102 protein-coding genes, 3 tRNA genes and 1 pseudogene (2 of these 106 only partly in view) are annotated in these 113346 nt (G+C 68.1%); 27 read left to right on the top strand and 79 right to left on the bottom strand.

Annotated features, from left to right (window positions below; genetic code table 11):
* Positions 1-164 carry the beginning of an alkaline phosphatase family protein gene (locus I4Q42_RS03195; protein ID WP_198574585.1) on the bottom strand. The gene continues 1102 nt to the left of window position 1, outside the view, so only the first 164 of its 1266 coding nucleotides appear in the window; it begins with the start codon at positions 162-164; the stop codon falls past the left edge of the window.
* A gap of 159 nt (positions 165-323) precedes the next feature.
* Between I4Q42_RS03195 and I4Q42_RS03190 the strand changes: the two genes are divergently transcribed.
* From I4Q42_RS03190 to I4Q42_RS03180, 3 genes are read left to right on the top strand one after another with little or no spacing between them, the layout of a single operon-like run.
* The gene (locus tag I4Q42_RS03190) at positions 324-1226 is read left to right on the top strand and encodes an ABC transporter ATP-binding protein (protein ID WP_198574584.1); all 903 of its coding nucleotides are present in this window, start codon (positions 324-326) and stop codon (positions 1224-1226) included.
* The gene (locus tag I4Q42_RS03185; RefSeq protein WP_198574583.1) at positions 1216-2022 is read left to right on the top strand and encodes an ABC transporter permease subunit; all 807 of its coding nucleotides are present in this window, start codon (positions 1216-1218) and stop codon (positions 2020-2022) included. Before I4Q42_RS03190 ends, I4Q42_RS03185 begins: the two co-directional genes overlap by 11 nt.
* A complete protein-coding gene (locus I4Q42_RS03180) occupies positions 2019-2672 on the top strand; it encodes a hypothetical protein (protein WP_198574582.1) in 654 nt (217 codons plus the stop codon). The genes I4Q42_RS03185 and I4Q42_RS03180 overlap by 4 nt, the downstream gene beginning before the upstream one ends.
* A gap of 134 nt (positions 2673-2806) precedes the next feature.
* Here I4Q42_RS03180 and I4Q42_RS03175 read toward each other — a convergent pair whose 3' ends face one another.
* The 28 genes from I4Q42_RS03175 to rpsJ form a co-directional block, all read right to left on the bottom strand.
* On the bottom strand, positions 2807-3271 hold the full coding sequence (locus I4Q42_RS03175) for a nuclear transport factor 2 family protein (RefSeq protein ID WP_198574581.1): 465 nt from the start codon (positions 3269-3271) through the stop codon (positions 2807-2809).
* 251 nt (positions 3272-3522) lie between these two features.
* Entirely contained in the window at positions 3523-3936 is a 414-nt protein-coding gene (rplQ, locus tag I4Q42_RS03170; protein ID WP_101715823.1) for a 50S ribosomal protein L17, read from the bottom strand.
* Positions 3937-4132: 196 nt separating this feature from the next.
* On the bottom strand, positions 4133-5149 hold the full coding sequence (locus tag I4Q42_RS03165) for a DNA-directed RNA polymerase subunit alpha (RefSeq protein ID WP_198574580.1): 1017 nt from the start codon (positions 5147-5149) through the stop codon (positions 4133-4135).
* 72 nt (positions 5150-5221) lie between these two features.
* Positions 5222-5611: a 30S ribosomal protein S11 gene (rpsK, locus tag I4Q42_RS03160; RefSeq protein WP_004616890.1), complete on the bottom strand. Its 390-nt coding sequence runs from the start codon at positions 5609-5611 to the stop codon at positions 5222-5224.
* A 13-nt stretch (positions 5612-5624) separates the two neighbouring features.
* Positions 5625-5993 carry a 30S ribosomal protein S13 gene (gene rpsM / locus I4Q42_RS03155; protein WP_198574579.1) on the bottom strand — a complete coding sequence of 123 codons (369 nt, stop codon included), beginning with the start codon at positions 5991-5993 and terminating at the stop codon, positions 5625-5627.
* A gap of 171 nt (positions 5994-6164) precedes the next feature.
* A complete protein-coding gene (locus tag I4Q42_RS03150; protein ID WP_198574578.1) occupies positions 6165-6734 on the bottom strand; it encodes an adenylate kinase in 570 nt (189 codons plus the stop codon).
* A gap of 123 nt (positions 6735-6857) precedes the next feature.
* Positions 6858-8213: a preprotein translocase subunit SecY gene (gene secY, locus I4Q42_RS03145; protein ID WP_198574577.1), complete on the bottom strand. Its 1356-nt coding sequence runs from the start codon at positions 8211-8213 to the stop codon at positions 6858-6860.
* 289 nt (positions 8214-8502) lie between these two features.
* Positions 8503-8988, bottom strand: a complete 486-nt coding sequence (gene rplO, locus I4Q42_RS03140; RefSeq protein ID WP_198574576.1) for a 50S ribosomal protein L15 — start codon at positions 8986-8988, stop codon at positions 8503-8505.
* 127 nt (positions 8989-9115) lie between these two features.
* Entirely contained in the window at positions 9116-9301 is a 186-nt protein-coding gene (gene rpmD, locus I4Q42_RS03135) for a 50S ribosomal protein L30 (RefSeq protein WP_099579521.1), read from the bottom strand.
* 3 nt (positions 9302-9304) lie between these two features.
* On the bottom strand, positions 9305-9910 hold the full coding sequence (gene rpsE, locus I4Q42_RS03130; RefSeq protein WP_110119922.1) for a 30S ribosomal protein S5: 606 nt from the start codon (positions 9908-9910) through the stop codon (positions 9305-9307).
* A gap of 10 nt (positions 9911-9920) precedes the next feature.
* Complete coding sequence (gene rplR, locus I4Q42_RS03125) at positions 9921-10271, bottom strand: 50S ribosomal protein L18 (RefSeq protein ID WP_198574575.1); 351 nt, start codon at positions 10269-10271, stop codon at positions 9921-9923.
* A gap of 3 nt (positions 10272-10274) precedes the next feature.
* Positions 10275-10808 (bottom strand): 50S ribosomal protein L6, encoded by a 534-nt coding sequence (gene rplF / locus I4Q42_RS03120; RefSeq protein ID WP_198574574.1) that lies wholly within the window; start codon positions 10806-10808, stop codon positions 10275-10277.
* Between the two features lie 21 nt (positions 10809-10829).
* On the bottom strand, positions 10830-11228 hold the full coding sequence (gene rpsH, locus I4Q42_RS03115) for a 30S ribosomal protein S8 (protein ID WP_198574573.1): 399 nt from the start codon (positions 11226-11228) through the stop codon (positions 10830-10832).
* Positions 11229-11238: 10 nt separating this feature from the next.
* Complete coding sequence (rpsN, locus tag I4Q42_RS03110) at positions 11239-11544, bottom strand: 30S ribosomal protein S14 (RefSeq protein ID WP_198574572.1); 306 nt, start codon at positions 11542-11544, stop codon at positions 11239-11241.
* A gap of 22 nt (positions 11545-11566) precedes the next feature.
* The gene (gene rplE / locus I4Q42_RS03105) at positions 11567-12124 is read right to left on the bottom strand and encodes a 50S ribosomal protein L5 (RefSeq protein WP_198574571.1); all 558 of its coding nucleotides are present in this window, start codon (positions 12122-12124) and stop codon (positions 11567-11569) included.
* Complete coding sequence (gene rplX, locus I4Q42_RS03100) at positions 12117-12431, bottom strand: 50S ribosomal protein L24 (RefSeq protein ID WP_198574570.1); 315 nt, start codon at positions 12429-12431, stop codon at positions 12117-12119. Before rplX ends, rplE begins: the two co-directional genes overlap by 8 nt.
* Positions 12431-12799 (bottom strand): 50S ribosomal protein L14, encoded by a 369-nt coding sequence (gene rplN / locus I4Q42_RS03095; RefSeq protein ID WP_058348440.1) that lies wholly within the window; start codon positions 12797-12799, stop codon positions 12431-12433. Before rplN ends, rplX begins: the two co-directional genes overlap by 1 nt.
* Positions 12800-12818: 19 nt before the next feature.
* Positions 12819-13058, bottom strand: a complete 240-nt coding sequence (gene rpsQ / locus I4Q42_RS03090; RefSeq protein WP_101715813.1) for a 30S ribosomal protein S17 — start codon at positions 13056-13058, stop codon at positions 12819-12821.
* A 10-nt stretch (positions 13059-13068) separates the two neighbouring features.
* Positions 13069-13260 (bottom strand): 50S ribosomal protein L29, encoded by a 192-nt coding sequence (rpmC, locus tag I4Q42_RS03085; RefSeq protein ID WP_198574569.1) that lies wholly within the window; start codon positions 13258-13260, stop codon positions 13069-13071.
* A 5-nt stretch (positions 13261-13265) separates the two neighbouring features.
* Positions 13266-13697 carry a 50S ribosomal protein L16 gene (gene rplP / locus I4Q42_RS03080; RefSeq protein ID WP_198574568.1) on the bottom strand — a complete coding sequence of 144 codons (432 nt, stop codon included), beginning with the start codon at positions 13695-13697 and terminating at the stop codon, positions 13266-13268.
* Between the two features lie 12 nt (positions 13698-13709).
* Positions 13710-14459: a 30S ribosomal protein S3 gene (gene rpsC / locus I4Q42_RS03075; protein ID WP_198574567.1), complete on the bottom strand. Its 750-nt coding sequence runs from the start codon at positions 14457-14459 to the stop codon at positions 13710-13712.
* Complete coding sequence (rplV, locus tag I4Q42_RS03070) at positions 14459-14839, bottom strand: 50S ribosomal protein L22 (RefSeq protein ID WP_058348435.1); 381 nt, start codon at positions 14837-14839, stop codon at positions 14459-14461. The genes rpsC and rplV overlap by 1 nt, the downstream gene beginning before the upstream one ends.
* Before the next feature lie 2 nt (positions 14840-14841).
* Positions 14842-15120, bottom strand: coding sequence for a 30S ribosomal protein S19 (gene rpsS, locus I4Q42_RS03065; RefSeq protein ID WP_012285669.1), 279 nt, complete (start codon positions 15118-15120; stop codon positions 14842-14844).
* A gap of 3 nt (positions 15121-15123) precedes the next feature.
* Positions 15124-15963: a 50S ribosomal protein L2 gene (rplB, locus tag I4Q42_RS03060; protein WP_198574566.1), complete on the bottom strand. Its 840-nt coding sequence runs from the start codon at positions 15961-15963 to the stop codon at positions 15124-15126.
* A 3-nt stretch (positions 15964-15966) separates the two neighbouring features.
* Entirely contained in the window at positions 15967-16263 is a 297-nt protein-coding gene (locus I4Q42_RS03055) for a 50S ribosomal protein L23 (protein WP_110119912.1), read from the bottom strand.
* A complete protein-coding gene (gene rplD / locus I4Q42_RS03050; RefSeq protein WP_110119911.1) occupies positions 16263-16901 on the bottom strand; it encodes a 50S ribosomal protein L4 in 639 nt (212 codons plus the stop codon). Before rplD ends, I4Q42_RS03055 begins: the two co-directional genes overlap by 1 nt.
* A complete protein-coding gene (rplC, locus tag I4Q42_RS03045) occupies positions 16901-17665 on the bottom strand; it encodes a 50S ribosomal protein L3 (protein WP_110119910.1) in 765 nt (254 codons plus the stop codon). The genes rplD and rplC overlap by 1 nt, the downstream gene beginning before the upstream one ends.
* A 14-nt stretch (positions 17666-17679) precedes the next feature.
* Positions 17680-17988 carry a 30S ribosomal protein S10 gene (gene rpsJ / locus I4Q42_RS03040; protein WP_004616952.1) on the bottom strand — a complete coding sequence of 103 codons (309 nt, stop codon included), beginning with the start codon at positions 17986-17988 and terminating at the stop codon, positions 17680-17682.
* A gap of 638 nt (positions 17989-18626) precedes the next feature.
* On the opposite strand from rpsJ, the gene I4Q42_RS03035 reads away from it, so the two are divergent.
* Positions 18627-19382 (top strand): outer membrane protein, encoded by a 756-nt coding sequence (locus I4Q42_RS03035; protein WP_198574565.1) that lies wholly within the window; start codon positions 18627-18629, stop codon positions 19380-19382.
* A 146-nt stretch (positions 19383-19528) separates the two neighbouring features.
* Here I4Q42_RS03035 and I4Q42_RS03030 read toward each other — a convergent pair whose 3' ends face one another.
* The 5 genes from I4Q42_RS03030 to fdhD form a co-directional block, all read right to left on the bottom strand.
* The gene (locus tag I4Q42_RS03030; RefSeq protein WP_198574564.1) at positions 19529-20371 is read right to left on the bottom strand and encodes a GIN domain-containing protein; all 843 of its coding nucleotides are present in this window, start codon (positions 20369-20371) and stop codon (positions 19529-19531) included.
* 112 nt (positions 20372-20483) lie between these two features.
* Positions 20484-21389, bottom strand: coding sequence for a transcriptional regulator (locus tag I4Q42_RS03025; protein ID WP_232792787.1), 906 nt, complete (start codon positions 21387-21389; stop codon positions 20484-20486).
* A gap of 30 nt (positions 21390-21419) precedes the next feature.
* The gene (locus I4Q42_RS03020) at positions 21420-22589 is read right to left on the bottom strand and encodes a GNAT family N-acetyltransferase (RefSeq protein ID WP_198574563.1); all 1170 of its coding nucleotides are present in this window, start codon (positions 22587-22589) and stop codon (positions 21420-21422) included.
* Between the two features lie 53 nt (positions 22590-22642).
* Positions 22643-24952 carry an FdhF/YdeP family oxidoreductase gene (locus I4Q42_RS03015; protein WP_198574562.1) on the bottom strand — a complete coding sequence of 770 codons (2310 nt, stop codon included), beginning with the start codon at positions 24950-24952 and terminating at the stop codon, positions 22643-22645.
* On the bottom strand, positions 24952-25767 hold the full coding sequence (fdhD, locus tag I4Q42_RS03010) for a formate dehydrogenase accessory sulfurtransferase FdhD (protein ID WP_198574561.1): 816 nt from the start codon (positions 25765-25767) through the stop codon (positions 24952-24954). The genes I4Q42_RS03015 and fdhD overlap by 1 nt, the downstream gene beginning before the upstream one ends.
* 356 nt (positions 25768-26123) lie before the next feature.
* On the opposite strand from fdhD, the gene I4Q42_RS03005 reads away from it, so the two are divergent.
* Positions 26124-29036: a TonB-dependent receptor plug domain-containing protein gene (locus I4Q42_RS03005; protein ID WP_198574560.1), complete on the top strand. Its 2913-nt coding sequence runs from the start codon at positions 26124-26126 to the stop codon at positions 29034-29036.
* A gap of 85 nt (positions 29037-29121) precedes the next feature.
* Here I4Q42_RS03005 and I4Q42_RS03000 read toward each other — a convergent pair whose 3' ends face one another.
* The 6 genes from I4Q42_RS03000 to rpsL all read right to left on the bottom strand — a co-directional run bounded on the left by I4Q42_RS03000 (position 29122) and on the right by rpsL (position 36113).
* A complete protein-coding gene (locus tag I4Q42_RS03000; RefSeq protein WP_198574559.1) occupies positions 29122-29652 on the bottom strand; it encodes a hypothetical protein in 531 nt (176 codons plus the stop codon).
* A 1-nt stretch (position 29653) separates the two neighbouring features.
* Positions 29654-30805: an aspartyl/asparaginyl beta-hydroxylase domain-containing protein gene (locus I4Q42_RS02995; protein WP_198574558.1), complete on the bottom strand. Its 1152-nt coding sequence runs from the start codon at positions 30803-30805 to the stop codon at positions 29654-29656.
* Between the two features lie 946 nt (positions 30806-31751).
* Complete coding sequence (gene tuf, locus I4Q42_RS02990; RefSeq protein WP_198574523.1) at positions 31752-32942, bottom strand: elongation factor Tu; 1191 nt, start codon at positions 32940-32942, stop codon at positions 31752-31754.
* 119 nt (positions 32943-33061) lie between these two features.
* Positions 33062-35140 carry an elongation factor G gene (gene fusA, locus I4Q42_RS02985; protein ID WP_110121625.1) on the bottom strand — a complete coding sequence of 693 codons (2079 nt, stop codon included), beginning with the start codon at positions 35138-35140 and terminating at the stop codon, positions 33062-33064.
* Positions 35141-35254: 114 nt separating this feature from the next.
* Positions 35255-35728, bottom strand: a complete 474-nt coding sequence (rpsG, locus tag I4Q42_RS02980; RefSeq protein ID WP_007661568.1) for a 30S ribosomal protein S7 — start codon at positions 35726-35728, stop codon at positions 35255-35257.
* 13 nt (positions 35729-35741) lie between these two features.
* Complete coding sequence (gene rpsL, locus I4Q42_RS02975) at positions 35742-36113, bottom strand: 30S ribosomal protein S12 (protein ID WP_058350131.1); 372 nt, start codon at positions 36111-36113, stop codon at positions 35742-35744.
* Positions 36114-36467: 354 nt separating this feature from the next.
* Between rpsL and I4Q42_RS02970 the strand changes: the two genes are divergently transcribed.
* The gene (locus I4Q42_RS02970; RefSeq protein ID WP_198574557.1) at positions 36468-37190 is read left to right on the top strand and encodes a hypothetical protein; all 723 of its coding nucleotides are present in this window, start codon (positions 36468-36470) and stop codon (positions 37188-37190) included.
* A 10-nt stretch (positions 37191-37200) separates the two neighbouring features.
* Here the strand turns inward: I4Q42_RS02970 and I4Q42_RS02965 are convergent.
* From I4Q42_RS02965 to rpoB, 4 genes and pseudogenes are all read right to left on the bottom strand, one after another.
* Positions 37201-38854, bottom strand: a pseudogene (locus tag I4Q42_RS02965) (methyl-accepting chemotaxis protein).
* A gap of 264 nt (positions 38855-39118) precedes the next feature.
* The gene (locus I4Q42_RS02960) at positions 39119-39652 is read right to left on the bottom strand and encodes a hypothetical protein (RefSeq protein ID WP_198574556.1); all 534 of its coding nucleotides are present in this window, start codon (positions 39650-39652) and stop codon (positions 39119-39121) included.
* A 112-nt stretch (positions 39653-39764) separates the two neighbouring features.
* On the bottom strand, positions 39765-43955 hold the full coding sequence (rpoC, locus tag I4Q42_RS02955) for a DNA-directed RNA polymerase subunit beta' (RefSeq protein WP_198574555.1): 4191 nt from the start codon (positions 43953-43955) through the stop codon (positions 39765-39767).
* A 98-nt stretch (positions 43956-44053) separates the two neighbouring features.
* A complete protein-coding gene (rpoB, locus tag I4Q42_RS02950) occupies positions 44054-48124 on the bottom strand; it encodes a DNA-directed RNA polymerase subunit beta (RefSeq protein ID WP_198574554.1) in 4071 nt (1356 codons plus the stop codon).
* A gap of 355 nt (positions 48125-48479) precedes the next feature.
* On the opposite strand from rpoB, the gene I4Q42_RS02945 reads away from it, so the two are divergent.
* Positions 48480-50192, top strand: a complete 1713-nt coding sequence (locus I4Q42_RS02945; RefSeq protein WP_198574553.1) for a tetratricopeptide repeat-containing glycosyltransferase family protein — start codon at positions 48480-48482, stop codon at positions 50190-50192.
* A 244-nt stretch (positions 50193-50436) separates the two neighbouring features.
* On the opposite strand, the gene I4Q42_RS02940 is transcribed toward I4Q42_RS02945, so the two are convergent.
* The 8 genes from I4Q42_RS02940 to rplK form a co-directional block, all read right to left on the bottom strand.
* Positions 50437-52791 carry a glycoside hydrolase family 31 protein gene (locus tag I4Q42_RS02940; protein WP_198574552.1) on the bottom strand — a complete coding sequence of 785 codons (2355 nt, stop codon included), beginning with the start codon at positions 52789-52791 and terminating at the stop codon, positions 50437-50439.
* 319 nt (positions 52792-53110) lie between these two features.
* Positions 53111-53488 carry a 50S ribosomal protein L7/L12 gene (rplL, locus tag I4Q42_RS02935; protein WP_198574551.1) on the bottom strand — a complete coding sequence of 126 codons (378 nt, stop codon included), beginning with the start codon at positions 53486-53488 and terminating at the stop codon, positions 53111-53113.
* Between the two features lie 46 nt (positions 53489-53534).
* Positions 53535-54053 (bottom strand): 50S ribosomal protein L10, encoded by a 519-nt coding sequence (rplJ, locus tag I4Q42_RS02930; protein WP_110117853.1) that lies wholly within the window; start codon positions 54051-54053, stop codon positions 53535-53537.
* A gap of 348 nt (positions 54054-54401) precedes the next feature.
* Positions 54402-55640 carry a BaiN/RdsA family NAD(P)/FAD-dependent oxidoreductase gene (locus I4Q42_RS02925; RefSeq protein ID WP_332873002.1) on the bottom strand — a complete coding sequence of 413 codons (1239 nt, stop codon included), beginning with the start codon at positions 55638-55640 and terminating at the stop codon, positions 54402-54404.
* Positions 55637-56032, bottom strand: coding sequence for a type II toxin-antitoxin system VapC family toxin (locus tag I4Q42_RS02920; RefSeq protein ID WP_198574550.1), 396 nt, complete (start codon positions 56030-56032; stop codon positions 55637-55639). The genes I4Q42_RS02925 and I4Q42_RS02920 overlap by 4 nt, the downstream gene beginning before the upstream one ends.
* Positions 56032-56271: a type II toxin-antitoxin system VapB family antitoxin gene (locus tag I4Q42_RS02915; RefSeq protein ID WP_198574549.1), complete on the bottom strand. Its 240-nt coding sequence runs from the start codon at positions 56269-56271 to the stop codon at positions 56032-56034. The genes I4Q42_RS02920 and I4Q42_RS02915 overlap by 1 nt, the downstream gene beginning before the upstream one ends.
* Before the next feature lie 155 nt (positions 56272-56426).
* Positions 56427-57116, bottom strand: coding sequence for a 50S ribosomal protein L1 (gene rplA / locus I4Q42_RS02910; RefSeq protein WP_198574548.1), 690 nt, complete (start codon positions 57114-57116; stop codon positions 56427-56429).
* A gap of 4 nt (positions 57117-57120) precedes the next feature.
* Positions 57121-57552, bottom strand: a complete 432-nt coding sequence (gene rplK, locus I4Q42_RS02905) for a 50S ribosomal protein L11 (protein ID WP_058346464.1) — start codon at positions 57550-57552, stop codon at positions 57121-57123.
* Between the two features lie 501 nt (positions 57553-58053).
* On the opposite strand from rplK, the gene I4Q42_RS02900 reads away from it, so the two are divergent.
* Both I4Q42_RS02900 and I4Q42_RS02895 read left to right on the top strand, forming a co-directional pair.
* Positions 58054-60909, top strand: coding sequence for a TonB-dependent receptor domain-containing protein (locus I4Q42_RS02900; RefSeq protein WP_198574547.1), 2856 nt, complete (start codon positions 58054-58056; stop codon positions 60907-60909).
* A 168-nt stretch (positions 60910-61077) separates the two neighbouring features.
* Positions 61078-64071 carry a GAF domain-containing hybrid sensor histidine kinase/response regulator gene (locus I4Q42_RS02895; protein WP_198574546.1) on the top strand — a complete coding sequence of 998 codons (2994 nt, stop codon included), beginning with the start codon at positions 61078-61080 and terminating at the stop codon, positions 64069-64071.
* A gap of 105 nt (positions 64072-64176) precedes the next feature.
* On the opposite strand, the gene nusG is transcribed toward I4Q42_RS02895, so the two are convergent.
* The 3 genes from nusG to I4Q42_RS02880 all read right to left on the bottom strand — a co-directional run bounded on the left by nusG (position 64177) and on the right by I4Q42_RS02880 (position 65202).
* Complete coding sequence (nusG, locus tag I4Q42_RS02890) at positions 64177-64734, bottom strand: transcription termination/antitermination protein NusG (protein WP_198574545.1); 558 nt, start codon at positions 64732-64734, stop codon at positions 64177-64179.
* A 14-nt stretch (positions 64735-64748) separates the two neighbouring features.
* On the bottom strand, positions 64749-65063 hold the full coding sequence (gene secE, locus I4Q42_RS02885) for a preprotein translocase subunit SecE (protein WP_198574544.1): 315 nt from the start codon (positions 65061-65063) through the stop codon (positions 64749-64751).
* Positions 65064-65126: 63 nt separating this feature from the next.
* A tRNA-Trp gene (locus tag I4Q42_RS02880) sits at positions 65127-65202 on the bottom strand.
* 257 nt (positions 65203-65459) lie between these two features.
* Here I4Q42_RS02880 and I4Q42_RS02875 point away from each other — a divergent pair.
* Positions 65460-65633 (top strand): hypothetical protein, encoded by a 174-nt coding sequence (locus I4Q42_RS02875; RefSeq protein WP_198574543.1) that lies wholly within the window; start codon positions 65460-65462, stop codon positions 65631-65633.
* A gap of 41 nt (positions 65634-65674) precedes the next feature.
* Here I4Q42_RS02875 and I4Q42_RS02870 read toward each other — a convergent pair whose 3' ends face one another.
* Entirely contained in the window at positions 65675-66070 is a 396-nt protein-coding gene (locus I4Q42_RS02870; protein WP_198574542.1) for a hypothetical protein, read from the bottom strand.
* 284 nt (positions 66071-66354) lie between these two features.
* On the opposite strand from I4Q42_RS02870, the gene I4Q42_RS02865 reads away from it, so the two are divergent.
* The 3 genes from I4Q42_RS02865 (at position 66355) to I4Q42_RS02855 (ending at position 70501) form a co-directional block, all read left to right on the top strand.
* Positions 66355-67188, top strand: a complete 834-nt coding sequence (locus I4Q42_RS02865; protein ID WP_198574541.1) for a ferredoxin--NADP reductase — start codon at positions 66355-66357, stop codon at positions 67186-67188.
* 130 nt (positions 67189-67318) lie between these two features.
* Positions 67319-68533, top strand: a complete 1215-nt coding sequence (locus tag I4Q42_RS02860; protein ID WP_408611037.1) for a molybdopterin molybdotransferase MoeA — start codon at positions 67319-67321, stop codon at positions 68531-68533.
* A gap of 93 nt (positions 68534-68626) precedes the next feature.
* Complete coding sequence (locus I4Q42_RS02855; protein WP_198574540.1) at positions 68627-70501, top strand: polysaccharide biosynthesis protein; 1875 nt, start codon at positions 68627-68629, stop codon at positions 70499-70501.
* Positions 70502-70647: 146 nt separating this feature from the next.
* Here I4Q42_RS02855 and I4Q42_RS02850 read toward each other — a convergent pair whose 3' ends face one another.
* The 7 genes from I4Q42_RS02850 to I4Q42_RS02820 form a co-directional block, all read right to left on the bottom strand.
* A complete protein-coding gene (locus I4Q42_RS02850) occupies positions 70648-73896 on the bottom strand; it encodes an error-prone DNA polymerase (RefSeq protein WP_198574539.1) in 3249 nt (1082 codons plus the stop codon).
* Positions 73897-74043: 147 nt separating this feature from the next.
* A complete protein-coding gene (locus I4Q42_RS02845) occupies positions 74044-75465 on the bottom strand; it encodes a DNA polymerase Y family protein (protein ID WP_232792831.1) in 1422 nt (473 codons plus the stop codon).
* Positions 75466-75682: 217 nt separating this feature from the next.
* Positions 75683-76459, bottom strand: a complete 777-nt coding sequence (locus I4Q42_RS02840; RefSeq protein WP_198574537.1) for an ImuA family protein — start codon at positions 76457-76459, stop codon at positions 75683-75685.
* A 250-nt stretch (positions 76460-76709) separates the two neighbouring features.
* Complete coding sequence (locus I4Q42_RS02835; protein ID WP_232792786.1) at positions 76710-78656, bottom strand: HWE histidine kinase domain-containing protein; 1947 nt, start codon at positions 78654-78656, stop codon at positions 76710-76712.
* A 113-nt stretch (positions 78657-78769) separates the two neighbouring features.
* Positions 78770-79477: a 2OG-Fe dioxygenase family protein gene (locus I4Q42_RS02830; RefSeq protein WP_408611044.1), complete on the bottom strand. Its 708-nt coding sequence runs from the start codon at positions 79475-79477 to the stop codon at positions 78770-78772.
* Between the two features lie 5 nt (positions 79478-79482).
* Positions 79483-79881 (bottom strand): group III truncated hemoglobin, encoded by a 399-nt coding sequence (locus I4Q42_RS02825; protein WP_198574535.1) that lies wholly within the window; start codon positions 79879-79881, stop codon positions 79483-79485.
* A 212-nt stretch (positions 79882-80093) separates the two neighbouring features.
* Entirely contained in the window at positions 80094-81032 is a 939-nt protein-coding gene (locus I4Q42_RS02820) for a BON domain-containing protein (protein ID WP_198574534.1), read from the bottom strand.
* 228 nt (positions 81033-81260) lie between these two features.
* Between I4Q42_RS02820 and dnaG the strand changes: the two genes are divergently transcribed.
* Positions 81261-83192 (top strand): DNA primase, encoded by a 1932-nt coding sequence (dnaG, locus tag I4Q42_RS02815; RefSeq protein ID WP_198574533.1) that lies wholly within the window; start codon positions 81261-81263, stop codon positions 83190-83192.
* Positions 83193-83340: 148 nt separating this feature from the next.
* Here dnaG and I4Q42_RS02810 read toward each other — a convergent pair whose 3' ends face one another.
* Positions 83341-83601, bottom strand: coding sequence for a response regulator (locus I4Q42_RS02810; RefSeq protein ID WP_332873008.1), 261 nt, complete (start codon positions 83599-83601; stop codon positions 83341-83343).
* Positions 83602-83607: 6 nt separating this feature from the next.
* On the bottom strand, positions 83608-86121 hold the full coding sequence (locus I4Q42_RS02805; RefSeq protein ID WP_198574531.1) for a PAS domain S-box protein: 2514 nt from the start codon (positions 86119-86121) through the stop codon (positions 83608-83610).
* A gap of 607 nt (positions 86122-86728) precedes the next feature.
* On the opposite strand from I4Q42_RS02805, the gene rpoD reads away from it, so the two are divergent.
* Positions 86729-88687 carry an RNA polymerase sigma factor RpoD gene (gene rpoD, locus I4Q42_RS02800; protein ID WP_198574530.1) on the top strand — a complete coding sequence of 653 codons (1959 nt, stop codon included), beginning with the start codon at positions 86729-86731 and terminating at the stop codon, positions 88685-88687.
* Between the two features lie 120 nt (positions 88688-88807).
* Here the strand turns inward: rpoD and I4Q42_RS02795 are convergent, their stop codons facing one another.
* Complete coding sequence (locus tag I4Q42_RS02795; protein ID WP_198574529.1) at positions 88808-89671, bottom strand: hypothetical protein; 864 nt, start codon at positions 89669-89671, stop codon at positions 88808-88810.
* Positions 89672-89782: 111 nt separating this feature from the next.
* Positions 89783-91060 (bottom strand): S8 family serine peptidase, encoded by a 1278-nt coding sequence (locus tag I4Q42_RS02790; RefSeq protein ID WP_198574528.1) that lies wholly within the window; start codon positions 91058-91060, stop codon positions 89783-89785.
* A gap of 126 nt (positions 91061-91186) precedes the next feature.
* Here I4Q42_RS02790 and I4Q42_RS02785 point away from each other — a divergent pair, with 126 nt between their 5' ends.
* Both I4Q42_RS02785 and I4Q42_RS02780 read left to right on the top strand, forming a co-directional pair.
* Positions 91187-91687 carry a sigma-70 family RNA polymerase sigma factor gene (locus I4Q42_RS02785; protein ID WP_198574527.1) on the top strand — a complete coding sequence of 167 codons (501 nt, stop codon included), beginning with the start codon at positions 91187-91189 and terminating at the stop codon, positions 91685-91687.
* On the top strand, positions 91684-92457 hold the full coding sequence (locus tag I4Q42_RS02780) for an anti-sigma factor family protein (protein ID WP_198574526.1): 774 nt from the start codon (positions 91684-91686) through the stop codon (positions 92455-92457). The genes I4Q42_RS02785 and I4Q42_RS02780 overlap by 4 nt, the downstream gene beginning before the upstream one ends.
* A 132-nt stretch (positions 92458-92589) precedes the next feature.
* On the opposite strand, the gene I4Q42_RS02775 is transcribed toward I4Q42_RS02780, so the two are convergent.
* Positions 92590-92811 carry a flagellar hook protein FlgE gene (locus tag I4Q42_RS02775; RefSeq protein WP_198574525.1) on the bottom strand — a complete coding sequence of 74 codons (222 nt, stop codon included), beginning with the start codon at positions 92809-92811 and terminating at the stop codon, positions 92590-92592.
* A 242-nt stretch (positions 92812-93053) separates the two neighbouring features.
* On the opposite strand from I4Q42_RS02775, the gene I4Q42_RS02770 reads away from it, so the two are divergent.
* The gene (locus tag I4Q42_RS02770; protein ID WP_198574524.1) at positions 93054-94712 is read left to right on the top strand and encodes a M28 family peptidase; all 1659 of its coding nucleotides are present in this window, start codon (positions 93054-93056) and stop codon (positions 94710-94712) included.
* An 85-nt stretch (positions 94713-94797) separates the two neighbouring features.
* Positions 94798-95427 carry a DUF998 domain-containing protein gene (locus I4Q42_RS02765; protein WP_408611036.1) on the top strand — a complete coding sequence of 210 codons (630 nt, stop codon included), beginning with the start codon at positions 94798-94800 and terminating at the stop codon, positions 95425-95427.
* 235 nt (positions 95428-95662) lie between these two features.
* On the opposite strand, the gene tuf (I4Q42_RS02760) is transcribed toward I4Q42_RS02765, so the two are convergent.
* From tuf (I4Q42_RS02760) to I4Q42_RS02750, 3 genes are all read right to left on the bottom strand, one after another.
* Positions 95663-96853, bottom strand: coding sequence for an elongation factor Tu (gene tuf / locus I4Q42_RS02760; RefSeq protein WP_198574523.1), 1191 nt, complete (start codon positions 96851-96853; stop codon positions 95663-95665).
* Between the two features lie 55 nt (positions 96854-96908).
* Positions 96909-96982: transfer RNA gene (locus I4Q42_RS02755), tRNA-Gly, on the bottom strand.
* Between the two features lie 105 nt (positions 96983-97087).
* Positions 97088-97171: transfer RNA gene (locus I4Q42_RS02750), tRNA-Tyr, on the bottom strand.
* A gap of 173 nt (positions 97172-97344) precedes the next feature.
* On the opposite strand from I4Q42_RS02750, the gene rlmB reads away from it, so the two are divergent.
* The 4 genes from rlmB to I4Q42_RS02730 all read left to right on the top strand — a co-directional run bounded on the left by rlmB (position 97345) and on the right by I4Q42_RS02730 (position 101240).
* On the top strand, positions 97345-98181 hold the full coding sequence (rlmB, locus tag I4Q42_RS02745; RefSeq protein ID WP_198574522.1) for a 23S rRNA (guanosine(2251)-2'-O)-methyltransferase RlmB: 837 nt from the start codon (positions 97345-97347) through the stop codon (positions 98179-98181).
* A gap of 119 nt (positions 98182-98300) precedes the next feature.
* Complete coding sequence (locus I4Q42_RS02740; protein WP_232792785.1) at positions 98301-99995, top strand: hypothetical protein; 1695 nt, start codon at positions 98301-98303, stop codon at positions 99993-99995.
* 125 nt (positions 99996-100120) lie between these two features.
* Positions 100121-100852 carry a TerC family protein gene (locus tag I4Q42_RS02735; protein ID WP_198574520.1) on the top strand — a complete coding sequence of 244 codons (732 nt, stop codon included), beginning with the start codon at positions 100121-100123 and terminating at the stop codon, positions 100850-100852.
* A gap of 4 nt (positions 100853-100856) precedes the next feature.
* Positions 100857-101240 carry a DUF423 domain-containing protein gene (locus I4Q42_RS02730; protein WP_198574519.1) on the top strand — a complete coding sequence of 128 codons (384 nt, stop codon included), beginning with the start codon at positions 100857-100859 and terminating at the stop codon, positions 101238-101240.
* On the opposite strand, the gene I4Q42_RS02725 is transcribed toward I4Q42_RS02730, so the two are convergent.
* On the bottom strand, positions 101237-102019 hold the full coding sequence (locus tag I4Q42_RS02725) for a CPBP family intramembrane glutamic endopeptidase (RefSeq protein ID WP_198574518.1): 783 nt from the start codon (positions 102017-102019) through the stop codon (positions 101237-101239). The two genes, I4Q42_RS02730 and I4Q42_RS02725, sit on opposite strands and share 4 nt — an antisense overlap.
* 102 nt (positions 102020-102121) lie before the next feature.
* Entirely contained in the window at positions 102122-103333 is a 1212-nt protein-coding gene (locus I4Q42_RS02720; RefSeq protein ID WP_198574517.1) for a multidrug effflux MFS transporter, read from the bottom strand.
* A 106-nt stretch (positions 103334-103439) separates the two neighbouring features.
* Between I4Q42_RS02720 and I4Q42_RS02715 the strand changes: the two genes are divergently transcribed.
* Both I4Q42_RS02715 and ggt read left to right on the top strand, forming a co-directional pair.
* Positions 103440-104420: an alpha/beta fold hydrolase gene (locus tag I4Q42_RS02715; RefSeq protein WP_232792784.1), complete on the top strand. Its 981-nt coding sequence runs from the start codon at positions 103440-103442 to the stop codon at positions 104418-104420.
* A gap of 107 nt (positions 104421-104527) precedes the next feature.
* Positions 104528-106237, top strand: a complete 1710-nt coding sequence (gene ggt, locus I4Q42_RS02710) for a gamma-glutamyltransferase (RefSeq protein WP_198574515.1) — start codon at positions 104528-104530, stop codon at positions 106235-106237.
* 15 nt (positions 106238-106252) lie between these two features.
* Here ggt and I4Q42_RS02705 read toward each other — a convergent pair whose 3' ends face one another.
* The 3 genes from I4Q42_RS02705 to I4Q42_RS02695 are packed head-to-tail and all read right to left on the bottom strand — an operon-like array spanning position 106253 to position 107212.
* Positions 106253-106687, bottom strand: coding sequence for a hypothetical protein (locus tag I4Q42_RS02705; RefSeq protein WP_198574514.1), 435 nt, complete (start codon positions 106685-106687; stop codon positions 106253-106255).
* Positions 106687-106905 carry a hypothetical protein gene (locus I4Q42_RS02700; RefSeq protein WP_198574513.1) on the bottom strand — a complete coding sequence of 73 codons (219 nt, stop codon included), beginning with the start codon at positions 106903-106905 and terminating at the stop codon, positions 106687-106689. The genes I4Q42_RS02705 and I4Q42_RS02700 overlap by 1 nt, the downstream gene beginning before the upstream one ends.
* A gap of 10 nt (positions 106906-106915) precedes the next feature.
* Positions 106916-107212, bottom strand: coding sequence for an ArsR/SmtB family transcription factor (locus I4Q42_RS02695; RefSeq protein WP_198574512.1), 297 nt, complete (start codon positions 107210-107212; stop codon positions 106916-106918).
* A gap of 136 nt (positions 107213-107348) precedes the next feature.
* On the opposite strand from I4Q42_RS02695, the gene I4Q42_RS02690 reads away from it, so the two are divergent.
* Positions 107349-109559, top strand: a complete 2211-nt coding sequence (locus I4Q42_RS02690) for a S9 family peptidase (protein ID WP_198574511.1) — start codon at positions 107349-107351, stop codon at positions 109557-109559.
* A 221-nt stretch (positions 109560-109780) separates the two neighbouring features.
* Positions 109781-111208 (top strand): amidase, encoded by a 1428-nt coding sequence (locus I4Q42_RS02685; protein ID WP_408611043.1) that lies wholly within the window; start codon positions 109781-109783, stop codon positions 111206-111208.
* 236 nt (positions 111209-111444) lie between these two features.
* Here the strand turns inward: I4Q42_RS02685 and I4Q42_RS02680 are convergent, their stop codons facing one another.
* The 3 genes in view from I4Q42_RS02680 to I4Q42_RS02670 are tightly spaced (each overlapping or abutting the next) and all read right to left on the bottom strand, a layout consistent with a single transcriptional unit that may run on beyond the window.
* Complete coding sequence (locus I4Q42_RS02680; RefSeq protein ID WP_198574510.1) at positions 111445-111600, bottom strand: hypothetical protein; 156 nt, start codon at positions 111598-111600, stop codon at positions 111445-111447.
* The gene (locus I4Q42_RS02675) at positions 111594-112088 is read right to left on the bottom strand and encodes a hypothetical protein (RefSeq protein ID WP_232792783.1); all 495 of its coding nucleotides are present in this window, start codon (positions 112086-112088) and stop codon (positions 111594-111596) included. The genes I4Q42_RS02680 and I4Q42_RS02675 overlap by 7 nt, the downstream gene beginning before the upstream one ends.
* Positions 112085-113346: the 3' portion of a hypothetical protein gene (locus tag I4Q42_RS02670; RefSeq protein ID WP_198574509.1), read on the bottom strand. Its footprint extends 145 nt past the window's final position; 1262 of the gene's 1407 nt are visible here — the last part of the coding sequence; the start codon falls outside the window, past its right edge; it ends in the stop codon at positions 112085-112087. The genes I4Q42_RS02675 and I4Q42_RS02670 overlap by 4 nt, the downstream gene beginning before the upstream one ends.

Below are 113346 nucleotides of genomic sequence, written 5' to 3'. Positions count from 1 at the left end.
GTGTCGCCGCGGTCGAGATAGTCGGCCCTGAAGCCGTCGATCGAGACCAGGATGGCCAGGGCCGCCTTGGGCGGCACGCCCTCCGCGACCGGTCGCGGCGCGGTGGCGCAGCCGGAAAGAACGACGATCGCCAGAAAAGCGGCGACACGGGAAAGCACGGTCATGGCCAGGCCCAGAAACGAAGACTTCCGCCCCTATAGAACAGCTCGACAACAATTCGTATTGCGGCGAGCAAACAACTTGGCCGACCACCGTTTCCTCGCCCATAGTCGCGCCAAGTTCATAAGGGAGTCGCCGATGTCGCCGAGCCGGGATCGCGCCGCATGAGTTTCGCGCTCGAAGCCGAAGGGCTGACCAAGACCTATGGCGCCGTGCGGGCGCTGGACGACCTGAGCCTGAAGATCCCCGCCGGCGGGGTGTTCGGCGTGCTGGGCCCCAACGGGGCGGGCAAGAGCACCCTGTTCCGCATCGCCATGGGCCTGGTGCGGCCGAGCTCGGGCGTCGCCCGGCTGTCGGGCGCGCCGGCCGGCCACGCCTCGTCGCTGCGCCGCGTGGGGGCGATGATCGAGACCCCGCGCTATCCGCCCTACCTGACCGCCCGCGACGCCCTGAAGATGCTGGCCCTGGAAAGCGGCGCCCGCGACGTCGACATCGACGGCTGGCTGGACCGGGTGGGCCTGACCCACGCCGCCGACCGCAAGACCTCGACCTTCTCGGTCGGCATGAAGCAGCGGCTGGGCCTGGCGGCGGTGTTCTTCACCCGCCCGTCCCTGGCCATTCTCGATGAGCCGACCAGCGGCATGGACCCGGCCGGCATCCAGGAGATCCGCGAGCTGATCCGCCGCCTGGCGGCCGAGGAAGGCGTGACCATCATCCTGGCCAGCCACCAGCTGGACGAGGTGCGCCGGGTCTGCGACCGGGTGGCTATCCTGTCGAAGGGCAAGCTGGTCGCCGAAGGACCGGTCGAGACCCTGACCGGCCAGAAACCCGCCCTGAGACTCGTCGCCGCTCCGGTCGCCCAGGTGCTGGAGCTGCTGGGAGACCAGGGCCGCGCCGACGGTCCCGACGCCGTGCTGGCGACCATCGAGCGCCACGAGGCCCCTGCCCTGATCCGCGCCCTGGTCGGCGCCGGCGTCGACATCCACGAGGCCCGCTGGCGCGAGGCCGACCTGGAAAGCGCCTATCTCGACATCCTGCAAGCCAAGGAACCGGCCGATGCTCGCTGACGCCTTCGCCGCCGAGCGCTTCCGGCTGCTGCGCGACCGCGGCGCGCTGTTCTGGGGCGTGGTCTTCGCCCCCGCCGCCGGCCTGGTGCTTAGCATCGGCGGCGAGCTGTTCGCCCGCCGCCTGATGAAGGGCGCGCCGGTCATTCCGGTCGACCTGGTCGGGCGGATGGTCAAGGCCCTGGCCGGCGGCGCCTCGCCGATCACCGGCCTGTTCGTGCTGATCCTGGCCGCCGCCGTGCTGGCCGGCGACTATCGCTGGGAGACCTGGCGGCTGCTGACCCCGCGCAACGGCCGCGCCAACCTGCTGCTGGCCAAGCTGGCGACGGCCGGCGTCGCGGTGGCGGCCAGCCTGCTGCTCTACGCCCTGCTGGCGGCGGTGGGCGGCCTGTTCAGCGCGGCGACCAGCGGCTCGCCGTTCACGGCCTATCATGGCGAGGCGCTGAGCGACCTGGCCGGCGCCTTCGCGATCAGCTGGCTGCAGCTGATGGTGCTGGTCGCCCTGGCCGCCGTGGTCGGCGTCGTCACCCGCTCGACCATGGGCGCGCTGGTCGTGGGCCTGGTCTTCGCCTTCGCCCAGTCGATCGTCGCCTCGCAGCTGCGCGAGCCGACCTGGAAGGCGTTGGCGATCCCGGCCTTCTCCGGCGACCTGCTGAAGACGGCGCTGCTGATGCCGCACAGCGTCACCGACGATCCGGTTCCGTGGGCCGCGGCCCTGGCCGTGCTGCTGGCCTGGGCGATCGGCCTGTCGGCAGCGGCGCTGGCCCTGTTCCAGCGACAGGATCTGACGCGGGAATGAGGGGCGTCCTCCCGCTGCTAGCCGTGGCGACCGCGCTGCTTGGCGGGGGCGTGGCCACGGCCGCGCCTTCGGCGGACTTCGTCCTGTCCGAAGCCCAGCAGAAGCAGGCCTTCGAGATCGCCATGGGACAGGGGATGGCGCAGGCCGAGGCGATGGGCCTGAGCCCGCTCGAGCCCCCCATGCCCAAGACGTGGCGCCCGGCCCGCTGCCGTCTGACCTCGATCGCCGACGTGGCGCTGTGCCGGGAGAAGGCTCTGCTCGGCCGCACCTGGCGCACGTCCGACGTCCGCTATGTGCGGGCCGCCGGCGACACGGGCTGGCTGCTGTTCGCGGGAAGCTACGAGACCGTGGCCGGGCGATATCGCCTGGCGTCCGACGCCCGGGGCGAGCGCCTGAGCCTGTGCTGGGAACGCGACGCCCTGACCTGCGAGACGGTGCTAGGGCCGCGCATCGACCAGTACGGCGGCAACGACCGCTACATCGTCCTCTCCCGCCGCGACCTGCCCGACGAGACCCCTCAGTTCTACTACGTTGAAGCCGCCAAGGACGGTGCGGGAACCGTGCACGGCCCGCTGACGGCCGACGCCTTCGCCCGCGAGAAGCTGGCCAGGGCCCTGCCGGAGTTCGACGGGATCATCGTCAGCCGGTGAGGCGGCTTCGACAGCCTGCCAAAAGCAGTCACTCGCGATGTCGGCTTGGGCGGATGCGCGCCATTGCCGCCCAACAATAGACCTGGATTGGTTCTTCCGGCGGACTCAAATTTTAAAGCTCCACGCGGAGCCTATCAATGCGGAGCCGCCTGTGGCGCAATCGCTGCTTGGCGAGACAGAAACCGCCAGCGGCCGTCGAGGAAGATGAAAACGTTGGTGTAGCGCCGCTCAAACGAACGATCTGCAAAGACCGCATGGTCCCGCGAGCCAGGCTTGGCGACGACGATTTCGTGACCCATCACTGTTCCAACGCCCCCAACTATACTGACGCGCTCGGGAACTCGTTCAAATTTTTCCTTGGCGATGGCGCCAGTTCTAACCGACTCGAAGAACTGTTCCCGATCGACGATCCGCCCACTGGGACCATTGATCAGCATGTCAGGATGAACGAGCGCCTTTAGCCCCGCGACGTCGGATTCGAACACCAGCCGCCGCTGCTCGGCGTCGGCGGCGCGCAGAGAAGCCTCATCCTGAGCGAGCGCCAGAGCAGGCCAAAGCAGGAGGCCCGTTGCGATCAGCTTGCCGGCCAAACGCAGCATGCTCGCCTCCTTGCGAAACACTGTTCCAAGGCAACGTCCTTACCACGCCGAACGGTGTTCGTCATTTGCCAGCGACTGAAATGCCACCGAGGTTGGGCGATCCACTTGGACGGCCGAGCGAGTGCTGCAAACGCCCAGACCGGCTCAAAGCACCGCCTAAGAACAGTGGAAAAGCGCTCCTGCCCCAAGCAGCAAAAAGGCCCCGGATCGCTCCGGGGCCTTTTCGTTTCAGCCGGTTAGGCCGAAATCTCTTAGTCTTCGGCTTCGTTGGCGTAGACCGGACCCGAGTCCTTGCCCTTTTCCGAGACGTCGCGATCGACGAACTCGATGACGGCCATCGGGGCGTTGTCGCCGTAGCGGAAGCCGGCCTTCAGGACGCGGATGTAGCCACCCTGGCGGTCCTTGTAGCGCGGGCCGAGGACCGCGAAGAGCTTGCCGACTTGTTCGACGTCGCGAACCGAGCTGATGGCTTGGCGGCGGGCGTGCAGGTCGCCGCGCTTGGCCAGGGTGACCAGCTTTTCGACGATCGGGCGCAATTCCTTGGCCTTCGGCAGGGTGGTGACGATCTGCTCGTGCTTGATCAGCGAGGCCGACATGTTGGCGAACATGGCGGTGCGGTGAGCCGAGGTGCGGCCGAGTTTGCGGTGGGCGTAACCGTGACGCATTGTCTTATCTCCTGGGCATTCAAGCCCGCAGCGGCGCCTAGAGGTCGGCGCCGATTGTCACCAGTCCCAGCTCGCCTCCCGGCCGGGTCACAACGAAGCGCCGGGGCCCTCCACCGCAGAGCGGCTTCAAAAGGCCCAGGCCGCCCTTCGACCTCATGGAGGACAAAGAGCGGCCCGGATTCAGCGCGATAGTGTCTTAGATCTGGTCGTCGAACTTCTTGGCCAGGTCTTCGATGTTTTCCGGCGGCCAGTTCGGCACGTCCATGCCCAGGTGCAGCCCCATGCCGGCGAGCACTTCCTTGATCTCGTTCAAGGACTTGCGGCCGAAGTTCGGGGTGCGGAGCATTTCCGCCTCGGTCTTCTGGATCAGGTCGCCGATGTAGACGATGTTGTCGTTCTTCAGGCAGTTCGCCGAACGGACCGACAGTTCCAGCTCGTCGACCTTCTTGAGCAGGGCCGGGTTGAACGGCAGCTCGGGCTTCGACTCGTCCGCGGCCTTGGCCTTGGGCTCTTCGAAGGTGATGAAGATCTGCAGCTGGTCTTGCAGGATGCGAGCGGCGTAGGCCACGGCGTCCACCGGGGTGACGGCGCCGTTGGTCTCGACTTCCAGGGTCAGCTTGTCACGGTCCAGGCGCTGGCCTTCGCGGGTCGGCTCGACCTTGTAGGCCACGCGCTTCACCGGCGAGTACAGGGCGTCGACGGCGATCAGGCCGATCGGCGCGTCTTCCGGACGGTTCTGGTCGGCCGGGACGTAACCCTTGCCGGTGTTGACCGTGAATTCCATGCGCACCGAGCCGCCCTCGTCCAGCGTGCAGAGCACGTGGTCAGGGTTGAGGATCTCGATGTCGGCCGGGGTCTCGATCTGGCCAGCGGTGACCGGACCGGCGCCCGTGGCGCGCAGGGTCATGCGCTTGGGGCCCTCGGCGTGCATGCGCACGGCGAGTTGCTTGATGTTCAGAACGATGTCGACGACGTCTTCACGAACGCCCTCGAGCGACGAGAACTCGTGCACAACGCCATCGATCTGGATGGCGGTGACGGCGGCGCCTTGCAGCGACGAGAGAAGAACGCGACGCAGGGCGTTGCCGAGCGTCACACCGAAACCGCGCTCGAGCGGCTCGGCGACGATACGAGCCTTGCGGGTCGCGTCGGCGCCGGTTTCGATTTGCGGCTTCTCAGGACGGATCAGCTCGTTCCAGTTTCTTTCGATCACGTGGTGTCCCTTGAACGCGACTCGCCGGCCGCGTTTCACGCAGCCGGCGAATAGAATTGGATCTAAAAAATACTAGACGCGACGACGCTTGGGCGGACGGCAGCCGTTGTGCGGGATCGGCGTGACGTCGCGGATCGTCGTGATGGTCATGCCGGCGGCCTGCAGAGCGCGCAGGGCCGACTCACGGCCGGAACCCGGACCCGAGACGTTCACTTCCAGGGTCTTCACGCCGTGTTCCGCAGCCTTCTTGCCCGCGTCTTCGGCGGCCATCTGAGCGGCGTACGGGGTCGACTTGCGCGAGCCCTTGAAGCCCATCATGCCGGCGCTCGACCAGGAGATGGTGTTCCCCTGCGCGTCGGTGATGGTGATCATGGTGTTGTTGAACGAGGCGTTCACGTGCGCCACGCCCGAGGTGATGTTTTTGCGTTCGCGCTTTTTAACGCGACCCGGTTCCTTGGCCATCGGTCAGGCTACCTTACTTCTTCTTGCCGGCGATCGGCTTGGCCGGACCCTTGCGGGTGCGGGCGTTCGTGTGGGTGCGCTGGCCGCGGACCGGGAGGCCCTTACGGTGACGCAGGCCGCGGTAGCAGGCCAGGTCCATCAGACGCTTGATGTTCATCGAGTTTTCGCGACGCAGGTCGCCTTCCACGGTGAACTCACGGTCGATCGTCTCGCGGATCTGCAGGACTTCCGCGTCGGTCAATTGATTGACGCGACGGGCGTCCTCGATGCCCACGGTCGTGACGATGTCACGCGCGGACTTCGGGCCGATGCCGTGAATGTATTGAAGCGCGATCACTACGCGCTTGTTCGTCGGGATGTTGACGCCTGCGATACGGGCCACGTCTAATGTTCTCCTAGTCACGCACCAAAGACGCGAACGGCGCGCCCGGCCCGATCCGAAGATCCAGACCGACGCGCACAGATCGCGCCCTTTCGCGGAAGCGCCCCGTTATAGGGATCGTTGCGCATCCGTCAATGGTGGAATCCGTCCTGAAACAGATTCCGTTAAAAGTCACGCCACGACCGAAAGGGCCGTGTCGATCGAGGCGGCGACCGTCTCGACGCTCGCCATGCCGTCAAGCTCGGTGAGCTTGCCTTGATCGCGATAGTACGGAAGCAGCGGAGCGGTCTGGGCGTTGTAGGCGGCCAGGCGCGTCACGAACACTTCCGGGTTGTCGTCGGGTCGTCCCTGCTCTTGGAACCTCTTGGAGATCCGCTCGATCAGAGCCGGTTCGTCTACCTTGAGTCGGAGCACGGAGTCGATTTGCTGACCGCGGGCCGCAAGCATGCGGTCCAGGGCCTCGGCCTGGGCGACCGTGCGCGGGAAACCGTCGAAGATCGCGCCGCCGGCCGCCTCGGCCTCGGGCAGGCGCTCTTCGATGAGCGCGATGACGATCTCGTCGGTGACTAGGTCGCCGCGGTCGAGCACGCCCTTCACCTTCTGGCCCAGCTCGGAGCCCGAAGCGATGGCGGCGCGCAGCATGTCGCCGGTGGAAAGCTGGACCATGCCGCGCTCGGCGACGAGCCGCTTGGCCTGGGTCCCCTTCCCCGCCGCTGGCGGCCCGAACAGGATCAAGTTCATAAAAGCCCCTTCACGCGTTTCCTAAAGGGTCTGACGCCCCTCTCGTGGTCAGACCTAGAATGCGTTCAAAGAAAACGGAAGCCGGATTGTCACAATCCGGCTTCCGACGGTTTCACACCTGCGTCAGCGACCGCGGCCACCGCGCAGCTTCGACTTCTTGATCAGGCCCTCGTACTGGTGCGCCAGCAGGTGGGACTGGATCTGGGCGACGGTGTCCATGGTCACCGTCACCACGATCAGGATGGAGGTGCCGCCCAGAGCGAACTGCTTGTTGCCCAGGGCGCCCATCAGGATTTCCGGGAAAAGACAGACGGCGGTGATGTAAGCCGCGCCGATCACCGTCAGGCGGGTAAGCACGTAGTCGAGGTACTCGGCCGTGCGCTTGCCCGGACGGATGCCCGGCAGGAAGCCGCCGTACTTGCGCAGGTTCTCGGCCGTCTCGTCCGGATTGAACACCACCGAGGTGTAGAAGAACGAGAAGAAGATGATCAGGCCCGCGTAGCAGAGCATGAACAGCGGCTGGCCGTGCTGCATGGCGCCGACCACGGTCGGCAGCCACTGGGCCCAGTTGGGCAGGTTGGCCGGGTTCAGGAAGCCCATGGCGGTCGTAGGCAGCAGAAGCAAGCTGGAGGCGAAGATCGGCGGGATGACGCCCGCGGTGTTGATCTTCAGCGGCAGGAACGAGCTGTCGCCGCCGACCATGCGGTTGCCCTGCTGGCGCTTGGGATAGTGCACGAGCAGGCGGCGCTGCGAGCGCTCCATGAACACGATGGCGCCGACCACGGCGATGGCGAGCAGGAAGATCACCACCAGCGGGAAGTAGTTGCCCGAGTTCTGCGCCGTCACGAACAGCTGGCCAAGGCCGCGCGGCAGGGCCGCGACGATGCCGGCGAAGATGATCAAGCTAACGCCGTTGCCCACGCCGCGGCTGGTGATCTGCTCGCCCAGCCACATCAGGAACAGGGTGCCGCCGGTCAGGGAAACGACGGTCGACAGGATGAAGAACCAACCCGGCAGTTCCGAATAGACCAGGTTCGGCTGGCTCTGCAGGCCGACGGCGATCGAGAACGACTGCACCAGGGCCAGCACGACCGCCAGGTAGCGGGTGTACTGGTTGAGGGTCTTGCGGCCGGCTTCGCCGCCTTCCTTCTTCAGCTTTTCCCACGGCGGATACACCGAGCCCATCAGCTGCACGATGATCGAGGCGCTGATGTAGGGCATCACGTTCAGCGAGAAGATCGCCATCCGCTCGACGGCGCCGCCCGAGAACATGTTGAACATGCCCAGGATGCCCTTCGACTGGCCGGCGAAGGCGCTGGCGAAGGCTTCCGGGTTGATGCCCGGGATCGGCACGTAGGTGCCCAGGCGGAACACCACCAGGGCGATGAGCGTAAACCAGATGCGCTTGTGAAGTTCGGTGGCCTTCTGGAAGGACCCGAAGTTCATATTGGCTGCGAGCTGTTCGGCGGCCGAGGCCATTCAATTCCCCACGACGAGAACGCGGCCGGCCGTCGCTCGACGGACGCGGGGCGCGCTCCAAGTATTGGATGGGGCCTGGTCGAAAACGCCGGACGGAATCGCCTGGCGGACGCACCGGGCCCCAGTGCGGAGCCACACATAGGTGAGGCTCGCCGTGATGTCACGGCGAGCCTCGAAAGAACGTCATCCCGATGGGCTTTATGGCGGGCTGGTGCTCGAAAGCCCCTCCCCCGCCAGGCTCCCGCGCCGTCCTCGACCAGGCGAGGCGGCTCGGGATGACACTGTGGTCTTAGGCTTCGGCTTGCGCCTTGGCCTTCTTGGTCACGGTCACCGAACCGCCGGCGGCTTCCACGGCCTTGATGGCCGCTTCGGTCGCCGAGTAGACGGTCAGCTTCAGGGCGGACTTGATCTCGCCCTTGCCCAGCAGCTTCACGCCGTCCAGTTCGCGACGGATCACGCCGGCGGCGACCAGGTCGGCCACCGACACGTCGGCGCCGGCCTTCAGCTTGCCGGCCTCGACGGCTTGTTCCAGGCGCCACAGGTTCACTTCAGCGAACTCGAGACGGAAGGGGTTGTTGAAGCCGCGCTTGGGCATACGCATGTGCAGCGGCATCTGACCGCCTTCGAAGCCGTTGATGGCGACGCCCGAGCGCGCCTTCTGGCCCTTCACACCGCGACCGCCGGTCTTGCCCTTGCCCGAACCCGGGCCGCGGCCAACGCGCATGCGGCCCTTGGTCGAACCGGGGGCCGGAGCCAGATCGTTCAGCTTGGTCATATGTGCCTCTCCTTGGAGATCTGCGCCTGGCCGTCGGCCAGACTCGGCTTTGAAAAAAATAGAACTTCAAACGAAAGCCACCCCGGTTTTCACCGGGGTGGCGATCTTGGGTCGTCGTGTAACAGACTTACTCGACGATTTCCAGCAGGTGCGCGACCTTGCGGATCATGCCGCGGACCGACGGGGTGTCTTCCAGCGTGGACGTGCGGCCCAGCTTGTTGAGACCCAGACCGGCGAGCGTGGCGCGCTGGTCCTTTTCGCGGCGGATCGGGCTGCCCGTTTGGCGGACCGTGACTTGCTTAGCTTCAGCCATGACTTAGCCCTCGATAGCGTCCGGAGCCGAAGCTCCGTCGGCGCGGCGGCCGAGGATGTCGCCAACCTTCTTGCCGCGCTTGGCGGCGATCTGGCGGGGCGACGATTGAACCTTCAGGGCCTCGAACGTGGCGCGAACCATGTTGTACGGGTTCGAGGAACCCGTCGACTTGGCCACGACGTCCTGGACGCCCAGGGTTTCGAGAACCGCACGCATCGGACCACCGGCGATGACGCCCGTGCCCGGAGGGGCAGCGCGCATCATGACCTTGCCAGCGCCCCAACGGCCAGCGCCGTCGTGGTGCAGGGTACGCGACTCGCGGAGCGGGACGCGGATCATGGTCTTCTTGGCTTCTTCGGTCGCCTTGCGGATGGCTTCCGGCACTTCACGCGCCTTGCCATGACCGAAGCCGACGCGGCCCTTTTGGTCGCCAACGACCATCAGAGCAGCGAAGCTGAAGCGACGGCCGCCCTTTACGGTGGCGGCGACGCGGTTGATGTGGACGAGCTTTTCGACGATGTCGCTGTCGACCCGCTCTTCGGGGGCGTTGCGGTCGCGACGGTCACGGCGTTGACCGCCTTCACCGCGCTGTTGGTCACCACGAGCCATTGTGTTTCCCTTAGAAGTTCAGGCCGGCTTCGCGCGCGGCGTCGGCCAGGGCTTTCACCCGTCCGTGGAAGATGTAGCCGCCACGATCGAAGACGACGTCCTTGACGCCCTTTTCGATCGCGCGCTCGGCGACGAGCTTGCCGACGGCGGCGGCCGCGTCCTTGTCCGCGCCCTTGCTTTCGGCTTCCAGAGTGGAAGCCGAGGCCAGGGTCACGCCGCGTTCATCATCGATGATCTGGGCGTAGATGTTCTTGGACGAACGGAAGACCGACAGACGCGGGCGGCCATTGGCCAGCGACTTGAGGCGGGTGCGGTTGCGCTGAGCGCGACGCACGGCGGATTCGCGAGGTGAGAGCGCCATGGCTTACTTCTTCTTGCCTTCCTTGCGGCGAACCTTCTCGCCAGCATAGCGCACGCCCTTGCCCTTGTAGGGCTCCGGCGGACGAATGCGGCGGATTTTCGCGGCAATCTCGCCGACCGCCTGCTTGTCAGCGCCGGCGATCTTGATTTCGGTTTGCTTCGGCACGGCGAACGTGATGCCGGCCGGAGCCGCAACGTCCACATCGTGGCTGAAACCGAGCTGGAGGCTCAGGGCGGTGCCCTTCATGGCCGCGCGGTAACCGACGCCGACCAGCTCGAGGGTTTCCTCGAAGCCGGCGGTGATGCCGTGCACCATGTTGGCCACCAGGGTGCGGGACAGGCCCCACATCGCCTTGGCGCGCTTGGTATCGTCGCGAGGAGTCAGCGAGAGCTCGGAGCCCTCTTGCTTGATCTCGATCTCGTCGGCGATGGTCCACGACGACTGACCCTTGGGGCCCTTCACCGTGACCGTCTGGCCCGCGATCGTCAGGGTGACGCCCGCGGGGATGACGACGGCTTTCTTACCGATCCGTGACATGTTCTCTTTCCCTCCCGCGCCTTAGTAGACGCGGCAGAGGACTTCGCCGCCGACGTTAGCGTCGCGAGCGGCAGAGTCCGACATGACGCCCTTGGGCGTCGAAAGGATCGAGATGCCCAGGCCGTTCTTGATCGGCTTCAGGTCTTTGATCGACGAGTAGACGCGGCGGCCAGGCTTGGACACGCGGCTGATCTCGGCGATCACGGGCTCACCGTCAAAATACTTGAGCTCGATCTCGAATTCGGGGAACGCACCGGGCTTCTCGACGAGCGAGTAGCCGCGGATGTAGCCTTCGTCGGCCAGCACGTCCAGGACACGGGCGCGCAGCTTGGAAGCCGGCGTCGAGACCTTGGAGCGCTTGCGCGTGGCGGCGTTCTTGATGCGAGCGATCAGGTCGCTCAGGGGGTCGTTCATCGACATATGATCGTCCTCACCAGCTCGACTTGACGAGGCCGGGGATCAGGCCCTGCGAACCGAGTTCGCGGAGGGCCAGACGGCTCATCTTCAGCTTGCGATAATAGGCGCGCGGGCGGCCCGTGACTTCGCAGCGGTTGCGGATGCGAACCGGCGACGAGGAGCGGGGCAGCTTCGCGAGCTTCAGGCGAGCTTCGAAGCGTTCTTCGAGCGGCAGGGTGTCGTCGTTGGCGATCGCCTTCAGCGCGGTGCGCTTGTCGGCGAGTTGCTTGACGAGAGCCTTGACGGCTTCGTTGCGGTTGACGGCGCTTTTCTTGGCCATGTGCTTTTCCCTTCCCGCTCTCTTAGTTGACGAACGGGAACTGGAATTCCTTCAGGAGAGCCTTGGCTTCCTGGTCGGACTTCGCAGTGGTGCAGACGATGATGTCCATGCCCCAGATCTGTTCGATCTGGTCATAGTTGATTTCCGGGAACACCAGGTGCTCCTTCAGGCCCATGGCGTAGTTGCCACGACCGTCGAAGCTCTTGCCGTTCAGGCCGCGGAAGTCCTTCACGCGCGGCAGCGCGATCGTGACCAGGCGGTCCAGGAATTCGAACATCCGGTCCTTGCGGAGGGTCACCTTGGCGCCGACCACCATGCCTTCGCGCAGCTTGAAGCCGGCGATGGACTTGCGGGCCTTGGTGGCGACGGGCTTCTGACCGGCGATCGCCGTCAGATCCTTCAGGGCCATCTGGACCTTCTTGGAGTCAGCCACCGCCTCGCCGACGCCCATGTTCAGGACGATCTTGTCCAGCTTGGGGATCTGCATTTCGTTGGTGTAGCCGAACTGCTCCTTCATCGCGGCGCGGATGCGCTCGCGATAAACGGTCTTCAGCCGGGGCTCGTAAGCTTGATCAGCCATTGATCACCTCGCCGGTCGTCTTGGCGACGCGCACCTTCTTGTCGCCTTCGATCTTGAAGCCGACGCGGGTGGCCTTGCCGTTGGAATCCACGACGGCGACGTTCGAGACGTGCAGCGCGGCTTCCTTTTGCTTGATGCCGCCCTGGGGGTCGGCTTGGGTCGGCTTGGTGTGACGCGAAACCAAGTTCACGCCTTCCACGACAACCCGGTTTTCCTTCGGCAGGACTTGGGTCACAGCGCCTTGCTTGCCCTTGTCCTTGCCGGCCAGAACGACGACGCGGTCGCCCTTCTTGATCTTAGCAGCCATTACAGCACCTCCGGCGCGAGGGAGATGATCTTCATGTGGTTCTTGGCGCGCAGTTCACGGGGAACCGGGCCGAAGATCCGCGTGCCGACCGGCTCGCTCTGCTTGTTGACGATGACGGCCGCGTTCTTGTCGAAGCGGATCATCGAACCGTCTTTGCGCTTCAGGCCCTGGTTCACGCGAACCACGACGGCGCGCAGAACGTCGCCCTTCTTCACGCGACCGCGCGGGATGGCTTCCTTCACGGAGACGACGATGACGTCGCCAACGCTGGCGTAGCGACGGCCTGCGCCGCCCAACACCTTGATGCACATGACCCGGCGAGCGCCAGAGTTATCGGCGACGTCCAGGTTAGTTTGCATCTGGATCATGGTTTAGACCTTCCAGATATTAAGCCGAAGCCTTGGGAAGCACTTCCCAGGTCTTCAGCTTGGACTTCGGAGCGCACTCGACGATGCGAATGGTTTCGCCCGTCTTGTACACATTGGCTTCGTCGTGCGCGTGGTACTTCTTGGACCGACGCACGATCTTCTTCAGAAGGGGGTGGACGATGGTGCGTTCCACCTTCACCACCACGGTCTTGTCGCCCTTGTCGGAGACGACGACCCCTTCGAGGATACGCTTGGGCATATCGTTCTCCTTAAGCCGCGGCCTTGGCGCGCAGCACGGTCTTGATCCGCGCGATATCCTTGCGGATCTCGTTGACGCGGTGGGTCTTCTCGACCTGGCCCGTCGCACCTTGGAAGCGCAGGTTGAACTGCTCCTTCTTCAGGGTCAGCAGGGTCTCGGCGAGTTGATCGGGGGTCAGGCCCCGGATTTCGGCGATCTTCATGAGCCTCAAGCCTCCACGGCCACGCCCGCGTCGAGGCGGGTGACCACACGAGTGCGGATCGGCAGCTTCGCCGCGCCGAGGCGCAGCGCTTCACGCGCGACATCGTCCGGCACGCCGTCGATTTCGAACATGATGCGGCCGGGGGCCACGCGAGCGGCCCAGTAATCGACGGCGCCCTTGCCCTTACCCATCCGGACTTCGGCCGGCTTGCCGGTGACCGGCACGTCGGGGAAGATACGGATCCAGACGCGGCCTTGACGCTTCATCTGGCGGGTGATGGCGCGACGAGCAGCTTCGATCTGGCGAGCCGTGATGCGCTCCGGCTCAACGGCCTTGAGGCCGTAGGAGCCGAAGTTCAGCAGGGTGCCGCCCTTCGAGGTGCCGTGGATACGGCCCTTGAACTGCTTGCGGAACTTGGTTTTCTTCGGTGACAGCATAGCGCTCTATCCTTAGTCCCGATTGCGACGACCGCGGTCGCCGCGGTCGGGGCGATCGCCGCGCTCACGTCCACCACCTTCGCCGGCCGGGCCGGATTCAGTGGCGAGACGCTTGTCCAGCGCCATCGGGTCATGATCCAGCACTTCGCCTTTGAAGATCCAGGTCTTCACGCCGATGATGCCGTAGGTGGTCTTGGCTTCCGCGAAACCGTAGTCGATGTCGGCGCGCAGCGTGTGCAGCGGCACGCGACCTTCGCGGTACCATTCCATGCGGGCGATTTCCGCGCCGCCGAGGCGACCCGAAACGTTGATCCGGATGCCCTTGGCGCCGAGGCGCACGGCCGACTGGATCGAACGCTTCATGGCGCGACGGAAGGCGATCCGGCGCTCGAGCTGCTGAGCGATCGACTCGGCGACCAGCTGAGCGTCGGTTTCCGGCTTGCGGATCTCGACGATGTTCAGGTGGACGTCGCCTTCGGTCATCACCGAGAGGTCCTTGCGGAGCTTCTCGATGTCAGCGCCCTTCTTGCCGATGATGACGCCCGGACGGGCGGCATAGATCGTGACGCGGCACTTCTTGTGGGGACGCTCGATGATGATGCGCGAGACGCCGGCTTGATACAGGCGCTTCTTCAGCATCGTGCGGACCGCGAGGTCCTGGTGCAGGAGCTTGCCGTACTGGGCGCCGTCGGAGAACCAACGGCTGTCCCAGGTGCGGTTCACGCCGAGCCGCAGCCCGACCGGATTGACTTTCTGACCCATCAGGCGGCCTCACCCAGTTCGCGGACCACGATGGTGATCTCGGAGAACGGCTTTTCAACGCGCGTGGCCCGACCGCGAGCACGCGGCGAGAAACGCTTCATCACCAGGTTCTTGCCCACATAGGCCTCGGACACGACCAGCGAGTCGATGTCGAGGTTGTGGTTGTTCTCGGCGTTGGAGATCGCCGAGTACAGCGCCTTGCGGACGTCCTGGGCGATGCGCTTGTGGCTGAATTCGAGCTCGTTCAGAGCGCGCTGGACGTTCAGGCCACGGATGGACTGAGCGACCAGGTTCAGCTTGCGGGCGCTGGTGCGCAGGGTGCGCACCTTGGCCATCGCCTCAACGCCTTCAAGGCGGCGAGCTTGCTTTTGCTTGGCCATGATTACTTCCTCTTGGCCTTCTTGTCGGCGGCGTGACCGGGGAAGTTACGGGTGGGAGCGAACTCACCGAACTTCATGCCGACCATGTCTTCCGACACGGAGACCGGGACGTGCTTCTGGCCGTTGTGCACGCCGAACACCAGGCCGACGAACTGCGGCATGATGGTCGAACGACGCGACCAGGTCTTGATGACGTCCTTGCGGCCCGACGCGAGAGCGGCGTCGGCCTTCTTCAGGAGGTACCCGTCGACAAACGGGCCTTTCCAGACGGAGCGGGTCATGGCTTAGCGGCCCTTCTTCGCTTTGTGGCGCGAACGGATGATGAACTTGTCCGTGGCCTTGTTGACGCGGGTCTTGGCGCCCTTGGTCGGCTTACCAGCCGGGGTCACCGGGTGGCGGCCGCCCGAGGTGCGGCCTTCACCACCACCGTGGGGGTGGTCGACCGGGTTCATGGCGACGCCGCGGACGTGCGGGCGACGACCCATGTGACGAACACGACCGGCCTTGCCGAGGTTTTCGTTCATGTGGTCGGGGTTGGACACGGCGCCGACGGTGGCCATGCAGGTGTCGAGGACCATGCGCAGTTCGCCCGAGTTCAGGCGGATCTGGGCGTAGCCGGCGTCACGACCGACCAGCTGGGCGTAGGCGCCAGCCGAACGGGCGATCTGACCGCCCTTGGCGGGCTTCAGCTCGACGTTGTGGATGATCGTACCGATCGGCAGGGTGCGCAGCGGCGAGGCATTGCCCGGCTTCACGTCGACCTTGTCGGCGGTGACGACTTCGTCGCCGGCCTTCAGGCGTTGCGGGGCCAGGATGTAGGCCAGCTCGCCATCGCTCTGATACTTGATCAGGGCGATGAAGGCGGTGCGGTTGGGGTCGTACTCGAGACGAACGACCGTGGCCACGCCTTGCTTGCGACGCTTGAAGTCCACCAGACGGTAGAGGCGCTTGGCGCCGCCGCCGCGGAAGCGGACGGCGATGCGGCCGTTGCCGCCACGACCGCCGGACTTCGAGAGGCCCTCAACGAGCTTCTTTTCCGGACGGCCTTTGTGGAGCTCGCTGCGGTCGATCAGCACCAGGCCGCGTTGGCCGGGGCTGGTCGGGTTAAAGTGCTTCAAGGCCATGTCTTAGAGCCCCGTCGTGATGTCGATCGACTGGCCTTCGGCCAGGGTCACGATCGCTTTCTTGACGTCGGAACGGCGTCCGACGATGCCACGGAAGCGCTTGGTCTTGCCCTTGGTGACCAGGGTGTTGACCTTGGTGACCTTGACCTTGAACAGCTCTTCGACTGCGGCGGCGATTTCGTCCTTCGTCGCGTCAGCGGCCACCTTGAAGACGACCTTGTTCAGCTCGCTGAGCAGGGTCGACTTTTCGGTGATCACCGGCGACAGGATCGTGTCGTAGTGGCGGGCGGTAGCGGCCATTACGCGGCTTCCTTCTCAGCGAAACGAGCCGAGATCGCTTCGACCGCGTCCTTGGTCAGGACCAGGGTCTGGCGACGCAGCACGTCATAGACGTTCAGGCCGGCGTTCGGCAGCACGTCCACGTTCGGAATGTTGCGGGCGGCGAGCTTGAAGTTCGCGTCCACTTCCGGACCGGCGATGACCAGGGCGTTCTTCAGACCGATTTTGTCGAAGGTGGCGCGCAGGGCGGCCGTCTTCGCTTCGGTCAGAACGACGCTGTCCAGCACGACCAGCGAGCCGGCCTTGGCCTTCGACGACAGGGCGTGACGCAGAGCCAGGGCCCGGATCTTCTTGGGAAGATCGAAGGCGTGGCTGCGGACGACCGGGCCGTGGGCCTTGGCGCCGCCGACGAACTGAGCCGCACGGCGCGAACCGTGACGAGCGCCGCCGGTGCCCTTCTGCTTGTACATCTTCTTGCTCGTACGAGAGACCTCGTTACGAACCTGAATCTTGTGGTTGCCCGAGCGGCGCTTGGCCAGCTGCCAGGTAACGACGCGCTGCAGGATGTCGCCGCGGATGTCTTCGATGCCGAAGATGGCGTCGTCGAGATCCACGGAGCCGGCCTTGCCGCCGTCAAGTTTGATGACGTCGAGTTTCATTAGCCTTCGCCCTCTTCGGTCGTCGCCGCGGGGGCCTCTTCAGCGGGGGTTTCAGCAGCCGGAGCAGCTTCGCCAGCCTTACGGAAAGCGCCCGGACGCGGCAGATCGGCCGGAGCGGCCTTCTTCACGGCGTCGCGGATCTTCACGTAGCTGCCTTCGTGGCCCGGGACGGCGCCCTTGACCAGGATGAGGCCGCGCTCGACGTCGACCTTCCAGACGGTGACGTTGAGGGTGGTGACGGTTTCCTGACCCAGGTGACCAGCCATCTTCTTGCCCGGGAACGTACGACCCGGATCCTGGCGGTTGCCGGTCGAACCGTGCGAACGGTGCGAGACCGAGACACCGTGGGTGGCGCGGAGACCACCGAAGTTCCAGCGCTTCATGGCGCCGGCGAAACCCTTACCGACGGTGACGCCTTGGATGTCGACCTTCTGGCCGGCGACGTAGTGGTCGGCGGTGAATTCCGCGCCCACTTCGATTAGGGCGGCCTCCTCGACGCGGAACTCGGCGACGATCCGCTTGGGCTCGACCGAATTCTTGCCGAAGTGACCGCGCTGGGCCTTCGAGGTGTTCTTGGGCTTGCGAGCACCGGCGCCGAGTTGCAGGGCGGTGTAACCGTCCTTCTCGACCGTGCGCTGAGCGATAACCTGGCAACCGTCGAGCGACAGGACGGTGACCGGCACGTGCTGGCCAACTTCGTCGAAGAAGCGGGTCATGCCGAGCTTCTTGGCGATGAGGCCGGTGCGGTTAGCGGGGAGAGTCATCAGTTCGGCCCTCCTTACAGCTTGATTTCGACGTCAACGCCGGCCGAGAGGTCGAGCTTCATCAGCGCGTCCACGGTCTGCGGAGTCGGGTCAACGATGTCGAGAACGCGCTTGTGCGTACGGATCTCGAACTGTTCGCGCGACTTCTTGTCGACGTGCGGCGAACGGTTGACGGTGAATTTTTCGATAAGCGTGGGCAGGGGGATGGGGCCCCGCACCGTCGCACCCGTGCGCTTGGCCGTGTTCACGATCTCGCGCGTGGAATGATCCAACACGCGGTGATCGAAGGCCTTGAGCCGGATGCGGATGTTCTGACGATCCATATCGCTCGGTTTCCTAGTGGGCTGCGCCCGCGTCTCGAACCATTTCAAAGACCAACCCGGACTCCTCTTTCGAGAACTCCGAACGCAGCGTCCGCAAAACAAATTGGCCCGCGCGGCGAACCGCGAAGGCCGGTGATCCACAACCTCGCCGTCCTCCGAGGAGAACCCTCCTCTGGATGAGAAGGACGCTTGGGTACGGGTCGCTTGCGAACCGCGTTTGAGCCCTGAAGCTCACAGCCGGTCCAACAGAGGGGCGCTTTTACGTCCCGGAATCAGTTTCGTCAAGCGCCCTGGACGGGCTTTCGTCAGGGTTTGCTTAATACCTTCCTAACCCGCCCGCTGGCCGCCCGACCGCCCCGATCACCCGCTTAACAGATGTGGCCGAAGCTGGGCGCGAGCGACCAATGTTCACCTCACGCCGCGTGTTGAACACAATCTTTGTGCGCACGACGCGCGTATAGGAACCGAATTCGTTCCTGCAAGTGTAGTATTTGCGCACCAATCGGCCTCGAACGACTATTCGAAGCCTTGCGGCCGTCATCGAACCTTCATAGATCCGCCCCGCTCGCCGGACGGGAGGCCCTCCCCCAAAACGACCGATCGCCGTCGAGCCCACATGAGTAAGGGGATTACCCACTATGAAGACCCAACTGTTCGCCGCCGCCGCCATCCTGGCCGTGGCCGTTTCGGCTCCCGCCTTCGCCCAGAACATCGGTTCGGTCGGCGCCGCCGTGAACTACAACAACATCGACAGCGACGTCGCCAACGCCGACGGCACCTCGGTGAAGATCGACGGCTCGGTCGCCGTCCCGACCGGCGCCTGGACCGTCACCCTGAACGGCGACGTCTCGATCTCGGACAACGACATCGCTGACGAAACCGTCGCTTCGGGCGCCGCCCACCTGACCACCACGGTCGGCGACAGCTGGCGCGTCGGCGGCTTCACCGCCCTGTCGCGTCCGCAGAACGACACCCTGTGGGCCGTCGGCGCCGAAGCCCAGAAGTACCTGGGCAACGTCACCCTGACGGGCCTGGCCGCCTACGGCCAGTCGAACGACCTGGACGCCGACCTGTGGACCGTCCGCGGCACGGCCAACTACTTCGTCTCGGACGACTTCCGTCTGGACGCCGGCCTCGGCTACTCGAAGATCGACTCCTCGATCGACGCCGACGCCTGGGACGTGAACCTGGGCGGCGAATACAAGTTCGCCAACTCGGGCTGGTCGACCTTCGGCAAGTACACCCACACCGAATCCGAAGATCTGGCCGACCTGAAGTCGGACGCGGTCAAGGTGGGCGTGCGCTACACCTTCGGCGGCAGCCTGAAGGCCCGCAACACCTCGGGCGCCGACCTGGCGACCGCTGGTGACCTGTTCGGCTTCGGCGTCCGCTAAGCGGAAGCCGGAAGGGATCCGCCTCCCCTCCTCCTCTCGGCGGGTCCCGACCGACAGCAAGACGCCCCGGAGCGAAAGCTCCGGGGCGTTCTTCTTTATATATGCGCGTGCGTGGCGCCGCTTGGCCGAGCGCCGCCCCGCCTGGCCTAGCGGCCGATATAGATGTTGCCCGAGCCCACGGCCGACTTCTTGACCGGGCCGTTGACCTTGGCGACGTGGACGTCGCCCGAGCCGGCCACCGACAGCGACACCTTGTCGGCCTCGCCGCCGAAATTGACGCCGCCCGCGCCCATGATGCTGACGTCGATATCGCGGGCCCGGCCGCCGGCGACCTTGACGTCGCCCGAGCCGGCGATGCTGACGTCGATGTCGCCGCCGCGAAGCGCCGCGACCTTCACGTCGCCCGAACCGGCGATGGCGATCTCCAGGTCGGTGACCTCCTGAAGGCTGATGTCGCCCGCCCCCGCCAGGTTGATTTCGGCCTTGCCGGCGCTGCCGGCCTTGGTGTCGCCCGAGCCGGCCAGGCTGATTTCCAGCTTGCCCTTGGTGTTGGCCACCGTCCAATCGCCGCAGCCGGCGTTGGCCAACTCGACGCTGTCGCTGCGGCCGATGCTGCCATAGACCGCGCCCGAGGCGCTGACGGTGACGTTCAGCGGCACGCGGATCGCCACCTGCGGAATGTCGGCCCACTTCACCGCGCCGAGCTCGCGCACCTTCACCGACACGCCGTCGCCGCTGCCCTGGCAGCCCTGGATGCGCTTGAGGCGCAGGTCGCCGTCGAGAATCGTCTGGCCGCCAACGACGCGGACGTCGAGCGGCAGGGACGCGTTGCGGGTCAAGAACTCGACCTTCACGTCGTTGCGGGCTTCGGGAATGATCACGACGCGGGCGACCGCATCCTTGATCTTCACGCTGGGTTCGGCGGCCGAAGCGGTTCCGGCCAGGGCCAGGAGAGCCGCTCCGGCGGCCAGGCTGATCATCGCGCGCATCTGTTTGTCCCCTCGGATGGCGTTGCGTTGAGGGAACGCTAGTCGGCGAGGCCGCGCCAGACGACTTAATTCGAGGTCATGACGCGGTTGTCACGCCCAAACGGGTCGGCGTTCAGGCCGCTTTCTGGGCGTCGCCGAGCTCGAAGGTGCGTTCGAAGGCCTTGATCCGGTCCTCGACCAGCCGCATCCGCTTAAGGCCGAGCGAGGCGGCCCAGAGACCCGCGCGAGCCGCCATCGGCGTCTGGTCCATGGCCGCGACCGGCAGGCCCCAGCGCCGCAGCACGCCGTTGGCGTAGTGGGCCCCGTTGGTCAGCCGCGAGCCCCAGGTCTGGTAGTCCACCGACAGCGAGACGTTGAAGGCGCCGAGATTCTCGATCCGGTGCGGCGCGTGCAGCGGCCAGGCGGCGGCCATGCCGGGCTCGAGGTCGAACACCTGGGCGGCGCCGTCCATGTCGCGGCGATACGGAAGATCCTCGGTCTGCTGCTTGAGCAGGATGTTCTCCATGCCCTGCTGGGGCATGTGGGCCTCGTCGGCCGGATAGATCCAGATCCTTTTCCGGCCGCGCAGGTGGAACAGGATGACGCCCGGCGCGTCGGCGTGGAACGGCACCTTGGCCTGGGGCGCCGACAGGATCAGCTGGCCGTTCAGCTGCACGGGCGAAAAGCCCTTCACCTGCCCGGCGATCTCGGCGAAGGCCTGGGTCATCAGGGGGGTCAGGGCCGGATACCAGGCCTCGGCCCGGCGCAGCTGCACCCAGATGCGGCCCTCCTTGACCCCGGCCAGCACCTCGCGGCCCGGCAGGCGGCCGCGGGCGCCGGTGCGCATGGTCGCCTGGCCCTCGGCGTCGAAGTCGAACAGGTTGATGTCGTAGAGCTGCGCCGGATAGGCGTCGAGCAGGCGCGCCAGGGCGTCGTCGTCGAACAGGCCGGTTTCGGCGAGGTTGTGACGAAAGGTGATCGGGGCCTTGCGGAAGCTTCGGAGCTGATCATCCGACCAGGGGGCGACGAGACGGGTCATGCGACTTACTCCTCCCTAGGATCCAGTTTTCTAGTCGGCCAGCAGGCCGATGCTCAGTCCAAGTCCGATGACGCCGATGCCCGCTCCGACGCCCGCCCCGACCTTCGGGTGGCGTCGGCCAAGGGCGGTGACGAAACTGGCGCCGCCCCGGACCTGGCCGATCAGGCCGGGCTCGCAGGCCGAGATGCGGTCGAGGCGACGGGCCAGGCGACGGCCGACCTCGTCGATGCGGTCTGCGCCGGGCGCGCCACGCAGATGGGTCATCAGCGACGGGCGGACGGCCAGCGTCCCCTCAAGCACCGGCTCCATCGGCTGGGCGAAGTCTTCCTTGTAGGCTTCCTCGCTTGGCCCGAAGTCGACCCGTGCGACGCCCAGCGCGGCGGCGGCGCGCAGGGTCTCCAGCGTCATCAGGGCGCCGGGCGAATAGCGGGCGAAGTCCTGGTCGTAGATCGGGAACCACAGGTGATGGCGATCGCCGCTGGTCAGGCCGAGTTCGGCGGCGACGATCGTCCCGCCGGCCCGCAGCACGGCCAGCCTCAAGCAAAAGTCGGCGTCGTCGTATTTGGCCAGGCGATGCAGCAGGTCCTGGGTCCAGCCGCAGGCGAAGATGTCGTGCTGGTGGGTGCGGCGGATCTGGTCGCGCTTCTGCGCCACCAGCCAGGCCAGCAGGTCCGGCGTCGGGCGCTCGAAGGTGAAGACCGTCTGGCCGTGGTCGCGCTCCAGCGCCCGGGCCCGTCGACGCTTGTCCTTCAGGAAGGCCGCGCTGCGTCCGGCCTGGTAGGCCTCGAAGCCGTTCGACAGATCGGCGGCCATGGCGTGGCGGACCGACAGTTCGCCGGCCGGCTCACGGGTGACCAGGCCGCTGAACCGCATGCGCTCGGCGCCCAGCAGGGCCAGGACCTGCGCCAGCTCGACGCCGGGCTCGGCGACCAGGCCGTGGAAGTCGCTCAACGGCGCGCCCAGCGGCTGCAGAACCGAGCCGCGTCGCTGGAACGGCAGGAAACCAACGATGCGGGCGCCCCGCTCCAGCACCGCGATCCGCGCTCCCGGAGCGCAGTCAGCGGCCGTCTCTATATAGCGAAGGTCGAAATAGGGGCTGGCCAGCAGCGGATCGGCGTCGCGCAGGGCGTTCCACAGGGCGCGTTCGGGCGCGCCCAGATCGGCGACCTCGATGACTCGCGCCTGCAGTGCTCTTTCCACCGCCCCTGCTCCCTTGTCCTTGCGGACGACGCCGGGCGGAGAGTCCGGCCTGGTCAGGTCTCGTGCCGCGAAAGCCGCACGGGCGCCGACTTGTAGGCCGGCGTACCACTGCGCCGGTCGTGATCCTCCAGCGCTACCAGAGCATTGGTTTCCGGATAGTATGCGGCGACGCACCCGCGCGGAATTTTTCGCGCCACGGCCGTAAAGGCGCGCACGACTCGCGCGCCGGTTTCATCAAAGGCGGCGGCCAGGTCGATGCGGTCACCCTCCTGGATGCCGCGCTCGGCCAGGTCGTCCGGGTGGACGAAGACCACGTCGCGCCGGCCGAACACGCCGCGATAGCGGTCGTTCTCGCCATAGATCGTGGTGTTGTACTGGTCGTGGCTGCGCAGGGTGGTCAGCAGCAGCACCGAGGCGTCGCCCTTGCGGGGATCGTCGAGCCCGGGGTGCAGCAGGAAGTTGGCCTTGCCCGACGGCGTGTTCCACTTGCGCTCGGCGTGGGGCAGCGGCAGGCGGAAGCCGCCGGGCTGGCGGACGCGGGTGTTGTAGTCGGTGAAGGCGGTCGGGAAGACGCGCTCGATCAGGTCGCGGATGCGGTCGTAGTCGGCGGTGAGGCCTTCCCAGTCGACCGGGTCCTCATCGCCCAGGGCCGCGCGGGCGATGCCGGCGACGATGGCGGGCTCGGACATCAGCTGCTCGGAGGCCGGCGGGTTGAGACCGCGCGAGGCGTGGACCATCGACATCGAGTCCTCGACCGTCACCGACTGGCGCACCCCGCCCTGGACGTCCATCTCGGTGCGGCCCAGGCACGGTAGCAGGATCGTCTCGCGGCCGACCAGCAGGTGGGTGCGGTTGGGCTTGGTGGCGATGTGGACGGCGTGGTCGACCTTGCGCATGGCCGCATAGGTGCGCAGCGGATCGGGCGCGGCGACGGCGAAGTTGCCGCCCAGGCCGACGAAGACCTTGATCTCGCCGGCCTCCATGGCGGCGATGGCCTCGACCACGGTGTGGCCGTGATCGCGGGGCGGCGTGAAGCCGAACACCTGGCCCAGGCTGTCGAGCAGGGCCGCCGACGGCTTTTCCCAGATGCCGACCGTGCGGTCGCCCTGGACGTTGGAGTGGCCCCGCAGCGGACAGATCCCCGCCCCCGGCCGTCCGATATTGCCCCGCAGCAGCAGCAGGTTGACCAGTTGCTGCACCGTGCTCGACGAGTTGCGGTGCTGGGTCAGACCCATGCCGTAGCAGAGGATGACGGCGCTGGACCGCGCGTAGATGGCGGCGGCTTCCTCGAGCTCGGCGCGCGACAGGCCGCCGACGGCGACGATCTCCTCCCAGGCGGCGGCGTCGATCTGGGCGGCCAAGGCTTCGAAGCCCGCCGTGTGCTCGGCGATGAAGTCGTCGTCGAGGATCGCCGGCTGGCCGGCCTCGCGGGCGGCGCGGTCGAAGGCAAGAACCGCCTTCATCAGCCCCTGCAGCACCGCCGCGTCGCCGCCGACGTTCACCTGATAGTAGCGCGAGGCGATCGGGGTCGAGGACAGGGTCGCCATCTCGACCGGATCCTGCGGCGAGGCGAACCGCTCCAGCGCCCGCTCGACCAGCGGGTTGAAGGCCATGATCGTCGCGCCCCGCCGCGAGGCTTCGCGCAGGGTGGCCATCATCCGCGGGTGGTTGGTGCCGGGGTTGTGGCCAAAGCACAGGATCAGGTCGGCGTGGTCGAAGTCCTCGAGACTGACTGAGCCCTTGCCCATGCCGATCGAGTCCGGCAGGCCGACGCTGGTCGGCTCGTGGCACATGTTGGAGCAGTCGGGGAAATTGTTGGTCCCGACCTTGCGGCCGAGCAGCTGGAACAGGAACGCCGCCTCGTTGCTGGCCCGGCCCGAGGCGTAGAACTCCGCCTCGTTCGGATGGTCCATGGCCTGCAGCGCCGCGCCGGTGCGGGCGAAGGCCTCGCCCCAGGCGATCGGCAGGTAGCGGTCGCTGGCCGGGTCGTAGGCCATGGGATGGGTCAGCCGGCCCAGGTCCTCGATGGCGTGGTCGCTCCAGGTCAAGAGCTCGCTGACCGTGTGGGCGGCGAAGACCTCGGGCGTGGCGCGCTTGGAGGTCGCCTCCCAGGCCACGGCCTTGGCTCCGTTCTCGCAGAACTCGAACGACGAAGTGTGCTTGGGATCGGGCCAGGCGCAGCCGGGGCAGTCGAAGCCCTCGGGCTGGTTGGCGCGCATCAGCGTCTTGCCGCCCTCGACCACGGTCTCCTGGTCGGCCAGGGCGCCGGCCACCGCCTTCAGCGCCCCCCAACCGCCGGCCGGACCGCCATAGGGCTTCACGCCGGGGATCTTGCCCCCAGCGGGATTGGAATCATCGGCCATCACGCGGACTCCAGAACCGCCTCGACCAGCCGATCGGGGCGGGAAAACACCATGTGGCCGTCGGCCCGGGCCAGGGCCACCAGGGTCAGGCCGGCCTCCTCGGCCCGGCGCACGGCTAGGTCGGTCGGCGCCGAGACCGCCACGATCATGGCCGCGCCCATGCGCACGGCCTTCTCGACCATTTCGAACGAGCAACGGCTGGTCACCAGCACGAAGCCCGCGGACGCATCCCGCCCCTCGCGCGCCATGGCCCCGGCCAGCTTGTCGAGGGCGTTGTGGCGGCCGACGTCCTCGCGCAGCAGGACGACCCGCCCCGCAGGATCGCAGAAGGCCGCCGCATGGGTGGCGCGGGTGCTGCGGCCCAGGGCCTGGGCCTCTTCCAGATCGGCCAGGGCCTTGGTGATGGCCTCATGGGCGACCGCCACGCCCTCGGCGGCCGGCGGCAGGTCGCGGACGGCGTCGGCCAAGCGCTGGACGCCGCATAGCCCACAGCTGGAGCGGCCTTCGAGGTTGCGCGGCCGGGCCTTGCGACGGCCCGCGCCCTCCGCCAGGCGCACATCGACCAGAAGGCCCAGCTCGTTGGGCGTGACCTCGACCGAGCGAATCTCGTCCGCCCGCGCCACGTCTTCGGTGATGACGAAGCCCCGCGCCAGGTCGTCGACCTCGGCCGGGGTGGCCATCAGCACGGCGTGGGGACGGCCGTCGAACGACAGGCCGACGGCGGTCTCGCTGGGGGTCCAGCGGTCGGCGGGCGCCGAGCGCCCGGGCGCGCGCCAAGCGAGGGCCGGACGGAGACGGGCGGAAGCATCGGACATGGTCAAAAGACTACCGTTTAGGCGCCGGCGCCGCCACGCGAAAGACGGCCACGGGGGTGTGGCCCAGAGGCCACGCAGCCGGACATTGCCAATTCATATCGCAAAGCCAGATAACCGCGGTTTTCATTTCTTCGAGAAACATAGATTTCCGAATTATATCGAATGGCTTCAATAATACTTCGGTATTCGACACAAGCCTACTTTCGTTTATCCAATACTGTAATTCGTATATATTTTACAGAACCGTCATCTCACAATCCAGAAACAAACCCTGCCCATCCCTGCCTCTACGGCGGAATTTTATTTCGCCATAACGACCATTGCGGCGACGCTTTGGCGAATACTGGGGACTATGAATGGCTAGAAATACCTATCTACTGAGCGCATCCGCGCTCGTCATCGCCATGATGGCAGCGCCCGTGCTGGCGCAGGCCCAGACGACTGACGATCCGGCCGCCGTCGAAGAAGTCGTCGTCACCGGTTCGCGGATTCCGCAGCCGAACATGCAGAGCATCAGCCCGGTCACGCAGATCACCAGCCAGGACATCAAGGCTCAGGGCGTGACGCGGGTCGAGGACATGATCAACGCGCTGCCCCAGGCCTTCGCGGCCCAGGGCGCCAACATCTCGAACGGCGCCACGGGGACGGCGACCGTCAACCTGCGAGGCCTGGGCACCTCGCGGACCCTGGTGCTGATCGACGGCCGCCGGATGACCCCCGGAAGCCCCGTCGCGCCGGCCGCCGACCTGAACTTCATTCCCTCGTCGCTGGTCTCGCGCGTGGAAGTGAACACCGGCGGCGCCTCGGCCGTGTACGGTTCTGACGCCGTCGCCGGCGTCGTCAACTTCATCATGCAGCGCGACTTCGAAGGCGTGAAGCTGGACGCCCAGTACAGCGGCTACCAGCACCACAACGAAGACGTGAACGCCAAGAACGCCAACAACGCCAAGGGCTTCTCCCTGCCCGACGGCACGGTGTGGGACGGCGAGGCCAGCGAGTTCTCGCTGACGATCGGCGCCAACTCGCCGGACGGCAAGGGCAATGTCACCGCCTATGCCACCTATCGTGAAGTCGCCTCGGTGCTGCAGGGCAACCGCGACTACAGCGCCTGTACCTTCAACTCCGGCTCGGTCTTCACCTGCGGCGGCTCGGGCACCTCGGACCCGGCCCGTGTCGGCAGCTTCGTCGTGGACGGCAACACCTTCCGCGCCCGCAACGCCGCCACCGACGTCTACAACTACGGCCCGACCAACTACTACCAGCGTCCCGACAAGCGCGTGACCCTGGGCGCCTTCGCCCACTATGAAGTGAAGCCCTGGCTGGAAGCCTATACCGACCTGATGTTCATGGACGACCACACGGTCGCCCAGATCGCCCCGGGCGGCATCTTCGCCGGCACCTACCAGATCAACTGCGACAACCCGCTGATGACCTCGGCCCAGCAGGTCCAGCTCTGCGGCACCACCGACGCCGGCACCTCGACCCTTAAGAGCGTCACGGTCGCCCGCCGCAACACCGAGGGCGGCGGCCGCCAGAGCGACATCCGCCACACTTCGTACCGCGCCGTCGTCGGCGCCCGCGGCGACCTGGACAAGAACTGGAGCTACGACACCTACTTCCAGTACGGCACGACGATCTACACCCAGTCGACCACGGGCTATTTCCTGACCAGCCGCATCCAGAACGCGCTGATCGCCACGACCGACGCCAACGGCAACGTCGTCTGTAAGTCGTCCGACGCCGGCTGCGTGCCCTACAACATCTTCTCGGAAGGCGGCGTCACCCAGGCCGCGCTCGACTACCTGACGGTGGACGGCAGCGAGAAGGGCACGACCAGCCAGCACGTGCTCAACTTCTCGATCACCGGCCTGCTGGGCGACTACGGCGTGCGCAGCCCGCTGGCCGAAGACGGCGTGGGCGTGGCCGCCGGCGTCGAATACCGCCGCGAGAGCCTGACCTACCAGGCCGACTACCTGCTGACCGAAGGCCTGCTGTCGGGCACCGGCGGCGCGTCGCCGGCCGTCAACGGCTCGTTCAACGTCGCCGAACTCTATGGCGAAGCCCGCGTGCCGCTCGTCCAGAACGCCCCGCTGGTCAAGGACCTGCAGCTGGAACTCGGCTACCGCTATTCCGACTACTCGACCGTCGGTTCGACCAACACCTACAAGATCGGCGCCGACTACTCGCCGATCGACGACCTGCGGTTCCGCGCCAGCTACAACCGCGCCGTCCGGGCGCCAAACGTCATCGAACTGTACGCGGCCAACGCCGTGCAGCTCGACGGCTCGACCGATCCCTGCGCCGGCCTGGATTCGACGGACCCTGACGACATGGCCACCGCGGCCAAGTGCGCCACGGCCTTCGGCCTGACCACGGCCCAGGTGCTGGCCATCGAGGACAACACCGCCTCGCAGTACAACGGCCTGACGGGCGGCAACCCCGACCTGAAGCCGGAAACCAGCGACACCTACACGGTCGGCTTCGTCGCCCGTCCGAGCGTCGTTCCCGGCCTGTCGCTCAGCGTCGACTACTTCCACATCAAGGTGAAGGACTACATCTCCACCGTCGGCGCCGACCTGATCCTGCAACGCTGCGTCGACAACAACGACCAGGCCTTCTGCTCGCTGGTCCATCGCGACTCCAACAACTCGCTGTACCTGTCGTCGGACGGCTATGTCACCGACCTGACGATGAACACCGGTTCGCTGGAAACCTCGGGCGTCGACTTCAACCTCAACTACAGCACCGACCTCGACACCTTCGGCCTCGGCGGCTGGGGTCGCGGCTCGGTGAACTTCGTCGGCACCTGGCTGGACACGCTGAAGACCCAGCCCCTGCCCGGCGACGCCGCCTATGACTGCGCCGGCTACTACGGCACGATCTGCGGCACGCCGAGCCCGGAATGGCGCCACAAGCTGCGCACCACCTGGACCACGCCGTGGAGCGACCTGTCGATCTCGGCCCAGTGGCGCTACATCGCCGGCATCGACCTGGACGCCACCTCGGACGACCCGCAGCTGAACAACGAAGACCTGCAGTACGCGACCGACCTGCGCCTGAAGAGCCGCAGCTACATCGACCTGTCGGCCTCGTTCAGCCTTCGCGACGTCTACAAGATGAACATCGGCGTCAACAACCTGTTCGACATCGATCCGCCGCTGGTCGGCGGCAGCAACTGCCCCTCCGGTTCGTGCAACGGCAACACCTATTCGCAGGTGTACGACACCCTGGGCCGCTACGGCTTCGTGCGGATCTCGCGCGAATTCTAAGCAGCGCGCGGCTCCGGGCGACCGGAGCCGCGACCAGCGGAAAGGCGAACGGCGGGCCCCGCGGCCCGCCGTTTTCTTTTGGGGTTCAGATGTCGCGATGGACCTTGAAGGGCGGGCGGCCGTCGACGCGCATGACGAAGCTGCCCAGGGCCGCGCGCTCGACCACCACCGAGGCGCCGGCGCGGACGGGCTGGTCGGGATCGCCCGAGATCTGCCGCCACACCGACCCGTCCTCCAGCTCGACCCGGACATAGCCGACACCCGCCAGCCGCTTGAAGGCCTTGACGGTTCCGGTCAGGCGATCGGCCTCCTCGGCCTTCACCGCGCGGTCGAGGAAGGCCAGGCCGTCCAGCGGCAGGCCGAAGGCGGCGCGGCGGGCGGCGCGGGCCTGGCCCCGATCGATCGCCACCACCTCGCCCGCGTCGGTCGCCGCCGCCAGGGCGTTCGCCGCCGCCTCGAAACAGGCCAGGCGCTCGGCCAAGGGAACGGCGCGGCAGTCCAGCACCTCGCGGATGGCCTTCGGCTGGGCCTGGCCGGCCTCGCCGGCGCGGGCCGCTCCGCCCGCCGCCAGGACCATGGCGACCAGGGCCGCCGTCGTTCGTCTCGTCGTCGTCATCTCACTCCCCCTCGGCCGCGTAGAAGGCGCGGCGGGCCGTCATCATCTCGGTGATCATCGCCCGCTCCCCTTCGCCCAGCAGCGGGTTCCAGACGTCGAAGATCAGGATCACCCGCGTCTGGTCGGCGTCGTTCCAGGCCTCGTGCTCGATCGTGTCGTCGAACACCCAGGCCTTGCCCATCTCCCAGGAGCGCGTGTGATTGCCGACCCGGAAGCGGGCCGGACCGGGCAGGATCAGCGGCAGGTGGACCAGCAGCCGCACATTGGTCGAGCCGGTGTGGGGCGGGATGTGGGTGCGCGGCTCAAGGGCCGAGAACACCGCCGTCGGCGAGAAGCCGGCCTGGCGGGCCAGGGGCAGGCTGTCGAGCAGGGCCGTGGTCCGGGGATGCGCCGACTGGACCTCGGCCTGGACCTGGCCGTCCTTCCAGAGCCATTTGGAGGTCCATTTGCGGGAGTGGTTCAGTTCCTCCCACTGGTTCACCGGGGCGCCGGGCGGATAGGCGATATAGGGGTCGAAACCGGTCAGGGCCGGGTCGAGCGACGCCAGCAGTTCGTCGCGGACAATGTCTGTGGCCGCCTCCAGGTCCGGCAGCCAGGGGAAGTGCTCGCGCTCGAAGAACGGGATCGACGGCAGGCCGGGATAGTGCAGCAGCAGGGGCTGTGAATTGTAGACGCGCTTGCGGCCGGCATAGACCTCGAGCCCCTCGGCGAAGCGCGGCGGCAGGTCCCGCGCCGACACCCGGGCGCGCAGGAAGGCCTCCAGGTCCTCGGCGTTGCGCTCGACGGCCGCGCGGGTCCGGGCGACGGGGGCGGCCAGGCCCGGCGGCAGGTCAGCCGGCGCGATGGCCAGGGCGTCCTTGTAGATGCGGGCGGCCGCGCGGGCCTGGCCCTGGCGCTCGACGATCGCTCCCTTGGAGAGCAGGGCCAGAAAACAGTAGGGGTCGATGGCCAGGGCCTGATCGAGCACGGCCACGGCCTCTTCGAGCCGGCCGGACAGCCGCTTGACCAGGGCTAGTTGCAGCTTGATGTCCAGGTCGGCGGGCGCCGCGCGCTCGGCCTGGGCCAGCCGGCGCTCGGCCGCCGCCGGGTCGCCCCGCCCCAAGGCCGCGCTCGCCTCCTGCAGCGCCGCGCGCACGGCGTGTCCGTCGTCCATGATCCCTCCGGCGCGCCGCATCCCCCGACACGCCGCGAACACCGTTCTATCCGACCCGACGCAGGCCCATATTTCCCGGCGGCAAGGGTGCGAAACCGAAGCGATACGCACGGCGGCGCCGCCTCGCGCCGCGGCTGCGAAGGGGATGTGGAGAGGGCGCGGGGCGTCCGGGCGACGCCCGGATTTGCTATGGAAGAACACCGTTTCGACGAAGCTCTGACGCCCCGCGCGATCGTTGAACCTCAGGCCGGGACGCGCGGGCCTCTTCCGCCCTGTGCCCCTTCCCCATGCAATGCGCCCCGTTTCTTGGCGGCCAGGCGTGCATGCGGCGCGGACCCTCGGACGGGCGGGAGCCTATTGGGCAAGCTCCCGATGGATGGGTTTACGTCCCCCATCCTCATTTAAGCTTTCAGGCCCTGCTCACGCAGCTCCCTCAGCCCCGCTCGATCGCATCGCCGTCGCACGCTTCGGGCCGGATCCTTGCGCCCTCTCCCTGCGACGGGACAGCTGTGATTATGCCGGCGGTTTCGACGCGTCTGATAAGTTCGGGTGAGAAAGTTATATGGCTTTGATTGGGCTGGGGTTCGTTCTCGTGGCGATGGGGATGGACGAGCGCCAATCCCCGTCCGCCCAACCTAAAATCGCCTTCCTGGGCCTTGTGCCCAGGATCCATCGTTCAGCCGCTCAGACCTTTGCAGGACGATCAAGGTTTGAGCGGTCGCCGGCATGGGCCCTCGCCACGAGGGCGAGGGAGGCGGAGTTTGTTGGCTTGACGCGGTAGAGCCAGTGCCGGCACGCCGGTTGGCGGCGTACCCCCTCACCCTCCCACGCTTCGCGTGGGCCCCTCCTCTCCCTATGGGAGAGGGTCATAAGCAGAGCCCAAAAGAAAAGGCCCCGGAGTTTCCTCCGGGGCCTTCGCTTTGTCAGCCGAAGCTAGAAGCGTCGATTACTCGACGATCTTGGCGACGACGCCGGCGCCGACGGTGCGGCCGCCTTCACGGATGGCGAAGCGGAGCTTCTCTTCCATGGCGATCGGGGTGATCAGCTCGACGTCCAGCTCGGCGTTGTCGCCCGGCATGATCATTTCCACGCCTTCGCGCAGCTTGATGATCCCGGTCACGTCCGTGGTGCGGAAGTAGAACTGCGGGCGGTAGTTGGTGAAGAACGGGGTGTGACGGCCGCCTTCTTCCTTGGTGAGGATGTAGGCCTCGGCCACGAACTTGGTGTGCGGGGTGATCGAACCCGGCTTGCACAGCACTTGGCCGCGCTCGACGTCTTCGCGCTTGGTGCCGCGCAGCAGCACGCCCACGTTGTCGCCCGCTTGACCTTGGTCCAGCAGCTTGCGGAACATTTCGACGCCCGTGCAGGTGGTCTTTTGGACCGGACGGATGCCGACGATTTCGACTTCTTCACCGACCTTCACGATGCCGCGCTCGACGCGACCGGTCACCACGGTGCCGCGGCCCGAGATCGAGAACACGTCTTCGACCGGCATCAGGAAGGCCTGGTCGATCGGGCGTTCCGGCTGCGGGATGTAGTCGTCGACCGAAGCCATCAGGGCCAGGATCGCTTCTTCGCCGATCTTGGCGTCGCGGTTTTCCACGGCGGCCAGGGCCGAACCCTTGGTGATCGGAATGTCGTCGCCCGGGAACTGGTAGGACGACAGCAGCTCACGAACTTCCATTTCGACGAGCTCGAGCAGCTCTTCGTCGTCGACCATGTCGACCTTGTTCATGAACACGACCAGGGCCGGCACGCCGACCTGACGGGCCAGCAGGATGTGCTCGCGGGTCTGCGGCATCGGGCCGTCGGCGGCCGACACGACCAGGATCGCGCCGTCCATCTGGGCGGCGCCCGTGATCATGTTCTTCACGTAGTCGGCGTGGCCGGGGCAGTCGACGTGAGCGTAGTGACGGTTGGCCGTCTCGTACTCGACGTGGGCGGTGTTGATCGTGATGCCGCGGGCCTTTTCTTCCGGCGCAGCGTCGATGTCGGCGTAGTTCTTGGCGGTCGCGCCGCCCGACTTCGCCAGCGTGATCGTGATCGCGGCCGTCAGCGTCGTCTTGCCATGGTCAACGTGACCGATGGTGCCGATGTTGCAGTGCGGCTTATTACGTTCGAACTTTTCCTTGGCCATCTTCTTAGCTCCAGGACCCCAGAGGGGCCTTCAGATTGATTGAACTTCTGGGGTGGGGCGAAAGGGGCTCCTTTGAACCCCTTTCAATCCAGCGTCTAGGCTTTTCCGAAACGGAAAGCTTAGGCGTACTTCTTGATCACTTCGTCGGCGACGTGCTGCGGCACCGGCTCGTAGTGGTCGTAGACCATGCTGAACTGGGCGCGGCCTTGCGACATGCCCCGCAGGGTGTTCACGTAGCCGAACATGTTGGCCAGCGGGACGAAGGCGTTCACGACCGTCGCGTTGCCGCGCATGTCTTGACCCTGGATCATGCCGCGACGGCTGTTCAGATCGCCGATGACCGAACCCAGGTACTCTTCCGGGGTCACGACCTCGACCTTCATGATCGGCTCGAGCAGCTTGGGGCTGCCCTTTTCGCGCAGTTCCTTGAAGGCGGCGCGCGAGGCGATTTCGAAGGCCAGGACCGACGAGTCGACGTCGTGGTACTTGCCGTCCGTCAGGGTCGCCTTGAAGTCGATCAGCGGGAAGCCGGCCAGCAGGCCGTTGTCCTTGACCGATTCCAGGCCCTTCTGGACGCCCGGGATGTATTCCTTCGGCACGGCGCCGCCGACGATGGCGCTTTCGAAGATGAAGCCCGACCCGGGTTCACCGGGTTCGAAAGTGATCATGACGCGGGCGAACTGGCCCGTACCACCGGTCTGCTTCTTGTGGGTGTAGTCAATGTCGACCTTGCGGCCCAGCGATTCACGATAGGCAACCTGCGGCGCGCCGATGTTGGCTTCGACCTTGTAGGTCCGCTTCAGGATGTCGATCTTGATGTCCAGGTGCAGTTCGCCCATGCCCTTCAGGATCGTCTGGCCGCTTTCGAAGTCGGTCGAGACGGTGAAGGACGGATCTTCGGCGGCCAGCTTCTGCAGGGCGACGCCCAGCTTCTCCTGGTCGGCCTTCGACTTGGGCTCGACGGCGATTTCGATAACGGGCGCCGGGAATTCCATGCGCTCCAGGATCACCGGCGACTTCAGCGGATCGCACAGGGTGTCGCCCGTGCGGGTGTCCTTGAGGCCGGCCAGGGCGACGATGTCGCCGGCATAGGCTTCCTTGATGTCTTCGCGGTTGTTGGAGTGCATGAGCAGCATGCGGCCGACCCGCTCGCGCTTGTCGCGCGTCGAGTTCAGCAGGCTCATGCCGGTTTCCATCTTGCCCGAGTACAGGCGGCAGAAGGTCAGCGAACCAACGAAGGGGTCGTCCATGATCTTGAACGCCAGAACCGACAGGGGCTCTTCATCCGAGGCCTTACGGGTGATCTCTTCTTCGGTCTTGAAGTCGATGCCCTTGGTCGGCGGGATGTCCAGCGGCGACGGCAGGTAGTCGACGACGGCGTCGAGCAGGGGCTGAACGCCCTTGTTCTTGAAGGCCGAGCCGCAGAGGATCGGGTAGAAGGCGCCGTTCAGCACAGCCTTGCGGATGCACTTCTTGATGGTTTCTTCCGAGGGCTCCTCGCCGCCCAGATAGGCTTCCATCGCGTCGTCATCGAGCTCGACGGCGTTCTCGACCAGATAGGCGCGGGCTTCCACGGCCTTGTCCAGCAGGTCGGCCGGGATTTCTTCGTCGCGGTAGGTCGCGCCCAGGCCGTCGTTGTCCCAGACCACGGCCTTCATGCGGACCAGGTCCACGAGGCCCTTCAGGTTCGATTCCGAACCGATCGGGAATTGGATCGGCACGGCCTTGGCGCCGAGGCGGTCGCGGATCGACTCGACCGACTTGTCGAAGTCGGCGCCGATCTTGTCCATCTTGTTGACGAACACGATACGCGGCACGCGGTACTTGTCGGCCTGACGCCAGACGGTTTCGGTCTGCGGCTCGACGCCGGCGTTACCGTCCAGCACCGTCACGGCGCCGTCGAGAACGCGCAGGCTGCGCTCGACTTCGATGGTGAAGTCGACGTGCCCGGGGGTGTCGATGATGTTGAGGCGCTTGTCGTTCCAGAAAGCGGTCGTCGCGGCCGACGTGATGGTGATGCCGCGCTCTTGCTCCTGCTCCATCCAGTCCATGGTGGCGGCGCCGTCGTGGACTTCGCCGATCTTGTGGGACTTACCGGTGTAATACAGGATCCGCTCGGTCGTCGTCGTCTTGCCCGCGTCGATGTGGGCCATGATGCCGAAGTTGCGGTAGTCTTCGATTTTATGCGTGCGGGGCATAGCGATCGCTCTGCGAAACGGGACGGCCCTGACGGACACGACCGGGATTTAAACGTGCGGCGCGGGCGGTTTATCGCAAACCGCCCGCGCCTGAAAGAGTGCTGGTAAGAAAGGTTACCAGCGGTAGTGCGAGAAGGCCCGGTTGGCTTCAGCCATCTTGTGGGTGTCTTCGCGCTTCTTCACCGCGGTGCCGCGGTTGTTGGAAGCGTCGAGGAGCTCACCAGCCAGCTTTTCGGTCATGGTGTTTTCACCGCGCTTGCGAGCGGCGGTCACCAGCCAACGGATGGCCAGGGCGCGACGACGGTCCGGACGGACTTCCACCGGCACCTGATAGGTGGCGCCGCCGACGCGGCGCGACCGGACTTCGATCGCCGGGGCGACGTTGTCCAGGGCGGAGTGGAAGGTCTCAAGCGGACCTTGGTCCTTGCGCTTGTTTTCCAGGATGTCGAAAGCACCATAGATGATGTTTTCAGCGACGGCTTTTTTGCCCTCGTACATCACGTAGTTCATGAACTTCGTGACGATCAGGTCCCCAAACTTGGGATCCGGCAGGACTTGGCGTTTCTCGGCGCGACGGCGGCGGGACATCTTCTTCTATTCCTTACTTCGGACGCTTGGCGCCGTAGAGCGAACGACGCTGCTTACGATCCTTGACACCTTGGGTGTCGAGGACGCCGCGCAGGATGTGGTAGCGGACGCCGGGCAAGTCCTTGACGCGGCCGCCGCGGATGAGCACCACCGAGTGCTCCTGCAGGTTGTGGCCTTCGCCCGGAATGTAGCACACGGCTTCGATGCCGGTGGTCAGACGGACCTTGGCGACCTTACGCAGAGCCGAGTTCGGCTTCTTCGGGGTCGTCGTGTAGACGCGGGTGCAGACGCCGCGACGTTGGGGGCAGCCCTTCAGGGCGGGCACCTTGTTCCGGACCGGCTTCGGAGAGCGCGGCTTGCGGATGAGCTGGTTGACGGTAGGCATTAAGTCTCTGCTCTGATGGAAGCGTGTGCCTTTCGGCCGAAGCGCTTCAGGGTCCTTGTTGTTCTTCTTTCCGGCTTCAAGGCTCCGGTTGGAGACCCGATAAACACGAAACTCGCCGGGACGCGGAAAGCGTTCCGGCGGGCCTGCCGTCGGTTGATGGACGGGCGCTCATCAGGACGGGCGTTAAGACCCACCTCGAAAAGAGCGCGGAACCTACTCGCGAAGGGGCTCCACGTCAATCACCGCCTTCCGCGTCGGTTAATGGAAGGTTTAGCACGATCGCGAAGGCCACGCTTTCGCCATCAGCGGTCGCCAGCCTCGACCTGCAACCTCTCCTTGCCTGTCGAGTCCTTCGTGGTCGAAACCGCCGCGCGGTCCATAACGCTCCTGCTCGACGCGCCCGGCCAGCCCAGGCCGGACAAGCGGTTCTGGGCCATCGCCGGCGGCTCGGCGGTGCTGCATCTGGCGGTGCTGGCCTGGCTGGCCCTGCCCGTGCGGACGGTGTTTCCCGACCAGGACGCGGTCTCGACGGTGACCATCGACCTGGTGACGAACACGCCGCCCGAGATCCCTCGGGAGACGGCGCGCGAGGCCCCGGCGGCGGCCGCCGCGCCCCTGCCGAATCCACGGGAGGCCCGCCGGGCCGCGCCAACGGGAATCGCCCCCTCCCCGTTCGTCGCCGCCCCGGCGACGGGCGCGCGCGGACGCGGAGCCGGCGACCATCCTGCGCCCCTGCCCGGCGCCCAGCCCGGCGGCGACCTGAAGACGGCCCTGCGCGGCAGCGGCACCGGCTGCGCCAACGGCAAGGCCGTCGGCCTCAACCGGCGCGAACAGGAACGCTGTGACGAGCGCTGGGGCGAGGCCTCGCGCAAGGCGCCGGATTACGCCGCGCCGATCGAGGCTGCCAAGCGCGCCGGCTTCGACCGCCAGGCCGCGGCGCAGGAGGCCTACCGCCGCTACCAGGAATCCCCGATGGGGCCTGGCATCGACCATCGCAGCCGCGACGGCCTGGGCAAGATGAAGGAGATCCCCCTGGGCCTGCCGGGCACGGACGCCCTGGGCAGGCCCAGGAACTGAAGGCCCGGCCTTAACCGGCGCGGCGCTGCTGGGCGCCGACCGGGCTGGTGCGGAAGCGGGCGACCATGCCCGAGAGCTCGTCGGCCGCCGAGACGAGGTTGCGGCTGTCGCCGGCCGAGCGGCTGATCAGGGCGGCGTTGCGCTGGGCGCCCTGGTCCATCTGGTTGACGGCGGTGTTGACCTGCGACAGGCCCGCCGACTGTTCCTGGGCGCCGGCGGCGATCTCGCTGACGATGCCGTCGATGGCCTCGACCTGGGCGACGATCTTCTGCAGCGCCTCGCCGGTGCGGCCCACCAGCTTCACCCCGGCCTCGACCTGACGGGCGCTGTCGGCGATGTGGACCTTGATCTCCTTGGCCGCCTCGGCCGAGCGCTGGGCCAGCGCGCGGACTTCCTGGGCGACGACCGCGAAGCCCTTGCCCGCATCCCCGGCGCGGGCCGCCTCGACGCCGGCGTAGAGCCAGAAGGTTGGTCTGGAAGGCGATCTCGTCGATGACGCCGACGATCTGGCCGACCTGGCGCGACGAGGCCTCGACGCCGCCGATGGCGGCGATGGTGTCCTTCACGACGCTGCGCGAGCGGCCGGCCTCGGCCTGGGCTTCACGGACGGCCTCGTGGGCCCCGCGCGCGCCCTCGGCGGTGCGACGGACGGTGACGGTGACCTCGTCCAGCGCCGCGGCGGTCTCTTCGAGGCTGGCGGCCTGCTGCTCGGTGCGGTTGGAAATGTCGGACGAGGCGTCGGCGATGGCGCCGGCCCCGGCGTTCAGCGTGCCGACGGCGTCGACCACGGCGCTCATGGCCGTCTCCAGGCGTTCGACGGCCTGGTTGAAGTCGCTGCGCAGACCCTCGTAGTCATGGGCGAAGGGCTGCTCGAGGCGCACGGTCAGGTCGCCGTTCGACAGGCGCTCCAGGCCGTGGGCCAGGCTGTCGACGACCAGGCCCTGCTCGCGGGCGGCGCGGGCGTCGCGGGCCTGGGCGGCGGCGCGCTCGGCCTCGCTCTGGTCGCGATGGCTGGCGGCGTCGGCCTCGATGCGCTGCTTGGCCTCGGCGTCGTCGCGGAAGGCGTGGACGGCGTCGGCCATCAGGCCGATGTCGTCGCGGCGGCCGGCGAACGGCAGGGCCACCGACAGGTCGCCCTTCATCAGCCGGGCCATGGCCTCGCGCAGGGTCTTCAGCGGCGACAGCTGGCGGCGCACGGTCACGACCGAGGCGACGCCGCCGGCCAGGCCCAGCACCAGGCCGGCCACGCCAAGCCAGGCCAGCTGGCGATAGACGGGACCGAAATAGTCGGCCTTGGGCACGCCGACGAACATCACGCCGATCACCTGGCCCGAGGCGTCCTTGATCGGGTCGTAGGCGACGAAGTAGTCGCGCTTGAGGATCTGGGTCTCGCCGCGATAGGCCTCGCCGCGACCGAGCACGGCCTCATAGACCGGGCCCTTGGCCAGGGTGGTGCCGACGGCGCGCGAGCCGTCCGGCTTCTCGACATTGGTGGTGATCCGGGTGTCGCCCATGAACACGGTGGCCACGCCCCCGGCCAGGGCCTTGACCCGGTCGACGCCGGCCAGGTCGCCGTTGAGGGCGTGATCGCCGACCAGCAGTTGGTCGCCCTCGCGGTGGAACGCCTGGCCCTGGCGGCCGATGACGTCCCAGGCCACGCGCATGCTGGTTTCCTGCTGGGCCACGGCCTGGCGCTTGGCGAAGCCGAGCGAGCTCCAGGCGACGACGCCCAGGAGACCGGCCAGCAGGACGGCGAAAGCCGCGGCGATGGTCAGGCTGACCTTGGTGGAGATGTCCGAGCGCATGGGGTCCGGGCGATAAGGAGACTTTCACCCCTTATCGACCGTCCCGCTGAAATTTTCATTTAACGCACTGAAATAACGCGAGTCTTTTTGCGATAGATCATTTTCTATCGAAGGTTGCTCAAATCAGCGCGCCGCACCGGCAACACCCGCTGGACGGGTCTGGCGACCGTTGCAGGCCCGTTTCCAGGCGTCCCAGTAGGCGCCGTCGATGTCCATGCAGCCCGCCTGGTTGAAGGCGATCTCGGCCTCGTCCGGATTCACGTCGCGCTCGCCGAGATATTTCAGCACCAGGGCCCGGCACTGCGGCCGCGCCCTCGGCGACAGCGCGTCCTGCTCCTCGACCAGCTCCATGCCGTCGGCAAACTTCGCCGGGCGGACCACGAAACCGACCCAGCGCTGACCCGGCTCGGCCGCGTCGAAGCAGACCGACCGCCCCTCCCCCTCGACCTCGCTGATCACCAGGTCGCGGATCTCCACGCTCCCCGGCGTGGAAAAGGTCTTGCTGGCCTGGGCCAAGGCGGCGTCGACCAGCGGCCTGTCGGCGGCGGCGAAGCCGTCCGACGGCTTGGGCTTGGACTTGGAGGCCGGCTCGGGCGCGCAGGCGGCCAGGGCCAGCCCCGTCAGAAGCGCGACGGCGCCGAGTGCTTCGCGAACCATGGATGTCCCCCGACATCCGACTGCACACCGCGGTCGTGAAAAACAAAAGAGCGGCCGGGTTTCCCCGACCGCTCCTTGCTTAGCACAACCTGCGAGGCTGTCTCCTGGCCGATTACTCGGCGTCAGAGAGCGCGATCTCGGCCGGCAGCGGCTCCATCGCTTCTTCGCGCTGCTGGGCCAGCTGCTCGTCGCGCTTGGCGGCGACGCGCTGCAGGCTGCGCAGGTAGGAACCCGTACCGGCGGGGATCAGACGACCCACGATGACGTTTTCCTTCAGGCCTTCCAGGGTGTCGGTCTTGCCGTGCACCGAGGCTTCGGTCAGGACGCGGGTCGTTTCCTGGAACGACGCGGCCGAGATGAAGCTCTTGGTCTGCAGCGAGGCCTTGGTGATGCCGAGCAGCACCGGCTGGGTCACAGCCGGACGACCGCCGCGAGCAACCGCCTTGTCCTGTTCCTTGTCGAAGTCCGGCTTATCAAGGTGATCGCCCTTGATCAGGCCGGTGTCGCCGGGCTCGAGGATCTCGACCTTCTGCAGCATCTGACGAACGATCGTCTCGATGTGCTTGTCGTTGATCGGCACGCCCTGCAGACGATAGACCTCCTGGATCTCGTCGACGAGGAAGTTGGCCAGGGCCTCGACGCCCAGGATGCGCAGGATGTCGTGCGGATCCGGGTTGCCGTCGATGATGTACTCGCCGCGCGTGATGAAGTCGCCATCATGCACCGCGATGTGCTTGCCCTTCGGGATCAGGAACTCGACCGCTTCGCCCTGGTTGCCGTCTGCGTCGACTTCCGGGGTGATCTTGATGCGGCGCTTGTTCTTGTAATCCTTGCCGAATTCGACACGGCCGTCCATTTCCGCGATGACCGCGCAGTCCTTCGGACGGCGGGCTTCGAAGAGTTCGGCGACGCGCGGCAGACCACCGGTGATGTCCCGGGTCTTGGCGCCTTCGGTCGGGATACGGGCGATGACCTCACCCGGCTTCACTTCGTCGCCGTCGGCCACCGAGAGAATGGCGCCGACCGACAGGAGGTAACGAGCCTCGCCGCCGTTCGACAGACGCTTGTAGCTGCCGTCCTCGGCCAGCACGCCCATGGCCGGACGCAGGTCCGAACCGCGGGCCGACGCGCGCCAGTCGGCGATGACACGCTGGGCGATGCCCGTCGCTTCGTCGACTTCTTCGCGGACCGAGAAGCCGTCCACCAGGTCTTCGGCGCGGATGCGGCCGCCAACTTCGGTGATGATCGGCGTGGTGTAGGGGTCCCAGTCGGCCAGACGCTGGCCGCGCTTCACGGTGTCGCCGTCCTTGATCTTCAGGCGAGCGCCGTACGGCGGCTTGTAGTTCTCGCGTTCCTTGCCGTCGACCAGCACGCTCACCGAGGTGTTGCGGCTCATGACGATCAGGGCGCCGTCCGAAGCCACGACCGTGGCGCCGCTGACGCGAGCCACACCGTCGTTGCTGCTTTCGAAGAACGACTGCTCGGCCACCTGGGCCGTGCCGCCGATGTGGAACGTACGCATGGTCAGCTGCGTGCCGGGCTCACCGATCGATTGGGCGGCGATGACGCCGACCGCTTCGCCGATGTTCACCGGGGTGCCGCGGGCCAGGTCGCGGCCGTAGCAGGCGCCGCAGACGCCGATCTTGGCTTCGCAGGTCAGGACCGAGCGGACCTTCACCGACTGGACGGCCGCCGCCTCGATGGCGTCGGCGATGTTCTCGTCGATGTAGGTGTCGGCCGGAACCACCAGCTCGCCGGTGCTCGGGTTCTTGATGTCCTCGGCCGAGAAGCGGCCCAGGACCCGCAGGCCCAGCGAAACGAGCACGTCGCCGCCTTCGACGACGGCGTGCAGGGTGATGCCCCGCGTGGTGCCGCAGTCTTCCTCGACGATGATGCAGTCCTGCGCGACGTCGACCAGACGACGGGTCAGGTAACCCGAGTTGGCGGTCTTCAGCGCGGTGTCGGCCAGACCCTTACGGGCGCCGTGGGTGGAGTTGAAGTACTCCTGAACGGTCAGGCCTTCCTTGAAGTTCGAGACGATCGGGGTCTCGATGATCTCGCCGGAGGGCTTGGCCATCAGGCCGCGCATGCCGCCCAGCTGCTTCATCTGGGCTTGCGAACCACGGGCGCCGGAGTGGGCCATCATGTAGATGGCGTTGATTTCCTTCTCGCGGCCGTTCTCGTCCTTATGCTTCGTCTGAAGCTCGGCCATCATCTCGTCGGCGACGCGATCGGTGGCCTTGGCCCAGGCGTCAACGACCTTGTTGTACTTCTCACCCTTGGTGATCAGGCCGTCGGCGTACTGCTGCTCATATTCCTCGGCCAGGGCGCGCGTCTCGGCGACGATCGCTTCCTTGCGCTTCGGAATGATGATGTCGTCCTTGCCGAACGAGATGCCGGCCTTGGCGGCTTCCTTGAAGCCCAGGCCCATGACCTGGTCGGCGAAGATCACCGTCGCCTTCTGACCGCAGTGGCGGTAGACGATGTCGATGAGGTTGCCGATTTCCTTCTTGGTCAGCGCCTTCTCGATCAGTCGGTGACCGATCGCGGGGTGGCGCGGCAGCAGGGCGGCGATCTTCATGCGGCCCGGGGTGGTGTCGATCACGCGGCGACGCGCCACGCCATCGGACTCCACTTCGGTGAAGCGCGACTTGATCTTGGCGTGCAGCGACACGACGCCGGCGTCCATGGCCGCTTCGATTTCGCCCAGGTCCGAGAAGATCTTGCCTTCGCCCGGCTCGCCGTCACGGGCGACCGACAGGTAGTACAGGCCCAGGACGATGTCCTGCGACGGCACGATGATCGGGCGACCGTTGGCGGGCGACAGGATGTTGTTGGTCGACATCATCAGGACGCGCGCTTCCAGCTGGGCCTCGAGGCTCAGCGGGACGTGAACGGCCATCTGGTCGCCGTCGAAGTCGGCGTTGAAGGCGGCGCAGACCAGCGGGTGCAGCTGGATGGCCTTGCCCTCGATCAGCTTCGGCTCGAACGCCTGGATGCCCAGACGGTGAAGCGTCGGCGCGCGGTTCAGCAGGACCGGGTGCTCGCGGATGACCTCTTCGAGGATGTCCCACACCTGGGGCTGTTCGCGCTCGACCATGCGCTTGGACTGCTTGACGGTGCCCGACAGGCCCTTGGCGTCCAGGCGCGCATAGATGAACGGCTTGAACAGCTCGAGAGCCATCTTCTTGGGCAGGCCGCACTCGTGCAGCTTCAGGTCCGGACCAACGACGATGACCGAACGACCCGAATAGTCGACGCGCTTGCCGAGCAGGTTCTGACGGAAGCGGCCTTGCTTGCCCTTCAGCATGTCGGCCAGCGACTTCAGCGGGCGCTTGTTGGCGCCCGTGATGACGCGACCGCGACGGCCGTTGTCGAACAGGGCGTCGACCGACTCTTGCAGCATCCGCTTTTCGTTGCGGATGATGATGTCGGGCGCGCGCAGCTCGATCAGGCGCTTGAGGCGGTTGTTACGGTTGATGACCCGGCGATAGAGGTCGTTCAGGTCCGACGTGGCGAAGCGGCCGCCGTCCAGCGGCACCAGCGGACGCAGTTCCGGCGGGATGACCGGAACGACCGTCAGCACCATCCACTCGGGACGGTTGCCCGACTCCTGGAAGGCTTCCAGGATCTTCAGGCGCTTGCTGAACTTCTTCTGCTTCATGTCCGACACGGTGCCGGCCAGTTCCTCGCGCAGACGCTCGGCCTCTTTCTCGAGGTCGATGGCCTTCAGCAGGTTCTGGACGGCCTCGGCGCCGATCTCGGCCGTGAAGCTGTCGTCGCCGTACTCGTCCTGAGCGCGGATGTAGTCGTCTTCCGACAGCAGCTGGTGCTGCTTCAGCGGGGTCAGGCCCGGCTCGGTGATGATGTAGTATTCGAAGTACAGGACGCGCTCGATGTCCTTCAGCGGCATGTCGAGCATCATGGCGATGCGCGAGGGCAGCGACTTCAGGAACCAGATGTGGGCGACCGGCGAGGCCAGCTCGATGTGACCCATGCGCTCGCGACGGACGCGGGCGAGGGTGACTTCGACGCCGCACTTTTCGCAGATGATGCCCTTGTACTTCATGCGCTTGTACTTGCCGCACAGGCATTCGTAGTCCTTGGTCGGGCCAAAGATACGGGCGCAGAACAGACCGTCACGCTCGGGCTTGAACGTGCGGTAGTTGATGGTTTCCGGCTTCTTGATCTCGCCGAACGACCACGAGCGGATCTTTTCCGGCGAGGCGAGCGAGATACGGATCTGGTCGAAGGTCGGCGTGGCCTGGACCGGATTGAAGATGTTCAGGACTTCCTGGTTCATCTTGGTTCCTTCTGCGGGATTGCCCGCGAAAATTCTAAGTCAGAGAGCGGCTGAAGAGGGCCCCTCCCCCGCCTTCAGGCGGGAGAGGGAGATCCGGATCAGCTGTTCTCCAGCTCGACGTTCAGGCCGAGCGAGCGCATTTCCTTGACCAGCACGTTGAAGCTTTCCGGGATACCGGCTTCGAACGTGTCGTCGCCGCGGACGATGCTCTCGTAGACCTTGGTCCGGCCGGCTACGTCGTCGGACTTCACCGTCAGCATTTCCTGCAGGGTGTAGGCCGCGCCGTAGGCTTCCAGAGCCCACACTTCCATTTCCCCGAAGCGCTGACCGCCGAACTGGGCCTTGCCGCCCAGCGGCTGCTGGGTGACCAGCGAGTACGGACCGATCGAACGGGCGTGGATCTTGTCGTCGACCAGGTGGTGCAGCTTCAGCATGTAGATGTAGCCGACCGTGACCGGACGCTTGAACTGCTCGCCGGTGGTGCCGTCGAACAGGATCGACTGACCCGACGAAGCCACGCCAGCCATCTCGAGATGGCTCTCGATGTCCTCGATGCGAGCGCCGTCGAACACCGGGGTGGCGATCGGAACGCCCTTGCCCAGGTTCTTGGCCAGCTCGACCAGGTCTTCCTCGGTGTCCGGCAGCTCTTCGTCCGGGCCGTAGACGTCACGCAGACGTTGGACCAGGGCGTCCTTCTGGCCGCCGTGCTGCCAGTCCTCGAGCAGACCGGTGATCTGCTTGCCGAGGTTGGCGCAGGCCCAGCCCAGGTGGGTTTCGAAGATCTGACCGACGTTCATGCGCGAAGGCACGCCCAGCGGGTTCAGCACGAGGTCCACGTGGGTGCCGTCGGCGAGGAACGGCATGTCCTCGATCGGCAGGATGCGCGAGATGACGCCCTTGTTGCCGTGACGGCCGGCCATCTTGTCGCCCGGCTGAAGCTTGCGCTTCACGGCCACGAAGACCTTGACCATCTTCATGACGCCCGGGGGCAGTTCGTCGCCGCGCTGCAGCTTGTCGACCTTGTCTTCGAAACGACGGTCGAGGCGCTTGCGGTTCTCGTCGAACAGGCGGCGCAGGCTTTCCAGTTCGCCCATCGCCTTCTCGTCGTCGAGGGCGATCTGCCACCACAGGCCCGAGGCCACCGAGGCCAGGCCTTCAGCGGTGATCTCGCCGCGCGACAGGCCCTTCGGACCCGACAGCGCGTTCTTACCGATCAGCAGGTCCTTCAGGCGGCCCGAGATGTTGCGGTTCAGGATCGCGAACTCGTCGTCGCGGTCCTTGCCCAGACGGTCGATTTCCGAGCGTTCGATCGCCAGGGCGCGTTCGTCCTTGTCGACGCCGTGACGGTTGAACACGCGCACGTCGACGATCGTGCCGGCGACGCCCGGGGGCAGGCGCAGGCTCGTGTCGCGGACGTCGGAAGCCTTCTCGCCGAAGATGGCGCGCAGCAGCTTCTCTTCCGGGGTCATCGGGCTTTCGCCCTTCGGCGTCACCTTGCCGACCAGGATGTCGCCCGGCTGGACTTCGGCGCCGATGGCCACGATGCCGGCCTCGTCGAGGTTGCGCAGGGCTTCCTCGCCGACGTTCGGGATGTCGCGGGTGATTTCTTCCGGACCGAGCTTGGTGTCGCGGGCCATGACTTCGAATTCCTCGATGTGGATCGAGGTGAAGACGTCGTCACGGACGATGCGCTCGGAGATCAGGATCGAGTCTTCGAAGTTGTAGCCGTTCCAGGGCATGAACGCGACGAGCGCGTTGCGGCCCAGGGCCAGTTCGCCCAGCTCCGTCGACGGACCGTCGGCGATGATGTCGCCGGCGCTGATCTTGTCGCCCACGCGGACCAGCGGACGCTGGTTGATGCAGGTCGACTGGTTCGAGCGCTGGAACTTCGACATCCGATAGATGTCGACGCCCGAGCGGGCCGCGTCGGTTTCTTCGGTGGCGCGCACGACGATACGCGTGCCGTCGATCTGCTCGACGACGCCGGTGCGCTTGGCGATGACCACGGCGCCCGAGTCACGAGCCACGACCGCTTCCATGCCGGTGCCCACGAGCGGGGCGTCCGACTGGACGAGCGGCACGGCCTGACGCTGCATGTTCGAACCCATGAGGGCGCGGTTGGCGTCGTCGTTTTCCAGGAACGGGATCAGGGCGGCGGCCACCGACACGACTTGGCGCGGCGACACGTCCATCAGGTCCACCGTCTCCTTTTGCAGGAGGGTCGGTTCGCCGTTGATGCGGCCCGGAACCAGGTCTTCGAGGATCTCGCCTTCGACGACCTTGATGTTCGACTGGGCGATGACGTGCTTGGATTCCTCCATCGCCGACATGTAGACGACTTCGTCCATCGGCTTGCCGTCCTTCACGCGACGGTACGGGCTCTCGATGAAGCCGTACTTGTTCACGCGGGCGTGGGTGGCGAGCGAGTTGATCAGACCGATGTTCGGGCCTTCCGGCGTTTCAATCGGGCAGATCCGGCCGTAGTGGGTCGGGTGAACGTCGCGGACTTCGAAGCCAGCGCGTTCGCGGGTCAGACCGCCCGGGCCGAGGGCCGAGAGACGACGCTTGTGGGTGATTTCCGACAGCGGGTTCGTCTGGTCCATGAACTGCGACAGCTGCGAGGAGCCGAAGAATTCACGAACGGCGGCAGCGGCCGGCTTCGCGTTGATCAGGTCGTGCGGCATGACGGTGTCGATATCGACCGACGACATGCGTTCCTTGATCGCCCGTTCCATGCGGAGCAGGCCGACGCGGTATTGGTTTTCCAGCAGCTCGCCGACCGAACGCACCCGGCGGTTGCCGAGGTTGTCGATGTCGTCGATTTCGCCGCGACCGTCGCGCAGGCCGACCAGCAGCTTCAGCACGGCCAGAACGTCGTCCTTGCGCAGCACGCGGACTTCGTCCGAGACGTCCTGCTCGAGGCGCATGTTCATCTTCACGCGGCCCACCGACGACAGGTCGTAGCGCTCGGCGTCGAAGAACAGCGACTTGAACATCGCTTCGGCGGCTTCGACGGTCGGCGGCTCGCCCGGACGCATGACGCGATAGATGTCGAACAGCGCGTCTTCGCGGACGGCGTTCTTGTCCACGCGCAGGGTGTTGCGCATGTAGGCGCCGACCGTGACGTGGTCGATGTCCAGCACGTCGATGGTGCTGAAGCCTTGGTCGGCCAGGGCCTGGATCGTCGGGACGTCCAGCTCGTCGCCGGCTTCGGCGTAGATCTCGCCGGTCTCGAAGTTGACGGCGTCACGGGCCAGGTAGCGGCCGGTCAGGGCTTCCGGACCGAGCAGCAGGGTCTTGAGACCCGCGTCGGCGAACTTCTTGGCGTTGCGGGCGCTGATCTTCTGGCCGGCCGGAGCGATCTCTTCGCCTGTGTCGGCGTCGATCAGGGCGACTTCCGGCTTCACGCCGCGCCAGCGCTCGGCCTTGTACGGGGTGGCCCAGCCGTCGCCGCGCTTCTCGAACGGGACGACGTCGTAGAACGTGGTCAGGATCTCTTCGCCGTCCATGCCCAGGGCATAGAGGAAGGTCGTGGCCGGCAGCTTGCGGCGACGGTCGATACGGACGTAGACGATGTCCTTGGCGTCGAACTCGAAGTCGAGCCACGAACCGCGGTACGGGATCACGCGGGCGGCGAACAGCAGCTTGCCCGAGGCGTGGGTCTTGCCCTTGTCGTGATCGAAGAACACGCCCGGCGAGCGGTGCATCTGCGAGACGATGACGCGCTCGGTGCCGTTGACGATGAAGGTGCCCTTGTCGGTCATGAGCGGGATATCGCCCATGTAGACGTCCTGCTCCTTGATGTCCTTGACGGACCGGGCGCCGGTTTCTTCTTCGGTTTCGAACACGATCAGGCGCAGCTTGACCTTCAGCGGCGCGGCGAAGGTCATGTCGCGCTGAATGCACTCTTCGACGTCGTACTTCGGCTCTTCGAACTCGTACGAGACGTATTCGAGAACGGCGCGTTCGTTGAAGTCCTTGATCGGGAACACCGACTTGAAGACCGCCTCGACGCCTTCGTCGCGGCGTTGGCCCGGACGGACCTCGCGCTGAAGGAACTGCTCGTAGGAGGAGCGCTGAACCTCGATGAGGTTCGGCATCTGCACAGCTTCGGGGATGCGGCCGAACGACTTCCGGATCCGCTTCTTGCCGGTGAAGGATTGCGCCATGTTTTTTCCCTGCGGCGCGGACGGAATCCGCGCGTGAATTCGAATGCCTCGGCGTCCACCCTCGCCGCTCCCCTGGTCGGAGAGCGTCGGACGCTGGAATTCCCCTAGCGAGCGACCGGGACCGGAAGCTCGATGGGCGCCCCTTCGCGCGGATCGGAGGGCGGCTGATCGCGCCTCGGGGCGTTGAAGGGCGGACGTGCGTGGACGCACTCCGCCGAAATGTCTTCGTGAACGGGCGGATATAGGGGATCGAAGCGAGGATGGAAAGGGGGAAATAGCGCCCCATTCGTCGGCGAGGTTCCGTTTTATGCTCGACAGCCTTCGTCACGGCCGTCGTTCGTCGCCAAGGATCCGCATGCCCCCCGCCAAGCTGAGGCCCAGCGCCGCGACCACGCTCGTCTCGCCGATGCAGCGGATCGCCGACCGGATCGACGAGGTCTCGCCCGCTCCGCGCCAGCTGATGATCGCCGCCAGCTCCGACCTGGCGGCCGGCGACTTCCAGGCGGCCGAGCGCAAGGCCATGGCCGCCGCCCCGCAGGGCGGGCCGCTGGCCCTGCGGCTGCTGGGCTTCATCTATGAACGCTGGGGCCAGCTGCCCAAGGCCTTCACCGCCTACCAGGCCGCCCACAAGCTGTGGCCGGACGACGTCGACGGCGTGCGCGACCTGGCCCGGCTGGCCCGGCGGCTGGGGCAGCCGGCCCTGGCGGCCGACCTGCTGACCCGAGTGCGCGTCGCCGCCCCCGGCGACCTGGCCGACGCCCAGGACCTGGCCTCGACCCTGCGCGACCTCGACCGCTTCGACGACGCCCTGAGGGTGGTGCGCGAGGCCATGGTCCTGGCCCCGGAGGACCCCAATCTGTGGAGCCTGCTCGGCTCGATCGCCACCCAGCGGGGCGACGACGAGGACGCCAAGGTGTTCCACGACGAGGCCGCCCGCCTGGGACCGCGCGAAATCCCGGTGCTGGCCAACGCCGCCATCGCCCGCCTCGACGTCGGCGACGCGGCCGGCGCCCTGGCCGCCTGCGACGCGGCCCTGGCCGCCTCTCCCAGCCAGCCCCAGGCCGCATCGATCCGCATGACCCGGGCCTTCGCCCAGCTGTGCCTGGGGGACATCGCCGGCGGCTGGGCCGACTACGCCGCCCGCCTGCTGCCCGAGCGGCGCGAAGCCATGGCCTTTGACATCGCCGGCGCGCGGTGGACGCCCGAGCGGCCGCTGCGGGGCCTGTCTCTCTTGCTGGTCGGCGAGCAGGGGCTGGGCGACGAGGTGATGTTCGGATCGCTGCTGCCCGACCTGCTGTCGGCGCTGGGTCCGTCCGGCCGTCTGGCCCTGGCGGTCGAGCCGCGCCTGGTGTCGCTGTTCGCCCGCGGCTTTCCCGGCGTGCGGGTGATCCCTCACACCAGCACCAGCCTGGCCGGCCGGACCACCCGCAGCGCCCCGGAGGCCGGCGCCTGCGACGCCTGGGCGCCGATGGGAGCCCTGCTGCCGCTGCTGCGCCCGAGCGCCGATCGCTTCGCGCCGCGCGCCTTCCTGTCGCCCGATCCGGACCGCCTCGCCCATTGGCGCGACTGGCTGGCGAGCCTGGGCCCCGGCCGCAAGGTCGGCGTCATGTGGCGCAGCCGGCTGATGAACGGCCTGCGCAACCGCCGCTTCGCCCCGTTCGAGACCTGGACGCCGGTGCTGCGCACGCCCGGCGCGGTGTTCGTCAATCTGCAGTATGGCGGCCCCGAGCCCGAACTGGCCAAGGCCGCCGCTATGGGCCTCGACATCCGCACCCCGCCGGGCCTGGACCTGATGCAGGACCTCGAAGGCGTCGCGGCCCTGACCTGCGCGCTCGACATGGTCATCAGCCCGATGACCGCCACCAGCAACATCGCCGCCGCCTGCGGCGTCGAGACCTGGATCATCGCCTCCAACCCGCCCTGGCCGATGCTGGGGACCGGCGGCTATCCCTGGTACCCGAACGTGCGGGCTTTCGCGCCGGAGGGGGCCGATGACTGGGGGCCGCGGCTGGAGGAGGTGGCGGGGGCGTTGGCGGAGCGGCTTGATGGAAAACCCCTCTCTCTTTGAGAGAGGGAGGGGCCCGCCGCCGGAGGCGGTGGGAGGGTGAGAGGTTTTACCGTCGGCAGGAAAACCCGATTCCGGCGCTTGCAAACGGCACGGCCCCGAGACGACTTTCGTGCGCCCTATCCGCGCTCAGTTCGGAGAGCGCGTAACCTCTCACCCTCCCACCGCCTCCGGCGGCGGGCCCCTCCCTCTCTCTCAGAGAGAGGGAATAAAAAAGGGGAGGACGTTTCCGCCCTCCCCTCGTCTCTTACTTCACCACCTGGACCGCGGCCTGGGCCTGGGCCGCCAGGGCCTTGTCGCCCGTGGCGGTCAGCTTGCCGGCCTTGTCGTCCCAGCGCAGCTTCACCGTCTTGCCGACGCCCTTCTCGTAGGCGTTGGTGACGCCGTCGTCGTCATAGAGCGAGAACTCCGCGTCGGCGCCCGGCCAGACCTTCACGGCGCTGAGGGCCTGGGTCTGGCGGGTGTTGAGGATCGGCGCGCCCATCGGCACGATCGACCCGGCGCGAACGAACAGCGGGATGGTGTCGATCGGCGCCTTCACATGCACCGTCTGGCCGCCCGTGTACTTCTGGTTGGTCCAGTAGTCGTACCAGTCGGCGCCGGCCGGCAGGTAGACGTCGCGCTCGGTCACGCCCTGGTCGGTGACCGGGGCCACCAGGAAGGCCGGGCCGAACATGTACTGGTCGCCGATGTTGGCCACCTTCGGGTCGTTCGGGAAGTCCATGAACAGGCCGCGCATGAACGGCGCGCCGGTGTCGTAGGTCGTCTTGCCCATCGAGTAGAGGTACGGCATCAGCGCGTAGCGCAGCTTGACGTACTTGGTCAGGACGGCCTCGGCCTCCTTGCCGAACGACCACAGCTCGGCCTCCTTGCGCATGCCGTGCACGCGCAGGGTCGGGGTGAAGACGCCGTACTGGAACCAGCGGGTGAACAGCTCGGGATAGTCGTTGTTCTGGCCGACCACGTCGCGGGCGTCGGACGGATTCAGCAGCGGCGGCTTGGTCGCCGTCGTGGTTTGCGGCAGCCACTGCCAGCCGCCGATGTCGTTGCCCCAATAGGCCAGACCCGAAGCGGTGAAGTTCAGGCCCGTCGGCACCTGGCGCTTGAGGGTTTCCCAGGTCGGCTTGATGTCGGACGACCAGAACAGCGAGCCGTTGCGCTGGGCGCCCGTATACGCGGCGCGGGCCAGGATCAGGTTGCGCTTGTCGGGACGGTCGCGGCGCGAGCCGTCGGCGGCCAGCTGGGCGTGCATCAGCGGGAAGGCGTTGCGGATGCGGTCGCCCGAGCCGGCGTGGAAGAAGAAGCCCGACGGCACGAGATCCGGCTCGGTCTCGTCCAGCCACAGCCAGTCGAAGCCCTGCGAGAGGATGTTGTCGCGGATCTTGCCCCAGAACCACTCGCGGGCCTCGGGGTTGGTGGTGTCGATCAGGGCGCCCGTGCGATCGCTGCGGAACGGCAGGCCGTCGACGACCTTGCCGTCGGCGTCCCTCAGGAAATAGCCCTTGTCGGCCATGTAGTTGAAGTAGCGGCCTTCCTGCTCGAAGCGGGGCCAGACGCTGATGATGGTCTCGACGCCGCGGTCGTGCAGCGTCTTGTTCATGCCGGCCGGGTCGGGGAAGGCCTTGGGATCGATGTCGATCTGGCCCATGCGGGTCCAGTGGAACCAGTCCAGCACCATGATGTCGAGCGGCAGCTGGCGCTTCTGGTAGCCGTCGGCCACGGCCATGAATTCGGCCTGGCTCTCGTAGCGGGCCTTGGACTGGATGTAGCCGAAGGCGGCCTTGGGCGGCAGCGGGGTGACGCCGGTCAGGGCGCGGTAGCCGGCATAGATCTCGTCGGTGGTCTTGCCGGTAATGACGAAGAACGACACCCGCTCGCCGACATTGCTCTGCCACAGGGTGCGGCCGTTGACGCCCGGATAGATCTTGGTGGCCGACGGGTTGTCCCAGAGAATGCCGTAGCCCTTGGAGGTCACCAGGAACGGCACGCAGACGGTCTCGCCGTGCGGGGCGTCGTAGTCGTGCTTGCAGTCGACGGTGCGGCCGCGCAGGTCGAGCGTCGTCTCCTGCTCCTGGTTCTGGCCCAGGCCGTAGAAGTGCTCGTCGTGCGTGGTCGAGAAGGTGGCGCCGGCGCGATAGGTCTTCTCGCCGCTGACGACGTGGGGCGACATCTCCCAGCCTTCCATGTCGACCAGCGAGGTCCCGTCGGCCTTGCGGACCTTGATCGAGACCGGCGGCAGGGAGGGGGCGAAATAGCGCTCCTGCAGGCTGGGCGCGCCCGGCCACGGCTGGGCGACGACTTCCAGCGACAGGTCCGACGAGGTGAAAATGTCGGCGCCGGCCTTCTGGTCGTGGCGCCAGCCCTTGTCGCTGGGCGCGCCGTTGATCCCGTAGCCGGGGGCGGCCTTGGCCAGGTCCTTGTCCTGGCTGATGGTCACGCGGATGACGTTGGGGGCGTAGGTCTCGACCGAGACATAGGAGCCGTTGCGATCGACCGTGGTGGTCGGCGCCGCGACGGCGAGGTTCGCGGCGGCGCTGAGCGCCAGACCCGAAACCAGACTAAAGGCCAGGGCGCGTCGACGCGCTCCGTTGAGCCAGGCCATGCGATTTCCTCCACTAAGTTACCGCTATCATTTCCTGATGCTGGCGTAGTGGGGGCGGTGGCGAAGGTCAAGGCAAGGGTGTGATTGATGGGAGGAATGGGAACCTCCCCCTGTGGGGGAGGCGATCGCGCAGCGATCGGTGGGGGGCGTGGCTGCGAAATATGCCGAAGCCTCGAAAGCTGAAAACTTCCCCCCTCCGGCCTTCGGCCACCTCCCCCACAGGGGGAGGTTTCAACGAAAACGGGCCCGGAGGTTTCCCTCCGGGCCCGTCTCGTAAGGTCATGAAGACCAGATCCGCATCAAGCGACGCGGAGCCGGATTACTTCACTTGGACCTTGGCGCCGGCTTCGGTCAGCTTCTTGGCGACTTCGTCGGCCTGCTGCTTCGAAACGTTTTCGACGACGTTCTGCGGAACGCCTTCGACCAGGTCCTTGGCTTCCTTCAGGCCGAGGTCCGGACGGACGCCGCGGACTTCCTTGATGACGTTGATCTTCTTGTCGCCACCGTCCAGCAGGACGACGGTGAACTCGGTTTGCTCTTCAGCGGCTTCAACCGGAGCGGCCGGGCCGGCAGCGGCGACGGCGACCGGAGCGGCGGCCGAGACGCCCCACTTTTCTTCCAGCAGCTTCGAGAGTTCAGCGGCTTCCAGCACCGACAGGGTGGACAGTTCTTCGACCAGCTTTTCGAGCTTCGACATGTGTCAGTTCCTTAGAGAGATTGGGATAGATTTGCGGGGATGACCGTTACGCGGCGTCTTTGGTCGCGTAGGCGTTGAAGACGCGAGCCAGCTGGGCAGCCGGGGCCTGCAGGACGCCAGCGATCTTGGTCGCCGGAGCCTGGATGAGGCCGATGAGCTTGCCACGCAGTTCGTCCAGCGACGGGAGGGTCGCCAGAGCGCGCACGCCGGCTTCGTCGAGCACGTTGGTCTGGTCCAGAACGCCACCGACAATCTTGAGCTTGTCGTTTTCTTTGGCGAACTGCACCGCGATCTTCGCGGCCGAGACGGCGTCCGGGCCGAAGGCGATGGCGACCGGACCGGTGAAGAGCGTGTCGCCCTTTTCACCGAGCTTGCCGTCCAGGGCCTTCAGAGCCAGGGTGTTCTTCACAACCTTGATCGCGGCGCCTTCCTTGCGGAGGCGAAGACGAAGGTCGGTCATTTCCGCAACGGTCAGACCCGTATAGTGGGTCACGACGACAGCGCCGGCATCGGCGAAGACGCTTTTCAGCGACTCGATCGATTCCTGCTTTTGAGCGCGGTCCATTGCGGTCTCCTACTCAGTTGCAGGCGGCCGGACCATTCCGGCAGCCAGATGCGCGCCACAAGCGGGATCGCTCCCGCACGCGAGTTGCATCAGCCTGTTCCAAGGAAAGTCGGCCGCGCACCTGACTCGGACTGGCGTCACGAGAAGGAGATCTTGGCGTCTCTATCCCTGTCTCCCGACGGCGAGGAAGGGCTCTTCCTCGATTATGGCGCTGGTGACCCCGCGCCCCGCAGTTCTCAAACAGGTTCGCCGCCGAACCGGAGTCCAGCGGAGAGGCGGGCCATATACACGGGGGTTGAGGAAGTTTCAACCCGGTGTGGAAAGATCCCTGCGAAAGGTGAAACCGCCCTATCGCGCCAGCCGCTCGTCCGCCGCCTTCGCGGCCGACACGCCTGTCGCAAAGCAGGCCTGCAGCAGGTAGCCGCCTGTGGGCGCTTCCCAGTCCAGCATCTCGCCGGCCAGGAAGACGTCGGGACGCGCGCGCAGGGACAGACCGTCCAGACTGTCGAAGGTCACGCCGCCGGCCGCCGAGATCGCCCGCTCCAGCGGACGCGCGGCCGTCAATCGGATCGGCGCGGCCTTGATCGCCGCGGCCAGGCGCGACGGCTCGGACGGCAGGTCCAGGCCATGGGCCTCGCGCAGCAGATTGACCTCGACCGGCGACAGCTTCAGCGCCTTGCGCAGGTGGTTGGCCAGGGACTGGCCGCCACGAGCGCCGGAGAGACGCCGCTCCAGGGTCTCGGCCGGCAGGTCGGGCCGCAGGTCGATGGTCAGCACCGCCGCGCCGTCGCGAGCAATCGCCTCGCGCGGAGCCGGCCCCAGGGCGTAGACCGCCCCGCCCTCGATCCCGTAGCCGGCGACCATGGCGTCGCCGCGCGCCTGGCGGCCGTCGCAGGTCAGGCGGACGTTCTTCAGCGGCTCGCCGGCGAAGCGGTCGCGGAAGATCTGGCTCCAGGGAACCTCGAAGCCGCAGTTGGCGGGGGCGAAGGGCGCGACGTCAGCCCCCTGCCCCTCCAGCAAGCCGGTCCAGGCGGCGTCCGAGCCGAGCTTGGGCCAGCTGGCGCCGCCCAGGGCCAGGATGGTGGCGCGCGGACGCCAGGTCTCGCGGCCGTCCGGGCCGTCGACCAGCAGCGCGCCGTCCTCGCTCCAGCCCGCCCAGGCGGATCGCGTACGCAAGGTCACGCCCACGCTCTCCAGACGCGTCAGCCAGGCGCGCAGCAGCGGCGAGGCCTTCATCGCCTTGGGAAAGACGCGACCGCTGGCGCCGACGAAGGTTTCCTGCCCCAGCGCCTTGGCCCAGGCGACGAGGTCGGCGGGGGTAAAGGCCTCAAGCATCGGCCGCAGCGTCGTCTCGCGATCGCCATAGCGGGGCCCGAAGCGCTCGAAGTCCTCCGAATGGGTCAGGTTCAGGCCGCCGCGACCGGCCATCAGGAACTTGCGCCCGAAGGTCGGCATCTTCTCGAACACCACGACGCAGCGGCCGGCCTGGGCCAGGTGCTGGGCGGCGATCAGCCCGGCGGGCCCGCCGCCGACCACGGCGACGTCGATGACCCTGGCAGCGTCGCCTTTGGAAGTGTCAGACGTCACGCGGCCTCGATGTCGGTCAGGGAAAAGTCGCCGCCCTTGTAGAGCAGCGGCACGCCATGAACCTTGGCGCAGGCGTAGGCGAAGCAGTCGCCCATGTTGAGCTTGGCGGGATGCACGCCCTTGCCAAAGCGGGCGTGAGCCTCAAGGGCGATTGCCTGCTCGGCTTCACCGATGAGCACGATCCGCGCCTCGTAGCTCTCTTGGAGCCCAGAGACGATATCGACGGCGTCGGCGAAAGGACGCTTGGTCTCGCGCGTCACGGCCCGCACGGCTTCCCACGTCGAGATCGCGGACGTCAAAACAGTCGCGGCTTCGGCCAGCTTTGCCCTCAGGATCTCTCGCTCGGGCTCGTTCAGGAGAATGGCCGTCCAGGCGGACGCATCGACGAACATCAATCGCCGTTGATCATGTCGAAGAATTCCTTGTCGGCCTTGAGCCCGGTACGCGGCCAGCTGTCGATCTCGGCCAGGATGGCTTCCACCTTCGCCAACTTTTCCGCCTGCGCCTTTTCGCGCGCCGCCAAGGCTTCCGAAGCGGCCAGCTTCACGGCCTCGGTGATGCCCAGCCGCGTCTTCTCGGCCAGCTCGCGAACAAGGGCGTCGGTTTCGGGATCTCGAACATGGAACGCCATGCGTCACCTCCGTCTAGCCGAAAGATAACATCGGCTAGCCGCGCCGCCAAACGCGAGCCCACGAACACGGACCCACGAATACAGGCCCCAAACGCAAGACGGGCGCTGGATTGCTCCAGCGCCCGTCTCCGAAGTCAAAAGCTTCGATCAGCCGATTAGGCGGTGATCGAGGCGATGTCGACCTTCACGCCCGGACCCATCGTCGAGGACAGGCCGACCTTCTTGACGAAGATGCCCTTGGCGCCCGACGGCTTGGCCTTGTTCAGCGCGTCGATCAGCGCCTTGACGTTGACCAGCAGGGCTTCGTCGGTGAACGAGGCCTTGCCGATGCCGGCGTGAACGATACCGGCCTTTTCGACGCGGAACTCGACGGCGCCGCCCTTGGCGTCCTTCACGGCTTGGCCGACGTTCGGGGTCACGGTGCCGACCTTCGGGTTCGGCATCAGGCCGCGCGGGCCCAGCACCTTACCGAGACGACCGACCAGGGCCATCATGTCCGGGGTGGCGATGACGCGGTCGAAGTCCATGAAGCCGTTCTGGATCTTTTCGACCAGGTCTTCGGCGCCGACCACTTCGGCGCCGGCCGCGGTGGCTTCGGCGGCCTTGGCGTCCTTGGCGAAGACGGCGACGCGGACGTCACGGCCGGTGCCCGACGGCAGTTGAACGACGCCACGGACCTGCTGGTCGGCGTGACGCGGATCGACGCCGAGGTTCACCGAGATCTCGATGGTCTCGTCGAACTTGGCCTTGGCGTTGGCCTTGACCAGGGCGATGGCGTCGGCGACGGCCAGGGTGGCGTCACGGTCGCCGGTCCAGGCCTTGATGCGCTTGGGTTGGTTAGCCATTGGATTAGGCCTCCACGATCTTCAGGCCCATGGCCTTGGCGGAGCCTTCGATGATCTTGGCCGCGGCCTCGATGTCGTTGGCGTTCAGATCCTTCATCTTCTTCTCGGCAATTTCGCGCAGTTGGGTGCGCGTCACTTCGCCGACGGTCTCACGACCGGTCAGCTTCGCGCCGGACTTCAGGCCGGTGATCTGCTTCAGGTAGTGGGTCGCCGGAGGCGTCTTGGTGATGAAGGTGAACGACTTGTCCTGGTAGACCGTGATCACGGTCGGCAGGGGGGTGCCCTTTTCGACGTTCTCGGTGCGCGCGTTGAACTCCTTACAGAAGCCCATGATGTTGACGCCGCGCTGACCCAGAGCCGGGCCGATGGGGGGCGAAGGCGTGGCCGAGCCAGCCTTCACCTGGAGCTTGATGTAGCCCAGGATCTTCTTAGCCATAGTATCCTCTCGTAGGGCCGGAGCCCTCGCTGGTGAGCCGTGGTGCGGGCTTGGCGGCCCTTCCACGGATTTGGTTTCGCCGCACTCTCACGGATAACGGCGAACACGCCCCGGGACCGGGTCCAGGAGCGAGGCGGCGCATGTAGCAGGCGTGCGGAGCGGAGTCCAGCAGCGCGGCCCGTATACGATCGTGGCCGCCCTGTTGCCGCCATGCCACGCCGGCTTCGGCCACGCCGCGGCCGCAATTCAACCTGAGCGACCCGTCGGTAAACAAGAACGACACTACGCCGTCACGAAACCATCACGTCATGCCAAGAACGGCGCAATGCGAGCACGTTCGTTCTCATCACAATGATATCAGGCAACAAGTTCGCCCCATTCCCCGATTTCTCGCCGAAATTCAGAAAAGAAACGACGCCATTCGTCTTCCGGTACCGCGAACCTTGTTTCGCAGAACGTCGTCATGGCGGCAACCGCCTAGACGAATACTGGGGACTACAAATGGCTAGAAACACCTATCTTCTGAGCGCTTCGGCGCTCGTCATCGCCGTGACGGCCATGCCGATCCTGGCGCAGGCCCAGACGAACGACGAGCCGGCCGCCGTCGAGGAAGTCGTCGTCACCGGCTCGCGCATCGCCCGCCGCGACTACGTCTCCAACAGCCCGATCATGACCATGGGCGCCGAGCAGATCGAGAAGACCGGCTCGGTCACCGTCGACACCCTGCTCAACCAGATGCCCCAGTTCGTGCCGTCGGTGTCGTCGACCTCGAACAACCCGTCGAACGGCGGCCAGGCCAATATCGACCTGCGCGGCCTCGGCACCGCCCGCACCATGGTGCTGATCGACGGCCACCGCGTGGTTCCGTCGAACTCGGACGGCACGGTCGACGTCAACATCGTGCCCTCGGCCCTGATCCAGAACATCGAGGTCATCTCGGGCGGCGCCTCGGCGACCTACGGTTCGGACGCCATGGCCGGCGTCGTCAACTTCAAGCTCAACAACAGGTTCGAAGGCCTGATGGTCGACGGCCAGTACGGCCTGACCCAGCGCGGCGACGGCAAGGAAGGCGCGCTCAGCGTCACCGGCGGCACGAAGTTCGCAGACGGCCGCGGCCACGTGACCGCCTCGTTCGGCTATTCGAAGCGCGGCTCGGTCTACAACGCCGCCCGCGGCTTCTCGAAGGTCAGCGGCCTGTCGACCACCACGCCCTACGGCGCCTACATCGTCGACGCCACCAACGCGCCGTCGCAGACCGCCATCAACGACGTGTTCTCGCAGTACGGCGTCGCCAACAACACCGTGTCGGACGAGACCGCGCGCTACGGCTTCAACAACGACGGCACGCTGTTCTCCAACGGCGTCAACTACACCGGCTCGACGGCGATCGACTCTTCGACCCTGACCTCGAGCGACACCTACAACACCGGTGCGCTGAACCTGCTGCAGCTGCCGATGACGCGCTACTCGCTCTATACGGCCGGCACCTTCGACCTGACCGACCACGCCGAGCTGTACGGCTCGGTCAACTACAGCCACTACAAGTCGCGCACCGTGCTGGCCCCGGCCCCGGGCACCGGCTTCAGCGTGCCGGTGACCAACCCCTTCATCAGCGACGACCTGGCCACGCTGCTGGCCAGCCGCGCCGATCCGGACGCCGACTTCACCCTGAACAAGCGCTTCAGCGACGTCGGCGCGCGGATCTCCAACACCACCTTCGACGTCGTCCAGGCGGCCGGCGGCGTGCGCGGCGACACGGGCCTCAAGGACTGGACCTACGACGTCTACGCGTCGTTCGGCCGCTCCAAGCAGAAGGAAGTGCAGTCGGGCAACGTCAGCCGCACTGCCGTCGAGACCCTGCTCGACGCGGCCGATGGCGGCGCCAGCCTCTGCGACGGCGGCTACGACCCGTTCGGCGCCAACGCCATCTCGGACTCGTGCAAGGCCTACATCTCGCGCACGACCCGCAACACCACGATCGCCGACCAGGCGATGCTGGAAGCCAACTTCAGCGGCGGCCTCTTCGACCTGCCGGCCGGTGAGCTGCGCGGCGCCTTCGGGGCCGACTACAAGTACGACAGCTACAAGTACAACCCCGACGCCCTGCTGCTCAGCGGCGACGTCGTCGGCTTCAACGCCGCCGGCTCGGTCGACGCCTCGACCCACGTCTCGGAAGTCTATGGCGAACTGCTGGTCCCGGTGCTGAAGGACCTGCCGTTCATCAAGGCCCTGAACCTCGACCTCGGCTATCGCTACTCGAACTACGCCACGGTCGGCGGCGTCTCGGCCTACAAGGTCGATGGCGACTGGGAGATCGTCGAGAACTTCCGCCTGCGCGGCGGTTACCAGCGCGCCGTCCGGGCCCCGAGCCTGGGCGAGCTCTACTCGCCGCAGAACCAGGGCTTCTACTCGCTGAGCGAAGACCCCTGCGCCGTCAACAGCGTCGCCCGCACCACGGGCGGCAACGCCGCGGCCGTCCGCAGCGCCTGCCTGGCGCAAGGCCTGCCGTCGTCGATCATCGACAGCTACACCTACAGCAACACCCAGATCGAAGGCACCAGCGGCGGCAACCCGGACCTGACCGAGGAAACCGCCGACACCTACAACTTCGGCTTCGTCTGGACCCCGCGCTTCGACAGCCCGCTGCTTGAGAAGTTCTCGGTTTCGGTCGACTACTATTCGATCGACGTGAAGGACGCGATCGGCACCATCGACGTCTCGACGGCGCTGGACAAGTGCTACACGGGCGGCAGCAGCGCGGCCTACTACTGCAACCTGTTCACCCGCTCGAGCACGACGGGCGAGATCACCAACGTCACCCTGACCAACCTGAACCTGGGCGAATACAAGACCTCGGGCGTCGACTTCCAGCTCGACTGGGGCTTCGGCCTCGGCGCGGTGGGCCTCGACGACAAGTACGGCTCGATCAAGGTCAACCTGGTGGGCAACTACCTGGAGAGCTTCAAGATCCAGAGCCTGCCGGGCGAAGAGTTCGTCGAGCTGAAGGGCACGATCGGCAACACCCAGATCAGCGGCACCGCCGTCTCGCACCCGGAATGGAAGTACGCCACCTCGGTGGACTACCAGTACGGCCCGGTGAACCTGGGCGTCCGCTGGCGGCACATCGGCGACATGGTCGACGCCTATCATCCGGACGAGAAGATCGGCGCCGTCGACTATTTCGACCTGAACGCCAACTGGTCGATCAACGAGACCTACGCGCTGCGCGGCGGGGTCACCAACCTCACCGACAAGCAGCCGCCGTACTTCTCCTCCTACGTCCAGGCCAACACCGACCCGTCGACCTACGACGTCCTCGGCCGTCGCTTCTACGTGGGCTTCAAGGCGAAGTTCTAGGACTGGATCATCCTGCCGGACGATCGGGGCGGCTCCTTTGGGAGCCGCCCTTTTTCTTTGATCTGGGGGCCGTAAGCCGACATTTCATATTGCCATGCTTCCGATCTCTTCGATGTGCGTTGTTATCCTCAAGCTTACGGGCAACAGCCAAATTCGAGTGCGGTGCGGGTGGATATAGAAGGCGAAATCGAAGCGGGCGGGAACGACGCGCAGGCCGACGCCGCGGCTCTCTTCGCGGGCCCTGGCGAGGTTCGTTCGCTGGCGCGGGGCCTTGACTGGTCGTCTACCCCGCTCGGACCGACCTTGGATTGGTCGCCGGCGCTGCGAACGCTCGCGCGGTCGATGTTCGACTCGCCGTTCCCCATCTGCCTGTGGTCGGGGCCAGACTACGCGCTCATCTACAACGATCCCTACCGCAGGATCCTGGCCGCCAAGCACCCCGCGGCCCTCGGGCGCCCCGGCTCCATCGTCTGGGCCGAGATCTGGGAGGAGCTCCAACCCCAGTTCGACGGTGTGCGAGCGGGCGGCGACCCCGTCTATTTCGAGGATGCTCCGTTCCTCATGGCGCGGCTCGAAGGCGGCGGCACCGAGACCGCCTGGTTCAACTACTCGCTGTCCGCGCTCCGCGACGAAGACGGCAGCGTCGCCGCCGTTCTCAACATCACGCCCGAGACGACCCGCCGCGTCGTGCTCGAGCAGCGCCTTCACGACAAGCAGGCGGCGCTGGTGGCGAGCGAGGAGCGGCTGCGCCTGGCCGCCGACAATGCGGATGTCGGCTTCTGGGACGTCGACGTGATCAATGACCGCTTGATCTGGCCGGCGCTCACCAAGGCCATGTTCGGCATTTCGGCCGACGTCCCGGTGACCATGGAGGACTTCTACCAGGGGCTCCATCCCGACGATCGCGAAGCCACGACGGCGGCCTATCTGGCCGCGGCCGATCCCGCCCGCCGCGCCGTCTACGATGTGGAGTACCGGACGATAGGCAAGGAGGACGGTGTCGAGCGCTGGATCGCCGCCAAGGGCCGTGGCGTGTTCGACGGCGCGGGCAACTGCGTGCGGGTCACGGGCACCGTGCTGGAAATCACCGCCCGCAAGGCCGCGGAGATCCGCCGCGGCGCCCTTGTCGACCTGACCCAGGCCATTCGGGACATCAAGGACCCCGCCGACATCGCCTATGCCGCCGCCGAACTGCTCGGCCGAACGCTCGGCGCGAGTCGGGTGGGCTATTCCGCGATCGACCACGACGCCGAAACGCTCCACACGGAACGCGATTGGACCGCCCCGGGGGTGGAGACGCTCGCGGGGGTGCTGCCCCTGCGCGTCTACGGCTCGTTCATCGACAGCCTGAAGCGCGGCGAGTTCACCGTCATCGACGACGTCCGCACCGACGCTCGAACGGCCGGACCGGCCGCCGAGGCGCTGGAAGGAAAAAACACCCGGGCGTTCGTGAATGCGCCGGTGCTCGAACAAGGCAAGCTGGTCGCCGTCTTCTTCGTCAATCACCGCGAAAAGCGGGACTGGAGCGAAGGCGATCTCAGCCTGATCTGGGAGTTCGCCGATCGCACGCGCACCGCCGTCGAGCGTGTCCGCGGCGAACATGCCTTGCGCGATAGCGAGGCGCGGCTACGCGAGCTGAACGAGACCCTAGAGGCCCAGGTCGAGGCCCGCTCGGCGGAACGCGACCGGTTGTGGAACCTGTCCCAGGACATGCTGGCGCGGGCGGACTATACCGGGATGATGTCGGCGGTCAGCCCCGCCTGGACGCAGGTGCTGGGATGGAGCGAGCGCGAGTTGCTGACGCGCGGCTATGCCACCTTCATGCATCCCGAGGATGAACCACCCACCCTGGCGGCCATCGGACGCATGGCGCAGACCGGCCAGCCCGCGCGGTTCGAGAACCGCATCAGCACCAGTGACGGCGGCTGGAAGCACATCGAATGGACCGTCGCGCCAGAGGCGGACGGCGTAAACTTCATCGCGGTGGGACGCGATCTCAGCCACGCCAAGGCGCGCGAGGCGGATCTGGAGCAGGCCCAGGAGGCGCTGCGGCAAAGCCAGAAGATGGAGGCCATGGGCAGCCTCACCGGCGGCGTCGCCCACGACTTCAACAACCTGCTCACCCCCATCATCGGCTCGCTGGACATGCTGGTCCGCAAGGCTGTCGGCAGCGAACGCGAGCGGCGGCTGATCGACGGGGCGTTGCAATCGGCGGAACGGGCCAAGACGCTGGTCCAGCGGCTGCTGGCGTTCGCGCGCCGCCAGCCGCTGCAGCCGACCGCCGTCGACGTGCCTCAGCTGGTCGACGGGATGGTCGGCCTGCTCGGCTCCACCCTGGGGCCGATGATCGACGTTCGCGTCGATCTCTCCAAGGACCTGCCGCCAGCCAAGGCCGATCCGAACCAGCTGGAGATGGCGCTGCTGAACCTCGCCGTGAACGCCCGCGACGCGATGCCCGACGGCGGGGAGCTCACCATCACCGCCCGCCGGGAAAGCGTGAAGGGCGCGCATCCCTCGGGCGTGAAGCCGGGTCACTATGTGCGGTTGGGCGTCGCGGACACCGGCGCCGGCATGGACGAAGCCACGCTTCGGCGCGCCACCGAGCCGTTCTTCTCCACCAAGGGAATCGGCAAGGGCACCGGCCTTGGACTTTCGATGGTGCATGGCCTGGCCGCCCAGCTCGGGGGCGGGCTGTCGATCGCGAGCGCTCCGGGGCGCGGGACGGCGATCGAACTCCTGCTGCCGATAGGCTCGGCCGTGATCGGTGGAGATGAGGCCCTCTACGCTCCGCCTCCAGCGGTAAAGGCCCGCGGCGTCGCCCTGCTGGTGGATGACGAGGAACTGGTGCGGATGAGCACCGCCGACATGCTGGTCGACTTCGGCTACGAGGTGGTCGAGACGAGTTCGGCGGAAGAAGCGCTTTCGCTGCTTCACTCCGGGCTTCACCCCACGCTGGTCGTCACCGATCACCTGATGCCGGGCATGAGCGGCGCCCAGCTGGCGCGCGTGCTGAGAGTTGAACGCCCGCAGCTGCCGGTGCTGATCGTTTCCGGGTACGCCGAAGCCGAAGGCATCGATCCGGAGGTCGCTCGACTGACCAAACCCTTCCGCAGCGCGGAGCTGGCGGAGAGCCTGTCCGCCATAAACGCCACCACGGATTGACCTGGGCGTCAGGCGCCTTCGCGCCGAACGCAGGCTCGAGCGCACAACAAAAAACCCCGCGTCGGCTGACGCGGGGTTCTTCGTCTGGCGCTGACCCGAAGGGGATCAGGCGATCTTTTCGACCTGGCTGTATTCCAGCTCGACCGGGGTGGCGCGGCCGAAGATCGAGACGGTGACCCGCAGGCGGGCCTTCTCTTCGTCGACCTGCTCGACCGAGCCGTTGAAGCTGGCGAACGGGCCGTCGATGACGCGGACGTTCTCGCCGACTTCGTAGAGCACGACGGTCTTGGGCTTTTCGACGCCTTCTTCGATGGCGCCGACGATGCGCTGGACTTCCTTTTCCGAGACGGGGATCGGCTTGGAGCCGCTGCCCAGGAAGCCCGTGACCTTCGGGGTGTTCTTGATCAGGTGGTAGGCTTCGTCGGACAGGTTCATCTTCACCAGGACGTAGCCCGGGAAGAACTTGCGCTCGGCGTTGACCTTGCGGCCGCGGCGGATCTCGACGACGTCTTCGGTGGGCACCAGGATCTCGGAGAAGCTGTCTTCCAGGCCCTGGGCCTTGGCTTGCTCACGGATGCTCTCGGCCACCTTCTTCTCGAAGTTCGAGTAGGCGTGGACGATGTACCACTTGTGGTTCGGGTTCGAGGCGGTTTCGGTGCTCATGGTCTTCTTATGACTTATCCGGCCGCGAACTTCAGCAGCAGATTGGCGCCGGCTCCGAGAAGCCAGTCGACCAGGAGGAAGAACAGCGAGGCGACGATCACCATGATGAAGACCATCACCGAGGTGATCCAGGTCTCCTTGCGGGTCGTCCAGGTGATCTTGCGGGTCTCGGCGCGCACTTCACGGAAGAACTGCACCGGATTGAAGGGCTTCTTGGGGGCCTTGGGCGCGGCGGCCGCCGCAGCCTGACCAGCAGGGGCCAGCGCCGCTGCCGTACGAGCGGCGCGGTTCTTGATCGCTGACGGGCTGGATCCCGGTTTCCTGGCCATAGGTTCAGAGGCTCGCGTATCTGACAGGCCGGACCGAACGCCGGGCCGGCCGATGACATATAGTGGCAGGAGTGGAGGGACTCGAACCCCCGGCCCTCGGTTTTGGAGACCGATGCTCTACCAGCTGAGCTACACTCCTGCAGAACTCCGGCCCTTGAAGTACCGGACCGCAGCCGTGGCGACGGTTCGGGCCGGAGGGCCGCGAGCGGCGCCGCCGACGCTTCCCAGCGCCAGAGCGGCGTCGTGTAGCAGGGTCGTTTGCGCCGGGCAAGCGGATCAGGACGCCCCAGGCCCGCGTTATTGCCCAAGTATCGGGTCGAGCGGCGCCTTTTCACAGGTTTCTTCGCCCCACCAGGCTCAGGACAGGCCCAAAAGAGGCCTCTGAAAGGATCCGCGATGGCGCAGAACGCCGGCGAACGCCCCTCCAACCACGAGGTGGAACACGAGAATCAGCGGGCGAATCCCGCAACCGACGGCAAGCCGCCTCGCCCCGCCACCGAACCGGCCGGCGGCGAAGACAGCGTCGATACCGCCAAGACCCGCGCCGATCCGGGCTCCGGCGAGAACTGAAGCGCAGTTCCGCCGAAGCCGGACCGGAGCCTGGCCTCAAGTCAGCCGGCCTTCTTCTCGGCGGCCTCCGGCGTGGCGCTCGGCAGGGCCGCGGCGCACTGGACGTTGAGATACGACCACTTCACGTCAGTCAGCTCTCGACCGCACTCGGTGTTCTTGCCGGAATCACGGCCTCGCAGCGAGACGCCCACCCCCTTTGCGGGGTCGGGCGCCGGGCTGGCGCTGGAGATGTCGTAATAGCCGCCGTTGGGGCCGCGCACGACGAGGCACTTGGTGTTCTCGACGGGCCGCGCACAGCCGCTCGCCGTCACCGACTTGCCTTCCAGAGTGACTTGTTGAGCCTTGGCGGTCTTGGTTTGGGCGCCGCCTTCACAACCCGCTACGCCTAACGCAAACAGACTGGCCGCCGCGGCGGCCATAACGAACCTTACCCGCATACGTTCCTCCCGTATCGTTGGCTCCGCGAACGAAGCAAAAGGAACTCTGCGCCCGGTTCAGGCGACCGGCAATCACATTTTTGACACAGTCTGAAAAAGCGAACGGCGGTATTTTGAGCTGTCTGTAGAATTTTTTCTCTAGACGCCTTCAGAGAGCAAAAGTTGACATCCGCTCTCAACTTCTCACATGACACGCGTGTCGCCTCAGGGCCGGAGCGACACCCGCCTTTTCTTATGCGCGCCGCTGTTGTTCGACGGGCGCGAACAGGATCGAAATCATCGACATGACGGCCGAGACCGCCACCGCCGCCCCTGCTCCCGCCAAGGAGTCCCCGCACAACCTGGAGACCGTTCTCTGGGTCAAGCACTGGACCGACCGGCTGTTCAGCTTCGCCATCACCCGGCCGGCCAGCTTCCGCTTCCGCTCGGGCGAGTTCGTGATGATCGGCCTGCCGCCCCGCGAGGAGCTGGGCGAGAAGAAGCCGATCCTGCGCGCCTACTCGATCGGCTCGCCCTCGTTCGCCGAAGAGCTGGAGTTCTTCTCGATCAAGGTTCCGGACGGCCCGCTGACCTCGCGCCTCCAGCAGATCCAACCCGGCGACCAGGTGCTGCTGGGCAAGAAGCCGACCGGCACCCTGGTGCTGGACGCGGTCAAGCCGGGCAAGCGCCTGTTCCTGTTCGGCACCGGCACGGGCCTGGCGCCCTGGCTGTCGGTCGCCCGCGACCCCGACGCCTACAGCCGCTTCGAGAAGGTGATCGTCGCCCACGGCGTGCGCGAAGTTCAGGAACTGGCCTATCGCGACCTGTTCACCAGCGAGATCCACGACGACCCGCTGGTCGGCGACGAGGCCAAGGCCCAGCTGGTCTACTATCCCACCGTCACCCGCGAGGCGTTCGAGCGCCAGGGCCGGTTCACCGACCTGATCGAGAGCGGCAAGCTGTTCTCTGATCTGGGCCTGGAAGGCGGCAAGTTCGATCCCGAGCACGACCGCGCCATGCTGTGCGGCTCGATGGCCATGATCAAGGACACCGCCGCCCTGCTGGAGGCCCACGGCCTGGTCGAGGGCTCCAACGCCGAGCCCGGCGACTTCGTCATCGAACGCGCCTTCGTCGGCTGACGACCGGCGCGTTCGGAACACTGGAAAGGCCAGCCGCGAGGCTGGCCTTTTTGCTGGGCCGAAGGTTTGGATTGACCCGGCCGGCAGCCTGCGACAGCCATGCCTGGCCGCCCATCGGGGACCGAAGATCGTGAGCCAAGCCCTGAAGAACCTGACCGTCGAGGACGCCCGCGGCCGCATGCTGGAAGGCGCCGCACGCCTGGGCGTCGAGACCGTGGCCCTGCCCGCCACGATCGGCCGGGTGCTGGCCACGGCGATCGTCGCCGACCGTCATCAACCGCCCTTCGACGCCTCGGCCATGGACGGCTGGGCGATCCGGCGGGCCGATTACGGAACGGTCGCCGAGTTCGAGATCGCTGGCGAGAGCGCGGCCGGGCGGGCCTATCCGGCCGCCGTGCAGACGGGCCAGGCGGTGCGGATCTTCACCGGCGCCCCCGTGCCCGCCGGCGCCGACCTGGTGGTCATCCAGGAAGAGGCGACGCGGGACGGCGACGCCGTGCGCTTCGCGGCCGGCAAGGATCCCAAGGCCAACATCCGCCCGGCCGGCGGCGACTTCCGCTCGGGCGAGCGGCTGCTCGAAGAGGGCATGCGCATCGATCCCTGGCGGCTGTCTCTGGCCGCCGCCGCCGGCCGCGACCGGCTGGAGGTCGCCCGCCGTCCGAAGGTGGCGATCCTGGCCACCGGCGACGAACTCGTACCGCCCGGCGCCGCGCCCGCCCCCGACCAGATCTTCGAGTCCGGCTCGTTCAGCCTGGCGGCCCTGATCACGGCCTGGGGCGGCGAGGCGATCAAGCTCGCGCCGGCCGCCGACTCCGTCGAGGCCATCGCCGAGGCCGTGCGGGACGCGGCCGTCGACCTGGTGGTGACCATCGGCGGGGCCTCGGTCGGCGACTACGACCTGGTCAAGCCGGCGATGAGCCGGCTGGGCCTTGCCCTGCGCGTCCAGACCATCGCCGTGCGCCCGGGCAAGCCGACCTGGTTTGGCCTGCTGGACGATGGCCGTCGGGTGCTGGGCCTGCCGGGCAATCCGGCCTCGGCCCTGGTCTGCGCCGAGCTGTTCCTGCGGCCGCTGCTGGCGGCCCTGAGCGGCGCCGATCCCGCCCTGCCCTTCACGCCGGCCCGCCTGGCCGTCCCCCTGCCCGCCAACGGCCCGCGCGAGCACTGGCTGCGAGCGGCGCGGACGGTCGACGCCGAGGGCCGCCAGGTCGTCACGCCCTTTCCCGACCAGGATTCCTCGTTGGTCGGCGTCTTCGCCCAGGCCGACGCCCTGGTCATGCGCCCGGCCGGGGCGCCGGCCGCCGACGCCGGCGACCTCGTGACCGCCCTTCCGCTGGCGCGGGGCTGACCCACGGCTGAATCGGCGACGACGCGCGGGCGGCGTGCTAAGCCGCTTCAGGTTGATCGGTCGCTCCGGCCGTCCACGGGAGTTCGAGTATCGATGGGTCGCGCCGGCAAGATCGCAGCGCATGTGTTCCTGGCCTTCCTGGCCCTGCTGGTCGGCCAGGTCCTGGCCGCCGGCTACGACACCGCCCGCCCCGGCCTGTTGACGCACGCCGGCCTCTACGCCTTGTCGGCCCTGCTGGTGGAACTGCTGTTCCAGCTGGAGCGCGCGCCCTGGCGGTTCGTGGCCGCGAGCGACCTGCTGCGGATCCTGCGATCGGCGACCCTGACGGCCCTGACCTTCTCACTGCTGGCCTATGTCATCCTGCCCGACCTGGACGGCGGCGGCCGCACGATCCTGGCGGCCCTGGTGGTGCAGACCGGCCTGCTGGCGGCCCTGCGCGTCGGCCGCCGGGCCCTGCACGAGGGCGTGCTGGTCGACGCTCTGGTGCGCCTGCGCCCCGCCCCGGCCTCTCCCGCCCTGCCGCGCCTGCTGATCGTCGGCCAGGCGGCGCAGGCCGAGGCCTTCCTGCGCGCCCCCGACGGCCTGGCCCAGCGCTACGCCGTGGTCGGGGTGCTGACCCCCGAGGCGCGCGAAACCGGCGACGAAATCCGCGGCGTCTGCGTGCTGGGCGCGATCGGCCAGTTCGACGGGGTGATGAACCAGCTGCGCGAAGGCGGCCTGTCGCCGGCCGCCGTGCTGTTCCTGGCCGAGGGACCGCTCAGCGCCTTCGGGGCCGAACGCCTGGGCCGGCTGAAGAGCGAAGGCGTGCGCCTGCTGCGCCGCCAGGGCGTGGTCGAGATGGGCGAAGGCCCGACCAGCGGCGCCCTGCGCGAGATCAGCCTCGAGGAACTTCTCAGCCGCGCGCCGGTGCGCCTCGACCCCGCGCCGGTCCAGGCCCTGGTCAGCGGCCGGCGGGTGCTGGTCACCGGGGCCGGCGGCAGCATCGGCTCGGAGCTGTGCCGCCAGATCGCCGCCAGCGGCGCGGCCCACCTGACCCTGGTCGACGCCTCGGAGGCCAACCTCTTCCTGATCGACCGCGAGATCGCCGAGGCCTGGCCGCAGCTGCCGCGCCGCGAGGCCCTGTGCGACGTGCGCGACGCTGACCGGGTGACCCGCCTGATGGCGGCCGAGCAGCCCGACATCGTCTTCCACGCCGCCGCCCTCAAGCAAGTGCCGATGGTCGAGAACCACCCCTGCGAGGGCGTGCGCACCAACGTGCTGGGCACCCGCAACGTGGCCAGCGCGGCCAAGGCGGCGGGCGCGGCCCACTTCGCCCTGATCTCGACCGACAAGGCCGTGGCCCCGGCCAGCGTCATGGGCGCCACCAAGCGCGCGGCCGAGGCGCTGGCCCGCCAGTTCGGCGGCGGCGGCAAGATGCGGGTCGGCGTCGTGCGGTTCGGCAACGTGCTGGGCTCGGCCGGGTCGGTGGTGCCGGTGTTCCGCCACCAGATCGCCCGTGGCGGCCCGGTGACCCTGACCGACGCCGAGGTCGAACGCTATTTCATGACCATCCCCGAGGCGGTGTCGCTGGTGCTGCGGGCCGTGGCCCAATCGGCGACCGACGCCGCCCCGCCGGCCGGCGTCCTGACCCTGGAGATGGGCGAGCCGGTGAAGATCATCGACCTGGCCCGCCGGATGATCGAGCTGCAGGGCCTGGTTCCCGGCAAGGACATCGAAATCCGCATCACCGGCCTGCGCCCCGGCGAGAAGCTCACCGAGGCCCTGGTCGACGTCAACGAGACCGCCGCGCCCAAGTGCGACGGCGTGGTCGAGGCCACCCCGATCGTGCCGCCGCCCCGCATCGAGGACGCGGTGCTGGCGTCGCTGGAAACCGCCGCCCTGGCCGGCGACGAGTTCGGCGTGCGCACGCAGCTGTTCGCGCTGGTCGAGCGGCTGCGGGCGACGACGGCGGATACCGCGCGGGTTTAGGGCTAAGGAACCTCCCCCTGTGGGGGAGGCGGCCGTAGGCCGGTGGGGGGCCGTTTTCAGCTTCCGCTGCGCCGGCCGATCTCTTGCTACTCCCCCCACCGATCGCTTCGCGATCCCCTCCCCCACAGGGGGAGGTTCTAGATGCTTCAATGGAAATCCCGGCTGCGCAGCAGCCGCCCCGACACCTTCTGCCTCACCCTCGGCGCCGGCGCGCCCGGCTCGTCGCGCAGGGTCGACAGCTCGGCCGACAGGTCGGTGAAGCCCTCGGCGACGATGTGGATCACGCCCTCGGCCGCCTGCACCCGACCGTGCACGACCAGGAAGGAGGCGGTCATCACCACGTTGCGGTCGGCCTCGAAGCGGTCCTTCCAGACGACGGCGTTGGCGACGCCCGTCTCGTCCTCCAGGGTGACGAACACCACGCCCTTGGCCGTGCCCGGCCGCTGGCGGATCAGCACCAGGCCGCCGACCGAGACCTTCTGGCCGTTCCTGAACCTGGGCAACTGATCGGCGGTGACCGCGCCCATCTTCGCCAGCATCGGCCGGTAGAAGCCGCACGGGTGGGCCTTCAGCGACAGGCTGGTCGTACGGTAGTCCTCGGCCACCTCCTGCGGCTTGCCCATGGCCGGCAGGGCGACCCGGTCCTCGAACAGCGGCAGGCCGGCCAGCAGCGGGGCCTGGACAGGCGCCTTGTGCTCGCCCTTCAGCCCCTTGACCGCCCACAGGGCGTCGCGGCGCGACAGACCGGTGGAGGCGAAGGCGTCGGCCTCGGCCAGCAGCTCCAGCGCCCGCTGCGGCACGCCGCCCTGGGCGAACTCGGCCGGGGTGCGAGCGCCTTCGTCACGGGCCTTGAGCAGCGGCAGGATGTCGGCCTTCTCCTTCAGCCCCTTGATCTGGCGCAGGCCCAGGCGCAGCGCCTTCCAGCGGGGGCGGGTGTCCTCGTTGGAGACCTTGCGGGGATCGCGCCGCCTCTCCCCCGCTAACGCGGGGGAGGAACGGGCCTCCAATGTACAGTCCCAGTCGCTGCACATCACGTCCGGCGGCCGCACCTCGACCCCGTGCTCGCGGGCGTCGCGCACCAGCTGCGACGGCTGGTAGAAGCCCATCGGCTGGGAGTTGATCAGGGCCGCGCAGAACACGTCCGGCCAGGCCCATTTGATCCAGGCCGAGATGTAGACCAGCTTGGCGAAGCTGGCGGCGTGGCTTTCCGGAAAGCCGTAGTGGCCGAAGCCCTCGATCTGCTTGAAGCAGCGCTCGGCGAAGTCGCGATGGTAGCCGCGCCGGACCATGCCCTCGACGAACTTCTCGCGATATTCGGCCGGCGTGCCGAGGTTGCGGAAGGTGGCCATGGCTTTGCGCAGGCCGTCGGCCTCGTCGGGCGTGAACTTGGCCGCCTCGATGGCCAGGCTCATGGCCTGCTCCTGGAACAGTGGCACGCCGTAGGTGTCGCCGAGGATCTCCTTCAGTTCGTTCTTCGGCCCATGTTCGGGCGACGGATGCGGCCAATCGACCGGCTCGATCCCGTTCCGACGCTTCAGGTAGGGATGCACCATGTCGCCCTGGATCGGCCCTGGTCGGACGATCGCCACCTCGATGACCAGGTCGTAGAACTTGCGCGGCTTCAGGCGCGGCAGCATCGACATCTGCGCCCGGCTCTCGACCTGGAAGACGCCGATGCTGTCGGCCACGCAGAGCATGTCGTAGACGCCGGCCACCTCCTTGGGCACGTCGGCCAGGTCGACGATCGGCTCGCCGTGATCGGCCCGCAGCATGCCGAAGGCCCGCTGGATCGCGCTCAGCATGCCGAGCGCCAGCACGTCGACCTTCATCAGCTTGAGGCTGTCGATGTCGTCCTTGTCCCACTCGATGAAGGTGCGGTCCTTCATGGCGGCGTTGCCGATCGGCACGGTCTCGTCAAGCCGGCGCTTGGTCAGGACGAAGCCGCCGACGTGCTGCGACAGGTGGCGGGGAAAGCCCATCAGCTCGGTGGCCAGGGCCACGGCGCGGGCGATCTCCGGGGCCTTGGGGTCGAGGCCGGCGTTGGTCAGGTGCTCTTCGGGCAGGCCGTCGCCCCAGCTGCCCCAGACGGTGCCGGCCAGCAGTGACGTGACGTCCTCGGTCAGGCCCAGGGCCTTGCCGACGTCGCGGATGGCGCTACGCGGGCGGTAATGGATCACCGTGCCGCAGATGGCCGCATATTCCCGGCCATAGCGGGCATAGACGTACTGCATCACCTCCTCGCGCCGCTCGTGCTCGAAATCGACGTCGATGTCGGGCGGCTCGCCGCGGTTCTCGGAGATGAAGCGGGTGAACAGCAGGCGATGCTCGGTGGGGTCGATGGCCGTCACCCCCAGGCAGTAGCAGACCGAGGAATTGGCGGCCGAGCCGCGCCCCTGGCACAGGATGCCCATCGACCGCGCCTGGCGGACGATGTCGTGCACGGTGATGAAGTAGTTGGGGTAGTCCATCTTGGCGATCAGCCGCAGCTCTTCCTTCAGCTGGGCCTCGACCTTCTCGGGCACGCCGCCGGGATAGCGCCAGGCCGCGCCCTGCCAGGTCAGGTCGGTCAGGTGCTGCATGGAGGTCTTGCCGGGCGGCACCGGCTCGTCGGGATATTCCTCGTGCAGGTCGCCGAGGTCGAAGCCGATGCGGGCGACGATCTCGACGGTGCGAGCGATGGCCCGGGGCCAGCGCTCGAACAGGCGCGCCATCTCGGCCGGGGTCTTAATGTGGCGCTCGGCGTTGGCTTCCAGACGGAAGCCGGCCTGCTGGATGGTGCAGTGCTCGCGCACGCAGGTGATGACGTCCTGCAGCGGTCGCCGCTCGGGGCCGTGATAGAGCACGTCGTTGGTGGCGACCATCGGCGCGCCGGCGGCCTGGCCCAAGGCGTCGAGACGCGAGAGGCGCTTGAGATCCTGGGCGGCGTAGGCCCGGCTGGCGGCCAGCCAGACGCGGCCCTTCAGGGCGGCGGCGATGCGGGCGAGATCGGCCTCGAAGGCCGCGTCCAGCTTCTGGGGCGGCACGACCAGCACCAGCTGGCCCTCGGCATGTTCGAGGAAATCGGCCCAGGACAGGATGCACTCGCCTTTGCCCGCCCGTCGCTGGCCGAGCGTCAGCAGGCGCGTCAGCCGCGCGAAGGCCTCGCGGTCGGACGGATAGCAGAGCAGGCTCGGCGTGCCGTCGGCGAACTCCAGCCGGCAGCCGGCCAGGGCGCGCACCTTGAGTTTCTTGGCGGCGGTCCAGGCGCGCACCACGCCGGCCAGGCTGTTGCGGTCGACCACCCCGACGGCGGTCAGGCCCAGGGCCTCGGCGGCCAGCATCAGCTCCTCGGCGTGAGAGGCCCCGCGCAGGAAGGAGAAGTTGGTGGTGGTTTGGAGTTCGGCGTAGGCGGTCATGGCCAAGACCCTCTCCCTGAAGGGGGAGGTGGCCCAGAGGGCCGGAGGGGGAAGAGATCTCTGAAGTCAGCGCACACGCCAGCGTGGGAAGTTACTTCCCCCTCCGTCGGCTTCGCCGACACCTCCCCCTTCAGGGAGAGGGTCTTTTCAACCAAACAGGCCATGCAGCCACCATTTCGGCGCGTCGCCGTCGCCATAGAGCCCTTGCCGGTAGATCCAGAAGCGGCCGCCGGCCTCGTCCTCCACCCGGTAGTAGTCGCGGATCCGGCCCGGGCCGGTCGCCTCGAAGTCGCCGCGCCACCATTCCTGGCCGATGCGCTCGGGGCCTTCGGCGGCGCGCAGGCGGTGATGGCGGCCGCGCCAGGTGAAGCGCACCGGCGGATCGTCGGGCAGCTTGGCCATCACCTCGATCAGCACGGGCTGCTTGAACAGCCGCATCGGGCGCGGGCGGTCGGGATCCCAGGGCCGGGCGTCAGAAGGCGGCGACAGGGGGGCGGCGCGGGCGACGGCGCGTTCGGGCACGTGGCTCTCGACCGGGTCGGGCCGCCAGACACGGCCCTCCCCCAGGCGGTTGACCAGGCGATCGACAAGCGGGGCCAGGGCTTCGGCCGCGTCGAGCTCGGCGTCGAGGCGCACCTGCCCCTGCGCCAGGGCCTCGACCGCGAAGGCGTGCACAGTGACGACGTCGATCCCGAAGCCCGGATCGACGACATCGAGCTTGGGCGCGACCAGCCTGGCCAGCCGTTTGGCGTCGCGGCCGGGCCGCGCCAGGCCCGCCGCGACGGGAAAGGCCTTGCCGTCCAGGCGGTGGAACACGACCTCGAAGCGCTTGGCGCCGCGCCCCTCGGCCTCCAGCCGCTTGCAGATCAGGGCCAGGACGTCAGCGGCGACGCGGGCCAGATCCTCGGGCGCGCTGAGCGGCTCGAAGAAGGCCAGCCGTTCGAACCACGGGCTGGCCGGGCGGCGGAAGGCCAGGGCCTCGCCCGCCGCGCCCAGGGCCTGGTCAAGGCGCTGGGTGAAGGCCAGGCCGAAGCGCTTGGCCATCTGGGCGCGCGGCAGGACATAGAGCTGGCCGACGCGGTGCAGGCCCAGGCGCGGCAGTTGGGCCTCGGCCGCCTCGTCCAGCCGCAGGGCCGCCACCGGCAGGCCTGAAAGCGCCTGGCTCTGCTCGCCGGGCGGGACCACCGCCCGGTCCTTGCCATGACGAGCCAGGGCCCAGGCGGCGCCGGCGGTGTCGGCGATGGCGGCGCGGGCCGGCACGCCCCAGCGGGCCAGGCGGTCCAGCAGGTCGGCCAGCATGGCCGCCTCCCCGCCCCACAGGTGGTCGGTCCCGGTGACGTCGAGCAACAGGCCGTCGTCGCCATCCACGGCTACGGCCGGCGAGAAGCGCACGCACCAGTCGCAGAGGGCCTCCAGCGCCCGGCGGTCGGCATCGGGATCGTGGTCGGCCGTGGCGAGCTGCGGGACCAGGGCCAGGGCGTCGGCGGCCTTCTGGCCGGCGGACAGGCCCTGGGCGCGGGCGGCGGCGTTGACGGCGGCGAGGCGGCGGGTTCCGCGTTCGGAGACCAGGAGGGCGAAGGGGGGATCTGGCGCCACCGGCTGCGCCGGCCCCCTCCGGCCCTCCGGGCCACCTCCCCCAGGGGGGGAGGATTTGGAGACCCTCCCCCCGAAGGGGGAGGTGTCGCCGGAGGCGACGGAGGGGGAAGTGATCTTCTTTCCTGCCCCAACTTCCCCCTCCGACCGCTTCGCGGCCACCTCCCCCTTCGGGGGGAGGGTCTGGTCCCCCTCACCCAACTCGGCGAAGGCGTTCGGGTTGTGTCTCGACCAGGTCGTGATCGGCCAGTTCGGACACCACACGGAAAGGATGCGGGCCATGCTCGGCCTCCGACTGTTCCAGGATCCACGCTCCGGGGCGTCCGCCCCGGCAGCGTTCCAGCGCCACACGCCAGGCGGGCGGGCCAAGCCCCAGCCCATCGGGCGGCGCTCTCCCCGGCGCGGGACCGACGCGCCATCGGCTGAAGGCGGCCGAGCCCGTCGCCCCCTTGGCCGGTCCGCCATAGGGCCGGCGGTGCAGGACGACGCCGAAGCCTCCGGCCCGCTCGCAGGCCAGTTGCAGGCGGCGGCCAGCGACGAGGTCGGGGGCCTCCGCCTCGCCGATGGCGACGGCCACGCCCGGGGTGGCCAGGGCGTCTTCCAGCACCGAAAGCCCCTCGGCCTCGTCGCGGGCCCGCACCAGGATCAGCCGCTCGACCGGAAAGCCGAGGTTGACCAGCCCCGGGACATGGAGATCCGAGCGCCGCAGCACCCAGACCACCGCCCCCTTCATCGCCCGCGGCCTGGCCAGCAGCGCGGCGAAGGCCGCCGTCGCCGCCCCGCTTTCGCCCTCCAGTCCTTCGCCGACCACCTCGTGCCAGCCGGCCTGCGGCAGCCCTCCGCCCGGCAAGCGACGATCGATGCGCGGATCGCCGAACGGCAGCACCGGAGTCGGAGTCCGAGTCCCCGCCTCGATGGCGGCGATCCGACCTCTCAGGGCCTCGATACGCGCCTGGCGCGAGCCGAGCATGGCGACCTCCGTTCCCATTTTGTTCTGATCTTTTGGGAATGCGGAGTCAAGGCGATGAGATGCGCGATGGGATGCGGCGAGGTGTCTGGGAGGGGCGCATCCCTCTCAAAAGTCATCGCCCGGCTTGTCCGGGCGACCCAAGCTGACTTGGCCATGTACGTCCCCGAGTCGGCTTGGGTCGCCCGCATGAAGCGGGCGATGACTTTCATTGGGGGCGTCAGATTGTTGGGAGGGCGTCCGAGGTATTCCCTCAGACCGGCTCCGCCCGCCGGTTCGCCAGGGCGCTGACCAGGGCTTCGGGCGTGGTCGGCTTGTGCAGGACGGGGCCGTCGTCGAGGCCGGGTTCCTGGTAGCCGGTCAGGTAGACGAAGGGGATGGCCCGCTCGGCCAGGGCCTTGGCCACCGGCGTGACCATGCGGCCGCCGAGATTGACGTCGAGCACGGCCCGGTCGATCAGACTGGTCTCGATCAGCTCCAGCGCCTCGGCGACGTCGCCGACCGGCCCCACTACCTGGGCGCCGGCCAGGGACAGCACCCGCGCCAGCTCCATGGCCACCAGGGCCTCGTCCTCGACCACCAGCACGCGCTGGTTCCGTAGCCCCGCCTCCGGCGCGGCGGAGGCGACGGCGGCGGGCCGTTCAAGGCCGACCGCGCCCGGCAGGGCGCCGCGCGACAGGGCGATGCGGCAATGCAGTCCTTCGGTCCGCCAGTCGTGCGACAGCGTCGCGCCCAGCTGCTTGCCGGCGTTGCGGATCAGGGTGGAGCCAAAGCCGCGATGGATGGGGGCGGTCGTCGGCGGTCCGCCCGCCTCGCGCCAGTCGAGGACGAGGGTCCCGTCCTCCCAGGCCCAGGCGACCTCTAGCGCGCCGCCGGGGACCGACAGGGCGCCGTACTTGCTGGCGTTGGTGGCCAGCTCGTGCACGACCAGACCCAGGGACTGGGCGGCCTCGGCCCGGATCAGCACCGGCGGCCCGGCCAGGGCGACGCGGGCCTCCTGGTCGGCGTTGTAGGGCTCCAGCTCCTGCTCCAGCAGGGCCTGCAGGGCCACGCCGGTCCACCGGGCGGTCGACAGCAGGCTGTGCGAGCGGGCCAGGGAGCCGATCCGGCCGCTGAGCGCGGTGACGTACTGGCGCTTGTCGACGAAGGGCGTCAGCTGGACCAGCGACTGCACCACCGCCAGCACGTTCTTGGCCCGGTGGTCGATCTCGCGGATCAGCAGGCGCTCGGTCTCCTCGGCCTGGCGCAGGGCCGCGTCGCCCCTGGCGCGGGCGCCGGCCGCCCAGATCAGCTCGACCACGTCGCCGACGAAGGCGACCTCGTCGGCGCTCCAGGCGCGCGGGACCTCCTGGCAGACGAAGAGATAGGAGACCAGCCGCCCGGCCTTGATCAGGGGCACGGCGACGAAGGCCAGGATGTCGAGCGCGCCGTAGGCCGGCAGGGTGGCCGGATCGCGGGTGCGGGCGTCCTCGCGGACGTCCTCGATGACCACCTGCACGCCGGCGCGCAGGTCGTCGCTCATCGGCTTGCCGAAGTCGTTGAGCACGAAGGGCGGGCCGACCAGTTGCTGCACGCCCTCCCCGCGCCATTCGCCGATGATCTGGGTCAGGAGGCCGGCCTGATCGACCTCGGCGTAGCCGGCGCGCTGCACGCCCAGCTGTTCGGCCAGAACGCAGCAGGCGCGGTCGGCGATGGCGGCGACCTCGGACTCCTCGCGCAGCAGTCGGCCAAGGTCGAGCATCAGGGCCCGGCGGCGCTCGCGCACCAGCAGGCGGGCCAGTTCCGCCTCCGCCCGCTTGCGGGCCGAGATGTCGGTGACCAGCACGTAGTAGCCGAGCACGGCCCCGCCGGGAGCGACGTCGGGCACGTAACGGGCCTCGACGTGGCGAAGGCCCGCGCCGGCATAGGTCAGCTCGCCCTCGAAAGTCAGGCTGCGGCCTTCGAGGGCGCCATCGACATGGGCGCGCACGCGCTCATAGGCGGCCTCGCCCATCACCTCGAGCAGGGTGCGCCCCTCGATGGCCTCGCGACGGACGCCGAACCAAGTCTCGTAGGCGCGATTGACGAAGCGGTAGCGGCGGTCGGCGTCGACATAGCCGATCAGGATCGGCACGGCGTCGGCCATGGTCGCCGAAAAGGCGTCGCGCCGATCCGGGGATTTGAGGGCCGAAGGCAAAAGCGAAAGGGCGTCGTCGGTCATGAAATACGGCGCTCGGTTCGCGAAGGAGCGGAGGCTTGCACGCCCTCTCCCACAGGTGGAGTGAGACAAACGGTCGCGCCCCGTCTGGGAAGAACCGTCGCCGGACCGCCTCCTCAGCCCTCCTCGACGTCTTCCCGTCGGAAGGTGACCACCAGAACGTCTCGCCGAGCATCCTGCCCGGGCGCGAGGGGGCTGATGGCCGTCACCCCGTGCAGCACGCGATGGTCGTCGAGGAACACCGCGTCCCCCGGCTCCGTCAGGGTGAAGGAACCCAGGGCCCGGCCGTCCGGGGCGAAGATGTCGGTGACTCCGCTGGCCACATTGTGGCGCTCGACCAGCATGACGATCACCCAGTCGACGCCGTCGCGGTGCGCGCCTTCGGGCGTCGGCAGGCCGGCCTCGCCGTCGTGGGCCTCGATGCGGAACTGGTGCAGCTCGACATGCCAGGCGGCGGGCGGATCGAGGGTGAGCGGCAGGAAGAGATCCAGGCCCGCCTTCAGCACGGCCTGGGTGACGGGGTGATCGGCGATGGCGTCCGTCACCGGCTCGAACCACCGCTGCACCCCGCCGTTCAGGGCGTTGTAGTCGCGGCTCTGATAGTGCGGCTGGTGCGGCTTGCGGGCGATCGTCCCGTCGGCGCCACCCGCGAAGGCCGCGAACCGGCGGCGGCGATAGCGTCCGCCATCGGCCATGAAGCCGTCGACGCCCAGGTCGTTCCAGCTGTCGGCGAAGGCGGCCCAATCCGGCAGGCCGCCCAGCAGGTCGCGGGTCTGTCCGGCCGAGACGATGGCGAAGCCTTCCGCCTCGATCTTTTCGGAGATCGCGCTCACGCCGGGGCGCCCTGCCGGAAGAACAGCCCCAGCTTCAGCGAGCGGGCGATACGCTCGGCCTTCTCGCCGACGATCGCCGCGCGCGGGGCGTCGAACAGCTCCACGCAGGTGGCGTGGAAAAGATTGAGCCAGGGGGTGAACATCCACTCCTGGAAGCCTTCGATCCGCTGGTGCACCGCCATCGGCGAGCCCTTGTAGCGGCCCGAGCCCTGCAACACCGTCGCCCAGAAGGCCTTCAACGTGGCCATATGATGGGGCCAGGCGTCCTCGGCGATGACGTGGTTGAAGATCGGCCCCAGGCGCGGATGGCGGCGGACCTTGGCGTAGAAAGTCTCGACCAGGGCGTCGATCTCGGCGTCGGTGAAGGCGGGCAGCGGGGCGTCGGACTCGGACATGGGGCCTAGATGGTCCCATCGGGCCGGCCAGCCAAGCTAGGTGTGATCACTTAGGACTTCAAAGCGCTTCAAACACTTCAATCCGCGTTCCCCGCGAAGGCGGGGATCCAAGCTGACTCTCGGGGCTTGGCTCGGTCGTGGACCGGCCCGCTGACTCGGCTTGGATCCCCGCCTTCGCGGGGATGCTCGGTAGAGGGGGCGAGCTCGGAAGGTTAAGCCTTGCCCGTCACGCCCTGCTGCGGCGCGTTGCCCTGCAGGCTCCAGTCGCCGGTCTTGGCTTCGACGCCGCGATCCAGGCGCAGGTTGTTCTGCACGTGGTCGACGCCCGAGACGCTTTCGGCCAGCAGTTCGGCGCGACGCTTGTCGTCGCGGGCGTGGACCGTGCCGTTCAGCGTGATCTCGCCGTCCTTGACCAGCACCTCGATCGCCGAGGCGTCCAGCCAGCCGTCGTCGGTCAGGCGGTCGCTGACGTCCTCGCGGATGCGCTCGTCGGAGCGGCGATAGCCCTTGGGACCGCGGCCGCGATGGTCGGCGCGGAGGGCCGCGTCATGCTCGCGGCGGCGCTGGGCGTCGTGGTCGCCCATCCAGGCGGAGACCTCGTCGCGGGCCCGGTCGAACCAGCCGCGATCGTCGTCATAACGGTCATGCGAGGGGCGGTCATGCGAGGGCCGGCCATGGGCGTGCTCGTGGCGCCCACGTCCGGGACCATCGGTGTAGTAGTTGCGCTCGCGCTCGTGGCGGCGCTCGAAATAGGCGCGGTCGCCGTAGTCGGGGGCCTCGCCGCGATAACCGCCGCCGCCATAGTCGGCCGTGGAGCCGCCGAAGTCGAAGCCGCCCACTTGGCCGTAGTCGCCCGGCGCGCGGTAGCCGCGGCCCGAGGCGTAGTCCGAGCCCGAGCGGATGGTCCCGTAGCCGATGTCGCCGCCCTGGCTGACGGCCCGGCGTAGCTCGCCCCGGCCCGACGAACGGTGGCGAGGCTCGCCGTAGCTGCGCTGTTCACGGGCGGCGTAGCGGTCGCGCCAATCGCGGTCTTCGCCGCGCGCGCCGTCTCGGCGGGAGGCGTCGTAGCCATAGCCGCGCTCGTCGTCGAAATCGCGTTCGCGGTCGATCTCGAACCTTCCCTCGCGATCATTCCATCGGGACTCGGGCATGGGTGTTCTCCGTGGTCTGTGTGGCGTGGGGACGCGTCGAGGCGACCCCCGCACCAGAACGGGAGGGCTTGAGGGCCGTTCCTAATGCGACGCTTGCTTGGGCCCCCTCTGGAGTACGGCCAACGCAGCTGTGGATGACCCGGTATAAATCGAAGCCCGCTTGTGAGGTTGTGACCCTGGGAGGCGTGCCATCCACCGCGCGTAAGCATATGTTACGGCCGTACCGCCATGCGCTTCGACGACCGCTTCCTTGAAGAACTGAAGTCCCGACTTCGCCCCTCCGACGTGGTCGGAAAGACGGTGAAGCTGCGGCGGCAGGGGCGCGAATATGCGGGGCTGTCGCCCTTCACCAAGGAAAAGAGCCCGTCGTTCTTCGTCAACGACGACAAGGGCTTCTACCACTGCTTCTCCAGCGGCAAGCACGGCGACATCATCAGCTTCCTGCAGGAGACCGAGCGGCTGACTTTCAGCGAGGCGGTCGAGCGGCTGGCGGCCGAGGCCGGCATGAGTTTGCCCGAGCCCGACGCCCGCGCCGCCCAGGACGACCGCAAGCGCGCGGGGCTGGGCGACTGGATGGAGCTGGCGGCGGCCTGGTTCGAGGCCGAGCTGCGTCGCCCGGTGGGCAAGGACGCCCGCGCCTATCTCGACCGCCGCGCCCTGCCCGAGGACCAGTGGAGCCGCTTCCGCATCGGCTTCGCCCCCAACGGCCGCACGGCGCTGAAGGACTATCTGGTCGCCAAGGGCGCCAAGCCGGGCGATCTGGTCGAGGCGGGCCTGCTGATCGCGCCCGAGGACGGCGGGGCGCCCTATGACCGCTTCCGCGACCGGATCATCTTTCCGATCACCGACACGCGCGGCAAGGTCGTCTCGTTCGGCGGCCGGGCCATGGATCCCAACGCCCGCGCCAAGTACCTGAACGGCCCCGAGACCAGCCTCTTCCACAAGAGCCGGGTGCTGTACGGCCTCTACGACGCCCGCAAGCTGCTGCATGCCGCCCAGGCGGCGGCTCCCAACGAGCAGACGCCGCTGCTGGTGGTCGAGGGCTATATGGACGTCGTCGCCTGCCAGCGGGCGAACCTGTCGGCCGTGGCGGCCATGGGCACGGCCCTGACCGAGGAGCAGATGGAGGCGCTGTGGCGGCTGCATCCGGAGCCGACCCTGTGCTTCGACGGCGACAAGGCCGGCCAGCGCGCCGCCAGCCGGGCCATCGACCGCGCCCTGCCTCTGCTCAAGCCCGGCCGCTCGTTCCGCTTCTCGATCGTCAGCGGCGGCAAGGACCCCGACGACGTGCTGCGCGAGCAGGGTCCGGCGGCGCTGAAGGCCCAGGTCACCCAGACCACCCCCTTCGTCGAGGCGCTGTTCGTGCGCGAGCGCGACCTGGAGCCGCTGGACACGCCCGAGCGCAAGGCCGGCCTCAAGCAGCGTCTGCGGGCGGCCGCCGGGACCATCGCCGACAAGGACCTGGCCAGCGCCTACAAGGACGACCTCTACGCCAAGCTCGACCTGCTGTTCCCCAAGCCTGCCTATGGCGGCGGCGGCAACGGCCAGGGCGGCGGTCAATGGGGCGATCGCCCGTTCACGCCGCGCAATGGCGGTGGCGGTGGCGGTGGCGGCGGCAACTGGCGCGGCCGTGATCGCGGCCCGCCCGACCCCGGCATCCGCGGCATCGCCCGCGAGCAGATCGGCCGCCGGCTCAACCCCTTCCACGCCGCCGTCGCCCTGGGCGCGGTCAACCATCCCGCCTGGGCGCGGCCCTATGACGAGGCGCTGGAGCGGATCGGCTTTGGCGAGGCGCGGCTGCAAGGCCTGGCCCACGAGGTGTTCGAGGCCCTGATCGACGACATCAGCGACGACACGCCGTTCCGCGACATCCTGGTGCGCAAGGGCCGCGCGGAGGAGTTGGCCGAGCTTGACCGCCTGGCCGCGACGCTGAACGCGCCGTTCCTCGACGCCAAGATGGAACGCGAGCGGGCCCGCGCCCTGTGGGCCGCCTGCTACGAGGCCATCGTCGAGGTCGGCGACGCCGAACGGGCGCTCCGGGCCATGCGCGAGGAAGCCGTCACCGCCGCCACCCTGACCGCCACCCGCGACCTGCGCGACCGCATCGCCGTCCTCGAGCGCCAGATCAGCAACCTGGAATTCTGGCAGCCGGCGCATTGAGCCACAGGAACCTCCCCCTGTGGGGGAGGCGGCCGAAGGCCGGTGGGGGGCCGTTTTCAGCTCTCGAGGCTTTGGCGGACTTCGCGGCTCCTCCCCCACCGATCGCTACGCGATCACCTCCCTCACAGGGGGAGGTTCCTATTCTCGGTCACGCCGCCCGGCGTTCGCGTCCCAGCGCCGCGACGATGCCGCCCAGCAGGGCGCCGATCTCGAGCGGCTTGGCCAGGACGCCGTCGAACAGCTCTGAAGACAGTTTCGGGTCGGCGTCGGCCGAGAAGGCCAGGATCGGGGTGGCGCTGCTGGGGCCGCCGCCTTCGCGGATGCGGCGCGCGGCGGTCTCGCCGTCCATCAGCGGCATGCGCAGGTCCATCAGGATGACGTCGAAGGGCCGGGCCGCGGCGGCATCGATCGCCGCCTAGCCGTCGGCGGCCTCGGACAGGTCGACATCGAAGCCGCCCAGCACCGCCCCCACCAGTTCGCGATTGACCATGTTGTCGTCGACCACCAGCACGCGGCAGCCGGCCGGCAGGTCGAGAACCTGGCCGACGTCCGTGACCGCTTCAGCCGTCTCCGCGACCTCGGCCGGCAAGCTGAACCAGAAGCGCGCGCCCTGGCCCAGTTGGCTGTCGACGCCGATCTCGCCGCCCATGGCCTCGATCAGGCCCTTGCAGATGGCCAGGCCCAGGCCCGTGCCGCCGTGGCGACGGGTGGACGAGCCGTCGATCTGCGAGAAGCGCTTGAAGAGCTCGCCCAGCCGCTCGGCCGGCATGCCGGGACCCGTGTCGGACACCGAGACGGTCAGGCGTCCGTCCGCATGGACGGCGGCCAGCTCCACCGCTCCGGCGTCGGTGAACTTCACCGCGTTGCCCAGCAGGTTCAGCAGTACCTGGCGCACCCGGTCGGGGGCCAGCATCAGGCTGGGCGGCAGGGCGTCGAGGCCGTCGGCTACCAAGGCCACGCCCTTGGCGCCGGCTTGCAGCGAGAACAGCGCCAGGGCGTCGCCCAGCAGGGTCCGCGCATCGCAGGGCGCGCGTTCGATCTCGACCTGACCGGCTTCCAGCTTGGAGAAGTCGAGGATGTCGTTGACGGTCGCCAGCAGGGCCTCGCCGGCGGCGACGGTCTTGCCGACATAGGCGCGGGTGGCCGGCGACAGCTCCGGCTGCGCGGCGATCATCCGCGAGAAGCCCAGCACCGCCGTCAGCGGCGTGCGCAGCTCGTGGCTCATGTTGGAGACGAACTCGGCCTTCACCCCCGCCGCCGCCTCGGCCTCGGCGCGGGCCTGCTGCAGGTCGGCCTCCAGCGCCTTGCGCGAGGTGATGTCGCGCACCGTGTCCTGGATGCCGGTCAGGCGGCCGTCAGCGTCGAAGAACAGGGTCGGCTGGCCCTCCAACCACACCCAGCGGCCGTCCTTGTGGCGTCCGCGGACGTGGAAGGGCTCGGACGCCACGCCGGGTCCCTGCGGAACCCGGACGGCGTAATAGCCCGACATCACCTCGCGATCGTCGGGGTGAAGAATGTCGTACACCTTGCGGCCGACCATCTCCTCGGGCGTGAAGCCGAGGATCTTGCGGCAGCCGGGCGAGATGAACAGGATTTCGCCGCCCGGCGTGAACTCGGCGATCATGTCGCTGGCGTTGTCGGCCAGCAGCCGGTAGCGCGCCTCGCTGTCGGCCAGGGCGATCTCGGCGGCCTTGTGGGCGGTGATGTCGCGGATCACGTCGGTGACGGCCGACATCTCGCCGGTCTGCGGATCGCGGGCCAGGGTCGGCCGCGCCTCCATCCAGCGCATCGAGCCGTCCTTGCAGAGGATGCGGTACTCGATGCGCCAGGCCGACGGCCCGGTCGGCAGGTCGGCGAAGGCCGCCTGCACCCGGGCATGGTCGTCGGGGTGGATGAACTCGATGGCGCGACGACCGACGACCTCTTGCGCCAGATAGCCGGTCACCGCCTTCACGGCCGGCGAGACGTAGGTGAAGCGGCCCTCGCGATCCATCTTGGTGACGAGGTCGTTGGCGTTGTCGGTCAGCAGCCTGTAGCGGGCGGCGCTGTTCTCGGCCGCCTTCAACGCGCTGACCTGGTCGGTGACGTCCTGCAGCAGGCCGATCAGGGCCACCGGCCGGCCGCCCTCGCCCAGTTCACAGACGGCCTTGGAGGCCACGTGGCGCAGCGCGCCGTCGGGACGATAGAGGCGCAGCTGGAACTCGAAGCCGCTGTGGGTGTCGGCGCCCTTCTGCAGGCAGTCGCGGACCTGCTGGCGATCCTCGGGGTGATAGTAGGCGATGGCGTCGTCGATCTGCGGATCGAAGGTCTCGCGCGACAGGCCGTAGATCTCGAAGATGGCGTCCGACCAGGAGATCTCGCGGGTGTCCAGGTCGTAGCGCCAGTGGCCGACCTTGGCCATGCTCTCGGCGATCTCCAGCAAGCGCTGCTTCTCGCGGGCCTGGCGGTGGGCCTTGGTCAGCTCGAACTCGTCGACCACCACGCCGGCCAGCAGCTTCAGCCGCTCGAGCTCGGCCTCCGAGGGGCGCGGGCGCGGCTTGTCGTCGATGACGCACAGGGTGCCGAGGTTGTCGCCGTCCTTCGTCGTCAGGGTCGCCCCGGCGTAGAAGCGGATGTCGGGCCGGCCGGTGACCAGCGGATTGTCGGCGAAGCGGGGGTCGCGCGTGGCGTCCTCGACCACCATCACGGCGTTGGGGCCCATCTCGATGGCGTGGGCGCAGAAGGCGAGATCCCGGCCGGTGGACTCCGCGTCCAGCCCGACCCGGGCCTTGAACCACTGGCGCTGCTCGTCGACCAGCGAGACCAGGGCGATCGGAACGCCGAACAGGTTGCCGGCCAGCGCCGTCAGCCGGTCGAGCGCGGGATCGGCCGGGGTGTCGAGCACCTGATAGGACTTCAAGGCGGCGAGCCTGCGCGTCTCTCTATCCATGACCGCGTTCGTCCTGTCCTCTCCCACCCGTGCCCAAGGCCGTATTCTAGGAGCAGCCCTATGCGACGCGGTTAAGGCGACCGCGTGGCATAGGGACGCATCCGCCCCGGTGGCGGACCTCCCCGCCCTCGCCTTCCGGGACCGGAAGAAACGCCCATCTCCGCGCGCGCCATCTTGACACGGGCGTCACCCACGGCCATTTGCCGACTCAAGGATTTGCCACGCAGCTGATTTGACATCGATCGGGCCGCCACAGCACAGCGCGCGCCCTTCTTCGAAACAGGATGTCATCCTCGCCGCGCCAAGTCCCAGCGGTCGTCGGTCCGAAAGGTCGACGTTCATGAACGCCGCGCTCGAAGCCGCCCGCCCTCCGCCAGTTTCGCGCGGAGCGTTACCCCGTGGCTCTTCGTGCGTTAGTTCACAGAACGTCGAAATTTTTTTCGCCGATCCTGCTGGAGACTCGGAGCGTGTGCGCAGCGGGGTCCTAACCCTTGAGGAAGCAGTAACCGGCCCGAACTCGCGAGGATCCGCGGAAGGCCGGCGACATGTTTAGGCATTCTCGACCCGTCTCTCGCGGAAAGAGGCGGCGTCGAAACCGGAGACCTTGATGAGCAACAATTCCACGGCCGAGACCGAAGCGCCCGAAGCCACCGGTGGTGATGGTCCGCTCCTCGACCTGACCGATGCCGGCGTAAAGAAGTTCATCAAGCAGGCGAAAGCCCGCGGCTACGTCACGATGGACGAGCTGAACAAGGTGCTGCCTTCGGAAGAAGTCAGCCCCGACGCCATCGAAGACACCCTGGCGATGCTCAGCGAGATGGGCGTCAACGTCGTCGAGGCCGAAGAAGACGCCGAGAACGCCGAGGGCGGCGAAGTCGCCACGCGCGAAGAGAACACGGCCGTCATCACCAGCGACAAGCCGGCGGCCTATGACCGCACGGACGACCCGGTGCGCATGTACCTGCGCGAGATGGGTTCGGTCGAGCTGCTCAGCCGCGAGGGCGAAATCGCCATCGCCAAGCGCATCGAGGCCGGCCGCGACACGATGATCCGCGGCCTCTGCGAAAGCGCCCTGACCTTCGAAGCCATCATGGTGTGGCGCGAGGAACTGAGCACCGGCCGCATCCTGCTGCGTGAAGTCATCGACCTGGAAGGCACCTACGCCGCCATCAACGGCGTGGCCGCCCAGCCGGCCGCCGACGACGCCGAGGCCGAGCCGGCCGAACCGGTCGACGACGAAGCCGCGCCCAAGCCGGAAGGCGAAGGCGGCGACGACGACGACGACTTCGACGATGGCGCAGGGCCCACCGTCAGCGCCATGGAAGGCGAACTGCGCGAAGGCGTGATGGCCATCCTCGACGCCATCGCCAGCGAGTTCGAGACCTTCCGCAAGCTGCAGGACAAGCTGGTCGGCAGCCGCCTGAAGGGCACCGACCTCAGCGACGCCGACCGCAAGGCCTATGAAGGTCTGTCCCAGACCATCATCCAGCACCTGAAGACGCTGAAGCTGAACAACAACCGCATCGAGGCTCTGGTCGAGCAGCTCTATGCGATCAACAAGCGCCTGATCGGCCTGGAAGGCCGCCTGCTGCGCCTGGCCGACAGCTACGGCATCAGCCGCGCCGAGTTCCTGAAGGCCTATTTCGGCTCGGAGCTGAACCCGACCTGGACCGAACAGGTCAAGGGCATGGGCGTGCGCTGGACCAAGTTCGTCGAGAACGACACCAGCTCGGTCAGCGACATCCGCCAGGAGATCGCCGCCCTCGCCACCGAAACCGGCGTGCCGATCGACGACTACCGTCGCATCGTCCAGACCGTGCAGAAGGGCGAGCGCGAGGCCCGTCAGGCCAAGAAGGAAATGGTCGAGGCCAACCTGCGCCTCGTGATTTCGATCGCCAAGAAGTACACCAACCGCGGCCTGCAATTCCTGGACCTTATCCAGGAAGGCAACATCGGCCTGATGAAGGCCGTCGATAAGTTCGAATATCGCCGCGGCTACAAGTTCTCGACCTACGCCACTTGGTGGATCCGCCAGGCCATCACCCGCTCGATCGCCGACCAGGCGCGGACCATCCGCATCCCGGTGCACATGATCGAGACGATCAACAAGATCGTCCGCACCAGCCGCCAGATGCTGCACGAGATCGGCCGCGAGCCGACCCCGGAAGAGCTGGCCGAAAAGCTGGCCATGCCGCTGGAGAAGGTGCGCAAGGTCCTGAAGATCGCCAAGGAGCCGATCTCGCTCGAAACGCCGATCGGCGACGAGGAAGACAGCCACCTGGGCGACTTCATCGAGGACAAGAACGCCGTCCTGCCGATCGACGCGGCCATCCAGTCCAACCTGCGGGAAACCACCACCCGCGTGCTGGCCTCGCTGACCCCGCGTGAAGAGCGCGTGCTGCGGATGCGCTTCGGCATCGGCATGAACACCGACCACACGCTGGAAGAAGTCGGCCAGCAGTTCTCGGTGACCCGCGAGCGGATCCGTCAGATCGAGGCCAAGGCGCTTCGCAAGCTTAAGCACCCGTCGCGGTCGCGGAAGCTGCGCAGCTTCCTGGACAGCTAATCGGCCTCACGGCTTGAACAAGACGAAGGCGGCGTCCGCGAGGACGCCGCCTTTTCTTTTGTGGATCCGAAAGACGGGGGCGATCCGAGACCGCCCCCAATCCCACGGAGCAGCCGGCTTTTAGTTGTTGCCGGTCTTGATGTCGGCCGAGCCCGAGCCGGACCCGTTGGCCGAGGCGCTGGCGCCGCTGCGCGAGGCCGAGCCGCTGAGGCCCAGCGAGCCCGACTGGCCGGCCCCGCCCTTCTTGGTCGAGGCGCTGGACGAACCCGAGCCGCTGGTCGAGCCGGAGACGCCGTCGCGGCTGGCCGCGCCGGTGGCGTTCAGGGCGCCGTCGCCGGTGGCCGAGGTCGAGGAGGCCGCGTCGCGGGCCGAGCCGGCGGCGCTGCGGGCGGCGCTGGTCGTGCGGCCGGCGGCGCTGGTCGCCCGGTCACGCACCGAACCGGCCGCGCCCTGGGCCCGCGAGGCGGCGTTCGACGCCGTTCCCGAAGCCGTCGAGGTCAGGCCGCTGGTGTCCGGAGCCGAGACCGAGCCCGTCCCCGAACCCGAGCCGCCCAGGGCGCCGGTCAGTTGATCGGCGGAAGCTGTGGCCGAACCCGAACCCGAGCCGTTCGCCGAACCGCCGGCGTTGGCGCTGGAGGCCGTCGTGCGGGCGGTGTCGACCGCCCCCGAGGCCGCGCCGCGGGTGCGGCTGGCGGCGTCGCGGGCCTTGCCGCGAACGGTCGAGGTGGTGTCGGCGGTGCGGTCGCGGATGCGGCTGGTCGCACCAGTGGCGGTGGAGCCCAGGCCGCTGGCGTCCGGGCTCGTCAGGCCGCCGCCGAGACCGCCGGCCCCGCCCAGTTGGCCGCCCAGGCCGCCCGCGCCGCCGCCCAAACCTCCAGTGAGGCCGCCGCCGCCCGAGCCGCCTAGCAGTTGGGCCTGGGCCATCGGCGCGGCCAGCAGAACGGCGGCGGAAGCGGCGGTGATCAGGAAGGACATCTTGCGCATGGGAGCGTCTCCTTGGGGTCGTGTTGGGGTGGGGCGTTGTCCGCCTCCTGACCCGTCCAACGACCCCTCCCCCGGCTTTCTTCCATCCGCCGTCGATTTTTTTGACCGCGTTCAGCGCCCGGCGTCGATCCGGCCAGCGCCGAAGGTCTTGTCCGGCCCTGGCGCGCCCAGGTCGGCGGCGTCTCGCCCCAGGGCCTGCACGGCCGCCCGGGCGCGTACGGGATCGGGGGCGGCGGCCAGGCGCGCCAACCGTCCAGCCACGACCGGGGCGGCGAAGGAGGTGCCACGAAGGTTGGCCGTCCGTCCTCCGGGCGCGGCCGCCTTGACCTCGGCGCCGGGCGCGGCGAAGGCCACCTGCGGATTGGCGCCGGCCTCGGGCAGGACGCGTCCCCTGCGATCCACGCCGGTGACGGCGATCACCCCGGGATAGGAGGCCGGATAGAGCGGCGGCGCGGCCGGGCCGTCATTGCCGACGGCGGCCGCCACCAGAACGCCCTGCCCGACCAGCGCCTTGACCGCCGCCCGCAGCGCGCCGTTGTCGGGCCCCACCAGGCTGACATTGACCACTGGGACCTTGGCCGCGCTCATCCAGGCCAGCGCCCCGACGATGGCCGAGGCCGAGCCGCCGGTCCGGCCCGCGCCATAGACGTCGGCCGCCAGCAGCCGCGCGCCGGGACCGGCCGCGCCGTAGTCACGGGCGGCCATCAGGGCGGCGGTGGCCGTGCCGTGCGCCCCGACCTTCGGCGCGCCTTTCGCAAAGCCCCTCTGCTCGATGACCACGCCCTTGAAGTCCGGATGCCCGACATCGACGCCGCCATCGACGAGGCCGACCCGCACGCCGTTTCCAGGCGGCTTGGCGGAGCCTGCCGCCCCCGCCGCGCCGACGGCGACGGCCATGCCCGCGCCGGCATAGATGTGGTTGAAGTCATAGTCGCCGTCGGGATCCAGCGCCCGCAGGTCGCGGACGGCCTGACGCGCATCCGTACCGCGCGGCGGCGCCAGGGTCACCAGCTCGATGCCCAGGTCGCCCTGCCGTTCCCGCCGCAGCACGGTGAAGCCCTTGGCAAGCGCACGCTCGACGGCCTGGGGGCTGGGCGAGACCGCCAGCAACTCGCCGCGTACGGCGGGCCGGCCCTGGTCGTCGGGCTCCAGCGTGCGGGGATTGGCCCTGAGCAAGGCCCGCAGCCGATCCAGGCCCGCCAGGTCGCGCGCGCCCTCGACGGTCCGTGTCGTCAGGTCCTGCGCGCCGTCAACCACGTCCGACACGACCGGCAACCGGCTCGGCAGCGACGGCAGGCCGCCGGGCAGCAGCTGGGCGCGCGAGGCGGCCGCCGGTCCCAGAACCAGGGCGCAGGCCGCGAGGACCGGAAGGGCGACTCTTTTACGCACGCGATCTCCTGCTTCCCTCGCGCGAGTAAGGATGGCCGGAACGCGCTGGGAGTGGAATAATTATCCGGTTCATGGATTAAACGCCGGACACGGCGCGTTTCTTCCTTCAGGCGACGTAGGCGGACCTTGGATTCTTTTCATAAGGACATGCTGGACCTGCTGCCGCGGCTGCGCCGCATGGCGCGGGTGCTGGCCCGGGATCCCGCCGACGCCGACGACCTGACGCAGCTGACCCTCGAGCGCGCCCTGACGCGCCGGGACCAGTGGCGGGAAGGGACGCGACAAGACAGTTGGATGTTTCGGATCATGCGCAACGCCTGGATCGATGAAAGCCGCAGCCGCGCCCGGCGCGGTCGCGTCCTGGCCCCGCCGGAAGCGGGCGCCAACGCCGCCGATCCGGCCGCCCAGACGCTGGACAGCCGCCTGGCCCTGACGGCCGTCGAGGCGGCGCTGGACGCCCTGCCCGAGGACCAGCGCACGGCGGTGGCCCTGGTGCTGATCGAAGGCCTTTCGTACCAGGAAGCCGCCGACAGCCTCGAAATCCCGATGGGAACCCTCACCAGCCGCCTCGCCCGCGGCCGCACGGCCCTGCAGGCCGCACTGATCGACCAAGGAGCCAGGCCATGACCGTGAGCGACGAAGAGGTCTTCGCCTATGTGGACGGCGAGTTGCCGCCCGAGACCATGGCCAGGATCACCGCGGCCATGACCAAGGATCCCGCCCTGGCGGCCCGCATCCAGGCCCAGAAGGATTTGCGACGGCTGCTGTCGGGCGCCCATGCCGGGGTGTTGCGCGAGGCCATCCCGCCGAAGCTGAAGGCCGCCGCCACCAACGGCGCCAAGCCGGCCGAGGTGATCGCCTTCCCGCAGCCCAAGCCGAAGGAAAAGGCCAAGGACAGGATCCGCGTCCAGAAGCCGGCAAGCCCATCGACGCGCCCGGCCTTCGCGGTGCGCAAGCCGCCGGTCTGGGCGGCCATGGCCGCCTGCCTGGTGGCGGGCCTGGCCGTCGGGCGCCTGGCCCTGCCCTCGCCGCCGACCGCCGACGGCCGCGCCGCCGAGCTGCCGACCGCCGTCGGGCCCCTGGCCCAGGCGCTGGAAGACGGCACGGCGGCCGGCGCGGCCTCCGGGCCGGTGCGGGTCGGGGTGACGTTCAAGAGCCAGGCGGGCCGCTATTGCCGCACCTTCCAGGGCCAGACCCAGGCCGGCGTGGCCTGCCGGGCGGAGGGCTCGTGGCGCGTGCTGGCGGTTTCGCCGGCCGCTACAGCCGCCGGTGGTCAATATCGCCAGGCCGGCTCGGAGACCCCGGCCGCGGTCATGGCCGTGGTCGACGACATGATCGCCGGCGCGCCGCTCGACGCGGCCGGCGAGGCCCAGGCGGTCAAGGCCGGCTGGCGCTGAGCCGAACCTGACCAACAGGCGGATTGGGTCGCCGCCCCCTGGATAGACTAGGGGGAAAACCCAGGAGGCGGCGTATCCGCGCCCTTCGCAGGGGGGGACGCGAGGCGGGCGCGGATAATGACCGGAGGACGGCTAGGCCAGAAGGTCCAGCAGCGCCCCGGTCATCTCGTCGGCGGTGCGAAGCACCGCGGCGTTGGCGGAGAAATCGGTCTTGGCCGAGACCTGTTCGACTCGCTCGGCGGCGAGATCCGTCTTGGCGGCGACCCCCGCGTCGGCGCCGACACGTTGGGCGCTGGCGGCCAGACGGCCCGTGGCGGCGCTCATTCCGGCGGCGGATATCGAAAAGGCCTGCATCAACCGTTCCCCTGTCTCTTTCGCGAAACTGACGAGGTTCGGTTAAGCCCTTCTTCATATTTAGGGTGAATTTCGATCGACCTTACCAAGTTATGTAGAAAATTTTTGCCATTAAGGTTACCCCACGGAGCGCTTCGCCCTCCCACATTACAAAACCTTCAGGCGAGGCCGCTCGACAACAACGGGCCGTCTCTGCAAGGTCGCCGGCTTCGCGGGCCGCGGGTCCGCCATGGAGCCGATGCATGCCCTTCTCGCGCCGCGCCGCCTATCTGAGCGCCGCCCTCGCCCTCGTTTTCGCCGCCCAGCCGGCCCTGGCGGGCTCCAAGGCCTTCGCCCCCTCGCCCGACGCGATCCGGGCCCACATGACCTTCCTGGCCGACGACCTGATGGAAGGCCGCGAGGCCGGCACGCGCGGCTACGACCTGGCCGCCAACTACGTGACCAGCCAGTTCGCCCTGCTGGGGCTGAAGCCGGCCGGCGACGCCGGCTCCTATCTGCAGACCGTGCCGCTGACCGCCTACCGCCCGGCTTCCAATGGCGAATTCAAGGTCGCCGAGGCCGGGGCCGCGCCCTCGGCCCTGACCTTCGGCGAGGACTTCCTGCCCAGCCCGCAGGCCGACAGGGCCGAGCTGAGCCTGGACGCGCCGCTGGTGTTCGTGGGCTTCGGGATCAGCGCGCCGGAGCGCGGCCGCGACGACTTCGCCGGCCTCGACGTCAAGGGCAAGATCGTCGTGCTGCTGTCAGGCGCCCCCAAGGGCTTCCAGACCGAGGAACGCGCCCACTACGGCTCGATCGGCGTCAAGCGCGCCGAGGCCGCCCGCCGCGGCGCCGTCGGCGTGCTGACCCTGGCCACCCCGGCCGGCGAGAAGCGCCGTCCGTTCGCGCGCGGCGTGGGCGGCAATCGCGACTGGCGGATGACCTGGCGCGCGCCCGACGGCGCGCCGTTCGTGCGCGGCGGCTCGGCGCCCAGCCTGGCCTCGATCAGCGTCAAGGGCGGCGAAAAGCTGTTCGGCTCGGCCGCCGGCAAGCTGGCCGCCGCCTACGCCGCCGCCGAGACCCAGGACGGCAAGGTCGAGGGCTTCGCCCTGCCGACCACGGCCGCCGTCGCCCTGAAGACCGAGATCCAGAAGCGCCGCAGCAGCAATGTCGCCGCCCTGATCGAGGGCTCGGACCCCACGCTGAAGAGCGAAGTGGTGGTGCTCAGCGCCCACCTCGACCACGAGGGGATCAAGGAAAACCCCAAGCCTGGCGAGGACGCGATCTATAACGGCGCCCTCGACAACGCGAGCGGGATCGCCACCCTGCTGGAGGTCGGTCGCGGCTTTACCAGCGGCAAGGCCCGGCCCAAGCGCTCGATCCTGCTGCTGGCGGTCACCGCCGAGGAGAAGGGCCTGATCGGCTCGGAATATTTCGCGCACAATCCGACCGTGTCGAAGGCCAACCTGGCCGCCGACGTCAATCTGGACATGCCGGTGCTGCTGTATCCGTTCGTCGACGTGGTGGCCTTCGGGGCCGACCGCTCGACGATCGGGCCGATCGTGGCCAAGGCCGCCGCCCGGGTCGACGTGGCCCTGTCGCCCGACCCCATGCCGGAGGAAGGCCTGTTCACCCGCAGCGACCACTACCGCTTCGTCGAGCAGGGCGTGCCGTCGGTGTTCCTGATGACCGGCTTCAAGAATGGCGGCGAGAAGGCCTTCAAGGACTTCCTGGCCACCCACTATCACAAGGTCAATGACGACCTGGCCCAGCCGATCGACTACCAGGCGGCCGCCAAGTTCGCCCGGGTCAATTACGAGATCGCCCACGACCTGGCCGACGCCCCCGCACGTCCGACCTGGAAGGCCGGCGACTTCTTCGGCGGGATCTTCGCGCCGAAAGGTCATCCGTCGGCCGCCCACTGATCGGAAATCGATCGAAGGGAAGACGATTGACCGACGCGGCGAGGAGGCCGATTTTGCCTCCTCGTTGGTATCGAGAGGGAATCTGGTGGCCAGTACGGGCGCGCTCCTGAAGCTCGGCGTGATCACGCCCGTGGCGATGGTGGCCGACGTCTGGCTGGCCCAGCGGCTGTTCCCCGGCTTCGATCCGGGCGCCCAGTTCATCAGCGAACTGGGCGGCCCCGCCGCCCCGGCGCCGGTGGTGTTCAACCTCGGCATGATGCTGGCCGGGATCGCCGGCCTGTTCGCGGGGGCCGGCTTCGCCCATGCTCTGGAAAAGGCTGGCGGCCGTCGGCAGGTCTCGGCCTTCGCCGGCCTGTGGGTGGCGCTGACGGGCCTGGGCGCCTTCTTCGCCGGGGCCTTCCATTGGCCCGACCCGATGCACCGCGCCTGCGGCGTGGGCCTGGCCATCCAGTTCGCTCCCCTGTTCACCGCCTGGGCCCTGTGGGGCCAGCCAGGCTATCGCCGCCTGGCGCACTTCTCGCTGGGCTGGTTCTTCGGCCTGCTGCTGGTCCTGGCCCTGCTGACCGGCGCCTGGAACATCCGCACCGGCGCCGATGTGGGCCTCTGGCAGCGGGGGCATGCGTTCCTGGGCCTGCTGTGGCTGGCCATAGCCGCCTGGAACCTGGAACGCGGCTGGCGCGCGGCGCCGGCGGAGATGGAGCCGGCGGCGGCATGAAGACCTCTTTCCTTCTCCCATAGGGAGAAGGTGGCGCGAAGCGCCGGATGAGGGGTTAGGGACTTTTGACGGCGTGTCGGCACGCCGGTTGGCGGCGTACCCCCTCACCCTCCCAGGCTATCGCCTGGGCCCCTCCCTCTCCCTCTGGGAGAGGGTCATAAGCAGAGCCCAAAAGAAAAGGCCCCGGAGTTTCCTCCGGGGCCTTCGCTTTGTCAGCCGAAGCTAGAAGCGTCGATTATTCAACGATTTTCGCGACGACGCCGGCGCCGACGGTGCGGCCGCCTTCACGGATGGCGAAGCGGAGCTTCTCTTCCATGGCGATCGGGGTGATCAGCTCGACGTCCAGCTCGGCGTTGTCGCCCGGCATGATCATTTCCACGCCTTCGCGCAGCTTGATGATCCCGGTCACGTCCGTGGTGCGGAAGTAGAACTGCGGGCGGTAGTTGGTGAAGAACGGGGTGTGACGGCCGCCTTCTTCCTTGGTGAGGATGTAGGCCTCGGCCACGAACTTGGTGTGCGGGGTGATCGAACCCGGCTTGCACAGCACTTGGCCGCGCTCGACGTCTTCGCGCTTGGTGCCGCGCAGCAGCACGCCCACGTTGTCGCCCGCTTGACCTTGGTCCAGCAGCTTGCGGAACATTTCGACGCCCGTGCAGGTGGTCTTTTGGACCGGACGGATGCCGACGATTTCGACTTCTTCACCGACCTTCACGATGCCGCGCTCGACGCGACCGGTCACCACGGTGCCGCGGCCCGAGATCGAGAACACGTCTTCGACCGGCATCAGGAAGGCCTGGTCGATCGGGCGTTCCGGCTGCGGGATGTAGTCGTCGACCGAAGCCATCAGGGCCAGGATCGCTTCTTCGCCGATCTTGGCGTCGCGGTTTTCCACGGCGGCCAGGGCCGAACCCTTGGTGATCGGAATGTCGTCGCCCGGGAACTGGTAGGACGACAGCAGCTCACGAACTTCCATTTCGACGAGCTCGAGCAGCTCTTCGTCGTCGACCATGTCGACCTTGTTCATGAACACGACCAGGGCCGGCACGCCGACCTGACGGGCCAGCAGGATGTGCTCGCGGGTCTGCGGCATCGGGCCGTCGGCGGCCGACACGACCAGGATCGCGCCGTCCATCTGGGCGGCGCCCGTGATCATGTTCTTCACGTAGTCGGCGTGGCCGGGGCAGTCGACGTGAGCGTAGTGACGGTTGGCCGTCTCGTACTCGACGTGGGCGGTGTTGATCGTGATGCCGCGGGCCTTTTCTTCCGGCGCAGCGTCGATGTCGGCGTAGTTCTTGGCGGTCGCGCCGCCCGACTTCGCCAGCGTGATCGTGATCGCGGCCGTCAGCGTCGTCTTGCCATGGTCAACGTGACCGATGGTGCCGATGTTGCAGTGCGGCTTATTACGTTCGAACTTTTCCTTGGCCATCGTCTCTACCTTCGCGCCGGCGGCTGATTGTTTACGGGTATCACTTCGAGGGAGCTGGAGCGGGTAGCGGGAATCGAACCCGCATCCTCAGCTTGGAAGGCTGCTGCACTACCATTGTGCTATACCCGCCCTCTAGAACCAGAACTGGGCCTGGCTGGCAGCGGGGTCGCGATCGGCTCCCGTCTCTTGGCTCGGGGGCCTAGCCCTCTTTCCGGTCGTTCAGTTCATCGCGCGTGGTGGGGGAAGAAGGACTCGAACCTTCGAAGCTTTCGCAGCGGATTTACAGTCCGCCCCCTTTGCCGCTCGGGACATTCCCCCACGGCGCGATGTGAACTCCGGAAGAGGCGGCCGTATCTTCGATCTTCGCGGCCGTGTCAAACGGCTGCTGTGGATCGAGGAACAAAAGCTCTTTGAGCAGGTTCGGACGGTGCTAAGCAGCGCCGGACCGGCTCGCGGAACCTCGTGGCCCCCAAATCGGAGCGCGTCTTATAGTGTCCTCTCATTCTGAACGCAACGACCGTGGAAGGCCAAAAGCGCCAGAACGTGAAATTCGCGGCAAGCCTCAGAAAAACAAGCACTTTTCCAAGCCTCACAGCGACGAAAAGGACTGGATCTGGGGGAATCACGCGGTCGAGGCGGCGCTTTCGAACCCTTCCAGGCCCGCGCCGAAGCGCCTTCTGGTCACGCCGGACCGCGCCAAGCGACTCGCGCCGAATCTTCAGCGTCACCCCGCCCTGCAGGTGATGGAGGCGGTCGATATCGCCCGGCAGTTGCCGCAGGGCGCGGTGCACCAGGGAATCGCCATGAAGGTGGACGAGCCCGAGCCGCTGTCGCTGGCCGAACTGGCCACGCCGGCCGAGGGCGTCATCGTCATGCTGGACCAGATCACCGACCCGCAGAACGTCGGCGCCATCTTCCGCTCGGCCGCCGCCTTCGGGGTCAGGGGCGCGGTGCTGCAGGACCGCCATGCGCCGATGCTGTCGGGCGTGCTGGCCAAGACCGCCGTGGGGGCGGTAGACAAGGTGCCCTACGCGCGCGTGGTCAATCTCTCGCGGGCTCTCGAGGAACTGGCCGACCTGGGCTGGCGGGCCGTGGCCCTGGCCGGCGAGGCCGAGGAAAGCCTGGAAGCCGTGCTCGACGGCGGCCCCACGGTGCTGGTGCTCGGCTCGGAGGGCGAAGGCGTCCGCCGGCTGGTGGCCGAGCACTGCGACGCGATGGGAAAAATCCCCATGCCCGGCGGCTTCGAGAGCCTGAATGTGTCCGCCGCGGCGGCGATCGCGCTCTATGAAACGTCACGGGTTCGCGCCGGAGGTGAAATCGGTTCGTGAATCCACATTAACCGTTTTGATTTCGTCGCAACGACGTGTTTTCCTCGCGAGCGAAAGCCTTCGCGAGCCTCAAGTATGACCGCTCGCGAAGGGTTTTTGCCATGGGATCGGGGGACCCGATGTTGCAAGTGAAGTTCCGGACGGCCGCTTTGGCTTCGTCCGCGGCGTTGGCGCTGGCCCTGACGGGCTGTGGCGCGCGGGAGCCGGCCGATACGCCGCCGACCGCCGCCACCGAGCGCCCGCCGGCGCCGGCCCAGAAGCCGGAGTTGCTGGGGGCCGCGCCGGGCGAGGCGCCGGCGTCCGACGGCCTGCTGGGCGGGCCGATCGCCCAGCCCACGCCGGTGGCCGTGACCACCGGTGATTCCCGCCTGAAGACCTGGCGCCGCGCCGACGGCACGCTGGTGACGGCGATGAAGCCGATCGCCAATCCGCGCGAGGTGCGCACGCACGTTCGCGCGCAGCCCAAGCCGCACCATCCGCGTCCGGCCCCCACGGCCGCGCGTCCCGCGCCGGTCGCCGTCGCCCATGCTTCGCCCAAGCCGGTCTACAAGCCCGCGCCCGCCCCTGTGAAGGCCGCGCCGAAGCCGGTGGTGGTCGCCGCCAAGCCAGCGCCGGCTCCCGTCCCCGCCAAGGTCGCGCCGAAGCCGGCTCCGGTGGCCGCCAAGTCGCCGCCTCCCGCGCAGGTCGCCAAGACCGAGCCCCTCAAGCCCGTCCCCCCGCCCGCCAAGCCGGCGACCCTGGCCAAGGCCCCGACCGTGGCGCCCGTCGCGCCCGTCGCCGCCAAGCTGCCGCCGAAGGTCGAGAAGCTGCAGGCCGTCGTGGCCCCCGCCGCCACCAGCGGCGCGGTGCTGGCCACGGCCGAAAGCCTGAAGACCGGCAAGGAAGGCCAGGTGACCCTGTCGCTGCCGGCCACGCTGGGCGATTTGATCAAGGAACAGGCCGCCAAGTTCGGCCTGGGCAAGCCCGCCAAGAAGGTCAGCGCCTATGCCGACCTGGAAGGCCAGGGCTACGAGATCACCCCGAACGGCCGCCAGACCGCCACGGTCAAGCCGGGCGAGCCGACCACCTTCGCCTGGCAGGTCAAGCCGACTCCGGACGCCAAGGGCGCGCTGACCACCCAGTTCGGCGCTTCGCTGGACGGCGGCAAGGCGCCCCAGCCCTTCTCGCTGGGCGTGATCACCAAGCAGGTCGCCGCCGTTCCGGAAAAGGCCAAGGACGCCGCCAAGGGCTTCAAGCTGCCGGCCTTCCTCGACGCCCAGGTCGACGTCCCCGGCGTCGGCAAGGTGCCGGGCAAGTCGCTGCTGGGCGCGGGCCTGGTGCTGCTGGCCCTGATCATCCTGGTGGCGATCTCGCGCGGCGCGGCCAAGGCCCGGGCCCAGGCCGAGCGTCGCCGCAAGTTCCGCACTCTCACCGACTACGGCCGCAACGAGCCGGAGTTCGACTCGCCCAAGGCCCAGGACGTGGCCTATGTGAACCCGATGGTGGCCGCCGCCGGCGGCGGGGTCGTAGGCGCCGCCGGCGCGGCGATCTTCAACCACCACCAGGAAGCCAAGGCCGAGGCGGCCGCCGAAGCCGCCGCCGAGCACGAGCCCTTCCCGGCTCCGGCCGACGACAGCCCGCAGGTGCAGCACGTCAGCGACGTCGCCCACGCCGAACCGGTGGTCGAAGCCGAGCCGGCCGCTCACGCCGAACCGGTCGAGCATCATGAACCGGAAGCCCACGCCGAGGCGGCCGACGACCACCACCCGGCGGTCGAACACCCCGCCGCCCCGGCCGAGCCCGCCCGCAACCGCGAGCCCGAACCGGTTCACTAAGTCGCCTGTTCGATAGAGGGGCCTGTCCGCGAGGACGGGCCCTTTTTCGATCGGTTGTCGCCAAGCTTTCCCAGGATCGCAGCCTGGTGCTTGCCAGGGCGCGCGGCCTGCCCCATTGAGACCGCATGCTCGACGCGCTCTTCTCCTCCGCTAGCGGCCCGCTGACGGCCTTCCTTCAGGTCCTGATGATCGACCTCGTCCTGGCCGGCGACAACGCCGTGGCCGTGGGCCTGGCGGCCGGCGGACTGCCGGTCAAGGACCGCAAGAAGGTCATTCTCTACGGCCTGGGCGCGGCCGTGGTGCTGCGCATCGGCTTTGCCCTGATCACCACCTGGCTGCTGGGCGTCGTGGGCCTGCTGCTTGCCGGCGGCTTCCTGCTGCTGTGGGTGTGCTGGAAGATGTGGCGCGAGATGCGCGAACAGGCCGCCCAGGACGCCGCCGACGCCGCGGCCATGCTCGACGCCGATCCAAACACCGAACCGCAGGCCAGGGCGCCCAAATCGTTCAAGAGCGCCTTCCTGCAGGTGCTGATCGCCGACGTCTCGATGTCGCTGGACAACGTGCTGGCCGTTGCCGGCGCGGCCCGCGAACACCCGGGCATCCTGGTCTTCGGCCTGCTGCTGTCGATCGCCCTGATGGGCCTGGCCGCAAACGCCATCGCCAAGCTGCTGCACAAGCACCGCTGGATCGGCTTCATCGGCCTGGCCATCGTGCTCTACGTCTCGCTGCACATGATCTGGGAAGGCCACCGCAGCGTGGTCATGGACCTGCACAAGACCGAGCAATACAACGCCGCCGCCCCCAACATCGTCGACATCAAGCCCGACGAAGTGGCCAAGCACGAGAAGCATCGCTAGGCGCATGGCGAAGTTCTGGACGCCCAAGACGTACCTGCCCCTGGCCGCGCTGAGCGGCTTCGTCTCGGTCGCCGTCGGGGCCTTCGCCGCCCATGGCGTGCACGAAACCCGGCCCGTCGAGCTGTTGAAAACCGGCGCGCTCTACGAGATGACCCATGCCCTGGCGGTGTTCGCCGCCTTCGCCGTGGCGCGGGCGACCGGGCGCTCGGGCGGCCTGCCGGCGGGCCTCTTCCTGTTCGGCAGCGTTGTGTTTTCGGGCACGCTCTATGCCCTGGCCTTCGGCGGCCCGCGCATCCTCGGCGCCATCACGCCCATCGGCGGCCTGGCCTTCCTGGCCGGCTGGCTGGTGCTGGCCTGGAACGCGCGCAAGGTCGCGACCGAGGCTTAGAGCCGCCGCCAGGCGCGCACGGCTTCCACCACCGCGAACAGGCAGGCCGAGGCCGCCAGGCTGGCGATCACCACGGCGTCGAACTCCCCGCCCCAGCGGTGCTGGCCCGGCGCGCCCAGGAGCGCGGCGGCGACCGTGTTCTTGGCCAGATGCGCCCCGAGCGCGAACTCCAGTCCGCCCAGTCGTACAACGGCCCAGCCATAGGCCGCGCCCGAGACGAAGTGCAGGGCGACCAACAGGCCGTCGGATTGCAGGTGGGCGATGCAGAACACCAGGCTGCTGGCCAGCACCAGCAGCAGGTTGCGCCAGCCGGCCGAGGTGTCGCCGGACAGGATCCAGCCCCGGAACAGCACCTCCTCGGCCATAACCGCCGGCGCGCCGAACGCCAGGGCCGCGAGGCAGAACGCCGCCGCCTCAAGCCCCGAGGGATAGGCGACGAAGGCTCCGTGCTCGGCGCGGAAGCCGACGGTCGCGCCCAGGGCGGCCAGTTGCAGCAGGGCGAACGGAACGAACCCCGCCGCCAGCAACGGCCAGCGGAAATGCTTCGCCGTGGTGACGAACGACAGTGGCCGACGCCGAAGCGCCCAGGCCGCCGCCAGCCAGAGGCCCAGCGCCAGCCCCGCCAGCACCAGGGCGTCCTGGAGGATCGGCGCGGCGTCGGCGACGGCCGCGAGCCATCCCCCGCCCGCCGGTTCGGGGGCCAGAGCCCCGGCGATCCAGTCGAACGCCAGGATGCCGACGCCGCTCAGGGCCAGGCCCAGAACGCCGCCGCCGATCAAGGCGACCGGCGCCCTGACGACGAGGCCGCCACCGAGACGAGCTTTTGATTCCGATACACGCACAGCGCTAGCCTAGCGGCTCGCGACGTGCGGGCAACCGCCCTACGCCTTCCTCGGAACCGCCAGCAGGAAGATCGCCAGGGCCGAGCCGACCAGGCAGGCGAACATCACCGCCGCCGCCGGGCGCGGGGTGCCGTCGTGCAGCATGCCGCCGGCCCAGGAAGCCACCGCCCCGGCCGCGAACGACACCCCGCCCATCAGGGCCGAGATCGAGCCGGCCCGGCGCGGATCGACGCTGAGCGCGCCGGCCATGGTGTTGCCCGACATCAGGCCGTAGGTCGAAAGGGCCAGGAACAACAGCGGCAGCACGGTCCACTCGCCGCCCAGGCCCGTCCAGGCGAAGAAGGTCAGGGCCAGGGCCAGGATCACCGAGGCGGCGCTGGCGCGCATCAGCACCTGGTCGGGCTTGAACCGGCGCAGCAGGAAGCGGTTGACCTGGCTGGCCCCGATGATGCCGACGGCGTTCAGCGCGAAGATGATGTTGAACACCAGGCTGGAGTGACCGTAGGTGCCCATCACCAGGTCCGGCGAGGTCGAGATGTAGGTGAACAGCACCGAGCCGTTCAGCGCCCCGGCCAGGCCGTAGCCCAGCAGGCGCTTCTCGCGCAGCAGCAGGGCGAAGGCGCGCAGCGGGTTCTCGGCCCGGGCCTGGGCGGCGGTCTCTTCCGAGCGCGACTCCTTGAGGCCCAGCGCCACCCACAGGCCGATCGCCAGGCCGAAGACCGCCATCACCCCGAACACCCAGCGCCAGCCGGCGACAGCGTCGATCGCCCCGCCCAGCTGCGGCGCCAGCACCGGGGCCAGCCCCATGATCAGGGTCATCAGCGACAGCACCCGCGCGGTCTCGGCGTGGTCGAAGCGGTCGCGCACCACCGCTCGGGCCACCACCGCCCCGGCGCAGCCGCCCAGGGCCTGGACGAAGCGGGCGGCCAGCAGCACCTCGATATTGGGCGCCAGGGCGCAGGTCAGGGAGGCGACGGTGTAGATGCCCACGCCCAGCAGGATTGGCGCGCGCCGGCCCAGGCGGTCGGAGGCCGGGCCATAGGCGAACTGGCCGAGAGCCATGCCGGCGAAGAAGGCCGCCAGGGTCAGCTGGGTCTGCTCGGCCCCGACGTGCAGGCTGCGTCCGATGGCCGGCAGGCTGGACAGGTACATGTCGATCGACATCGGCGCGAAAGCCGTCAGCGCGCCCAGGAGCAGGACGAGCCGCCACGGCGTGGCGGGCGGCGAGGAGGCGGGCGCGGTCGAAGTCATGCCGCCTTCTACTCCCGTCTGCCGCTGCGGAAAGCCTTTATCGCGCTTGCGGCGCCGCCTGCCCGCCCGCAATCTGACCGCAGATAACATAACAAGGGAGACGTCCATGGCTTGGCCACAGCCGCAGTTCGCGCAGATCAACGGCATTCGCCTGGCCTATTACGAGGCCGGGCCGCGCAGCGGCGTCCCCATCGTCTTCTCCCACGGTTTTCCGGAACTGGCCTACAGCTGGCGTCATCAGGTCGCCGCCCTCGCCGAGGCCGGCCACTGGGTGATCGCGCCGGACCAGCGCGGCTATGGCCTGAGCGACAAGCCCGAGGCGGTCACCGACTACGACATGGCCCATCTGACCGGCGACCTCGTCGGCCTGCTCGACCACCTGGGCGTGGAGAAGGCGATCTTCTGCGGCCACGACTGGGGCGGCATCATCGTCTGGGCCATGCCGCTGCTGCATCCGGATCGCGTGGCTGGGGTGATCGGCCTGAACACGCCGTTCGTGCCCCGCCTGCCGATAGATCCCATCGAGATGTTCAAGGCCGCCTATGGCGAGGACATGTACATCGTCCACTTCCAGACGCCGGGCGCCGCCGACGCCCTGTTCGGGGAGGACGTCGACAAGACCATCCGCTTTTTCATGCGCCTGCCCGGCGACGGCGTGGTCGGTTTCTCCTCGCGGCCAGCCGAGCGGCGCTCGCTGGCCCTGCAACTGGCGCTGCAGCACTTCGACCCAGCCGGCGACGACAAGCAGTTCCTGACCGACGCCGAGCGCGCGGTCTATGTCGAGGCCTTCGAGAAGGGCGGCTTCACCGGCCCGATCAACTGGTACCGCAACTTCACCCGCAACTGGGAGCGTTCCGAGCCCCTGCCCCGCCGCATCGACGGCATCCCCTGCCTGATGATCATGGCCGAGCACGACGTCGTCCTGCCGCCGTCCCTGGCCGATCGCATGGGCGAGCAGATCGGCGATCTGGAAAAGGTGCTGATCGAAGGCAGCGGCCATTGGACCCAGCAGGAAAAGCCCGCCGAGGTGAACACGGCGATCCTCGACTGGCTGGCGAGACGGTTTGGAGACGCCCGCCCGACCTAGGGCAGCAGCCGCCCCGCGACAGAGCGCCCGGATCCACGCCTCGCGCGCTGGTGACAAGCCTGGTGAATGCTCTAGCCTCCTTTGCGGGATCACAGGGGAAGCCGAACGTGCAGCTGTTCACCAAGATCGGGCTCGTCTTGGCGACGGTCCTCGCCCTCGCGGCGTCGCCGAGCCTCGCGGCGGCCAAGCCGAAGCCCGTCGCGGCCACGGTCTCGTCTCGGGCCCTGACCGCCGGCGCCGTCGCTTCGCCCGACCGCTATGGCGCCCTGGCCGCCGAGGAAATCCTGCGCAAGGGCGGCAACGCGGTCGATGCGGCCGTGGCCACGGCCTTCGCCCTGGCGGTGACCTATCCAGAGGCCGGCAATCTGGGCGGCGGCGGGTTCATGACCCTGTATGTCGACGGCAAGCCCTACTTCCTCGACTACCGCGAGACCGCCCCGGCCGCGGCCACGGTCGGCATGTACCTGGACGCAAAGGGCGAGGCGGTGGCCGCCCGCAGCCAGTTCGGCAACCTGGCGGTCGCGACGCCCGGCACGGTGCGCGGCATGGCCATGGCCCACAAGCGGTTCGGCAAGCTGTCGTGGGCGCAGGTGCTGGCCCCGGCGATCCGCTACGCCCGCGAGGGCTTCCTGGTTACGCCGCAGCTGATCGGCAACCTCGAGGACGCCCAGGCCTCGTTCGTCGGCGTCACCAATTTCGACGCCCGGTTCGGCGGGCTGAAGGCCGGCGCGGTGTTCCGCCAGCCCGAGCTGGCCGCCACCCTGCAGCGCATCGCCAAGGGCGGCGACGCCGAGTTCTACACCGGCAAGACCGCCGACCTGCTGGTCGCCCAGATGGCGCGCGGCGGCGAGAAGGGCTTGATCACCAAGGCCGACCTGGCCGCCTACAAGGCCGTCTGGCGAGAGCCGATCCAGGCCGACTGGCGCGGGTTCAAGGTGATCACGGCCCCGCCGCCCAGCTCCGGCGGGATCGCCCTGCTGCAGTTGCTGATGATGAAGCAGGAGGCCGCCCCGCTGTTTTCGGGCGTGGCGCTGAACAGCCCGCAATATGTCCACCTGGTCGCCGAGATGGAAAAGCGGGTGTTCGCCGATCGGGCCGAATATCTGGGCGATCCGGACTTCTGGAAGGTTCCGGTCTCGAACCTGATCGACCCGGCCTATGTCGCCCGCCGCGCGCGGGAGATCGACCCGGCCAAGCCCTCGCCCACGCCCTCAGTCAAGCCGGGGCTGGAAAAGCCGCAGACCACCCACTTCTCGATCGTCGACCGCTGGGGCAACGCCGTCTCCAACACCTATACGCTGAACGGCTGGTTCGGCTCGGGCGTCGTGGTCGAGGGGGCGGGCTTCCTGCTCAACGACGAGATGGACGATTTCTCGGCCAAGCCGGGCGCGCCCAACATGTTCGGCGTGGTGGGCGGCGACGCCAACGCCGTCGCGCCCGGCAAGCGGCCGCTGTCGTCGATGACCCCGACCATCCTGACGCGCGACGGCAAGGTGGCCATGGTGATCGGCACGCCGGGCGGATCGCGGATCTTCACCTCGGTGTTCCAGGTGCTGGCCAATATCTACGACTACGGGCTGCCGCTGGATCAGGCGCAGAAGCAACGGCGCTTCCACCACCAGCTCCTGCCCGAGAACGTGATCTTCTCCGAACCGTACGAACCCTTCCCGGCCGCGCTGACCAAGGCCCTGGAGGCGCGGGGCTACAGGATCGAGATGGGGTTCGTCGGCGACATCGAGGCCATCCAGGTCATCGACGGCGCCCCGGTTCCGGCCGCCGATCCCCGGGCGCGCGGGGTGGGCAAGGTGGTTCCGTAACCAACGGACGCGCCCTCAGCGCCAACGGTCGCCCTTGTCGAGCACAAGCGTCTTCACGACATGGCGCCAGGGCACGACGAGCGGGAAGACCACGACCAGCAGGCAGGCGAAGGTGGTGGCCAGGGTGCCTTCGTCCATCTGGCCGCTCGCCCACTTGGGCGCGGCGACGACGGCCAGCCAGATCGCCTTCCAGGCCATTTCGAACAGCAGCAGCGGCAGCATCCGCAGGGGATGGCGCAGGCCCAGCAGCGCCAGCAGCGACAGCGCCCCCAGCATGCACTGGACGACGCCCTCCATCAGCTCCCAGCCGGCGTGGCGCAGGACGATGCCCGGCCACACCTGAATCCCCAGGCCGACGATCAGCAGCAGATAGGCGCAGCGCAGGGCGTTGAGACGCCAGGCGGGAAGCTCGGCGGACCTCGCCGGGAGCGACGGTGCGAGGGCGACCATCACTCGACGTCCTTGAGGATCTTCTCGATGGCGGACAGGCGGGCCTTGATCTCGTCCAGACCGTCGAGCACCGCCTGTTGGGCGGCGCCGCCCTGCTGGGCGGCCGCCTTGGCCTGGGCTTGGGCCTGGGCCACGCGAGACCAGTAGCGCATGCCGAAGATGACCAGGACGGTCGCCAGCGGCAGGCCGATCGTCAGCAGATAGATGTTCGCTTGCATGCAAGCCCCCTTACTTTTCCGGTTTGTCGGACAGCGTCGCGGCGGCGGCCGCGACGGTCTCGGGCGTGAGTTCGACGTGGAAGGCGACGACCTCGAAATAGTTCAAGGCCTTGCCGTCGGCCGACAGCTCCAGCTGGCTGGTGACCAGCCCTGCTTCCTCGAGCTTGTTCAGGTGCAGATGGAGCAGCGGCCGGCTGATGCCGATCTCGCGCGCCAGCTGGCTGACATAGTTGCGCCCGCCCACCTTCAGCGCCGCGAGGATGCGGAGCCGATGGGGGTTGTCGAGCGCCGACAGGATCGCCGCCAACTCGTCCCCCCCTGTCATTCTGCATGTCCGCATTTCATGTGTCAGTTATTTCTGACATATGAAATGAAGTCAAGCCGGAAGCGCTTCGACGATCTGAGGGCTGACAACGGCGCCGCTCGGCACTAGCGTCCCCGCCATGATCCGTCCCTCGCTCCTGGCCCTCTCGGCCTGCCTCGCCCTGGCTCACCCCGTGATGGCTGAAAAACTTTCCCCGGAACGCCTGTTCGCCGATCCCGACATCAACGGCCCGACCGCCAAGGGCGTGGCCCTGTCGCCGGACGGCAAGCGCGTCACCTACCTGAAGGCCAAGGCCGAGGCCGCCAACGTCCAGGACCTGTGGGCGGTCGACGTGGCCGGCGGCGAGCCCTACCGGCTGATCGACGCCAACGCCCTGTCGTCGGGCGACAAGGAACTGTCGGAGGCCGAGAAGGCCCGTCGCGAGCGCGCCCGGGTGCTGGCGCGCGGCGTGGTCGAATACAGCTGGGACAGCGAGGGCCGCTTCGTGCTCGTGCCGCTGGACGGCGACCTCTATGTCGACAGCGTCGCCGACGGCAAGGTCAGCCGCCTGACCGAGACCCCGGGCGACGAGGTCGACGCCAAGGTCTCGCCCAAGGGCCGGTTCGTCTCCTATGTCCGCGACCAGAACCTCTACATCCGCCCGCTGGCCGGCGGCGCCGAAACGGCCCTGACCAAGGACGGCCAGGGCGCGGTCTCGTTCGGCGTGGCCGAATTCATCGCCCAGGAGGAGATGGACCGCGACACCGGCTACTGGTGGTCGCCAGACGAGGCGCGCATCGCCTATGCCCGCGTCGACGAGACCGGCGTCGACATCGTGCCGCGCGCCGACATCGGCCCGACCGGCGCCACCGTGGTCGCCCAGCGCTATCCGCGCTCGGGCCGGCCGAATGCGGTCGTCGATCTGTTCGTGCGCGACCTGGCCTCGGGCAAGGTCGTGCAGATCGACCTGGGCGCCAACAAGGACATCTATCTGGCCCGGGTGAACTGGGCCAAGGACGGCAAGACCCTCTATGTCCAGCGCCAGAGCCGCGACCAGAAGACCCTAGACCTGATCGCCTTCGATCCAGCGACCGGCAAGGGCAAGGTGATCCTCACCGAGACCGACGCCCACTGGGTGGAGCTGCACGACGACTTCCGCGCCCTGAAGGACGGCTCGTTCCTGTGGTCGTCGGAGAAGTCGGGCGACAAGCACCTCTACCACTACGCCGCGGACGGCAAGCTGCTAGGGCAAGTGACCCAGGGCGACTGGCCGGTCGACAAGATCGAGGCCGTCGACGAAAAACGCGGCCTCGTCTTCTTCGGCGCCTCGATCGACACCCCGATCGAGCGGCGGATCTATTCGGTCTCGTACGTGAAGCCCGCCGCCCCGGCCGCCCTGACCCCGGCCGGCGGCTGGTGGACGGCCAAGGTCGCGGCCACGGGCGCCTTCGTGGGCTCCTATTCGGACCCCAAGACCCCGCCACAGACGGCGCTCTACGATCCGGCCGGCAAGCGCGTGCGCTGGATCGAGGAGAACAAGCTCGACGCCGCCCACCCCTATGGCCCCTATGCCGGCGCGCACATCGTTCCGGAGTTCGGGACGCTGAAGGCCAGCGACGGCCAGGCGCTGCACTATTCGCTGCTGAAGCCGGCCGGCTTCGACGCCAGCAAGAAGTATCCGGTGATCGTCTCGGTCTATGGCGGCCCGCACGCCCAGCGCGTCACCCGCAGCTGGAACGTCAACGACGAGGCCTTCGCCAACGCCGGCTACGTGGTGTTCAAGCTCGACAACCGCGGCTCGTCCAACCGCTCGACGGCGTTCAAGACGGCGCTGGACCGCCGCATGGGCACGGTGGAGGTCGAGGACCAGTTCGCCGGCGCGGCCTTCCTCAAGACCCTGCCCTACGTCGATCCCGAGCGCCTGGGCGTGATGGGCTGGTCGTACGGCGGCTTCATGACCCTGATGATGCTGACCGCCGAGGGCACGCCCTTCAAGGCCGGCGCGGCGGGCGCGCCGCCGACTGAGTGGGGCCTCTACGACACCCACTACACCGAGCAGTTCATGGGCAAGCCGGACGAGAACAAGGCCGGTTATGCGCAATCGGACGTGCTGAACCGCATCGATCGCCTCAAGCCCGGCAGCCTGATGTTGATCCACGGCATGGCCGACGACAACGTCATCTTCGAGAACAGCACCCGCGTGCTGGCGGCCTTGCAGAAGAAGGGCATCGCCTTCGAGACCATGCTCTATCCCGGCGAGCGCCACAGCGTGATCCGCAGCCGGGCTAAGGGCCTGCACGTCCTGAAGACGCACCTCGACTTCTTCGACCGCAAGCTCAAGGGCGAGTGAGCGACCAGCGGCCCCGGTTCTCGCCGGGGCCGTTTTCATATGGAGGGTGGAGCTTGAAGCCTCTGTTGTTGCTTGGCGGGGCCGCCCTGCTTCTCGCCGGTCCGGTCCAGGCCGCGCCGAAGACTTTGAAAGCGCCGCCGCAGACCGGTGTCGAGATCGGGTTCGGTGTCGACGGCGGCGAGCTTTCCCTGGAAGCCGAGCAACTGCTGCTGTCCAATGGCGTGCCCGGTGAACTGCTGGTCGCACAGCACCTCGAAAGGATCGAGGCTCTCGACCCGCGCCTGAACGCCGTCCTCGCCGTCAATCCCGACGCCCGGAAGATCGCCCGCGCCCTCGACGCCGAGCGCAAGGCCGGCAAGGTGCGCGGGCCGCTCCACGGCCTGCCGATCCTGATCAAGGACAATATCGACACCCGCGATCCCATGGCCACCACCGCCGGCTCGCTGGCGTTGAAGGACAATGTCACCGGCCGCGACGCCCCGCTGGTCGCCCGCCTGCGGGCGGCGGGCATGGTGGTGCTGGGCAAGGCCAACCTGTCGGAATGGGCCAATATCCGCTCGCCGCGCTCGACCAGCGGCTGGAGCGCGGTCGGCGGCTTCACGCGCAATCCCTACGCCCTCGACCGTAGCCCCTGCGGCTCGTCCAGCGGCTCGGGCGTGGCGGTGGCCGCGGGCCTGGCGCCGGCCGCGATCGGCACCGAGACCGACGGCTCGATCACCTGCCCGGCGGCGATGAACGGTCTTGTGGGCCTGAAGCCGACCGTGGGCCTCGTTTCGCGCACCCACGTCGTGCCGATCAGCCACAGCCAGGACACCGCCGGCCCGATGACCACGACGGTGCGCGACGCGGCCCTGCTGCTGACCGCCATGGCCGGCTCCGATCCCGCCGACCCGGCCACCGCCGAGGCCGACGCCCGCAAGGCCGACTACGCCGCCGCCCTGTCGAAGGACGCGCTGAAGGGCGTCACCCTGGCGGTGGCGCGGTTCTACACCGGCGACTCGGCCAAGACCGACGCGGTGTTCGAGCAGGCCCTGAAGGACCTGCAAGCTCAGGGCGCGACCCTGGTGGACGTGAAGGCCTTCGACGAGGGCCCGGTCGGCCGCGCCGAGGGCGTGGTGCTCTACACCGAGTTCAAGGCCGACATCGCCGCCTACCTGGCCTCGACCGACCCGGACAAGGTCAAGCCCCGCACCCTGGCCGACCTGATCGCCTTCAACGCCGCGACGCCGGCGGAGACCCGTTGGTTTGGCCAGGAGAGCTTCGAGAAGGCGCAAGCGTCCAAGAGCCTGACCGATCCCGACTACCTGAAAGCCAAGGCCGACGCCAAGCGCCTGGCCGGTCCCGAAGGCATCGACAGGATCCTCAAGGAGACCGGCGCGGTCGCCATAATCGCTCCGACCACTGGTCCGGCCTGGACCATCGACCCGGTCAACGGCGACCACTACGGCGGCTCGGCCACCACCCTGCCCGCCGTCGCCGGCTACCCCCACCTGACCGTGCCCATGGGCCAGGTCGAAGGCCTGCCGGTCGGGCTGTCGTTCATCGGCCCGGCCTGGAGCGAGGCCCGGCTGCTGAGCCTGGGCTACGCCTACGAGCAGGCGACGAAGCGGCGGGAACCGCCGGTGCTGAAGGCGACGGTGGGGCCGTAGAGGGGATCCCTCTCTCTTTGAGAGAGGGAGGGGCCCACGCTGCAAGCGTGGGAGGGTGAGAGGTTACATTCATCGCCGGATGAGGCGCGATCAAACTCCGCCTCTCGAAACTTAAAGCCACCCCGTCGCCATCCCGGCCGAAGCGCCCGAGGTAGTCCGGTTAGCGGTGAAACCTCTCACCCTCCCACCGCTTCGCGGCGGGCCCCTCCCTCTCTCTCAGAGAGAGGGATTTTTCATCACACCTTCGGCCGGATCACCTCGATCGGCGGCGGGGGCGGCGTCACTTCCGACGGGTGCGGCGGCGGGGGCGGGCTGTGGCCGTGGCCGTGGCCGCTGGCGCAGGCGGTCAGCAGCGCGGCGACGAGGCCCAGCAGCGCCAGACGGCTCAGCATCCGCGCGTCCCCGGGAACAGGCCCAGGCCGGCTCGGAAGCAGCGGTGCTCGCCGCGCGGGTCCCAGTATTCCGTGGAGCCGTCGGTGCGCTTGATGGCCCAGCGCTCGCCGGTCTGGCCGTCGCGGCCGACCACGGCGATGTCGCCCGGCCCGCGCGAGGTCACCGCGTAGCCGTCTCCGGTGAGGGCGTCGGAAGCGCAGCTTTCGGTGACGCCCGGCCGCGACAGGTCGCCCCGCAGGCCGGCCGAGGAGCCGGTGCGCTGGTTGTAGGCCGAGACCTCGGTCCCGCCCTGGCCGCTGACGAACACCTGGGTGCCGGTGGCCCGGTCATAGGTCATGACATCGGGCGCCTGGCCGGTCAGGGGCGCGCCGCAGGGGACGCGGCCCCCGGGACGCTTGGCGCCCTGCGCGGGGCCTGGCTGGGCCTGTGCCAGGCCGGCGGCGGCCATGGACAGGGCGACGGCGCCGATGGCGAGCGTGCGGATCATCGCGGGCTTCCTTTCGGGGCGGCGATCGGACCGCCAGCGGCGGCCGAGGCTTCATCGGGATCGAGCGGACCGCCGGCCAGGGTCGCGGCCGAAGGTCCGACCGGCACGGCGGCGATGGCGCTGGTCGGCCAGTAGCTGTCGTAGTCGGCGCGAGCGCGGTCGCGCGGCGTGCGGAACAGCTCCGGCGCCTCGAACCACGGACGGCAGGTCAGGGCGCCGTCGAAATAGCCGGTGACCAGGGCCTCGCAGCCGCCGGGCTTGGCGAAGACGCGGTTGTCGCGGGCGCGGATCTGGGCCCCGCTGTCGGCGAACAGCCCCGCGCGCATGACGCCGGCGATGGCGTTATCCGCGGCGTAGACCGTGCCCGAAGCGGCGTAGATGCCGACGTCGGCGGCTTCCAGCTGACCGTCCAGCACCCGCAGGTCGGCGCCTTCCAGCACCACCGCCCAGTCGCTGTCGCGAACCGTGGGACGCTGCAGGGTGGTCTCGCCGCCGCTGATGTAGATGCCGCGCGAGAAGCCGTCGGTGGTCAGGCCGTCGATCTGAACCAGCTGGTCGCGATTGACGCCGGTCAGCACGAAGCCGGCCGAATTCTTGGTGCGCGACGAGCCGCTCCAGTCGCCCAGGCGCATCACGCGGATGTCGCGCAGGCGGCTGTCGCGGCCGGTCTCGACGGCCATGCCGATGGCGGTGGCGGCGACGTCGACGTCCTGGGCCTGCAAGCCGCCCGACAGCTTGACCACCGGGGCCCGGGTGCGGCCGATGAAGGCGGTCTCGATCAGCTCCACGCGGCTGTCGGCGACGTCGATGGCCGAGGCCTCGCCGTCGTAGCGGACGACGACGCGCTTGAGGCCCAGCTCGGTGGCGCGGCCGACGATGCACGAGGCCGAACCGCCACGGCTGGATTCCAGACCCAGGTCCTTGAGCATCACATAGGCCACGCCGGGGGCGATGCGGATGCAGGGCTGGTCGTCGGGCGCCAGCAGGATCGGCCGGTCGCGCGATGGGCTGTAGTCGCGGGCGGCGATGATCACCGAGCGGGTGATGTTCAGCGTCTCGACGCAGGCCCCGCCGTTGCGCGACGTCAGGGTCAGGGTGTCGCCGTCATAGAGCCGCGAGAGGACGTCGCTGACCTCGCCCGGATAGGCGATGTCGCAATCGACGCTGGTGCGGTAGCGCTCGTAGGGGCGCGACGGATAGTAGGGCCGGCGCGGCGGCTTGCGCTTGATCGGGCGGACCTTGCAGCCGTGCGACAGGT

Source organism: Caulobacter hibisci (assembly GCF_016135805.1).
GTDB classification, from domain to species: Bacteria; Pseudomonadota; Alphaproteobacteria; order Caulobacterales; family Caulobacteraceae; genus Caulobacter; species Caulobacter hibisci.
Note: the sequence above shows the minus strand (reverse complement) of the source record. Positions and strands in the feature narration are given on the sequence as shown.

Bases quoted from the DNA above. Each gene is read 5' to 3' on its own strand.
- I4Q42_RS03190 (WP_198574584.1), top strand. From the start codon at position 324: ATGAGTTTCGCGCTCGAAGCCGAAGGGCTGACCAAGACCTATGGCGCC.
- I4Q42_RS03185 (WP_198574583.1), top strand. From the start codon at position 1,216: ATGCTCGCTGACGCCTTCGCCGCCGAGCGCTTCCGGCTGCTGCGCGAC.
- I4Q42_RS03180 (WP_198574582.1), top strand. From the start codon at position 2,019: ATGAGGGGCGTCCTCCCGCTGCTAGCCGTGGCGACCGCGCTGCTTGGC.
- I4Q42_RS03175 (WP_198574581.1), bottom strand. From the start codon at position 3,271: ATGCTGCGTTTGGCCGGCAAGCTGATCGCAACGGGCCTCCTGCTTTGG.
- rplQ (WP_101715823.1), bottom strand. From the start codon at position 3,936: ATGCGTCACGGTTACGCCCACCGCAAACTCGGCCGCACCTCGGCTCAC.
- rpsK (WP_004616890.1), bottom strand. From the start codon at position 5,611: ATGGCCAAGGAACCGGGTCGCGTTAAAAAGCGCGAACGCAAAAACATC.
- I4Q42_RS03150 (WP_198574578.1), bottom strand. From the start codon at position 6,734: ATGAACTTGATCCTGTTCGGGCCGCCAGCGGCGGGGAAGGGGACCCAG.
- secY (WP_198574577.1), bottom strand. From the start codon at position 8,213: ATGGCCTCGGCCGCCGAACAGCTCGCAGCCAATATGAACTTCGGGTCC.
- rplO (WP_198574576.1), bottom strand. From the start codon at position 8,988: ATGACCAAGCTGAACGATCTGGCTCCGGCCCCCGGTTCGACCAAGGGC.
- rpmD (WP_099579521.1), bottom strand. From the start codon at position 9,301: ATGGCTGAAGCTAAGCAAGTCACGGTCCGCCAAACGGGCAGCCCGATC.
- rpsE (WP_110119922.1), bottom strand. From the start codon at position 9,910: ATGGCTCGTGGTGACCAACAGCGCGGTGAAGGCGGTCAACGCCGTGAC.
- rplR (WP_198574575.1), bottom strand. From the start codon at position 10,271: ATGGCGCTCTCACCTCGCGAATCCGCCGTGCGTCGCGCTCAGCGCAAC.
- rplF (WP_198574574.1), bottom strand. From the start codon at position 10,808: ATGTCACGGATCGGTAAGAAAGCCGTCGTCATCCCCGCGGGCGTCACC.
- rpsH (WP_198574573.1), bottom strand. From the start codon at position 11,228: ATGTCGATGAACGACCCCCTGAGCGACCTGATCGCTCGCATCAAGAAC.
- rpsN (WP_198574572.1), bottom strand. From the start codon at position 11,544: ATGGCCAAGAAAAGCGCCGTCAACCGCAACGAAGCCGTCAAGGCTCTC.
- rplE (WP_198574571.1), bottom strand. From the start codon at position 12,124: ATGGCTGATCAAGCTTACGAGCCCCGGCTGAAGACCGTTTATCGCGAG.
- rplX (WP_198574570.1), bottom strand. From the start codon at position 12,431: ATGGCTGCTAAGATCAAGAAGGGCGACCGCGTCGTCGTTCTGGCCGGC.
- rplN (WP_058348440.1), bottom strand. From the start codon at position 12,799: ATGATCCAGATGCAAACTAACCTGGACGTCGCCGATAACTCTGGCGCT.
- rpsQ (WP_101715813.1), bottom strand. From the start codon at position 13,058: ATGCCCAAGCGTATCCTCGAAGGGGTCGTCGTCTCCGACAAGGGCGAC.
- rpmC (WP_198574569.1), bottom strand. From the start codon at position 13,260: ATGAAGATCGCCGAAATCCGGGGCCTGACCCCCGATCAACTCGCCGAG.
- rplP (WP_198574568.1), bottom strand. From the start codon at position 13,697: ATGCTGTCACCGAAGAAAACCAAGTTCCGCAAGCAGTTCAAGGGCCGT.
- rpsC (WP_198574567.1), bottom strand. From the start codon at position 14,459: ATGGGTCAGAAAGTCAATCCGGTCGGGCTGCGGCTCGGCGTGAACCGC.
- rplV (WP_058348435.1), bottom strand. From the start codon at position 14,839: ATGGCCAAGCAAAAGCAAGCTCGCCGCCTTGAAGGCGTTGAGGCGATG.
- rpsS (WP_012285669.1), bottom strand. From the start codon at position 15,120: ATGACCCGCTCCGTCTGGAAAGGCCCGTTTGTCGACGGGTACCTCCTG.
- rplB (WP_198574566.1), bottom strand. From the start codon at position 15,963: ATGGCCTTGAAGCACTTTAACCCGACCAGCCCCGGCCAACGCGGCCTG.
- I4Q42_RS03055 (WP_110119912.1), bottom strand. From the start codon at position 16,263: ATGGCCGCTACCGCCCGCCACTACGACACGATCCTGTCGCCGGTGATC.
- rplD (WP_110119911.1), bottom strand. From the start codon at position 16,901: ATGAAACTCGACGTCATCAAACTTGACGGCGGCAAGGCCGGCTCCGTG.
- rplC (WP_110119910.1), bottom strand. From the start codon at position 17,665: ATGACTCTCCCCGCTAACCGCACCGGCCTCATCGCCAAGAAGCTCGGC.
- rpsJ (WP_004616952.1), bottom strand. From the start codon at position 17,988: ATGGATCGTCAGAACATCCGCATCCGGCTCAAGGCCTTCGATCACCGC.
- I4Q42_RS03035 (WP_198574565.1), top strand. From the start codon at position 18,627: ATGAAGACCCAACTGTTCGCCGCCGCCGCCATCCTGGCCGTGGCCGTT.
- I4Q42_RS03030 (WP_198574564.1), bottom strand. From the start codon at position 20,371: ATGCGCGCGATGATCAGCCTGGCCGCCGGAGCGGCTCTCCTGGCCCTG.
- I4Q42_RS03025 (WP_232792787.1), bottom strand. From the start codon at position 21,389: ATGACCCGTCTCGTCGCCCCCTGGTCGGATGATCAGCTCCGAAGCTTC.
- I4Q42_RS03015 (WP_198574562.1), bottom strand. From the start codon at position 24,952: ATGGCCGATGATTCCAATCCCGCTGGGGGCAAGATCCCCGGCGTGAAG.
- fdhD (WP_198574561.1), bottom strand. From the start codon at position 25,767: ATGTCCGATGCTTCCGCCCGTCTCCGTCCGGCCCTCGCTTGGCGCGCG.
- I4Q42_RS03005 (WP_198574560.1), top strand. From the start codon at position 26,124: ATGGCTAGAAATACCTATCTACTGAGCGCATCCGCGCTCGTCATCGCC.
- I4Q42_RS03000 (WP_198574559.1), bottom strand. From the start codon at position 29,652: ATGACGACGACGAGACGAACGACGGCGGCCCTGGTCGCCATGGTCCTG.
- I4Q42_RS02995 (WP_198574558.1), bottom strand. From the start codon at position 30,805: ATGGACGACGGACACGCCGTGCGCGCGGCGCTGCAGGAGGCGAGCGCG.
- tuf (WP_198574523.1), bottom strand. From the start codon at position 32,942: ATGGCCAAGGAAAAGTTCGAACGTAATAAGCCGCACTGCAACATCGGC.
- fusA (WP_110121625.1), bottom strand. From the start codon at position 35,140: ATGCCCCGCACGCATAAAATCGAAGACTACCGCAACTTCGGCATCATG.
- rpsG (WP_007661568.1), bottom strand. From the start codon at position 35,728: ATGTCCCGCCGCCGTCGCGCCGAGAAACGCCAAGTCCTGCCGGATCCC.
- rpsL (WP_058350131.1), bottom strand. From the start codon at position 36,113: ATGCCTACCGTCAACCAGCTCATCCGCAAGCCGCGCTCTCCGAAGCCG.
- I4Q42_RS02960 (WP_198574556.1), bottom strand. From the start codon at position 39,652: ATGGTTCGCGAAGCACTCGGCGCCGTCGCGCTTCTGACGGGGCTGGCC.
- rpoC (WP_198574555.1), bottom strand. From the start codon at position 43,955: ATGAACCAGGAAGTCCTGAACATCTTCAATCCGGTCCAGGCCACGCCG.
- rpoB (WP_198574554.1), bottom strand. From the start codon at position 48,124: ATGGCGCAATCCTTCACCGGCAAGAAGCGGATCCGGAAGTCGTTCGGC.
- I4Q42_RS02945 (WP_198574553.1), top strand. From the start codon at position 48,480: ATGCCCCCCGCCAAGCTGAGGCCCAGCGCCGCGACCACGCTCGTCTCG.
- I4Q42_RS02940 (WP_198574552.1), bottom strand. From the start codon at position 52,791: ATGGCCTGGCTCAACGGAGCGCGTCGACGCGCCCTGGCCTTTAGTCTG.
- rplL (WP_198574551.1), bottom strand. From the start codon at position 53,488: ATGTCGAAGCTCGAAAAGCTGGTCGAAGAACTGTCCACCCTGTCGGTG.
- rplJ (WP_110117853.1), bottom strand. From the start codon at position 54,053: ATGGACCGCGCTCAAAAGCAGGAATCGATCGAGTCGCTGAAAAGCGTC.
- I4Q42_RS02920 (WP_198574550.1), bottom strand. From the start codon at position 56,032: ATGTTCGTCGATGCGTCCGCCTGGACGGCCATTCTCCTGAACGAGCCC.
- I4Q42_RS02915 (WP_198574549.1), bottom strand. From the start codon at position 56,271: ATGGCGTTCCATGTTCGAGATCCCGAAACCGACGCCCTTGTTCGCGAG.
- rplA (WP_198574548.1), bottom strand. From the start codon at position 57,116: ATGGCTAACCAACCCAAGCGCATCAAGGCCTGGACCGGCGACCGTGAC.
- rplK (WP_058346464.1), bottom strand. From the start codon at position 57,552: ATGGCTAAGAAGATCCTGGGCTACATCAAGCTCCAGGTGAAGGCTGGC.
- I4Q42_RS02900 (WP_198574547.1), top strand. From the start codon at position 58,054: ATGGCTAGAAACACCTATCTTCTGAGCGCTTCGGCGCTCGTCATCGCC.
- nusG (WP_198574545.1), bottom strand. From the start codon at position 64,734: ATGAGCACCGAAACCGCCTCGAACCCGAACCACAAGTGGTACATCGTC.
- secE (WP_198574544.1), bottom strand. From the start codon at position 65,063: ATGGCCAGGAAACCGGGATCCAGCCCGTCAGCGATCAAGAACCGCGCC.
- I4Q42_RS02875 (WP_198574543.1), top strand. From the start codon at position 65,460: ATGGCGCAGAACGCCGGCGAACGCCCCTCCAACCACGAGGTGGAACAC.
- I4Q42_RS02870 (WP_198574542.1), bottom strand. From the start codon at position 66,070: ATGCGGGTAAGGTTCGTTATGGCCGCCGCGGCGGCCAGTCTGTTTGCG.
- I4Q42_RS02865 (WP_198574541.1), top strand. From the start codon at position 66,355: ATGACGGCCGAGACCGCCACCGCCGCCCCTGCTCCCGCCAAGGAGTCC.
- I4Q42_RS02855 (WP_198574540.1), top strand. From the start codon at position 68,627: ATGGGTCGCGCCGGCAAGATCGCAGCGCATGTGTTCCTGGCCTTCCTG.
- I4Q42_RS02850 (WP_198574539.1), bottom strand. From the start codon at position 73,896: ATGACCGCCTACGCCGAACTCCAAACCACCACCAACTTCTCCTTCCTG.
- I4Q42_RS02840 (WP_198574537.1), bottom strand. From the start codon at position 76,459: ATGCTCGGCTCGCGCCAGGCGCGTATCGAGGCCCTGAGAGGTCGGATC.
- I4Q42_RS02835 (WP_232792786.1), bottom strand. From the start codon at position 78,656: ATGACCGACGACGCCCTTTCGCTTTTGCCTTCGGCCCTCAAATCCCCG.
- I4Q42_RS02825 (WP_198574535.1), bottom strand. From the start codon at position 79,881: ATGTCCGAGTCCGACGCCCCGCTGCCCGCCTTCACCGACGCCGAGATC.
- I4Q42_RS02820 (WP_198574534.1), bottom strand. From the start codon at position 81,032: ATGCCCGAGTCCCGATGGAATGATCGCGAGGGAAGGTTCGAGATCGAC.
- dnaG (WP_198574533.1), top strand. From the start codon at position 81,261: ATGCGCTTCGACGACCGCTTCCTTGAAGAACTGAAGTCCCGACTTCGC.
- I4Q42_RS02805 (WP_198574531.1), bottom strand. From the start codon at position 86,121: ATGGATAGAGAGACGCGCAGGCTCGCCGCCTTGAAGTCCTATCAGGTG.
- rpoD (WP_198574530.1), top strand. From the start codon at position 86,729: ATGAGCAACAATTCCACGGCCGAGACCGAAGCGCCCGAAGCCACCGGT.
- I4Q42_RS02795 (WP_198574529.1), bottom strand. From the start codon at position 89,671: ATGCGCAAGATGTCCTTCCTGATCACCGCCGCTTCCGCCGCCGTTCTG.
- I4Q42_RS02780 (WP_198574526.1), top strand. From the start codon at position 91,684: ATGACCGTGAGCGACGAAGAGGTCTTCGCCTATGTGGACGGCGAGTTG.
- I4Q42_RS02775 (WP_198574525.1), bottom strand. From the start codon at position 92,811: ATGCAGGCCTTTTCGATATCCGCCGCCGGAATGAGCGCCGCCACGGGC.
- I4Q42_RS02770 (WP_198574524.1), top strand. From the start codon at position 93,054: ATGCCCTTCTCGCGCCGCGCCGCCTATCTGAGCGCCGCCCTCGCCCTC.
- tuf (WP_198574523.1), bottom strand. From the start codon at position 96,853: ATGGCCAAGGAAAAGTTCGAACGTAATAAGCCGCACTGCAACATCGGC.
- I4Q42_RS02740 (WP_232792785.1), top strand. From the start codon at position 98,301: ATGTTGCAAGTGAAGTTCCGGACGGCCGCTTTGGCTTCGTCCGCGGCG.
- I4Q42_RS02735 (WP_198574520.1), top strand. From the start codon at position 100,121: ATGCTCGACGCGCTCTTCTCCTCCGCTAGCGGCCCGCTGACGGCCTTC.
- I4Q42_RS02730 (WP_198574519.1), top strand. From the start codon at position 100,857: ATGGCGAAGTTCTGGACGCCCAAGACGTACCTGCCCCTGGCCGCGCTG.
- I4Q42_RS02720 (WP_198574517.1), bottom strand. From the start codon at position 103,333: ATGACTTCGACCGCGCCCGCCTCCTCGCCGCCCGCCACGCCGTGGCGG.
- I4Q42_RS02715 (WP_232792784.1), top strand. From the start codon at position 103,440: ATGGCTTGGCCACAGCCGCAGTTCGCGCAGATCAACGGCATTCGCCTG.
- I4Q42_RS02705 (WP_198574514.1), bottom strand. From the start codon at position 106,687: ATGGTCGCCCTCGCACCGTCGCTCCCGGCGAGGTCCGCCGAGCTTCCC.
- I4Q42_RS02700 (WP_198574513.1), bottom strand. From the start codon at position 106,905: ATGCAAGCGAACATCTATCTGCTGACGATCGGCCTGCCGCTGGCGACC.
- I4Q42_RS02690 (WP_198574511.1), top strand. From the start codon at position 107,349: ATGATCCGTCCCTCGCTCCTGGCCCTCTCGGCCTGCCTCGCCCTGGCT.
- I4Q42_RS02680 (WP_198574510.1), bottom strand. From the start codon at position 111,600: ATGCTGAGCCGTCTGGCGCTGCTGGGCCTCGTCGCCGCGCTGCTGACC.
- I4Q42_RS02675 (WP_232792783.1), bottom strand. From the start codon at position 112,088: ATGATCCGCACGCTCGCCATCGGCGCCGTCGCCCTGTCCATGGCCGCC.